The following is a 115,343-nucleotide window of genomic DNA, read 5'->3' as shown; positions in this document are numbered from 1 at the left end:
TGTAACCGCATGTAAGAACGAAAATGATGATGCACTTGAATGGGGTATCCAACGTCGCCGCGTCGTTACTCTGAATGATGGTGAGCCGGGTGAAAGCTCAATTTCAGTGGCATGTATGCATTGTAGTGATGCACCGTGTATGGCGGTTTGTCCTGCGGATTGTTTTGAGCGTACTGAAGATGGCATTGTGTTGCACGATAAAGACTTGTGTATCGGTTGTGGTTATTGCTTGTTTGCCTGCCCATTTGGCGCACCGCAATTTCCAAAACAAGATGCCTTTGCTGAACGTGGCAAGATGGATAAATGTACCTTCTGTGCAGGTGGACCGAATGTAGAAGACGGCTCTGAAGAAGAGAAGAAAAAGTACGGTGCCAACCGTATTGCAGAAGGTAAATTACCTATGTGTGCATCGCTTTGCTCAACTAAAGCCTTGCTTGCTGGTGATGCGGCGAAGATCTCTGATATTTACAGTGAACGTGTTGTTGCACGTGGCGCTAAAAATGCGGGTTGGGCAAGTACTGTCGACCTTGCTTATGATGCGAGTAAACCGCAAGAAAGCTAATGCGGGAAGGCTGGTTAATGTAAGTTAGCCAGCTGTCAGGACTTGGTTACGAACCTACAATGACTATTTTTTAATATAAATATAGGTTAGCTGTAATATAAACATAGACTGTTTGTTTAGTGATAATCAGGCATCTATTTAGCGCTGTGGTTTAAACACAGTGAGGAGATTTAATGACTAAGCGAATTCAACATTGGTTCACTTTGTTAGTGAGTGTATTAATGCTGAGCTTTACCTTGTCGGCATTTGCTAGTGAAACCGCGGATAACAATACAACCAGTGAACGCTTAGGTGAGTCAGCGGTGGAAGGTGAGCTTACCGGTTTTGCTGGCGCTGATTATTGGCGTGCAGTACGAGATGGGCAAGAGGGTTACACTACATCAAAATCAGCAGAGCACGGTATCTTAATTAGTTCATCTGGACAGGCGTGGTCGATTCTTAAAGAAAAGTGGATATCACCATTAGGTGCATTGGCGATATTGGGTTGTATTGGGTTAGTGATATTAGCTTATTTTACCATAGGTCCATTAAGATTAAGTAAGCAGCGAACGGGGCGTAAAATTAAGCGTTGGAGCCTCATAGATCGTACATTGCATTGGAGTATGGCGTTTACCTTCTTAAGTCTTGCGTTGACTGGGTTAACACTGGTATATGGTAAACATTTGATTAAGCCTATTATCCCTCGTGATATTTGGGCGATGATCATTTATGGCGCGAAACAGTACCATAACTATGTTAGTCCATTATTTGCTGTTTTACTGTTCACGGTCATGATCAAATGGTGGCGTAAGAGCTTATTTACCAAAGTGGATATTAATTGGTTTAAGAAAATGGGCGGCATGGCTGGCAAACATAAAGGGTCGCATCCATCAGCTGATTTTTCTAACGGTGGTGAAAAAGCGCTGTTTTGGTTACTGATATTTTGTGGTGTGTTTATTGTTTTTAGTGGCTTTATTCTCGACTTTCCGATCTTCGGACAAACTCGTCTTGATATGAAGTTATCTAACTTAGTTCATGTATTAGCATCACTGATGCTTATTTGTGGCTTTGTATTTCACATTTATGTCGGTCTAGTGGGTATTGAAGCGTCACTAGAAGGTATGGTGACGGGTGAAGTTGATGAAACATGGGCAAAAGAGCACCATGATATTTGGTATGAAAAAGTAAAAAACTTACCAGAGAATCAACCAAAAAGTGAATCATCATCAAAGTCAGATGATAAGTAATAAAAAGTAAGAGTGATCGTAAAATAAGAGTAAACGTGATGGGGGAATAGTGGCGTGATGTGAGCACGCCACTATTTTTTAATCCTATCTCGTTGCTAAAATAGGATTAAATGAGTTACGAGTACTAAACGCGACCTTGTAATGGGATCACGCGAACCGAATCTCCAATTTCTGCATTCGCCTGTTCAGGTAATATTTCAACTAAACAATTAGCTTCACTCATCGAACGCAAGATACCAGAGCCTTGTTGTCCGGTACTTTTCACGGTTAAACGACCATTAGCATCAAAATCAAAAATACCTCGGGTATACTCAGTACGATTAGGACGAGAGCGGAAACGTTCTGTAGCAACTGCATTGAATATTTGTGGCTGCCAACTTTCCATACCCTGTAGTTTACGGATAGCAGGTTCAACAAATTGTAAGAAGACCACCATCACTGCAACTGGATTACCCGGTAAGCCAAAAAACGGCGTGTCGTTAATTTGGCCAAATGCTAAGGGTCTACCTGGGCGCATATTGATACGCCAGAAGTTAATTTGTCCCAGCTTATCTAATACGGTTTTGATGTAATCTGCATCGCCAACAGATACGCCACCTGAGGACAAGATCAAGTCCGCTTGCTTGCTGCCTTGCTGTAAGGTAGCTTCTAATGCAGCTTCGCTGTCTTCAATAATGCCCAAGTCAATCACTTCACAGCCAGCGTGGCTTAACATCGCGTGCAAAGTGTAGCGATTGGAATCGTAAATACAGTTATTCTTTTGTGTCTCACCAGGATGCTGTACTTCATCACCCGTTGAGAAGATGGCGACACGTACAGGTTTTTTAACTGTCACTTGGTTAATGCCGAGTGAGGCTATCATGCCTAACTCTGGCGCGCTGATCTTGCTACCTGCGGCTACGGCTGTTTGGCCTAATGCTAAATCTTCGCCTGCTTGACGTACATTCTGACCAGTGTTAATTGCAGCCATACTCAGATCAAAGCGCACCGTGTTGTCGATTTGCTCAGCTTGTTCGCGCATGACGACTGTATCGGCACACTCTGGAACTGCAGCACCTGTCATGATCCGTACTGCTTGGCCTTTTTCAAGTGGCAAGTCGTAACTGTGTCCTGCCATTACGTGGTCGACAACGTTATAGCATTCACATTCTAAATCATCACCGCGGACTGCATAACCATCCATTGCTGAATTAGTGTGTTGAGGTACATTCACTGGTGAAAGTACGTCATGTGCGACAATTTGACCCAAAGCTGCTTTTAAATCAACAGTCTGTGATTGCTCAAGTGGTACAATATGACTAAGAATACGCTCACGACCTTCTGCGACAGACAGCATACCTTGTGGTGTTAGGTCGCCACACTGTAATCCCTGAGGTTGTTCAGGCTTTACAGCACCCACTTCGCCTTGAATAAAGCTGAGCACAAACTCGGTTATCTGCTCAAGATCGTTAATATTGAGCTCAGGTAATGGCGTTTTTTCTGCTAAAGGTGCTGGCGCAGATACATTCGCTGCGATTGCAATAATGTTATTGTCCGTTGGATGTAACCAAGGTTTACCGACTTCTGTGCGGTGTAATTCAATTTTAGGAAAATTCAGTTGTTTAAAACCTTCCACCAAAATTAGGTCAAGCTGAGTTCGATCTAACTGTGCGATCAAGTGCGGTAGCGTCGCTTCTTCATCCGGCGTTTCAGTCACTAATGCACGGCGACAACGGGATGAAATCAGCATCTGGTTAGCACCCGCTTTACGCAGGCGGTAGCTGTCTTTGCCTGGTTGGTCGATATCAAAATCATGATGCGCATGCTTAATCACGGCAACACGAATACCACGCGCAACTAACTTAGGCAGTATTGCCTCGAGCAGTGTTGTTTTGCCTGTACCGCTGAATGCAGCAAAGCCGAGTAAAGGGAGTGACGCGTGTATTTGATTCATAGATGTAGACTCATTGTTGTTGTTGACTCATTCTGTTTGTCCAAACTGATGTAATTCTGCTGGAGTATTTAAGTTTATAAAAGCGTTGGGCTGATCACTAAAGTCGACCGTGAGCATGTTACATTGACGGTATAATAGAATGATCTTGCGGTCACCGTTCGCTAAAAAGGCTTCTAATTTCGGCAAAATGCGACGGTGTAATAGCGTCACCACTGGCTGAATATGCTCACCATCATGGGCGACCACAATATCAGTGTTGGTTTCACAGGCTGCAGCCATACGGGCGACTAAATCGCTTGGTAGCTGTGGGCAATCACAGGGGACAAAACCAATCCATTCTGCATCGTTTAAATGTAAAATAGCAGCATGCATACCACCTAAAGGGCCCGGATAACCTTGTAGCTGATCGCCAAATACAGAGCCATACTGGCTATAAACGTCTTGATTTCGATTTGCGTTAATGGCGATCTTGCTGGTTTGTGGCGAAAGTGTATCGATGACATGCTCGATCATGGCTTTATCGGCTAATTTAACTAAACCTTTGTCATTACCGCCCATACGGCTGGCCTGTCCGCCCGCTAAAATTACCCAACTTGTTTGTTCCGCCGAAGGCATAAGTATCCTTATCTTTTTTGATGAGCTGTAGATCAGCTCGTTCGATTAGTTTGCTATTGCTAATGCACCATTGACGGCGACAAAGTGCGGTAAGTGCATTTTGCTGGTGGCTGGTGATCACTAAGGTTGAACCGCGATCGAGTAAATCTTTGGCTAGCATCACCTGGCGCTCAATGGATTCTGTATCCATGCTGGCACTGGATTCGTCCATTAATAGCACGCTAGGTTTGAGCACCCAAGCTCTTGCCATTGCTACACGTTGGCGTTCGCCACCCGATAACACCGAAATATGTTCATTAGCTAAAGTCTCTAACCCTATCATACGTAGTGCTGTTATCGCTTCACTTCGTTGTTCTTGGCGGCCTTTTCGGGTAAATTTTAATCCATAGCAAACGTTATCAAGTACGCTACCGTCAAACATGTAGGGTGTTTGGTGCATATAAATAACGCCATTTTTGGCGTTACTTTTAAATAAACGGCGAAACCAAGTATTGCACTGTAAGTTTACTTTACCCGTGGTAGGGCTTTGTAAACCAGATAATACTTTTAATAACGTGGTCTTACCGACGCCATTAGCACCAGTGAGATAAATGGCTTCTTGCGGACCGAACTTAAGATGAGGAATGTGAAATAGCAGACGATCTTTAAATCGAATCGAGATATCTTCTGCTTGAATAGTAATTTGCGACACGATCGATTCCTTAGTCTAATTGGTGCGCAAGTGGGCTTTACCACGAGCGAAGGATAATAAGAAATTAAGTCCTAGCGCAAGGATCAATAAGACCATACCTAGGGCAACACCTTGTGCAAACGCGCCTTTCGAGCTTTCTAATGCGATTGCCGTGGGAATATTTCGTGTTGAATTTAAAATATTACCGCCAACCATCATAGAGCAACCAACTTCAGTAATAATACGACTAAATGCAGCGATAATAGCGGCAAGGAGTGGGAAACGACATTCCCACATCAAACTTAATAATGCGCGGGGTAGACTTGCACCTAAGGTTAATGCCGTTTCCCAAGCACGGCGATCGCTGTTTTGAAACGCGGCGTGCATCATGGATACTAAAATCGGAAAACAAACCATCATTTGCCCCAAGATCATCGCCTTTTGGGTAAATAGCATTTGCCAATTACCGAGCGGACCTGCACGAGATAGCATCATGTAAAGTAATAAGCCAATCACTACCGTAGGGATGGATTGACAGGTATTGAATAATGATAGCAATAGCCAACGCCCTGGGAACTTCCCGTAGGCGAGAGCAAATGCGATCAATAATGCTGGTATTAATACCAATACAATCGCCAGTAAAGACACTGAAAATGACACACCGACAATTCCCCACAGTGCCATATTGCCGCTGAAGAGGAGTTGTACAGCTTGTTGGGTGGTTTGCCAAATATCCATTAAGTCTCTAGGTTTCTAATACGGTTATTAAGACTTGGCATTTGCAACAAATAATTGCTCGCCGCTACGTTTATAACTGTTGATCATGGCTTGTGCTTTTGGATTGACTAACCAATCACTGAATATCTTTGCGCCTCGGTAATTGATACTTGGATAGCGGCTCGGATTGACTAAAATCACTTGGTAAGGATTAAATAAACGCTTATCACCTTGTACAACAATCTTAAGGTCTAGTTTATTTTGGTAAGCTAACCAAGTACCACGGTCTGTTAATGTGTATGCTTGCAGCTCAGATGCCATGTTCAGCGTCGGTCCCATTCCTTGGCCAACTGCTTTATAGCCTCCAAAGTTTGGTTCCATTTTTGTTTGTGCCCACAGACCAAGTTCTTTCTTGTTGGTGCCTGAATCATCACCTCGAGAAATGAACGTTGCGTTGTAAGATGCGATACCAGCTAATGCTTTCACTACATCTTTGCCGGCATTGATTTTTGCTGGGTCAGCTTTTGGGCCAACAAGTACAAAATCGTTATACATAAGTTTACGTGGTAGTACACCGTAACCGGCATCGACAAATTTCGCTTCAGATTTTGCTGCGTGTGTCATGACCAAATCAACATCGCCATTTTGACCCATGCGCAGTGATTTACCCGTACCAGCTGCAAGTACGTCAACCGTATAACCAGTGTCTTTTTTGAATTCAGGTAACAAAAAATCAAGCAGTCCAGAATGATAAGTACTGGTTGTGGTGGCTAAGCGGATCTTCATATCGTCAGCGGCATTGACACCCGCAGCTGTTACAAGTGCGAATAAGGCAAGCGATGTTTGGATAAATTTCATCGGTTTTACAGTCATTAGGTCTTCCTGACGTTAAAGTTATTTATATAAGTTAGTTGAAAAGTCACCGTATTTCTCGTTATGTAGCAAATTAGATGCCAAATTAAAAATAAACCAGATAAAACACTGTAAATCCAAGTAAGCTGTTGATTTAAAAGGGTGGGTGATATTTGAATTCGATTTGGCGTAAATAAAGGCTTGAAACAGCTTTGACTTTGTTAGTCGATATGAGACAAAATGTCGCAACTCAAAAAATTACGGTAGTTATTTATATTTATGTCTGAATTTACTTCTTCTCCCTCTTGGGCTGCGGTCTCTGTACTTGTTGTTGATGATGAACCGGGTATGCGCGCGATCTTAAAGAAAGCGTTAAGCAAAAAATTTGCCCAAGTTGATACTGCTGGTAGCATCGAAGAAGCCGAAGAACTCCGTAAGCGCTGCCATTTCGATTTACTTATTGTTGATATTAATTTACCTGGGCGCTCTGGTATTGAGTGGCACGAAGCATTTGATCCACAAACGCGTCGTAGTGATGTGATCTTTATGACTGGCTATGCCGATTTAGATACTGCGATTAAAGCGTTACGGGCAGGCGCTTCAGACTTTATCTTAAAACCGTTCAACCTCGAACAAATGATGCAATCGGTAAGTCGCTGTATCGAACGTCGTTTAATAGAACGTCAGAACTTTGCGCTGCAACGTGATATAGAACGTACATTTCCTATCGATATTATCGGTGATGCTACTAAAACCTTATCAATGAAAAAGCTGATAACCCAGATTGCCCCATCTATGGCAGCTGTATTAATTGAAGGTGAATCGGGTACCGGTAAAGAATTAGTGGCGCGGGCTTTACATCAACTTAGTCTACGTAATGGTCCTTTTGTACCATTAAACTGTGGCTCGATTGCACCAGACCTATTAGAAAGTGAATTGTTTGGTCATATTCAAGGTGCGTTTACGGGCGCTAAAAAAAGCCGAGAAGGGCTATTTCGCGTTGCCAACGGCGGTACCTTATTCCTCGATGAGATTGGTGAAATGCCACTTGCCATGCAATCGTCGTTATTACGGGTATTAGAGCAAAAAGCGATTAGACCTGTTGGTGGTGAGCGTGAAATTCCCATTGACGTGCGCATTGTCGCAGCAACCAATCGTAATTTAAAAGTGGAAGTCGAAGCGGGGCGTTTTCGTCAGGACCTGTATTACCGTCTAAATGTATTAACGGTTGACTTACCACCCCTGCGTGATCGTGTTGAAGATATTCCTGCATTAGCACACCATTTTACACTAAAACTATCTAATGAATTAGGCATGAAGAGTGTTAGTTGGACACATGAAGATATACTTGCGATGCAAGCATATGATTGGCCCGGTAATATTCGCGAATTACGGAATATGATGGAACGTTGTATTTTGCTCGGCAAGCCGCCTGCGGAATATTGGCGAGAGCTGCAAGGTGATGCTACCCGCCTGCCAAGAGCGGCTATTACGCCATTTGACCAGATACGTATGGATGAAGCGAATCTAGAGAGTCCTTGTCGTTGCTCGTCTGAGGCCATCGGTGATGAAGAGCAATATTGTTATCCAACGACATGGACATTAAAAGAAGTAGAAAAAGCACATATCATGCAGGTAGTTGACTCTCACGAAGGGAATAAGTCAGCGGCTGCACGTAAGCTTGGCGTGGCACGTAAAACGCTAGAGCGTAAATATAAAGAATGGATTGATGAAGCCGCCTTATGAAAATGAAACAATTTATACTGTTATGGATTAAGCGTTTTAGAACCATGGTACGTTATCGTTTGCTGGTGCTTACATCGATGCCGATAGTGATCACGCTGTTTGCTTTATTTGCACTGACTATGTACTGGACAGTGACGTATACATGGCAAAACGCATTAATGAACGTGAAATCGGATCTGGCGGTTGCGCATAACAGTATAGAGTTATTGCAAAAAGAACAACGGATGAACTTGACGTCACTGTCTTCATCTTATGATTTCCAACATTTATTGCGCACAAATGAAAGCAAGTTACCAGAATGGGTTAAACGGCAAGCTGAAAATTACGCATTAGATTTTGTGGTATTACATCCTGTGTCAGCATTAGACTCGTTCCCGTTGGTGAATCAAGAGCTATTACTTACCGGAAAACCACAGACGTTTTTTCAAGTACTTAATCATGATGAATTGTTTGCATTAAATAGTACGTTGCCAGTGTCAGCTCAGATCCCGTTATTACGAGAACATAAATTGGAGTCTCGAGGGCTTATTAGCCGTAATTTGATCCCGATTTTTAATCGTGATAATCAACTCGAGTGGATTATTGATGGTGGTATATTACTGAATAATAGCACCCAACTTGTTGACCGTATTCGAGACCTTGTTTACAGCGATGGGACATTACCGCTAGACAGTATTGGAACGGTGACACTCTTTATGGATGATATCCGGGTAAGCACCAATGTCCCGCTTAATAGTGATCAGCTTAATGGTCGTGCAATTGGCACCCGCGTTTCTCTAGAAGTGCAACAGCAGGTACTTATTGCTGGAGATAACTGGGTTGGTCGGGCATTCGTTTACGATGATTGGTACATCTCCGCTTATGAACCGCTACGAGACTATAATGGTCATGTGATCGGTATGCTCTACACCGGTTATTTAGAGTGGCCATTATTGGAAACGTTTCTAACCAATATCGCTGAATTTAGCGTGGGTATTATCGCGGTATTGTTACTTTCTGGTGGCTTGGTATATCGTGGCGCACGGGACTTATTCAGGCCGATTGAAAAAATCCATAATGTGGTGAGAGTGGTACCGTTAGGGCTAAATCGTCGTATTGGTGATCTGGGGTTATGTAAGGATCATGAATTAGCGATTTTTGGTCAGCAATTTGATTCCATGTTAGATCAATTGCAACAGCGTAATGATTTAATTAAACGCGCTTCGCTGGAGCTTGAGGATAAGGTCCATAGCCGAACGCAGAGCTTACATGATAAAACTCAAGAGTTAGAGCAATACATTAAGTTACTAAATCAAACGCGCAGTAAGTTGGTGATGAGTGAAAAACTGGCAGCCCTTGGTGAGTTAACCGCAGGGATTGCCCACGAAATTAATAACCCTACTGCTGTGATTCTCGGCAATGTGGAACTATTACAACTCGAGCTCGGAGAAGACAGTCAACGAGTCACTGAAGAGCTTGAGGCGATACATGAGCAGATTGATCGTATCCGTAACATAACTCGGAGCTTATTGCAGTATAGCCGTCAAGGTGGGGTGCAAGATGAGATCACTTGGCAGCACTTAAATTTGATTGTAAAAGAGAGTTTAACTTTGGTTGGTTCAGGCACTAAATCTGCTGATGTACAGATTGAATCGCAACTTGATGCTAAATGTTGTGTGGAAGTGAACCGTCATCAACTTTTACAAGTATTAGTTAACCTGCAAATGAATGGTGTACATGCCATGGGTGACAAAGGGTTGTTGAAGATTAAAACTGAGGACTGGCATGATGATAACGGTAATATTATTGGTGCGGCGGTACATATTAGTGATCATGGGTGTGGTATCAGTGAAGACAATTTAGCGCGTATTTTTGACCCGTTTTTTACTACACGTCGTAGTGGTACAGGGTTAGGTTTATCTGTGAGCCAAAGTATTATTAGCGAAGTTGGCGGCAAGATCACGGTAAAATCTGATCTTGGCATCGGATCGACATTCTCTATTTATTTACACGAAAAAGCCGTCATTCATAATGATTTATTACTGCCTGTTGAGGTGTATTAGCACGGTGAGTTTATCTGTAATTGAAGAAGAATATAATTATTTTAGTTGTTTATCATCTTCGATTATAAAAACTGTCATGTTTTTGAAATATAAAATACATAATTGCTTGCTAGTTTATATCGGTCTTAAATAATGATTGAGTAGATAGAAGCATGAGCAAAGATACATTCGACCCGACTAAATATAATAATAGTAATAATGAACCATTTGCAGCGGTAATGGAGAGAGAATTATCTCGCCGCAGTATATTAAGAGCAGGCGTGGGGATGGCTGCTGTTGGTATGTTAAGTGGTATTGGTTTAACAGGTTGTTCAAATACTGGGAATGATAAAAATCTGACGACGACACCGAAAGTAGAATTAGGGTTCGACTCTATTTCGGGGGCTAAGCTAGACGCTGTTGTTGTGCCTAAAGGTTACAGTGCACAAGTACTTGCACCTTGGGGCACGCCGCTTAATGACTTTGCTCAAGAGTGGCAAGCAGATGGTTCAAATACCGCGTTAGATCAAGCTAATTCACTGGGGATGCACCACGACGGTATGCATTACTTTCCACTAAATGGCAGCTCTACTGATGGTTTATTATGTATTAATCACGAGTATATAGATCAAAAGGCATTACACCCTGCTGGACCGACTAAAGATGCGAATAGCTTACGTACAATTCTTGACGAAGTACGTAAAGAAATTAATGCTCACGGTGTTACCGTTGTACGTATTAAGCAAACTAATGGTATTTGGGATGTCGTTAAAAATGATAGCCATAATCGTCGTTTTACAGGTGCTACCATTATGGATATTAGCGGCCCTGCTGCTGATAAGGAATTACTCGTAACGGCTTTCGCTACAGATGGCGATAAAGTACGTGGTACGCTTAATAACTGTGGTAATGGTTATACGCCATGGGGCACCTACCTGACTTGTGAAGAAAATTGGCCGGGTTACTTTGTTAATACTGGTACGCAAACACCTGATCAGAAACGTATCGGCATTGATGATAAGAATACCCGTTATGGTTGGGATGATTTAGCGGGTAATGTTGATGAAGTTGCTGATGAATTTAGTCGTTTTGATATTACGATTAAAGGTACGAGTGCGACTGATGACTACCGTAATGAAGCTAATGGTTATGGTTATATTGTTGAAATCGACCCTTATGATAATCAATCAAAGGCGATCAAACGTACTGCATTAGGGCGTTTCCGCCATGAAGATTGTGTTTATGGAAAAGTGACTGCAGGTAAACCGATAGTATTTTATTCTGGCCATGATTCTCGTTTTGAATATATTTATAAATTTGTTTCTGATGCTTTGTGGGATCCTGCTGACGCCAGTCGCACTGACCGTTTAACTGTGGGTGATAAGTATATGGATCAAGGCACTTTATATGTCGCACGTTTTGACGATAATGGGGTTGGTGTATGGTTACCACTAACCATGACTGCGGTTACGAAAGATAAAGGTGTGTTAGCAGATCACTTCGCTAATCTTGCTGATATTATTTTAAATACAGCTGGGGCTGCGGATCTTGTTGGTGCGACGCCAATGGATCGTCCTGAGTGGGCGGCCGTTGATCCTGTTAATGGTGCGGTATACATGACCTTGACCAATAATACCAAACGTACAGATACAACTAATCCTGCTAACCCAAGATTAAATAATAGCACTGGGCATATTATTCGTTGGCAAGAAGGCGATAATGCTGAGCAATTTAGCTGGGATATCTTTGTATTTGGTGCGGCAGAAGATGCAGCACCAGAAGTTAATATCTCTGGATTAGACGAGCTAAATCAGTTTGCAAGTCCAGATGGTCTTGCATTTGATTCACGCGGTATCATGTGGATCCAGACGGATAATGGCGCGCCGGAACTAACTGAGTACACAAATGATCAAATGTTAGCTGTCGTACCAAGTCAGCTAACCACTGATACTGACGAATTAGAGACAATTAACAGCGAGAATCAAGCCGCACTAAAACGTTTCTTTGTTGGTCCTAATGGTGCTGAAGTTACAGGCTTAGCTTTTAGTCCTGCTCAAACTGACCTGTTTTTGAATATTCAGCACCCTAAAAATTGGCCGTACAGTAACGATGCATCGATGGAAACACCAAGTAACAAAACGGTTCGACCACGTGCCGCAACGGTTATTATTCGTAAACACGACGGTGGTGAAGTTGGTGTTTAGTTAACTCCGATGAATTTTTAGCGATTAATGGCTAATTGCACCTTGTTAAATATTGCCAGCCTTCGGGTTGGCTTTATTGTTTATAGGATATTATTTACGGTAGGATAGCGGTATAAATACTCAGAAAATAACAGCTGGCAGAACATGACTAAAACTGAAAAGAAGATTGATAATACTTTATGCAAAGTGCTTACTTGTGTTTGTGAAGATGCAAAAGACGAAATTCAGGGGTTTCAATGGTTAACACACACCGTTAATTACTCGAATTTTCCTGCATCTTTAAAAATAATCTGTGTGTTTGATAGCAATGCTGATATTGCTCAATTGACGGCATCGCAGCAAGATCAGCGCTTACATGGTTTATTGACTCAAGCACTTAATGCAGTTGATGTGAGACTCAAAAATATCAACAAGCAAGTGAAGTTTGATAGTGAAGAAAATTGTACTCGTGACAATGCGGGTAATTGGGCGAAGCGCTTAGGTTAATGTCCTCTCATTTGATGACAAGGTGCATTCATACGTTAGCGTTAGTTTGTAAAGAGCTAAAATTAGTATATGTTTAACTACTATGATAAAAGTTAGCACTTGTTTCAGTTTAACGTGGGGATATAATTATGATGAAATGCGATCAGTATGACTATATTGAAATAGTGTGTATGCACAAATACCCGGTTAAGTTAACGCTTAAATCGGGTGCTGAAATATACGGTATTGGGCTCGATACGCAACGTAATGAAAATCGAGATGAGTGTATTAAGATGACGGTTGATGATGTTATTCGTTTGATTGTACTCGATACGATCTTAACGCTCGATGTGACAGTCGATAACCCTCATTTTCAGAGTGTGACTTTTGATTATGATTAAAGATAAAAAGCCTTGTCTGCAATAAACAAACAAGGCTGATATTCAGTGAGTGCTGTCGTTATAAATTAAATTTACCAACCACCTCTTTTAATTCAGTATTCATGGTACCGAGTTCTTGAGTTGTCGCTGTCGTATGTTCTGCATTATTTGATAGTTCGTGCACGATAAGTTGTATTTCACTCATATTTCGCGTTACTTCAGTACTTACCGTACTTTGTTCTTCTGCCGCAGACGCTATTTGAATGGTGAGCTCACTGATGGTTGAAATAGCCACTTCCATACTATCTAAATCTTGATTTACTTCTTGGGTATCCGTTGCAGTGGTAATACAGCGCTCTTTGGTTTTATCCATCGCATTGACTACCGCATTTACCCCTGAATTAAGCTTCGTTAACATGGCATTAATTTCAGATGTGCTGTTTTGTGTGCGTGCTGCTAATGCTCTGACTTCATCGGCTACCACGGCAAAACCACGGCCTTGCTCACCCGCTCGGGCTGCTTCAATTGCCGCATTAAGTGCAAGTAAGTTAGTTTGTTCTGCAATGTCGCCGATCACGGTGAGTACAGCACTAATTTGTTGAGTATGCTGTGCCATGCTTTCAATATTGACCACAGTATCTTCAACATCATCCAGTAAGGTTTGTACGTTACTTGATGCGCGAATAACCGTTATTTTTGATTGTGATACTGCATCGTGCATTTGCTGGGTGGCTGCTGCTGCGTCTGCTGCATTGGTCGCTACAATCGTCGCGGTGGTACTCATCTCCTCCATCGCTGTCACTGCTTGCTCTGTTTCTTTTGCGTGACTAATGACGATGTTATTGGTGATTTGAGTTTGTTCTTCAACTTGCGCCAATGATCCCGATATTTTGCCTGAAGAATCATTAACAGATAGCATTAACGTGTGTAAGTAATCAATAAAGTTATTTACTGAATTACCAATATCACCGACTTCATCATTTTCTTTGATTTGCACACGTGTTGTTAGATCTGCATTACCCTGTGAAAGTAAGTCAATGCTCTCACGTAATACAATCAAGCGCTGTGACAGGCGTTTAAAGGTAATATAACAAAAACAAATGATAGCCAGCATTAACGGTAATTGGATTGCCGCAATAATCGATAAAATAACCGATTCATTTTCATGTAAAGATGCTACTGGCACTGCTAACGCAATTGACCATGGTGTGCCTTCTAATGGTTCAAAATACAGCGCGTACTCTTCGCCATTCTCTGCGTCATAACTAATATATTGTTTGTTATTTTGATTGTTTAAGTTGCCATTGACGGCATTAATAAATGCAGAGCGAGATGCCAGAGATGAGGTGGTTTTTAATAATAAATCTCCCGAGGTTGCTGCTGTATTATTCAGGATCTTACCATCTTGTTCGACAACCAGAATGTAGCCTCCGAACTCTTGCTCTAAGTTTTTAGCAAGTTGATTAAAGAAACCGAGTGTTACGTCAATTGTTGCCGCTCCATACAGACGACCGTCTTTATAGATACCCATACTACAGTTGGTACGTGCTTCGGTACTTGCCGAATCTTTATATGCAGGTGCCCAAGCACAGGTGCCTCTTGGAGCATTTTGTCCGGCTCTGTGCCAAGACTGTTCAAAATAATTTGGCGCCGCAGCGGTATTCCAGTAATCATTGCTGATCAATTGGTTGTTACTATCACGATGCACAAAAGAACTGAATTTACGCGTGCCTTCTTCGCGCTGATCAGGTAATGGCCAAATACCACCACCAAATACGTTACTATCACCATATTGATCGACTAATGCTGGTAGTAATTTATCAATTTGTTCACTCGATAACTCAGGGACAACTTGCGTGATATTTTTTTGTTGAGCTTCTACTTTATTGAGTTTACTAAATACATTTTCAGATACTGTTTGTAATGATTTATGAATGATGTCTTCTGAAGATTCAAGTAGCTGTGGTGAGACGAAGGTTTTAATGCCGATCGTTGTTAATACCATGATTGCGAACATAAACGCAATGAAGTAGGAAGAGTAAATATTTTTAATAGAATTCATGATTTAGCTGCCTTGTGATGTCCATAAATTAAAGCTATTTAGGCTATCGGCCGAGTAGCTGATATCACAAGGTCTTTTTTTTGATTATTTTTATTAAACTAAAATTTATTTGTGACTGGGTGTCATTTAAATCAGTTGTTTATCTAAAGTTAATCGATGGTGGAACGTATTTCGCCATCGGTAAAACGGGTGACTAGCTTGTCGCCAGATTTTAGTTTGGCCACAGAGGTGATCACTTGGTGTTTGTCATTCTGCGTAATTGAATAACCACGGGTTAGTGTGGCTAATGGGCTAACAGTCTGGAGTTGTTGTACAAGGTTTTGTAAGTGGTTTTGTTCTTGTTGTAAACGGCGTTGCATTGCACTGTGTAAGCGAGTTTGTAAATTAGCTTGTTGTTGCTGCATCGCGGTTAATTTATGCACTGGAGAATGAGACTGTAAACGACCCGTTAGTTGGGTTAAATGTAAATTTTGCTTACCAATATGGCGATTAACTGCTTGGTTTAAACGTAGACTAAGTTCATCGAGCTTTTGACTTTGCTGCTGTAATTTACGTTGTGGGTGTTGGTTCATCAACGCTTGTTGTAAGTAACGCTGTTGATGTTGCTTTTTTGCTAACTGTGTTTGTATGGCTTTGTTTAAACGTCGGCTCAGGTTACTCACTTGATGTTGGAGGTGCGCTTGATCCTGACTCACAAGTTCGGCTGCGGCAGAAGGGGTTGGTGCGCGCATATCGGCGACGAAATCGGCGATAGTGACGTCGATCTCGTGGCCAACGGCGCTGATAATGGGTAATTGACTGTTAAAAATAGCTTGGGCAACAGAAGCTTCATTGAAGCACCATAAGTCTTCTAATGAACCGCCACCGCGGCCGACAATCAACAAATCAACTTCATTACGCTGATTGGCAATATTAATAGCATTAACAATCGCGGGTGCTGCTTGTGCGCCTTGCACCAGCGTTGGGTAAATAATCACCGGTAAGTTAGGGCTACGACGTTCAAGTACGGTCAGAATATCATGTACCGCAGCACCGGTTGCCGAAGTAACAATGCCAATGCGTTTGGCATGTAGGGGCAGGGCTTTTTTATGTGCTTGGGCAAAATAACCTTGTGCATCTAACGATGCTTTTAACTGCTCATATTGCTGTTGTAATAAACCGTCGCCGGCCGGGCTTAATGATTCAATCACTAATTGATATTCACCCCGCGGCTCGTACATGGTGACGCGTACTTTGGCTAATACTTGCTGGCCGTTGGCTGGACGGAATGTTACTCGACGGTTGTTGCCTTTGAACATTGCACAGCGAACTTGTGATCGGCTATCTTTAAGTGATAAGTACCAATGTCCAGATGCTGGTGCGACAAAGTTGGAGATTTCGCCAGTTAACCACAGCGTCCCCATCTCTGATTCAAGCAATTGCCTAACGCTGGCATTTAAGTGAGTCACTGTATAAATATTGGTATTGTTCAAAATAAGGCTCTCTAAGCGTTAAGCAGTTAAAATTAGGTGTAATTACGTCGGTATATTGTAGCAGATTTACTTTTTAATGGGGATTAAGATCAATGACAACTAAAAAAAGTTGAAATATAGTTTGCTTTTACCCACAAGCATCCATATACTTCGTCCGCAATATTTATACCAATTATGTCGTCCATTTTATACCTTTAACGAGGTGAGATATTGCCCATGCTAAGAATTGCCAAAGAAGCCCTTACCTTTGATGACGTACTACTTGTACCTGCTCATTCAACTGTTTTACCGAACGATGCTGACCTAAAAACTCAACTAACAAAAAACATCCAACTAAATATCCCAATGCTTGCTGCTGCGATGGACACAGTAACTGAAGGTCGTTTAGCGATCGCGTTAGCTGAAGAAGGTGGTATTGGTTTCGTTCACAAAAACATGTCTATTGAACGTCAAGCAGCTGAAGTACGTTTAGTGAAGAAATATGTAAGTGGTATTGTTGCTGAGCCCGTTACTGTAAAACCTGACATGACAATTGCTGATGTAGCTGAACTAGCTAAGCAATACGGTTTTGCTGGCTTTCCTGTAGTAACCGAAGCCAATGACCTAGTGGGTATCATTACTGGTCGTGATGTACGTTTTGTTGATGATTTAACTACCCTAGTTGAATCCGTGATGACACCGAAAGATCGTTTAGTGACTGTTGGAAAGAAAGCTTCTCGTGAAGAAGTGCTTGGCCTAATGCACAAACACCGTATTGAAAAAGTACTTGCAGTAAATACAGACTTTAAACTAACGGGTATGATCACGGTTAAAGATTTTAAACAAGCAGAGAAAAAACCAAATGCATGTAAAGACGAATTAGGTCGTTTACGTGTAGGTGCTGCTGTTGGTGCTGGTGGTTCTACTGCAGAACGTATCGATGCATTAGTAGAAGCCGGTGTGGATGTATTATTAATTGATTCATCTCACGGTCATTCTCAAGGTGTTTTAAACCGCATTAAAGAAACGCGTGCTGCATACCCTGATTTAGAAATCATCGGTGGTAACGTAGCAACTGGTGCAGGTGCTCTAGCACTAGTAGAAGCTGGCGTTAGCTGTGTTAAAGTTGGTATCGGCCCTGGTTCAATCTGTACTACCCGTATCGTTACAGGTGTTGGTGTGCCACAAATCACAGCAATTAACGATGCAGTGACAGCATTAGAAGGTACTGGTGTTCCAGTTATCGCTGATGGTGGTATCCGTTTCTCTGGCGATATCGCGAAAGCACTTGTTGCTGGTGCATCATGTGTAATGGTTGGTTCTATGTTCGCTGGTACTGAAGAAGCACCAGGTGAAGTTGAACTTTACCAAGGCCGTGCATACAAGTCATACCGTGGTATGGGTTCATTAGGCGCTATGTCTAAGGGGTCATCTGACCGTTACTTCCAATCAGAAAACGCTGCTGACAAATTAGTACCAGAAGGTATTGAAGGCCGTGTTCCTTATAAAGGTAAATTGAAAGAAATCATCCATCAACAAATGGGTGGTATTCGTTCTTCAATGGGTCTAACTGGTTGTGCAACGATTCATGACATGAACACGAAAGCTGAATTTGTTCGTATCACTGGTTCTGGTATCACAGAAAGCCATGTTCACGATGTGATTATGACTAAAGAAGCGCCAAACTACCGTTCAAACTAAGCTTAGCTGAACGCATAGTTAGAAACTGATAATGTAAGGGGAGACAAGTGTCTCCTCTTACTATTATTACAAATACTACTACTAAATATATTTACAGGAATATCTTTAATGACCACAAATATTCATGAGCAAAAAATCCTAATTCTGGACTTTGGTTCTCAATATACGCAGTTAATCGCTCGTCGTATCCGTGAAATCGGTGTTTACTGTGAATTATGGACATGGGATGTAGATGAAGCGGCAATCCGTGAATTCAATCCAAACGGTATTATCCTTGCTGGTGGCCCTGAAAGCGTAACAGAAGCGGGTTCACCTCGTGCACCTGAATATGTATTCAACGCAGGCGTACCTGTACTGGGTATCTGTTACGGTATGCAAACAATGTCTGAGCAACTTGGTGGCAAAGTCATTAAAGGTACTGGCGAAGGCGAATTTGGTTATGCACAAATTGAGATGCAATCTCCTTCTGCGCTGTTCAAGTCTATCGAAGATGCAGTATCTGATTCTGGTAAAGCACTATTAGACGTATGGATGAGCCACGGTGATAAAGTTTCTGCTATTCCAGAAGGCTTTGTAACAGTTGCTAACACAGCGACTTGTCAGTTTGCTGCGATGGCAAACGAAGAAAAACGTTTTTACGGCGTTCAATTTCACCCAGAAGTAACACATACTCGTCAAGGTGAGCGTATGCTTTCTCACTTTGCTAAAGATATCTGTGGCTGTGATGGACTTTGGACTTCAAGCTCAATCATCGACGATGCAGTTGCACGTATGAAAGCGCAAATTGGTGATGATGAAGTTATTCTAGGTTTATCTGGTGGTGTTGATTCATCAGTAGTTGCTATGTTATTACAACGTGCAATTGGCGATAAGTTGACTTGTGTATTCGTTGATAACGGTTTGCTTCGTTTAAACGAAGGTCAGCAAGTAATGGATATGTTTGGTGATCATTTCGGTCTAAACATTGTTCATGTTAAAGCTGAAGATCGTTTCCTTGAGCAAATGGCTGGCGAAAATGATCCTGAAACTAAACGTAAAATTATCGGCCGTGTATTTGTTGAAATCTTTGATGAAGAATCGAAAAAATTAAGCAATGCTAAATGGTTAGCACAAGGTACTATCTACCCTGACGTTATCGAGTCTGCTGCGACCAAAAATGGTAAAGCACACGTGATTAAATCACACCATAACGTAGGTGGTTTACCTGACGATATGGCAATGGGTCTGGTTGAGCCATTACGTGAATTATTTAAAGATGAAGTGCGTAAGATTGGTCTTGAATTAGGTCTACCATACGACATGCTTTACCGTCACCCATTCCCTGGACCTGGTCTAGGTGTGCGTGTACTTGGCGAAGTGAAGAAAGAATATTGCGACCTATTACGTCGTGCTGATGCTATCTTCATCGAAGAATTACACAAAGCGGAACTTTACCATAAAGTAAGCCAAGCATTTGTTGTATTCTTACCAGTACGCTCTGTAGGCGTAATGGGCGATTGCCGTAAATATGATTGGGTTGTATCACTGCGTTGTGTAGAAACAATCGACTTTATGACTGCGCGTTGGTCACATCTTCCGTATGATTTAATCGGTCATGTTTCAAACCGTATTATCAATGAAATTGATGGTATTTCTCGTGTGGTTTACGATGTATCTGGTAAGCCACCTGCAACAATTGAGTGGGAATAATCCTCACTTAATTAAGTAGACAATACTGATATGAATATGAAAAGCAGCTCTTGAGCTGCTTTTTTTTGCCTACGGTTTTATATTTTCAAGTCTTTTGTTATTCATTACGGCCTGTTCGAGCACTGATAACAGTCGCTCTTATCTAGGACTGAGGTTATTTAAACCATCATAATTAGAACAAATCTCTTCTTCTCTTGATATTCTTCCTGTTGATAACTAGACTAGCGGACTATTTCAATTGTAAGTTCGATTTTAAGGTACCTTCATGCAGGTTTCAGATTTTAATTTTAGTCTTCCTGACGAGTTAATTGCCCGTTATCCGAAAGCGGATCGCCGTTCAAGCCGTCTACTCCAACTAAATGGTAATAGTGGCGAGCTGGCTGATAAGCAGTTTGCTGACATTCTCGATTTAGTTGAAGCTGGCGATCTGATGGTATTTAATAATACGCGTGTTATTCCTGCGCGTATGTACGGTCAAAAAGCTTCAGGTGGTAAAATTGAAGTGCTTGTTGAACGCGTTATTAGTGACAGCTCTGTACTTGCGCATGTGCGTTCTTCTAAGTCACCTAAAGTAGGTGCTCAACTCATCTTAGAAGGCTCTGTGAATGCCGAGATGGTTGCGCGCCACGATGCGTTATTTGAACTTAAATTTTTAGATGAACGTCATGTATTAGAAATATTGGAAGACATTGGTCATATGCCATTGCCACCTTATATCGATCGTCCTGACGAAGATTCAGATAAAGAACGCTACCAAACGGTCTATAATGAAAAGCCGGGTGCTGTTGCGGCGCCAACAGCGGGCTTACACTTTGATGAACCATTGTTAGCAGAACTTGCTAAGAAAGGTGTAAACACGGCGTTTGTGACGCTGCACGTTGGCGCGGGTACTTTCCAGCCAGTACGTGTGGATAATATCTTAGATCATCATATGCACTCTGAGTATGCCGAAGTTTCTGAAGACGTTGTCGCTAAAATTGCAGAAACAAAAGCGAACGGCGGTCGTGTGATTGCTGTGGGTACAACGTCAGTGCGTTCTTTAGAAAGTGCTGCGCAAGCAACAATGGCAAAAGGCTTACCGCTAGCGCCATTTTTTGATGATACTGAAATCTTTATTTACCCTGGTTACGAGTTCCAACTTGTTGATGCAATGGTCACTAATTTCCACTTACCTGAATCAACGTTGATTATGTTGTTATCTGCATTCGCTGGTTATGACCATGTGATGCCCGCTTATCAACATGCTATTGCTGAAAAATACCGTTTCTTCAGTTATGGCGACGCCATGTTTGTCACTAAACAAACGGCAAAATAAATTCAATTAGCCGTGAGTTGATGTGTATCTATTCACGGCTAGTTTGTTAACGATAAACAATTGCTATTGAAGTACGTTGTTTGAATTTTTGAGAGAAGTAATGTCAGACTGTTTCTCTGACTTGAGGTTTATATGAAGTTAAAGTACGAATTAGATAAAACAACTGGTAACGCACGTCGTGGACGCTTAATCTTTGAACGTGGTGTTGTTGAAACTCCTGCATTCATGCCAGTAGGTACTTACGGTACGGTTAAAGGTATGACACCAGAAGAAGTTGACGCAACCGGCGCTGATATTCTTTTAGGTAATACCTTCCACCTGTGGTTACGTCCTGGTCAGGAAGTAATGAAGCAACACGGTGGTTTACATAACTTCATGAACTGGCAGGGTCCTATCCTGACGGATTCAGGCGGTTTCCAAGTATTCAGCCTAGGTAAAATGCGTAAAATTACTGAAGCGGGTGTGCATTTCCGTCACCCTGTAAATGGTAGCAAGATTTTCTTAGATCCTGAAACTTCAATGGAGATCCAAGATGACCTAGGTTCTGACGTTGTCATGATTTTTGATGAATGTACGCCATACCCAGCGACAGAGTCTGAAGCTGAAAAATCAATGCGCATGTCATTACGTTGGGCACAACGTTCACGTGATCACTTTGATAAACTAGATAACAAAAATAACTTGTTTGGTATTATTCAAGGTGGTGTTTACGAGCACTTACGTGATATTTCTGTAAAAGGGCTATTAGACATTGGTTTTGACGGTTATGCTGTTGGTGGCCTAGCTGTAGGTGAACCAAAAGAAGACATGCACCGTATTCTGGAGCACACTTGCCCACAAATCCCAGAAGATAAACCACGCTACCTAATGGGCGTTGGTAAACCTGAAGATTTGGTTGAAGGTGTTCGTCGCGGTGTGGATATGTTTGACTGTGTAATGCCAACACGTAATGCACGTAATGGTCACTTGTTCACAAGTGAAGGTGTAATCAAGATCCGTAATGCCAAGCATAAAACAGATACCAGTACACTTGATCCTGAATGTGATTGCTACACATGTAAGAATTACTCACGTTCATACCTGAATCATTTAGACAAATGTAACGAAATCTTAGGTGCGCGTTTAAATACAATGCATAACTTGCGTTACTACCAAAACCTGATGCAAGGTATCCGTGACGCGATTGATTCTGATACGTTTGAAGCGTTTGTTACAGATTTCTATACTAAACAAGGCCGTGAAGTGCCACCTTTAGCGAAGTCTGACGCTTAATTATTAAGCAAACACTAATCTGATTGTCGATCAAAGTTTGGTAAACCTTTCTCATTAGTAGTAATGTAATGTGATTGGTTTATCATATCTATGTCTAATATTTATAAAGGAAAATAAAAATGAGTCTTTTCATTGCAAATGCAGTTGCTGCTGAAGGTGTTTCTGCTCCAGCTGGTGGTGGTTACGAAATGTTGATCATGTTAGGTATTTTCGGTGTGATCTTTTACTTCATGATCTACCGCCCACAAGCGAAACGTCAAAAAGAACAGAAGAACCTAATGTCATCATTGTCAAAAGGTGAAGAAGTACTTACTGTTGGTGGCATCGTAGGTAAGATCACAAAAATTTCTGATGGTAATGATTATGTTGTGATCAGTATTGCTGAAGCAACGAACATTACTATTAAGCGTGATTACATTGCCGCTGTATTACCAAAAGGCAGCATGAAGTCGCTTTAATCTTTTCCGTATCCCAGTAAGGTAATATTGTGTTAAACAAATATCCTCTGTGGAAGTATCTAATGGTGATCGCTACGATCGCCATTTGTTTACTCTATGCCACACCGAATCTATACGGGGAAGACCCCGCTGTTCAAGTCTCTGCTGCACGTGGTGCTGTTATTGAAGTATCAACACTCGATAAAGTTAAAGCAGAACTCGATAAACAAGAAATCAGTTATAAAAGTGTTTCATTAGAAAAAAACCAAGTGTTAATTCGTTTAAATGACAGCGAACAACAACTCCTTGCTAGTGAAATCTTAAAAGAACAACTTGGTCAGGCATTCATTGTTGCTTTAAACCTTGCACCTGCTACACCTGAATGGTTACAAGCTGTTGGTGCTGGACCACTAAAACTGGGTCTGGACTTACGCGGCGGTGTTCACTTCTTACTCGAAGTTGATATGCAAGAAGCGTTAGTGAAAGCACAAGATCAAATGTTGCAAGATTTCCGTACCGATTTACGTGAAGAAAAACTGCGTTATACCGCAATACGTAAAAACAGTAACGGTGTTACAGCACGTTTTCGTGATGTTGAAACGCGCGATAAAGCAGAAAAATTCCTTAAGTCTAAATATGCAGACCTACTGTTAAATGACAGTGAAAATAATGGTCAATTTAGTCTAACGGCAAAAATGTCAGAAGCTAAACTTGCCGAAATCAAAGAATATGCCCTTCAACAAAATATTACTATTATCCGTAACCGTGTAAACCAATTAGGTGTTGCTGAACCGCTTGTACAGCGTCAAGGTGCAGACCGCATTGTAGTTGAATTACCGGGTGTTCAGGATACTGCTGGTGCGAAAGAGATTTTAGGCGCAACAGCAACGTTAGAATTCCGTTTAGTTGATAATAAAGCAGACCCTTACAGCAGCCGAGTACCTGCTGGTAGCCAAAAATACACCACGCGTGAAGGCCGTCCTGTTGTGCTGAAGAAACAAGTTATCTTAACTGGTAACCACATCACAGGTGCAACATCGAGCTTAGATGAGTTTAGTCGTTCACAGGTTAATATCGATCTTGATTCGCAAGGTGGCAGTAAAATGTCTCGTGCGACGAAGAAAGCAATCGGTACATCAATGGCAACTGTATTCATTGAATACAAACCAACGGGTGAGAAAACTGCTGATGGCAAATCGAAACTGAAAAAAATTGAAGAAGTCATTAACGTGGCGACAATTCAAGCACAGTTAGGCCGTAGCTTCCGTATTACAGGTTTAGACAGTGCAAGCGAAGCTAAAAATCTGGCGTTATTATTACGTGCAGGTGCGTTAGTTGCGCCAGTTCAAATCGTTGAAGAACGTACCATCGGTCCTAGCTTAGGTAAGCAAAATATTGAAAACGGCTTAGCTGCGATGATTTATGGCATGATTGCAATTGTTATCTTCATGGCTATCTACTACCGTAAATTTGGTATTGTTGCCAATGTCGCATTATCTGCAAACATCATCATGATCATTGGTATTATGTCGATGATTCCTGGCGCGACAATGACGCTACCAGGTATTGCCGGTATCGTATTAACAATCGGTATGGCGGTTGATGCGAACGTGCTGGTATTTGAACGTATTCGTGAAGAGCTGAAAGAAGGCAGAAGCATTCAGCAAGCAATTCATAGTGGTTATGATAATGCGTTATCAACCATTGCCGATGCCAACATTACCACGCTATTAACGGCGATCATTTTGTTTGCGGTTGGTACTGGTGCGATTAAAGGTTTCGCTATTACGTTAGCAATTGGTATTGCTGCTTCTATGTTTACTTCCATCATTGGTACACGTGCGATCGTGAATTTCCTTTGGGGTAATAAAAAAATCGATAAACTTTCAATCTAAGGGGATTAATTATGTTTGAAATTATTAAAACAGAACGCACGATCCACTTTATGAAGATGGCGAAGCCCGCGTTTATTTTATCAGCGCTGTTAGTTATTTTATCGATATCTTCTATTGCGATTAAAGGTATTAATTGGGGTCTTGATTTCACTGGTGGTACCGTGATTGAAGTAGGTTATGATAAACCTGCTGATCTTGAGGTTATCCGTCCGCTGTTATCTGCAGAAGGATTTGATGATGCGGTGATCCAACATTTCGGCTCTAGTCGTGATGTCCTGATCCGTATTGCTCCACGTGAAGATTTGGATAATAAGCATCTTGGTAGTCAAATTATCACTGCGTTACAGGGCTATGATAAGAGCGTAGAAATGCGTCGTATCGAGTTTGTTGGTCCAAACGTTGGTGATGAATTAGCAGAGCAAGGTGGTCTAGCGCTGCTTGCTGCGTTAATTTGTATCTTGCTTTATGTTGGTGTACGTTTTGAATGGCGTTTAGCATCGGGTGCTGTATTGGCCCTTGCGCATGACGTTATTATCACGTTAGGTATCTTCTCGGTATTACAGATTGAATTTGATTTAACTATTTTAGCGGCGCTATTGACCGTTATTGGTTATTCACTGAATGATACTATCGTGGTATTTGACCGTATCCGTGAAAACTTCCGCCGTATGCGCACTGATGATTCTGTGGAAATCATGGACGTATCATTAACGCAGACATTATCACGTACGTTAATCACGTCAGGTACAACATTAATGGTATTAGTATCATTATTCCTGAAAGGTGGCGCACTGATCCACGGTTTTGCACTTGCATTGCTGATTGGTATCGTGGTTGGTACATATTCTTCGATTTACGTAGCAAGTGCATTAGCACTACGCTTAGGCGTAAGCCGCGAAACGATGTTACCACCAGTGGTAGAAAAAGAAGGCGCAGACCAAGACCCAATGATGTAAGCCTTAGGGAAACCTAGTTAACGTATTGGTCTTCGGACTGTCATAAAACCCGCCTCGTGCGGGTTTTTGTTTTTTATTCGTTCAGTAATTTAATTAAAGACATTTGGGCCCCATTCGTTATGGGCCTAAAATTATCTGCAGAATTGTTTCTCTCTCCATTGGCCTATTTTTTCTATCCACACATGAAGGCCAATTACTGTTATCTCCTTACTGTTATCCCTTTACTATTATACATCTGTTTAATCTAGTTGGTTCCACGTTTTATACGATTTACGACCTGTCGGATGGACCACAAGGTTGTACTTTCTTTGGAACATTTGGATTCATTAATATCATGAATAATATTAACCATTTTGGCAGTAATTAAAAATATCAATATCTTACATTCACTTAAACACGCTTATGTAAGCTTAATTGTACGGCGTAAATTAGGTTGATAATATGCGCGAATAATTATCCATAACTAGGTATCTATAATTGGGTGTCTATATATGGGTGGATATATCTATTTATCCTATGGATTTTAATTGACCTAAACGATTAATGGTATTTAACCACTCTTCAGGCCACGTGCTTGCAGTCACTCAGCAGGACGGCAGTAATATAGCGAAATATGAATATAATCCATACGGTGAAGTATTTGGCAGTAACTTTAGTCTGCAACCGTTTGGATACTCAACCAAGTGCAGCGACTTTACCAGTGGTTTAGTTTATTTTGGTTACCGCTTTATATGCCGAATATGGGACGCTGGCTAAACCGCGATCCGTTGCAGGAGCAAGGCGGAATAAACCTTTACGCGTATGTAAATGGCGACCCGATGGGTTATGTGGATCCGGATGGACGGAATCCATTAGTTATTTTGATTGTAATAAACACTGGTATTGGGGCTGTTAATGGGGGGATTGGTGCCGGGGTTCAGGGAGGGAACTTTGACGATATAGTTGATGGGGCAGTTTGGGGTGGATTTGGAGGTCTAGCCAGTTTTCCATTAGGCCCAGCTTTAGGTGCAATGCTTGGTAATGCCATGGGACAAATGGCAACGATGAGTGGAAAGAACAAGGATTATTCATGTTTTAATTATGGATCCATGTTTGGTGCAGGGTTAGGGTCCGGAATCGCCGGCAAATTGACTGGATATTCAGGTGGGGTATTTTTAGGTGCTCAATTAGATTTTGGCCTAGCAACAACAATGAGTATATTAGGTGGGGAGCTTAATAAATGAGAGCTATATATGTATCTAAAGTCAAAAAAAATGAGATTTTCACTGTGATTTCGATTCATTTTTTTGCAATGTTGGGTTATGTTTTTTTTATTATACACACAGGTGGTCTTTTTTTATTTCAATTGTTACCAATTATTATTGCTCTTCCTTTTTTTGTATCATTTTTGATGACGGCATTAAAAATAGTATCAAAAATTTACCTATGTGATGGAAAAATAAAAGTTGAATTCTATTTTAATGAGTCAATTATGGTAGATATTGTTAATTTAGACTTTCGGTTTAAGAAAGTGAATATTATTGAAAGCAGAATTAGTGATCCTTGGCGTATATTTTTCAATATGAACCGACACATTATTATAATTAAATTGAAATCTAAAAAGTATATTGTATCAAATCGAGACGGATGTGCAGATAATTTAATAAATTATCTGCAAGAACAAAAATTAATTTAGACGTAATAGGGTAGTACGTCGGGTTGAACGATGCTCGGCGATATACCGTTTACGGCTGAATATGATGCAGAAAACCGTCTGACTAACATCAGCTTCAGTAATCAAGGCAGGCTTGAAGAGCGTTTCAGCGATGGCTTCGACCATTTTTTAAGGCGCTACGAGCGTTATGTTGACGATGAACAATCGGTTAGCAAACTCTTTGTAAGGCCGGGTCTTTTAGAACGGCAAGAGCGAAATGGACAAGGTGAAGTCACCGCACAAAACGTCTGGCGACCGGATTTAGTCGGCTCGACCCTGCGTTCGCCAAATGGTATCAGCCAAGAATGGCAATTTGATAGTAAAGGTGACATCGCCAGACTTATCATCAAGCAATCGTGTTGCTATTTAATAAACCATTATCTTCCTGCTGGGGGAAGTAACCCACCATGCTAAATAAGGTGGGTATAAATGTGTGTTTTTGAGGTTTTACTTATGTCAATTGATCTTGTTATTGGGGTTGTACTTTTTATTCTCTTTGGTTTGTTTGGTTTATCAATGGTTTTAGGGCCAATTTTAATTAATTTTTATAAAGAAAAAGGAGAGCTCTTTGACGTTAATTTTCTTGTTATTTTTGACGGGAAAATTAAATTAACGGAAAGGGGAAAAAAAATACAAAGGGTAGTTAGATATGTTAGTTTATTTTCATTTTTTTGGTTTGTTGTTATTTTTAGTTATGGATATAACTTTCGCAACTAGGCCGGTTTGTCTTCAATTTTATTCTTGATGTATTTACATGGAAACATGAAATTATGGCAGATCTAATTCAGAAACTATTGAAAATTAGAGAGCACTGTAATCATTTTATTGTTGTGATTGAAAGTATACCTTGGGTACTGCGAATTCTATGTATGGCCTCATTTATTTTGGGGAGTATTGAATTGTTAGCGTTATTTATCCCTTCATTTTCGTCTTATGTTGGAGAGGTGAAAGTTACTTCTTCGATTTCAATGATGGTATTAGGAGTAGTACATGTGTTTATTGCATGGGGCATTTTAAATCGGTGGAAGTTGGCAGGGATAGCTGTACCACTAATACCGCTTTTCCATTATGGAATATTTTATTTTGAATTGAGTTCATCACATGCAATGGAATTGTCTGAAGTGTTAACCAGCTGCTTGATATGGAGGGGGGGATTTCTTGTGTACTACTTTGTTTTTGGTGCGTGGAAATACTTTAGTAATGTTGCCAGTACTTGAATTGGGAAATGGGAGGGGAGATATATGACGTGTACGGTATGTTATGCATTTTATCGACGTAATTAAAATAATGTATGGCATTCATTGGCTAATAACTTTGAGTTAAGCCCTTATTATTTTGATGAGACCGACAATGAATCATACTTTTTGAAGCCTGTTTTATCCCTTGGGATAGATTACAAAAATCGGTTAGCAAACTGTTTGTAAGGCTGGGTCTTTTAGAACTACAAGAGCGAAATGGACAAGGTGAAGTCACCGCACAAAACGTCTGGCGACCGGATTTAGTCGGCTCGACCCTGCGGGTTACTTAACTTCACTGCAAAGTTCAAAAGCTGAAAACTATCAAATAACACCAATGCAAGCCAGCTATAATGCCCTCAACCAAATCGTGAGTTATAACGGTGCGACAGATGCATTTAGGTACGATGCTGACGGTAACCTGATTAAAGGTTTACTGGCTGGTAATATTTCATTTACCGCAATGTATGATGCAGAAAATCGCTTAATACAGTTAGATTTCAGCAAGAATGGTAAAGTGATCCGTGAAGCCTTTGCTTATACCTATGACAGCACGTTGGCGCGTTATCAACGCTATCTTGCTGCAACGAAAGCTTTTGTACGCTTTGGTCTAGTCGAGCTAGAGCAGCGCGATGCTGATAATAGTACCATCGCTGAGTTTGCTTGGAACCTATATCAACCTGGTGGTGTTGGCGGTTTACTTAGCATGAAAACCGCTAATAAGCGTTATTATTATCAAACCAATCATTTAGGTCATGTGCTTGCCGTCACGAAGCAAGATGGCAGTCAAATTGCAGAATATGAATACAACCCTTATGGTGAAGTGTTCGGTAGCGACTTTAGTCAGCAACCGTTTGGATACTCAACCAAGCGCAGCGACTTTACCAGTGGTTTAGTTTATTTTGGTTACCGCTTTTATATGCCGAATATGGGACGCTGGCTAAACCGCGATCCGTTGCAGGAGCAAGGCGGTATAAACCTTTACGCGTATGTAAATGGCGACCCGATGGGGTATGTGGATCCGGATGGACGGAATCCATTAGTATTAGGGGCATTAGTAAATATGGCATATGAAGGTTACAAGCAATATCAATCAGGAAACCTAGACATGAGGCGCCTTGGGGTCGCAGGAGTAACAGGTGCTTTAGGGGGCCTTGGTTCAACTGCTTTTAAAGCTGCAGCTTTCGGAGCGTTAGCTGGAGTTACTAACGCCGGTTATCAAGAGTTTACTGGTAATAGTGGAGGGCATTGTGACGGTTCCAATGAGGTGGAAAGGATGTTTAGAGCTGCTGTATACGGTGCAGGAGGAGCTATCATAGGGGCCGGAATGGGAGCTTTTGGTAAAAACTTTTATAAAGCACCAAACACAAAAGTTTTTAATCCAGCTATCAAAGAGACTGTGAATTATGGTTCACATGGAAGTGCGATAGGTGCTGTTGCTGGAGGTATATATGGAAATCAATGATCCCCTTGACTTAATTATTTATTTATTTTTCACGTTACTAATGTTATTTGCCGGACTACCTATCGGTGTAATCTGGACCATAGGTGGATTTAGATTATTTAGGATGTATGGCTTTAAAGATATACCTGAAAATATTTTTGGGAGAACGATTTCTAAGAAGCCTTTAGGGGTTTTAGTTTTGGGAATTTTCATGCTAATTTCTTCACTTTGGTGCTTGTTCTTCGATAGAGGTGGTAGTCTTTTTAACTTGTGGAACATGTTAACAAAGTTAGTCGGTAGTCATTTCTGACTTGTTGAAGATCATTAAATAGAGCCATTATGGCCTAAATGAACTTAACTTTATGAAGGCATATTTTCCTGCGTAATGGTTTTACGTTCGTTATTATGCAACCACTGCTGGTTGAGCGATGGCGGTGACATTCCGTTTACGGCTGAATATGATGGAAAAATCAATCTGTTTCAGCGATGGTTTCGACCATTTTTTAAGGCGCTACGAGCATTATGTTGACGATGAACAATCGGTTAGCAAACTGTTTGTAAGGCTGGGTCTTTTAGAACTGCAAGAGCGAAATGGACAAGGTGAAGTCACCGCACAAAACGTCTGGCGACCGGATTTAGTCGGCTCGACCCTGCGTTCGCCAAATGGTATCAGCCAAGAATAGCAATTTGATAGTAAAGGTGATATCGCCAGACTTATCTTCAAGCAATCAGAAAAGTTGTTATCCAGTTATGATTATGGTTTTGACATTGCGGGTAACTTAACTTCACTGCAAAGTTCAAAAGCTGAAAACTATCAAATAACACCAATGCAAGCCAGCTATAATGCCCTCAACCAAATCGTGAGTTATAACGGTGCGACAGATGCATTTAGGTACGATGCCTTAGGGGAAACCTAGTTAACGTATTGGTCTTTGGACTGTCATAAAACCCGCCTCGTGCGGGTTTTTGTTTTTTATATTTTAGTTATTGAAATATAGAATACAAAATGAAATAGTAGTTTACTAAACACTTGGTATTTAACTGAAAGGATAACAACATGGCTCATAGTCAACGATTTTTAGATTTATGTAATGAAGCACGTAAAGTAGTCAAAGAATGTAGCTGTGATGACGTGAAGCAGTGGCAAGACGAAGGTAAGCAATTTGTACTCGTTGATGTGCGCGAAGAAAGCGAATGGGCTGCAAGTCGTATTAGCGGCGCTGAATACATGGGGCGTGGCATCATCGAACGTGATTTAGAAGCTAAATATCCAGCACTTGATACCTGTATCGTACTGTACTGCGGTGGCGGTTATCGCTCTGCATTATCAGCTGAGTTCATCCAACGCATGGGTTATACAGACGTAATCTCAATGGATGGCGGCATCCGTGAGTGGAAAATGAAAAACTACCCAATCAGTAAATAGATTATTTTTATTATCGAATGAATGTTGTAATGTGATGTGCAACATTCATTATTGAAGTGAATCCTGTATTTAATTTTAGTCATTCAATTTAAACCAGAGCCTGAACTTGGCATTCCTATTGCGTCAGCCCTTTTTTAGCCACTTTAACCCCGCAGTTTACATCATATTTGTTATTGGTTATCATTCGCATTAACATCATCTCGTTGATATACTATGACTCTTAAAATCGATAACGTTAGCTTTGCTTATCAAGCTGATCGTAAAATATTAGATGCTATTTCTCTGACTTTTGAACCTGGAAACTTTTATGTGATCATCGGTCAAAATGGCTGCGGTAAAAGTACCCTGTTCAATTTGATCATGCGTCATTTACCCTTGTCATCAGGGCAGATCAGCATCAATGGGAAAGACCTGCAGCAGCATTCCTTTAAAGAGCAAGCACAGAGCGTTTCAGTATTATCGCAGTCCATGCCGCTGCCTGAATTTATGACGGTTGCGGATATGGTGATGCAAGGGCGGTTTTGTTATCAAGGTTTCTTTTCTCGGTTTAGTGTCGAAGACCGAGCGATAGCTGATCAAGCGATGCAGAAAATGCAGATCACTGAATTGGCAAGTAAACGTCTATCTGCACTTTCTGGTGGTCAGCAACAACGCGCTAGAATGGCGATGTTACTCACCCAGCAAACGGACATCGTATTGCTGGATGAACCGACTACCCACTTAGATTTAAAACATCAATATATGTTGTTAGACCTAGGCAAAGAGTTGGCTGAGCAAGGTAAAACGGTAGTGGCAATCTTGCATGATATGACCCAAGCGGCGTTATATGCGGATCATGTGATCGTACTTGCCGAGCAAAAAGTATATGCACAAGGTGCGGCACAGCTTGTGATAACAGATACTATGATGCAGCATGTTTTTCATGTAAACACGTCACGTGTTGGTAACGAAAAGGTCGGCATTCATGTTCCAACACATCTCATTGCCTAGTACTTTATCTCGTTCTTTATTGAGAATATTACCTAGTTATCGTTTCCTTGGCGCGATATTATTATTAACGCTGATGCTGTTACTGGTGGCATTAACCCACATAAGTATTGGTGCACGCTCGATAGCTTGGGCAGATATTTTTCAGGCCATTTTCGCTTTTGACAGCCAGCAGTTTGTTCACCACATCGTGATCAAACAAAGACTACCGCGTTTGGTTGTTGCCATGGCCTGTGGCGCAATGCTAGGTCTGGCCGGTTTTAGTGCCCAGAAAATGTTTCAGAATCCGCTGGTATCGTCTTCCACACTCGGGGTCAGTAGTGGCGCGGTGTTCTTTAGTTTGTGTGCCATCTATTTCTTTAATGTATCTGAGAATGATATTTTTATCCCAGCGTTTATCGGTGCCGCGGTTGCTGGGCTATTTACGCTGTCGATGACGGAAATGATGAACCGCTCGAGTATTTCCAAGAACTTACATATTGTGCTGGCGGGCAGTCTGGTTTCTATGTTGTTTTCTTCGCTGAGCAGCTTTTTGATGCAACTCGATCCACTGCGCTTTGCCAATGTCCAAGACTGGTTATTGGGTGATATTAGTCCCGCTGACTTCACCGATTTAAGTCGAATGTATCCTTTGGCATTACTGGCGATTGGGATACTGTTAACCCAAGGACGCTCGTTGGACGTGATGATCATGGGGGAAAAGCAGGCGCGCAGTGCCGGGGTGAATGTCACCCGAACGCGTCACATCACCTTGCTGTGTATTTTTTTACTGGCCTCGTTAGTTGTCTCGATTGTTGGCCCTATCGGTTTTATTGGCTTAGTCGTACCGCATATCAGTAAGCTCTTTGTCAGCGAGGTCGGTAATAAAGGTGCTTGGTTATCTATGCTCATCGGTGGTTTATTATTAAGTCTGTCGGACTTACTCGCCCGTATCGTTATTGCGCCTAAAGTTCTGATTGTCGGAGGTGTTAGTGCATCTATCGGCAGCATCTTTTTTTTATGTCTACTGTATTTTATGGTTCGGGATAAACGCGTAGTATGAATATATTTGACAATCAAAATATGATCATTAGCCCCTCGAAAGGGATCAGCTTACCGCTTTATAAACGCACTTTTTTGGTGCTCTGTGCATTAGTGGTAGTGTTGAGCGTGAGTTTTATCTGCAGTCTTAAATTAGGCTCTGTCAGTGTTTCATGGGCTGATGTGTATGCAGTTATTGGTTTTGATATGGCACTTAATGACGCTACATCAACTATCTATGAACTGCGATTACCGCGTATCATGGGGGCAATTTCTGCGGGCGCACTGATGGCGTTATCGGGTTATTTATTACAAACGGCTGCGCGTAATGCCTTGGCTGATCCGGGCGTATTAGGGCTCTCTGACGGCGCTGCGCTGTCAGTCATTGTGCTGTATGTAGTGTCCTTACAGGTTTCCTTAACGACGAGTATTATCGCCAGTTTCTTTGGGGTGTTCGTTACCGCATTAGTGGTGCTCTGGTTTGTCCATAAAAACCTTAACGGTACATTTATCGTATTAGTCGGTATTGCTGTAGGTGCGGTTTTGTCTGCGTTCAGCGATATGCTCTTGTCGTCGGTAACTATCGAAGATATGGCTTTCCTCATGGCTTTTTTATCCGGCAGTTTTTTATCTCTGGATCTGGCTAGTGCCAGCTTTTTAAGTATCTGGATGGCGTTGATTATATCTGTGTTTTTGTTATTAAGCCGGTACATTAATCCACTTAATTTCGGTTATCAACACGCTATGTCATTAGGTGTTGATGCCAAAAAATATTACATATTTATTATTATATTAGCTGTATTTGCTATGGCACCTGTGATTGCCCTCGTTGGCTCTATCGGTTTTATTGGACTGATCGCTACGTTTTTAGCAAAAAATATTATTGGTTATCGCGGTACTGAATTAGGGATTGTCAGCATGTTATTAGGGGCAATTATGACGCTCTGGGCTGACACTCTTGGACGGACACTCTTTGCACCGATCATGATTAATGCCGGTGTATTTATCGCGTTAATCGGTGCGTTATTTTTTATTATAATGACGCGTTACATTGTTAGGCAGTAGCCTGAACACTATTTAGGATAATGATGAAATTAATAACATTTGTACAGGGCGCGTTGTTGCTGAGCTTATCGCTGCAATCGGTTGCTAGCGAAACCATGATGATTACCGATCATGCGGGTAACAAGGTCGAGATATTAAAACACCCTAAACGCATCGCATCCCTGCATGTGATGTCGGCAACCTCTATTTTGTTAGATGTTGATGCCCCGATAGTCGGAACCTCAACCTATATTAAATTGCCTGAAAATAAGCCTTATATTCGCGGCGGAGAAGAAGTCTTTGGTATCAAATTTGCCGATACGGGTTACTTCAACTACGGTAATAAAGGTAGTGATATTGAACAGATCAAAGCATCGAAGCCGGACCTGATTATCGGTACGGTAAAATATCAGAAAAAAATATTTGATAAACTCTCTAAAATTGCCCCGACGGTATTGATCCAACGTTATACGCCGAACATTTTTGATGCTTACCGCGATGTGGCTACCTGGGTGGGTAAAAAAGATATTTTCGAGCATAATTATGGGCTGTACCAACAAAAAATTGCCCGTTTTAAAGATAAATATGCCGATGAATTACTGGGTAAAACATTTATTTATGCGGTCCCTAGAAAAGGTCAGGCGGAAATTAAAATCCGCCAAAACTCAGGGGTCATTACCCAGGTATTATTTGATTTAGGCTTAACTCGGCCACAATTTTTAAAGGATACTTTTGCACCTGACGATGCGGGTGGTGAAATAAGCTCGGAACTGATTGAATCATTAGATGCAGACTGGTTTTTTAGTACCTACACATCGCAGTTAGGCTTAGGTCCCAAGTCAATCGACGTGGGTTTTGATGATGTTGCACCGGGTTGGCAGTTTGCCTTAACTGCTTATCAACACAATCAGTTTATTCGTTTAAACCGTGAACAAGCGTATTCGCCGACTTTTGTGTCTGCAGATTATGTATTAAATGCATTAGAACAACAGATTTTGAAAAATAGAAAATAGAAAATATAGGGTCGAGATGGCCCTTTATTTTAATGATCGGATTAATTTTATTCACTGCCTTTCCAGTTCCTTCTCTCTCAAAAAGTTCCCCATTAATGGATATTTTACATATTAATTCTATAAACGCTTAAAAAACAAGCGTTTCAAACTTGACACCAGTAAGCCAATCAATAAAATAAAGGCAAATGAGAACGATTCCCATTTCAGTTTGTATTTGAGTAGTTGTACTCCGATACAAAATATTTTAGCGATTAAATATATCCAACGGATTTATTAAGCTACAAAGGTTTTACTTACATGAACACTCAAGTTAAATTTATATCCGCCGTTATTTCGACAATCCTTTATTCACAAGCGAGCCTAGCACAGGCTGTTCCAGCAGACAGTACAGAAACGATGACTGTGGTAGGCTATCAGCAGCACTATAAAATCGACCAGGCACATGCCGCAATGCGTTCGGATGTCTCCTTGTTAGAAACACCACAAATGGTCACTGTGATCCCGAGTGAGGTGCTGGAAGATCAGCTAGCTGTCACTTTGGGCGATGCATTAAGAAATGACGCGAGTGTTTCATTAGGTCGTGTCACATCGGATCGAGAGCGCTTTAGCTTGCGTGGTTTTAGCTTGGAAGAAAATACCAATATTCTGAAAGACGGTCATCAGCATTTTGCTAAATACCGGATGCCGATGGCATTAATCGATAATGTTGAAGTATTAAAAGGGCCATCAAGTTTATTATACGGTCAATCAACCCCTGGTGGTATCGTTAACTTAGTGACTAAGAAACCATCGACTGAAAGTTCGGTTAAGTTTGCAGTGAAAGGGGATGATCATGGTTCATTCCGTAACTCGATGGATGCGACTGGCAGCTTGAATGACAATAAAACCGTTCGTTACCGCGCTATTGTCGAACAGCAGAATAATAACAGCTGGCGTGAATATCAAGACGGTAACAACCTCGAAACTGAGTCTGTGGTTGGCAGCTTAGTGACTGAGTTTGATGTGACTGATGCGCTGACTATTGCCCTGCATTACGATAAATTAGATGATGTTTCTGGTCAGGACAGTGGCGCATTGGTTGATGATAATGGCAATGTGATCGGTGGTGATAACACCATTTGGGATATGCCTTGGACTAAGATCGATGCCCAAAGTGAAAACTATGGTATTGATGTCACTTATCAAGTTAACTCATATTGGCAAGCCGCGACGGGTTATAATAATCAGCATAACGAACGTGAGCGCTGGGAAAGTAAACCGCAAACCAGTGATTATGATACTTCTGGCGATGGCCGTTATAAAAACAAACCTTATAACAAGTTAGAAGACTGGCAACAGCAATCATTCTACTTTGATTTGATGGGGTCAGTGACCACTGGCAGTATTGGTCATGAGCTATTAGTGGGTGGTAACTACCTTGCGCATGAATATACGTCACTAAAAGTGAAAGGTGATAAATTTAAAGGCAATATTAACGATGGCAGCATTATTGAGCAGCCAGTATTAGATTATGCCGATGGTAAATCTGAAAGTGAAGATTATAAGTACTATGGTATTTATGTTCAGGATCTAGTTACTCTAAATGATCAATGGCAGCTACTCGCGGGCGTTCGTTATGATCGTCAGGACAAAACCGATGCGAATAATAATGCGGTCTTACCGAAATTTGGTGTTATTTATCACCCACAAGATAATGCATCTATTTATGCTAACTACAGTGAAAGTTTTGAGCCGCAAGGTCGTGTACTTGATGATGACGATGCAAATAATCATATGGAGTTAGATCCGATCAAGGGTAAAATGTATGAGATGGGCACAAAATGGGAAATATTAGATAAGAAATTAGGTATTAACGCGGCTATCTTTGATATTACTCGCAGTAATATTTTACTTAATGAAGGGTCGAAAGATAATCCAATTACGACTCAGGGTGGTGAACAGCATCATCAGGGTGCAGAGCTGAGTGCAATTGGTAAGGTTAATTCTAATTTGTCTTTGATCACCTCAGTGATGTACCTCGATGCTAAATATGCAGAACATAATGAGTTTGCGGGCAATCGTCCGGAAGATGTACCGGAGTGGACAGCATCAATCTGGAGTAAATATGCATTTACTGAGCAGTTATCTGTTAATTTAGGTGCTTATTATGAAGGTGAACGTTATGGCGATGCTAAGAACGAATTCTTAAAAGACAGTTATGTTCGCATTGATTCAGGGATTAATTACCAGACTTCAGTTGGCGGTAACGAGCTGCAACTTCGTCTTAATATCGATAACCTCTTTGATACCGACTATCTTGCAGGTGGTGAAAATGGTGAGGTGAATGTGGGCGAACCAAGAACCTTTAAATTTGGTGTTAGCTATACACTATAAATATTAATTTGAAGTGGCCAAGTTAAATTGGCCACTATCTTATTCCTTCATTTCGAATTTTACGAACCGCATAATCTTCAGTGGTTAATTTACCTGCAATGCTAGCGTCGTGTTTTCTGCTTAAGTTAGCAAAGTTCCATTTCCCGATATTTAAACGTTTACTACAGTGTTAAGCCGAGCATTTATATTGATTCATGGTTCAGTCAAATTATGGGCTTGTTCTATATTAAGGTAGCTGTCATGATTAAGGTTCATTTCAAACATAAGTAAGGGTTATATTGATGGCAACTTATTCTCGCACTTACTTTGTTGTTCGTTTATGGCTGCTCTGGAAATCAGAGTAGCCGCTAACTAATTTTTGGCGAGGCTACGGAATATGTAGCCTGCTATCTGTTTTACTCTACTTATTCCTAGCCTTCATTTTTTTCTTGGAGGGGTCATGGAACAGACTACTATCAGCAGTAATACCACCAGTACTACCAGCACAAAGCAACGTAATATTCGTTCAGCTTTACGTCATAAGCTATCAGCACATAAAATGGGTTTATTGTGCGCATTTCTTGCTACCTGTTTGTTTTCGACCAAAGGCATTTTCATTAAACTCGCTTATCAATATGGGGTTGATAGCATTACGTTAATGACGTATCGCATGCTATTGTCGCTGCCTTTTTATATCGCCGTATTTGTGTGGATGTTAAGGAAGACGCCTGCGTTATCATTACCGATAAAAGCACAGTTTATGCCAGTGATGGGTATTGGTCTTTTGGGTTATTACTTGTCGAGTTATTTTGATCTTCAAGGGCTTCACTATATTAGCTCACAGCTAGAGCGATTAGTGTTATTTACCTATCCTACGGTTGTCGTTATCCTCAGTTGGTTGGTGTTGGGTAATCGGATTAATCGACAAGTGATAGGTGCGCTTATCTTGGCCTATGCGGGGGTTTTTGTACTGTTTTATCATGACTTGGGTAAGCAGGGTGAGGGAGTGATCATTGGTTCGTTATTGGTGTTAACAGCATGCTTTACGTTTGCTTGTTATTTGCTACTGAGTAAAACCAAAATTCAGCAATTAGGCAGTTTAGTCTTTACGTGTATCGCGATGTTTGGCGCGAGTTTTATGATATTTGTCCATTTTTCGGTTGCGCATGATATTAAAGATCTTAGTATCCCTATGCCGGTATTTTGGATCTCACTGTGGTTAGCGATTGGCTGTACTGTGATCCCTTCGTTTTTGATGAGTGAGGGTATTGCGAGAGTTGGACCTGAACAAGCATCGATTGTTGGTGGCAGTGGCCCCGTGCTAACGGCATTAATGGCAGTGTTTTTGTTAGGGGAAAACTTCACCATTTACCATTTTGTAGGTATGTTAATGGTAATTGTTGCTATTGTCTGGTTAAGTGTTAGAAAATAGCCTCTATCCCAATGTTAGTTGGGTATTTATGTCGTCGTTATCTGCAGAGGGTTGTATGGTTAAGGTTAAAGTTTGGGACGGATTTATTCGTGGCTATCACTGGTTACAAGTGAGTTTGCTATTTGCATTGTGGTACTGTGCTGATAATGGCGAAATGGAATGGCACTTTTTGTTTGGTTATGCACTATTGGGGCTTTGGATAACACGTTTTATTTGGGGTTTTATTGGAAGTGATACTGCCAAGTTTAGTTACTTTATAAAAAGTCCAAAAGCGTTAATCGATTACCTTAGTGATAAAAATAAGTTTGATCGAGTCAAATTTGGTCATAACCCTGCTGGCGCATGTATGGTTATATTGTTTTTAGGTTTAATAATAATCCAGCTATTTACTGGACTTAGTGCCAGCGATGATATTTTGTCAGAAGGCCCATTATCGCAATATTTTACAGCGGATACTGTTAGCTTTATGACATGGCTACACAGCGTGAATTTTGATGTATTACTTTGGGCAATAGGCTTACATGTCGTTGCTATCGTCGCTTATAAACTTAAAAAACAGGCATTAGTGAAAGCGATGATAACAGGCGTAGCAGAGTATAAATTAGTTAACTCGATTGGCCAGCCCAAAATGATGAATGGTCTATTGGCTTGGGTAATCTACGCATGTATTGCTGGTGTCATTTGGTGGCAATGGGGACATGAAAATTTAGGCTATTTACTTTATTGATTGAAAGAAAGAGCGGTTAGGACGCTAATGTGGGTCGTTATATTTGCTAATAAATATAGCAATATTTTAAAAATAAATCATAAAGTGTATTTTTGTAGACATTAAGGCTAAGTTTTTGGTTTTAATGTCTTAATTTTTAAGGTTATAACAGTATTATCCCCTCTCTGCTATGAGTATCCTCTTAATTCTTTATATACATATTTTATGTCTATCATTTGCGAATTTTCACATTTTTTCATCCGTGTTTGTGGTATGTTCATGTTAAATCAGCTTTATTTTCATGGAATAGAAATAAATGATAGATGAAATACAATTTTACGAACCGAATGATGATTTTGGTTTTTTGTCAAATTTTGCGTTAGCCACTATCAAGGTTGATGGGGTTAAATGGCCGAGTAGCGAACATTATTATCAAGCGCAAAAATTCAATGATCTTCAATTACAAGATTTAATTCGTCAAGCACAGACACCTGATGACGCTTTTAGCTTAAGCCGAGAGTATGCGCAATTTGTGAAATCAGATTGGATGGAAGTACGTGACAGTGTCATGCGTGATGTCGTGATGAAAAAATTTAGTCAGAATCCATTTTATGCCTATCAACTTGTGGCAACGGGTGAGCAAGTATTAACAGAGCATTCGCATAAAGACACTTATTGGGGGGACGGTGGAGATGGCAGCGGACGCAATGAACTTGGTCGAATATTAATGGATGTACGTTGTGAGTTAGCTCAGCAAGCACCTTATAATTTGATCACTTATGTTGATAGTGCAAAGTTACCGACTAAATTCGGTACATTTCAAATGAATGGCTTTATTGAAAACGCGACAGGTAAAGAGCACTTAGCTTTAGTTTATGGTGAGCTTGATCCAAGTGAGCCTGTATTAATTCGTTTACATTCGGAATGTTTGACTGGTGATGCCTTATTCAGTGAACGTTGTGATTGTGGCTTTCAGTTAGCAAAAGCCATGCAAAAAATTGTAGCTGAAGGGAGTGGTGTGATCTTGTATTTACGCCAAGAAGGGCGCGGCATCGGTTTGTTAAATAAAATTAGAGCTTATCATCTACAAGATGATGGCGCGGATACAGTTGAAGCAAATGAACGTCTAGGGTTTGCGGCTGATATGCGAGATTATACCTTTTGTCAAGGAATGTTAGGTCACTTGAATATAAATGCAGTTAATTTAATGACCAATAATCCACGTAAGGTAAATGCGTTAATGAAAGCGGGTATCAATATTGCGGAACGCGTGCCGTTACAAGAAGGTCATAATCCACATAATGCTGGTTACCTTAAAACTAAATCTGACAAGCTAGGGCACATGTTTGAGTCTAGTTTTATTGACTAAGTTTGATGCACCTGAATAGACTTCCAAGGGCGTAATATATACACCGATAATAAGTTAGCGACTTATTATCGGTGTAATAATGTTAGATATAGCGATGAATAATTTCTGTTAGTGAACCTGAATCAGACATGTCGGATAATTTCTGGTTAATAAATTTTTGAATGTCTTTATCCATCTTTGGATCGAGCGCCAAGTAAATCGGGTAGCTTGGAATTAATGCTGAAAAGTCTTGTAACCTATATTGTTTTAGATCTCTAGACTGTATTTTTAAGTTGTATTTAATTCGGGAGGTCATTTCAACAAAGGCAGAATCTTGTGGCATTTTGTCTAAAATACGAAAGGCTGCAGCATAATCTTTCACCCTTAGCTCTTTAATTTGGCCACGATCAATTAAAGGTTGTAAGTTTGGGTAATCAAAACCATAGAGTAATACAAGAATTTTGTCGTTTATGTCTTTTAGATCTCGGTAAATAAAGTCAGATTTAGCGCTGGTTAATATACTATGACTAACAGTGTAAATTGGCATATCGGATAAATTTTCTGCTTGTACGCCGCCCCAACCTGGGCTGCCATAAGTTACCCAGTTTTTCTCTCTCCCGGCTTCCAACTCTGAAATCATACGGTTGAATGGATAGGTATGGTAACGAACAGTGTAATTATCCATAAATATACAAGATATGATGTCTGAAACTATGCCTGAATGCTTTTCACTATCCGTTGTTATTTGAAAAGGCATTGCTTGTTTGTCAATGACATAATAATTGATAGATTCTGCATTAGCAGTAAAGCTAGCAATGCAAAGCTGTAGAGTTAACATTATTGAAATAAACAGTTTCATTTTTACTTCCTTATAGTAGTAATTCCATAGTAATGTCTATTATTAGATTAGTCGATTAGTAATTAGGTGTGAGCTTAGGAATGAAGAAAGCGAAGTTGCAAAATAAAAAAGTAGGTATAGCGAGGCAATTACTTGTATCCATAATACTTATTAGTTCTTTTTTTACATTACTGATTACCGGTCTGAATGTCTATCTTGATTATAAAGAAGATATATCAGGTATAGAAACTCAGCTTTATCAAATCAAGCAAAGCAATTTGTCCAGCTTAACAGCTAGTTTATGGGTTGAAGATCGTGACCAATTAACGCTGCAGGCAGAAGGGATAATGAAACTGCCTGGCGTTCATTACCTCGAAATTAAAGATGATAGCGGTACAATCCTTAAACTAGGAAAACCATTATCGGAATATCAATATCAAGTGTCTTGGCCAATGCAGCAAGATTTTGGCAGTAAGACGTTTAATCTCGCCACACTTAAGATTCAGGCCGATCTCTATCCTATCTATAAGGGATTATGGGATAAGTTTATTTTCTTGTTATTGTCTCAGGCGGTAAAAATCTTCATTGTTGCATTATTTATTCTTTTTGTTGTGTATAAAATAGTGGTAAGACCGTTAACTGAAATATCGGACGCCGTGAGTAAGTTTGATAATGATAAGCTGCCACAATCACTTGAATTAATGCCTCGTCCATTTGATGATGAGATCACTAGTTTAACGGCAAGTTATAATGCTTCCATTATACGCATTCGTCATAACTATCGTGAGCTAGAAGTTGCTAAGCTTCAAGCTGAAGATGCTAATTTAAAGAAAAGTGAATTTTTAGCAAATATGAGCCATGAGATCCGTACACCAATGAACGGTGTGATTGGTACAGCATCCTTATTACAAGACATGCCAATGGATAGTGACCAGAAAGAGTTTGTTGATATGCTTTACTCTTCTTCGATTACGCTGCTGGATTTAATTAACGATATTCTTGATTTCTCTAAAATTGAATCTGGGCAACTTGTGTTGGCAAAAAACCCGCTGAATTTATTTGAATTATGTAAGGAAATCGAAGCTAATTTTTCAATTGTAGCGGGACAGAAGCACATTGCTTTAGTGTGTCATATTGATGAACAAGTACCAGATATGGTACTCGGTGATATCACCCAATTACGCCAAGTATTAAATAACCTTTTATCTAATGCGATCAAATTTACCTCTGAAGGCTATGTGCATCTTAATATCAAGCTAATGCGACGTGAAGATAATAGTGCAGGGGTCATGTTCCAAATTATTGATACTGGTATCGGTATTGCCGCTGAAAACCAGCAAAAAATATTTGATAAATTTCAACAAGCTGATGGCAGCACAACACGTAATTATGGTGGTACGGGATTAGGTTTAGCGATCTGCCGTAGTATTGTCCAATTAATGGACAGTGACATTATGGTTTACAGTAAGCCGGGTAAAGGTAGTCGATTTGAATTTACCGCTGAATTTGAATGTATTGATGAGCTTTTACACGGGAAGGATATAGAACAAAGCCTTGCTGGACTGTCAATATTACTTGTCGATGACAGTATGCTAAATATGCGTATTACCTCTGCGCAATTGAAAAATTTTGGCGCGACATCTGTATCTTGCGATGACCCGTGTTTAACCAAACAAATTGTGCTTGATGCCTTAGATAAAGGGAAGCCATTTGATTTGGTTATTATTGATAAAATCATGCCCAATTTGGATGGTTTTACGGTGGCAAAACAATTACAAGATGAATTTGCTGAACTCACACCTCGCTTAATGATGATGTCTGCAGAAGCGCAAATCGGTGATGATGTATTAGCCAAAAAACTTGGTATAAAAGCTTTTTTAAGTCGTCCTTATAAAGCTGACACATTAAAAAATGTGGTCCTTAAAACCATGCTGAATGAGGACGCAGAGCAAACAGAAAAAGTTGTAGATCACAGGGCCGCCAGCGATGTAATGAAAGTGCTCTTGGTTGAAGATACATTTATCAACCAGAAAGTGACTCAGATGATGTTACAAAAGCTCGGTATTGAGGTAACGATTGCCGATAACGGCCAAATTGCGGTAGATTTATGTAAAGAGCAAACATTCAATTTAATATTGATGGATTGCCAGATGCCAGTGCTTGATGGTTTTGAAGCAACAAAGATTATTCGAGAAAGTGAACCTGTTGATCAGCATATTCCGATCGTGGCATTAACCGCCAATGTATTACAAACAGAAAAAGATAAATGTTTTATCGCTGGGATGGATGATTTCATGGCGAAGCCAGTGAGTAAACAAGTATTAACGTTAATGCTACAAAAACATTTGTCGCCTTGGTTAGCTAATGCACCGCAGAGACAAACTGGCACCATCATAGATAGCGTGTAATCATTAATTTTTTGGTGTGAATTAATGCGCTAAAACAAAGAAAGGCGAACAAATACATTTGTTCGCCTTTCTTTATTATATTCGTTATTACTTCAGTTTATAATCGCTATGACAAGACTTACAGTTTTTCGCTGTTTGACCAAATGCCTTTTTGATTTGACCTCGATTACCTTCTTTTGCAACTGTCGCTAAGTGCAGAGCGTCTTTATTAAACTGACTAAATTTAGTGGCAAAACCATCGGCATCTGTCCAGATTGCTGCTTTCGCTTTAGTGTCACCAGTTTGGCTATCGCTTGCACTAAAACCGTGCTGAGCCATCGGAATCAGTTGTGCCAATTGCTCAGAACGAAGCTGGAATGTTTCATCATTCCATTCCTTCTTCCCTTTAACCATATCAGCCATGTCAGAAAAGTTAATTGCGATCATGGTTAATGCGGATTGACGATATTTAATATCTGTTTCAGGTTTATCAAACGTTGCCGCTTGTGCCGTCGTGAACATCATTAGCGATGTAAGTCCGGCTAACTTTAGTGTTTTGCTCCAGAACATATTGCTTCCTTATTTATATTGTTAAGATCATTGCTCAATAATCTATTATTATGTGCTTGATGGTAACTCATTTTTAGGCATGGGAAAATGTGATGCATTACATTATTTATCAAAAGATTATGTGTTAAATTAACTACCTTACCTCGACAGTATTAAATAGCTAAGGAAAGCGTAATGCGAGAAGGTCATATTATGGAACGATCACACCTATCACACCTATCACATCACCATACTGGCATACCATCAGCCGTATTTTTAATGCTTTTACTTTCTTTACTCGCCCTTGAAAGCCAAGCTAGTCAGCTTCGAGTCAGCCTTTCGGCTTTAGATTCTGGCATGGTGGTCGAACACGTTCAATCAGGGTTACAATCGGAGTTAACTCGGCAAGGTTATGTCGTTGGTACGAATCTGACGTGGATGGATGAAAGTCAGGCGCAGCTATCAGATGTTAATATGACTATTTCGATGTCACAACAGAGGCCTTTTATTACCTTGGTTAGCCAGCAAGGTGTATCCACCGATATTTACCTTGATAAGAGCAGTATGGATGAGAATCATCATCACGATGAATTAATAGATCATTATGATGTTAACTTTATTAAAAAATTATTGCCCGGTATTAATACCTTAGGTGTCATTATTGATAATAACTCGACTGATACCTTTAACGTGGAACAAATTTTAGCGCAGCAAAAGCAAAATGGTGTACAGGTTATTTATTATTATATTGATGGTAGTGCCGAACTTAGAGCTTCAGCTCGAGTACTCGCACCACAAGTCGATGCGATATATTTACCCCATCATATTACTGACATGCCTGACCTAAACTACGTTGTAACAGTAGCTGAACGGAATAGCGTTGCATTGATAGGTGAGGACCATAGTAGTATCAACAAAGGTATTTTTGCTGTCTATAACATCGATTATGTGCAAATAGGCAAGGATACCGCTGATTTATTAGTTCGCTTAGCTGAAGGTAAGAAAGACTTACACACCGATAATTATCTTGTTCACCCCGTACTTTCCATTAATTTGGATGCAGCTACCAGAATGGGCATTGAGTTATCAGGTGAAGTCATTGATAAGGCTAAGTATATTATCGAGTAATTGAGGTGTTGGTTGACTTAAATAGCGGTGTTATTAACTTTTTCAAACTATATTTAAGTCTATTTTCGTAATTATATTCATTTTTTTTTTAATTAATTCACGTTTCTGCTTGAAGCCTCTCATTTTGTCCCCATATTTATTTTCAATCGCAGAGATAACCTTGCAAGCCGCGGGTTGTCAGAGATGGAAAAAGTATTTTAATAGACTTGAAATAGCTTTTAACTGTCACCATCTATTCTGTATCAAATTTGTAAATGAAAGTATTTATTGGAGAATTACGATTATGGGTAAAATCATTGGTATCGATTTAGGTACAACTAACTCTTGTGTATCAATCTTAGATGGCGACACTGCTCGCGTAATCGAGAATGCTGAAGGTGATCGTACTACTCCGTCAATCATCGCTTATAGTGCAGATGGTGAAACTTTAGTTGGTCAGCCTGCAAAACGCCAAGCTGTAACGAACCCTGAAAACACGTTGTTTGCAATCAAACGTATGATCGGCCGTCGTTTTGAAGATGAAGAGATTCAACGTGATATCGAAATCATGCCTTTCAACATTGTGAAAGCTGATAATGGTGATGCATGGGTTGAAGCTAAAGGCGAAAAAATGGCTCCGCCACAAGTTTCTGCTGAAGTTTTGAAAAAAATGAAGAAAACGGCTGAAGACTACTTAGGCGAAGCAGTAACAGAAGCAGTAATCACTGTTCCTGCATACTTTAACGATTCACAACGTCAAGCAACGAAAGATGCTGGTCGTATTGCTGGTCTTGATGTTAAACGTATCATCAACGAACCAACTGCTGCTGCATTCGCATATGGCGTAAACACAGCTAAAGGCGACAGCGTTGTTGCTGTATACGACCTTGGTGGTGGTACATTCGATATCTCTATCATCGAAATCGATGAGCTAGATGGCGAAAAAACATTTGAAGTATTAGCGACTAACGGTGATACACACTTAGGTGGTGAAGATTTTGATACACGCCTAATCAACTACCTAGTAGCAGAATTCAAAAAAGAACAAAACTTTGACCTAACAAACGATCCGCTAGCAATGCAACGTCTAAAAGAAGCTGCAGAAAAAGCGAAAATCGAACTCTCTTCAGCATCACAAACTGATGTAAACCTACCTTACATCACTGCTGATGCGTCAGGTCCTAAGCACCTTAACATCAAAGTTACTCGTGCTAAATTAGAGTCACTAGTAGAAGATCTAGTTAAAGCAACAATGGAACCACTACGTATTGCATTACAAGATGCAGACCTAGCTGTTGGCGACATTAACGACATCATCCTAGTTGGTGGTCAAACTCGTATGCCTATGGTACAAGCGGCTGTTACTGAATTCTTCGGTAAAGAAGCGCGTAAAGACGTTAACCCTGATGAAGCTGTAGCTATGGGTGCTGCGATTCAAGGTGCGGTACTTTCTGGTGACAAAACAGACGTACTACTACTAGACGTTACACCTCTATCTCTGGGTATTGAGACTATGGGTGGTGTTATGACTAAGCTTATCGAGAAAAACACAACTATCCCGACTAAAGCGTCACAAACATTCTCAACAGCTGAAGATAACCAAGCTGCTGTAACTGTTCACGCAATCCAAGGTGAGCGTAAACGTGCTGCAGACAACAACTCACTAGGTCAATTCAACCTAGAAGGTATCCGTCCTGCACAACGTGGTATTCCACAAATTGAAGTTACTTTCGATATCGATGCTGATGGTATTTTACACGTATCTGCAACTGATAAAGATACGGGTAAAGAACAAAAAATCACAATTCAAGCGTCTTCAGGTCTTTCTGATGAAGAAGTAGAAGCAATGGTACGTGATGCTGAAGCAAATTCTGCAGAAGATGCTAAATTCGAAGAGCTAGTACAAGCACGTAACCAAGCTGATGCAATGGTTCACGGTACGCGTAAGCAAATCGAAGAAGCTGGCGAAGCACTACCTGCTGATGAAAAAGAAAAAATTGAAGCAGCTATTGTTGAGTTAGAAACAGCAATTAAAGGCGACGACAAAGAAGCGATTGAAGCGAAAACTCAAACGTTAATGGAAGCGGCTCAAAAATTGATGGAAATTGCTCAACAGCAAGCTCAAGCACAACAAGCTGGCGCTGAAGCTGGTGCAGAACAACCACAAGAGAAAGACGTTGCTGGTGATGTTGTTGATGCTGAGTTCGAAGAAGTGAAAAACGACAAAAAATAATAACGCCTAAGTTATTAGTTTTTAAATAGCAAAGGCGTTGGTGCTTCATCAACGCCTTTCGTGTATCTAAATTATTCCAATTTAAGCTGATTATTATGTCAAAACGCGATTATTACGAAGTGCTAGGCGTATCACGCGACGCTAGCGAAAAAGATGTTAAAAAGGCCTATAAACGCCTTGCAATGAAATTTCACCCTGATAGAACGAAGGGTGATAAAGCGATGGAAGAGCAATTTAAAGAAGTTAAAGAAGCTTATGAAGTGCTAAATGATGCACAGAAAAAAGCGGCTTATGACCAATATGGACATGCAGGTGTAAATCAACAAGGCGGACACGGTGGTCAAGGTGACTTCGGTGATATCTTTGGCGATGTATTTGGTGACATCTTTGGCGGTGGCGGTGGCCGAGGTCGTCAACAGCGAGCTGCACGTGGTAGTGATCTGCGTTATAACATGGAACTTACGCTTGAAGAAGCGGTTCGTGGCGTAAGCAAAACGATTCGTATCCCAAGCCAATGTCACTGTGAAGTGTGTAATGGTTCAGGCGCTAAGTCAGGCAGTAAAGCAACAACTTGTAGTACTTGTCATGGCCAAGGTCAAGTTCAAATGCGTCAAGGTTTCTTTGCGGTAAACCAAGCATGCCCAACTTGTCATGGTAAAGGTAAAATCATTAAAGATCCTTGCCGTAAGTGTCATGGTGAAGGCCGTTACGAACGTAGCAAAGATTTAAAAGTAACAATCCCAGCGGGTGTTGATACTGGCGATCGTATTCGTTTAACTGGTGAAGGCGAAGCGGGCGATATGGGTGCCCCATCCGGTGATCTGTATGTGCAAGTTAGTGTGCGTCAACACGCGATCTTTGAGCGTGACGGTAGCAACCTATACTGTGAAGTGCCAATTAGCTTCACACATGCCGGTATCGGTGGCGAAATTGAAGTACCGACTTTAGATGGTCGTGTTAAATTAAAAGTACCTGCTGAAACGCAAACTGGTCGCATGTTCCGTTTACGTGGTAAAGGCGTTAAGTCAGTACGTGGTGGCGCAACAGGTGATTTACTGTGTAAAGTAATACTTGAAACACCAGTTAAGTTAAACGCAGAACAAAAAGACTTACTACAACAGTTTGAAGCATCATTAAATAATGCGTCAGCAAAGAAACATAAGCCTAAATCAGAAGGTTTCTTTGACGGTGTTAAAAGCTTCTTTGATGATTTAACGAAGTAATTAAACTAGGTTATAACGTTTAATCATTCTAAAGCCGCAATTATTATTGCGGCTTTATTTTATCCACTATTATTTTATAGTCTCGACTCAATCGCTCTTGATAGCATAAGCACTGCGTAAAAATGCTTGGGTTAGCTGCTGATATATTGTGTCTATACTTGGGCGCTCTTGAATATGTTCAAACAAACAAGTGTGCGCACTCGCCTTCACTAATGGTGTTTTACCTAGGATGCCATAACAAAGATTGACCGGTTTAATTAATTCATCGAGCAGTACATCAATTAATATAAATGCTTGCGCCAGAACGATCTTACGGCCGCCTTTTTTTAATATGACACGCTGCGCAGTACCAATAATTTTTCGGCCATTAATATTTAAATTGTAATCACCATCGCAATAAGAAAAGGGGGTTGCAGCCGCTCCACTTTCTAATCCATATTGGGACAAAAAGTCATTTAGCACAGAGCACAGGTTTTCATAAGCGGAAACTGTAGAATAAGGTGTTTTTTCTGGCCAAATATAGATGTGGGATAAGTTGATGATGCCGGGGGATTGAGGAACTGGCGCGCCTCCAGTTTGTCTTGATAATAACTGCCAATATTGTTCTGCGAGCGCTTGTTTTAGCGTACTCGATTCAGGCCATTTATTCCCCGCCGGTAATACCAGTGTTGGTGTCTTTGCTTGCCATAACATTAAACATTGCTCTAATTCATCCTGCTTTATTTGAGTAATTAATTGTGCTTCTTTAGCAAAAGCATGATCGATATTGATACTGTTAAAACGGATGAATTTATTTTTAGGCGACGGCATTTTAAAGTCTATAGTTGGGTTGTTATGTTACTTTAAGCTTTATCTTCTGTAACTACAAACCCTTAAGTTGGCGCAATATCGATTAACAGCCCTTGATTTCATTTTGTTATCCAGTGTTTCTGGTTACAGCAGATATAATAAATTGTTGATGTGTGATTGATTATTTAGATATAACGCTGCCTATTCGTATGAAATTGATTACACTTTCATTATTAAATGGAAAATATTATATTATCAGTTATTTAGCTGTTATTTAACGGTTATGGGGGTTAAATGTATTACGGTTTTGACATTGGCGGTACCAAGATAGAATTTTCGGTATATAACACAGCACTTGAATGTGTTTTTAATGAGCGGATCCCCGCACCTACCGAAGATTATGAAGAATTACTAGATGCACTCGATACTTTTATTTTTAAAGCCGATAAGAAGTTCGATTGCAAAGGACTCGTCGGGATTGGTTATCCTGGGGTAATGGATCCTGACACGAATACATTAATTTGTTCTAATTTACCTAGCTTACATGGGCAGGATTTGCAGTCTGATTTGAAGAAACGTATTAGTCGTGATGTAAAAGTGCAAAATGACGCGAATTGTTTCGCGTTATCGGAGTGTTATAAAGGAGCGGCTGAAGACGCAGGTATTGCCATTGCAGTGACTTTAGGTACAGGCTTAGGTGGTGCGATCTGCATTAATAAAACAATCTTGTCAGGGCACAATTTTGGTGCTGGTGAATTTGGTCATATGGCTATCCCGGGTACGATGCTGCAGCGTTATCCTGAACTACCTGTCACCCACTGTGGTTGTGGTGGACATTCTTGTTTGGAAACCTATTGTTCAGGCACTGGCCTTGCTGCGTTATACAAGCATTACAAAATTCATATGAATGGCTCGTGTAATGAAGAGCAAGCATTAAAGGGGCCAGATATTATTGCTGCTTACGAAGCTAATGAAATGGTTGCCGTTAAAACTGTGACTGTGTTTTTAGATATTTTAGCTGCGGCGCTCGGGAGTCTGATTATGGCTCTCGATCCTAATGTTGTGGTATTCGGTGGCGGTTTAGCCCGTTTTGAAGCTTTGTATTCTAAACTACCTGAAAAAATGGCAGCTTATGTATTTAGTAATATGAAGTTACCTGCATTAAAACAAGCTGAATTTGGTGGTGAAGGTGGCGTGCGTGGTGCGGCACTGTTGAACTATAAATAAGCCTTCTAGCGTTTATCACGTGCTAAATATTGTTTAAGGGATAAAATTTTTATTTATTCCCTTGTTTTTAAAAAAATCGCCCATATCTAATTATTTAAGCAACACAGTCACTGTGTTTATCATTAAGAATTATGGAAGTTTAATTATGTCTGAATTTGCAACAAGTGAACAAAAAGGTAGTTACGGTATTGGTCTACAAATGGGCCAACAGCTTGCTGCTAACCCATTCGAAGGTCTAGACATTTCAGCGGTTCAAGTTGGTCTTGCAGATGCGTTCGCTGGTGCAGAAAGCAAAGTTAGTAACGAAGAGCTAAACCAAGCTTTCCAACTAATCCATGAAAAATTAGAAGCTGAAAAAGCTGAAAAATCAAAAATCTTTGCTGCTGAAGGTGAAAAATTCCTAACTGCAAACGCAGAGCGTGAAGAAGTAACTGTAACTGAATCTGGTCTACAGTACGAAGTTATCGCACGTGGCGACATCGAGCAAAAACCAACTGCAGAATCAACTGTACGTGTTCATTACCATGGCATGCTAACTGACGGTACTGTATTTGACAGCTCTGTTGAACGTGGTCAACCTGCTGAATTCCCAGTTGGCGGCGTTATCGCTGGTTGGACTGAAGCACTACAACTAATGAACGTTGGTGATAAATTCAAACTATCTATCCCACACAACCTAGCTTATGGCGAACAGGGCGCAGGCGCTGCAATCGGTCCATTCCAAGCACTAGTATTTGAAGTAGAACTATTAGACATCGTTTAATCAGTCTTATTACAGACTAGCTAAACGCCTTGTTCATAGCGATATGAGTAAGGCGTTTTTTTATGTCTAAAATATGCTTTTAGTTCATTCGTTGGTGTTACATTTTCATGAACTTTGCTATTTATATAGTCTTGAAACCTTAAATTGGCACTACCTATAAGGGGATAAATTGGTGGCGCAATTAATATAGTTGCTGCTGAGTCATTATTATTTAGGTAAGATGTTTTTGATTTAGATCAATTTATGGATGATGAGTAATGGCAACGTATAACGATTTTAACTGGAAATATGCATTAGTATTTTTAATTGTATTTTTAACAATACCGACTATACACCTATGGGCTGGCCTATTTGGTATCTTCGGTTGATTGCTAATATTCAGCATAATAAAACCCGCATTCTAGCAAATAGGATAGCGGGTTTTTTTATGCCTAAAATAAAGGATAGCAATTCCGTAAATAGCCGAATATTTATTTAATGTAATTGGTATAAGTTAGCATTGTTGATGTGTTTCTAGGAGTGCTATCATCAGAGTACTTTAACTATTTGATTAATGATAAACACAGGGAGAAGTCTAGATGGGACAAGCAGTAAGAATCGCGGTGATGGGTTGTAATGGTCGCATGGGCCGCACGATTTTAGAAGCCATTCAAGATAGTGATGGCGCTGCCGTTGTTGGTGCAGCAATCGAACGTCCTGAGTGTAGCTTCTTAGGTGCTGATGTTGGCGAGTTAGCGGGTCTTGGTTCACTGGGTGTTAAAGTCGTTAGTAGCCTTGCTGATGTTGTTAATGACTTTGATGTGATTGTCGATTTTACGACGACCGAAGCGACATTGAATCATCTTAAGTTTGCTGTTGGGAACGACAAGAAAATAGTCATTGGCACAACGGGCTTTAGTGATGAACAAAAACAACAAATCCATGATGCCGGTAATACGACAGGTGTGGTATTTGCACCAAACATGAGTGTTGGTGTTAATGTGATGTTTAAACTGTTAGAAATGGCGGCCAAGGTCATGGGTGACTACACTGACATTGAGATCATTGAAGGTCATCACCGTTATAAAGTGGATGCACCGTCTGGTACTGCATTGGGTATGGGCGAAGTAATTGCTGATACATTAGGTCGTGACTTGAAAAAAGTAGCTGTGTATGGCCGCGAAGGTCATACCGGTGAGCGTGATCGCGAAACTATTGGTTTTTCTACTATTCGTGCGGGTGACTTAGTGGGTGAGCATACTGCTATGTTTGCTGATATCGGCGAACGTATTGAAATTACACATAAAGCATCAAGTCGTATGACCTTTGCAAAAGGTGCTATACGTGCATCAGCGTGGGTATTTTCCCAAGATCAAGGCTTGTATACAATGCAAGATGTGCTTGATCTTAAATCTTAAATTCAAAATCGTAAAATAAAATAGTTGCGTAACATTTATTTTTTCTGTATTATGCGCGGAATTTGCCAAAATTTAGTAATTCAGAGGTTGTTTTTTTAGTCTCGAATTACTATGCTGTGTGACAGCCTGGGGTAAATAGTTGATTTATTTTATTATTTTTCTATCTATTTTTTGGAGGTTGTCTTGAGTAATATCGCCTTGTTGGTGTTGGAAGACGGAACAGTTTTCCGTGGTGTGTCTATCGGTGCAGAAGGTCATTCGGTAGGTGAAGTGGTTTTTAATACTTCAATGACTGGTTATCAAGAAATATTAACCGATCCTTCCTATTCTCGCCAAATCGTTACTCTTACTTACCCACATATCGGAAACACCGGTACAAATGATGAAGATGCAGAGTCTTCAGATGTCCATGCTTGTGGACTAATCATTCGAGATCTTCCGCTAATCACTTCTAACTTCCGTAATCAACAATCACTCACTGACTATTTAAAAGAACGTAATGTTGTTGGTATCGCTGATATTGATACACGTAAACTTACACGTATCTTACGTGAAAAAGGTGCGCAAGCGGGTTGTATCATCGCAGGTGAAAACTTAGATGAAACACACGCATTGGAACTTGCTAAAGCTTTCCCTGGCTTAAAAGGCATGGATTTAGCGAAAGAAGTGACCGTTAAAGAATCATACGAATGGAACCAGGGTAGCTGGACATTAATGGGTGGTTTACCTGCTGATGCTACAGACTCTCGCTTCCACGTAGTTGCTTATGATTATGGTGTTAAGCGCAATATCTTACGTATGTTAGTTGATCGCGGCTGCCGTCTAACGGTTGTACCTGCACAAACGCCTGCGAAAGACGTACTCGCGTTAAATCCGGATGGTGTGTTCTTATCAAACGGCCCTGGTGATCCAGAACCGTGTGATTATGCAATCACAGCAATTAAAGAAATTTTGACTACAGATATTCCTGTATTTGGTATTTGTTTAGGCCACCAATTACTTGCATTAGCAAGTGGTGCTAAAACATTAAAAATGAAGTTCGGTCATCACGGTGCTAACCACCCTGTAAAAGACATGGAACGTGACGTAGTAATGATTACGGCGCAAAACCATGGTTTCGCGGTAGATCAAACAACGTTACCGGAAAATCTAGTAATGACGCACAAGTCATTATTTGATGACTCTTTACAAGGTATTCATCGTACTGATAAAGCCGCATTTAGCTTCCAGGGTCACCCTGAAGCAAGTCCTGGTCCACACGATGCAGCTCCTCTTTTCGATCACTTCATCGAATTGATGGAAAAAAGCAAAGCCTAAGCCTAAGTCTGATACCTAGTAGAGAATTGAACTATGCCAAAACGTAATGATATAAAAAGTATTCTAATCTTGGGCGCTGGTCCTATCGTAATCGGTCAAGCGTGTGAGTTTGACTATTCCGGTGCTCAAGCTTGTAAAGCGCTTCGTGAAGAAGGCTACCGAGTTATTCTAGTTAACTCAAATCCAGCTACAATTATGACTGACCCAGAAATGGCGGATGCGACTTACATCGAGCCGATCCATTGGGAAGTTGTACGTAACATCATCGAAAAAGAACGTCCAGATGCGGTATTACCGACTATGGGTGGTCAGACGGCATTAAACTGTGCGCTTGAATTAGAAAGCAACGGTGTTTTAGCTGAATTTGGTGTTGAGCTAATCGGTGCAACAGCAGATGCAATCGATAAAGCGGAAGACCGTAGCCGTTTTGATAAAGCAATGAAAGCAATTGGTCTTGAAACTCCTCGTGCTGGTATTGCTCACACAATCGAAGAAGCAAAAGGTGTACTGGCTGAAGTTGGTTTCCCATGTATTATTCGTCCATCATTCACTATGGGTGGTACGGGTGGCGGTATCGCTTATAACATGGAAGAGTTCATCGACATTTGTACGTTAGGTTTAGACCTTTCTCCAACAACAGAATTACTGATCGATGAATCATTAATCGGTTGGAAAGAATACGAAACTGAAGTTGTACGTGATAAAAATGACAACTGCATCATCGTATGTACAATTGAAAACTTTGACCCAATGGGCATCCACACAGGTGACTCAATCACGGTTGCACCAGCACAAACATTAACGGATAAAGAATACCAAATCATGCGTAATGCATCGATGGCTGTTCTACGTGAAATTGGTGTTGAAACTGGTGGTTCAAACGTACAATTTGGTATCAACCCTGTTGATGGCCGTATGGTTATCATCGAGATGAATCCTCGTGTATCTCGTTCATCAGCACTTGCATCAAAAGCAACGGGCTTCCCAATTGCTAAAATTGCTGCAAAACTAGCTGTAGGTTACACACTAGACGAATTATCGAATGACATTACTGGTGGTGCTACGCCTGCATCATTCGAACCAACACTTGATTACGTAGTTACTAAGCTTCCACGTTTTAACTTCGAAAAATTTGCAGGTTCAAATGACCGTCTAACGACGCAGATGAAGTCTGTGGGTGAAGTAATGGCGATTGGTCGTAACTTCCAAGAATCATTGCAAAAAGCATTACGTGGTTTAGAGATCGGCAAGAACGGTTTTGACCCAGAAGTAAACCTAAACGATGATACTGCAGCAGCTAAAATTCGTCAGGAATTAACCGAAGCGGGCGCAGAGCGTATTTTCTATATTGCTGATGCATTCCGTAGTGGCATGTCTCGTGATGACATCTATGATATTACACGTGTTGACCATTGGTTCCTCGTGCAAATTGAAGACATCATTAACGCTGAAGCAAACGTAAGTAAACTGGGTCTGTCTGGTTTAGACGAAACACTATTACGTCAACTTAAACGTAAAGGTTTCTCTGATTTACGTCTGTCTAAACTTGCTGGTGTAAGTGAAAATGAAGTACGCAAATTACGTCACCGTTTAGAAATCTTACCGGTTTACAAGCGTGTTGATACTTGTGCAGCTGAATTCTCAAGCGACACTGCTTACATGTACTCTTCATATGATGAAGAGTGTGAAGCAGCACCAACAGACAACGATAAGATCATGATCATCGGTGGCGGTCCTAACCGTATTGGTCAAGGTATCGAATTTGATTACTGCTGTGTACACGCTGCATTAGCAATGCGTGAAGATGGCTACGAAACTATCATGGTTAACTGTAACCCTGAAACGGTTTCAACAGATTATGACACATCAGACCGTCTATACTTCGAGCCTATTACATTAGAAGATGTATTAGAAATCGTTCGTGTTGAAAAACCTAAAGGCGTTATTGTTCAGTATGGTGGTCAAACGCCACTTAAACTGGCGCGTGATTTAGAAGCGGCTGGCGTGCCAATCATTGGTACATCACCGGATGCAATTGACCGTTCAGAAGATCGTGAGCGTTTCCAACAAGCTGTTGACCGTCTAGGTTTATTACAGCCTGAAAATGATACTGTAACAACGACTGAACAAGCAGTTATCTCTGCTGAAGCAATCGGTTACCCACTCGTAGTACGTCCTTCGTATGTACTAGGTGGTCGTGCAATGGAAATCGTATATGACGAAATCGATTTACGTCGTTACTTCAAAGAAGCGGTGAGTGTTTCTAACGAATCACCAGTATTACTAGACCGTTTCCTAGATAACGCAATCGAGCTTGACGTAGATGCAATCTGTGATGGTAAAGATGTAGTTATCGGCGGCATCATGGAGCATATCGAACAAGCAGGTGTTCACTCAGGTGACTCAGGTTGTTCATTACCTCCTTATTCATTAAGTCCTGAAATTCTTGATGTTATGCGTGGTCAAGTACGTGCATTAGCATTAGAGCTAGGCGTTATCGGTCTGATGAATACGCAGTTCGCTGTTAAAGATAATGAAGTTTACCTTATCGAAGTTAACCCGCGTGCTGCTCGTACTGTTCCTTTTGTTTCAAAAGCAACAGGTGTACAACTTGCAAAAGTTGCTGCTCGAGTAATGGCTGGCCAAACTTTAGTTGAACTGGGTTTCACTGAAGAAGTTATCCCACCATACTACTCTGTTAAAGAAGTAGTACTACCATTTGCTAAGTTCCCAGGTTCAGACCCGTTATTAGGCCCTGAAATGCGTTCTACTGGTGAAGTTATGGGTGTGGGTGATACATTCGCTGAAGCTTATGCTAAAGCACAGCTTGGTGCTTCTGCAGAAGTTGCTAAGACTGGTCGTGCGCTTATCTCTGTTCGTAACGGTGATAAAGCCCGCGCAGCTGACCTAGCGAAGCAATTAATTGCACTTGGTTTTGAAATCGATGCGACTCACGGTACTGCTGTTGCACTAGGTGAAGAAGGTATTAATCTTCGTCTAGTTAACAAGGTACATGAAGGTCGTCCTCATATTCTTGACCGTATCAAAAATGGCGAATACAGCTACATCATTAATACGACTGAAGGTCGTGTTGCGATTGAAGATTCTCGTCAATTACGTGCAGCGGCTTTACGTTATAAAGTTAACTACACAACAACAATGAATGCTGCATTTGCAACGTGCCAAGCGCACTCTGCGGATGACCGTGGTACAGTTCGCTCAGTACAAGAGCTACATAAGCGTATCAAATAAGTAAGTATTTATAGTTAATAAAAAACCTCGCAACTTCAGTTATAACGAAGTGCGAGTTTTTTTTATATCTGCAATTTTATATTCAAAAACAGCTAACGATTAATAACCGTTATTACAGTTCAAATTCCAACTCAATGAATGTGCAGCCCTTCGCACAACTTACCCCTGTTTTAGAGTCATCATTTTTGTTCTTTGGAGGTAATAACTTTAACGCTTGCTGACAAACTGGGCATAAAACAGTTTTTCCAAGACATACTTTTTTGATGGTATTACGCTGTTCATGGAACGATTTTGAACTGCTTTTGTTGATCGCTGAAAAATCTATTTTTAACATAATAACTCTTTAATTGTACGTGCTTTTTATTTATTGTGACTGGTAGAATTACACCTGTTGTTTACTTGTTTATGGCTCTGAGTTTAATCAAAGGGAACAAGTAATCAGTGTGGGCATACTCAATAATTACTGAACATTTTACCTGTTTATTGGAAAAAAAGTATCAGTGATTGCATTTTATTATAAGGTTAGTGTCATCATACTATGAGGTAAATAAAGCGAACGATGACGAAACAATGTAAATGTAAGTTACAAGGACTGACCTTAATCGAGTTACTTGTAGCGCTGGCAATACTGATTATATTGATGGCGAGTAGTGCGCCTTCATATCGTGCATTGGTGAATAAAAATAAAATATGTCATCTCACAAGACAATTAGTTGAAGCCTTAAATGTCACTCGACAATTATCAATAGTGCGGGAGTTACCACATTATTTTACCGTACAGGTAAACAACTCACTTATTACTGCCGTTGAACTATGCTGGATCATCAGTCAATTAGAAAACTGTGATTGCTTTACATCGAGCGCGTTATGTCAGTCTCAATATGGCCAAGTTAGCGCCGTAAAAAGTGGTATTGAGATCGTAACTAATCGACCTAATTTATCTTTTTCACCATTATTTGGTATGACTAATGGTGCCAGCTATCAACTTTCATTAGGTCGTTTTTCTACTAAGGTAATTGTGAGTACTCAGGGACGTATTCGAGTTTGCATGGATCGTGGAGAGAGTGCTATTTATGCACCTTGTTAAATCATTATTACCTTACCGCGTTCATCACGCTGGATTTGTGCTCATCGAAACAATGATTTCGATTGTATTAGTCGGCGTTATATCGATTGGATTTTATAGTTTATTCACTACACATGAAGTGCAAAAGAATCGGGCTGAACAATATTATCTTGTGCAGCAGGAAGCTAAAAATGTATTGCTTATTATGCAGCGAGAGCTAAGCCGAGCGGGTTATAATCTCAATAGCGAAGCGGCGAACTCTTTTATTTACAGTAATGATCAAGTATATAATTTGAACGCTAGAAAAGATTGCATTTTGTACCGTTATGATCGCAATGAAGATGGTGTTTTTAGTGGTGAAAACTTTGGGTTTAGGCTACACAATGGTGGGATACAGTTACGTAAAGGCAGTGAGGTTAGCTGTGAGGGTGGCTTAGGTTGGGAGATGATTTCTGACACTGCTAGTATCGATGTGACCTTATTACAATTTACAATTGCTCAGCAATATACGTTACCGCAAAGAGTGGAAAGCTATGTCACGATTGCGTTAAATATACGCCATCGTCATTTAGTGGATATTGAGCTTAATTTTTTTCGAAATAGCAGTGCGAGGGCTTTGCTATAGTGCGCGATAAACAATCTTCATGTTTCGCTGTTCATGGTTTCGCTTTACTATCGATGACGCTCATTATCGTCTTTATTATGATCAGTGGTAGTTTATCGTTTGCCCATCTTCAGCAACAGCGGATTCAACGGAACCAACTCCACCTTAATTATTTAAAAGCGAGAATCACAGCAGTAAATAAGTTAGATTTATTTTATATCGTTCTCTACGAGTCTCCTGAATTACTTGCTTTGGTAGCCCCCTGTACTAACTTAGCATTAGAGAGTCGTCAGGCCGTTATACCTAATGACATGATGCGTGAATTTATGCTATCAGAGCGGTTTTATTTATGCGCTGAACAGGAAGGTATTTTCAATGTGTTACTCGAAATACCATTCAATAGTACTGAGCGGCTGATGGTGCAGCGCAAACTCATTACGACATCAACACCTTGGGTTTGGCTACCCAATTCTTTATTCGGATTTTAAATGCGGCTTAAACGATATTTGGCACAGCAAGGAGGAAGCTTACTTGAAGTGATGATTAGCTTATTTATTCTATCACTGCCTGTATTTGGCATGACTGCGCTAAAGTTAACTCAGGCCCAAATTATATTGAAGCAATCACAATATACAACTGCATGGGCATTAATGGAGTTCAAGTTGAATGAACTCCATTATTTAGCTGGTTCGATTGCTGAATTTAATACGTTGAGTTCTAATATCGGAGGTAATTTAGCTGCGGGGAACATTCACTATGATCAACATAAATTTAATTTAACGTGGCAAGTAAGCGTTATAACAACTAAAACTACATTAAGCCTACTGAAAGAGGTTGTCGTTAAAGTTAATTGGATTGATAAAGCGAATACGCCCTATACCATTAGTAGTATGACGATACTGAATCAGGGCCTGATAGTGAGATAAAACATAGCAGCACAAGTGTTGTGAACTATAATTTACGTTAAACTCAATATTTATTGTTATTTTGTGATGAATTACCAATGTTTTATATTATCTTTTCCATTTAATTTGATATTATCCTGCCTTTATTGGTGTTTATGGATATTTAGGACGTGATATGGGTAGTAAAGTAGCAGGGCTTCTTCAACTGAGTTTGGTTAAGCAGATCATAATTAGTATTATTGCAGGTATCGCGTTAGCGTATGCAGCTCCTGAGATTGCTATAGAAGCAAGTTTATTTGGCGGATTGTTTGTTAGTGCGCTAAAAGCGATCGCACCTTTATTAGTATTTGTATTAGTTATCTCCGCGATAGCCAATCAAGAAGCGAATACCAATGCTAATATGCGCCCTGTTGTTATCTTGTATCTACTTGGCACCTTTGCTGCTGCGCTTGTCGCAGTTAGTTTAAGTTTCTTATTCCCTGTTCAGTTAGCCTTAATGACTGAAGGTGCAACGAATGCGGCACCAAGTAATATCACCGAAGTATTACGCAACCTGATTTATAAAGTGGTTGATAATCCAATTAATGCAATTGTTACCAGTAACTTTATTGGTGTATTAACTTGGGGTATTGGTTTTGGTGTTGCCTTGAAGCATGCATCATCGACGACCAAACAAGTGATCGGTGATATTGCTGGCGGTGTGTCTAAGATCGTGCATGTGGTGATCCGATTTGCACCGCTAGGTATTTTTGGTTTAGTGGCATCAACATTTGCGACCGTTGGTTTTTCTGCAATGGCAAGTTATACTCACTTGCTAGCGGTATTACTGGGTTCAATGGCTATTGTTGCATTAGTGATTAATCCGGCTATTTTATTTTTCATGTCACGTCAAAATCCGTACCCGCTTATTTTTCAGTGTTTACGTGAAAGTGGTATTACGGCGTTCTTCACGCGTTCATCTGCAGCCAATATTCCGGTAAATATGGAGTTGTGTAAAAAATTAAACTTACATAAAGATACTTACTCTGTTGCTATCCCGCTTGGTGCAACGATTAACATGGGCGGTGCGGCTATCACTATCACAGTACTGACTTTAGCGGCAGTTAATACCTTAGGTATTGCGGTTGATTTACCAACTGCCTTACTCTTAAGTATCATTGCGGCTATTTCTGCATGTGGCGCTTCTGGTGTTGCAGGTGGTTCATTATTGCTGATCCCATTAGCTTGTAGCTTATTTGGTATCGAGAACGATATTGCTATGCAAGTGGTTGCAACGGGCTTCATTATCGGTGTATTGCAAGACTCGGCAGAAACCGCGTTGAACAGCTCAACGGATGTGGTATTTACTGCTGCAGTAAGCCACGCTCATGCAAGAAAAACAGACGTATAAAATAGGTTACTAATCTGATTCACTTTGTGAGAACAGTATATCTATAATAAAGCAGCCAGTTAATGATAACTGGCTGCTTTTTTTTGATTAAATTTAACCTGACTCTTGTTATGCGGGTGTTATACTCATTTAAAATTCTAAGAACCGAAGTAGCAATAGATTAAAACATTAATCATCGGTTTAATGTGTAAATGTAGATTTTTGTATAGATATCGGCGAAAAGGAATAGACAAATGTTTGACTTTAGAAGTGATACAGTCACTCAGCCAACGGCAGAAATGCGCAGAGCCATGGCTACCGCCGTTGTCGGTGATGATGTTTATGGCGATGATCCAACGGTAAACAAGCTGGAAGAAATGGCTGCAGATCGTTATGGATTTGATGCTGCAATCTTTTGTTCGTCAGGCACGCAAGCGAACTTATTAGCTATCATGGCGCATTGTCAGCGTGGTGATGAATATATTTGTGGCCAAAATGCCCATAATTATCGTTGGGAAGGTGGCGGTGCGGCTGTGTTAGCTAGTGTACAACCACAACCTATTGCCAACGAGGCCGATGGCACGATCAGTCTACAAGCGATCCGTGACAATATTAAACCAGATGATAATCACCATGCTAAAACCAAATTATTATCATTAGAAAATACTATTGGTGGTAAAGTTTTACCCCTTGAGTATTTAGCCCAAGCACAAGCGTTAGCATTTGATCATGGATTACGCATTCACCTTGATGGTGCGCGTGTTTTTAATGCTGCGGTTAAACTGAATGTCGATGCAAGTGAGATCACCCAATATTTTGATTCTGCATCTATCTGTTTATCGAAAGGACTTGCTGCACCGGTTGGTTCATTATTACTTGGTTCTGAATCATTAATTCGCAGTGCAAGACGCTGGCGGAAGATGTTGGGTGGCGGTATGCGTCAAGCGGGTATTCTTGCCGCTGCAGGTATTTTAGCCTTAGATGAGCAAATTGATAAGTTAGCGATTGATCATGAAAACACACAATATTTAGCGGAACAATTATTGACACTGCCTGAGTTCACTTTTGATTTAGACAGTGTGCAAACCAACATGATATTTACTCAGTATTCCGGTAAAGATGGCAAAGCATTATCGGCATACTTACGCACTAAAGGCATCATTATTAGTGCGGGTTCAGCGATTCGTTTTGCTGTACACCAAGATATTACAGTCGACGCAATCGACTTATTAATTGCAGAGATCAAGCATTTTAATGCAATGTAAACCTAAGTCTTATTTCACATAAATAAGGCAGATATATACCCAAGCATCTTGAAGTAGTTTGGGTATAACTATAATTATTATAATAAAGGTAGTGTCGGAGTTATCATGTCAGATAAAACAACAGCAGTAGCAAAGAAGCAAAAATTGAAATTAGATAAATCGAGAATACCGACAGGTAGTTTGGTTTTACGTACTTTGGCAATGCCTGCTGATACCAATGCAAATGGTGATATTTTTGGTGGCTGGATCATGTCTCAAATGGATATTGCTGGCGGTATTTTAGCGAAGGAAATTGCACAGGGCAGGGTGGCCACTATTTCTGTCGATGGGATGACATTTCATCAACCGGTCGCGGTTGGTGATGTGGTTTGTTGTTATGGTACATGTTCTCGTATTGGTAATTCATCGATGACAATAAAGTTAGAAATTTGGGTTAAACCTGTGATTAATGCGCCGAAATTTAACTATCGTTATATTGTTACCGAAGCTACATTTACCTATGTTGCGATTGATGACAATGGTAAGTCTCGCCGTATCGAGCGTACTTGTGCTGTCGAATAATTGATATCAAGAATAATACTTGATATATAAGCGGAATATTTTTTTGATAAATATTCTGCTACTTCCTGCATTCTACTTCCTACCTTAATTGCTAAATAAAATGCGTTAGACTCTATTTGATATCGACGATTAATTCATCGAGTAAGCTAGCTACTAAACATTGAGTTTTCAGCATAAAAACAATTGAAGTAAACTTATTAACAATAGAGTCTGATAATTATTATCTGGTCTGACCTTGTTTGGTTTTATCGTATTTTATTACTATTCTAGGAATGTCACTGTTTTTTTTAATAATTGCCTTTCAAAAGTGGAATTCCAGACTAACCTTATTTCTACTGAATTATTTTGTAATAACAATTTGTTTCTAGTTAGTTCTATAGTTGTTGCTAGGTATGTTTAATTTGTAAGCGTGGTTTCATGTGGAGAGACTCGCTTGGGGAGATAGAAAAATGGAATTATCTAACGAGTCGAATGCACTAGACGTATACATGTATCAAGTAAACCGAAGCAGTAAATTATTAACTAAAGAAGAAGAATATGAAACGGCGGTTGCTTCTCATGAAGGTGATGTAAAAGCCAGACAACGTATGATCCAATCGAATTTACGCCTAGTGATTAATATTGCCAAACGTTACCAGCATACTTCATTACCGTTAGTTGATATTATCCAAGAAGGGAATACTGGACTGATCCACGCGGTCGAAAAATTCGATGCAACTAAAGGTTTTCGTTTTTCCACTTATGCCGTTTGGTGGATCAAGAATAATATTGAACGCTTTATTATGAACCAGTCACGGACTATCCGTGTACCAATTCATATTGGGAAAGTATATAAACGCATTTTAAAAACCGCACGTGAACAAGAATTAGACTTGCAATGTAACCATGATGTGATGGCATTGGCAGAAATACTGGAAATGCAACACACACAAGTTACTGAAGTGTTATCCTATTATTTCAATGAAGCAAGTTTAGATAAAACGATCGTCACTGATCGTGATTCAAGTACCGCTTTGGTTGATATGCTAGAAGATTATTCTATTTGCAAACCGAACGATGAACTCGAAGATGCTGACACTTTATGTTATTTGGATGAAGTGCTAGGCCATTTATCTGAGCGTGATAGAAAAATCATTGAATTGAGATTCGGATTAGGTGAAGAAGATCCACTGACTCTACATGTTATCGGCGAACGTCTATCCATGTCGAGAGAACGAATTCGCCAAATTATTAATTTTAGTTTACAGAAAATTCAGCCTGAGTTACTGCAAAATACAGTACAAAAACAAGATTATCTTAATTAAATAATCACCTTGCTGCTCACTAATTTTCTGTGTATATAAAAAGGAATATATTTTCAGCTATTATCGTTATCTTTAGTTTTTTTCTTTAGATTATGATAGCTTAGCCGAGTATATTCCTTCGTCATTTTAGCCCGTCCAGTTGTTACGACAGGTAGCATACTGCACTCTTTCATACATATGAGATATCAATGAGCACAACAAACCGTCCTCTGTATTTACCCTACGCTGGCTCTGCACTATTAGAAACCCCTTTATTAAATAAAGGTAGTGGTTTTAGTGCAATTGAGCGCCTAAGTTTCAACCTTACGGGCTTAATTCCCCCGATGGTTGAGTCTATTCAAGAACAATCTGAACGTGCTTATAAGCAGTTTTCAGGTTTTGAGAGTGCGATGGATAAACACGTTTATTTACGTAATATCCAAGATACCAATGAAACACTATTTTACCGTTTAGTTGATAATCATCTTGAAGAGATGATGCCAATTATTTATACGCCAACCGTTGGTGCCGCGTGTCAGCAGTTCTCAGATATTTACCGCCGTGCTCGTGGTTTATTTATCTCTTACCCTGAACGTGAAAACATCGATGATATTTTACATAATGTGAATAAACAGAATGTAAAAGTTATCGTAGTAACGGATGGTGAGCGTATTCTTGGTTTAGGTGACCAAGGTATCGGTGGAATGGGGATCCCCATTGGTAAGTTATCGCTATATACTTCATGTGGTGGTATTAGCCCCGCTAACTGTTTACCAATTGTGCTTGATGTTGGTACTAACAATGAAAATCGTTTACAAGATCCAATGTACATGGGCTGGCGCAAGCCGCGTATCGATCAAGACAAATATAATGAGTTCTTAGACTTATTTATTGATGCAGTCAAACGCCGCTGGCCAAATGTGTTATTGCAGTTTGAAGATTTTGCACAACAAAATGCAATGCCATTATTACAACGTTATAAAGATGAAATTTGTTGTTTCAATGATGATATCCAAGGCACTGCTGCCGTTACATTAGGTAGCTTAATGGCTGCTTGTCGCGCTGCGAAAACCAAACTAAGTGAACAGAAAGTTACCTTCTTAGGTGCGGGTTCTGCAGGTTGTGGCATTGCCGAACAAATCGTTGCCCAAATGAAGTCTGAAGGTCTTTCTGATGGTCAAGCGCGTGCACGTGTATTCATGGTTGACCGTTTTGGTGTACTCACAGACAAAATGCCAAATCTACTCGATTTCCAGCAGAAACTTGTACAGCATCAAGGTTTACGTGACGAGTGGGAAATTGACAGTGATGTGATCTCACTACTCGACGTGATGACACATGCTAAACCATCTATTCTAATTGGTGTATCTGGGCAGCCGGGCCTGTTTACTGAGCAAGTCATTAAAACCATGGCTGCAAATACTGAGCGTCCGATTATATTCCCGTTAAGTAACCCGACATCACGAGTTGAAGCTACGCCACAAGATCTTATCCGCTGGACAGAAGGTCGAGCATTAGTAGCAACTGGTAGCCCGTTCCCAGCGGTAAGTTATGGTGATGAATTGATCACTATTGCACAGTGTAACAATAGCTACATTTTTCCAGGTATAGGTTTAGGTGTGCTGGCTGCAAAAGCGACGCGTGTAACAAATGCAATGTTAATGGCGGCAAGTCGTGCATTAGCAGATTGTTCACCGTTAGGTCGTGATGGTGAAGGTCCATTATTACCGCCACTAACGGACATTCATTCGGTAAGTAAAGAGATTGCTTTCTGGGTAGCTAAAACAGCACAACTGCAAGGTGTAGCTCTGCAGACTTCTGATGAAGCGATCCGTAACAAGATTGAAAAGAACTTCTGGTTACCAGAGTATCGTGAATATAAGCGTGTTGCTAACTAGTTAATACCCCTGAATATGCAATGCATATAGGTATTCTATACTGATGTTAAAAAAAACCAGCTACTTTAGCTGGTTTTTTTTATCAGGTTTATTGGTTATATGTTGCAATAAGTCGTGCTGCGTAACAATTTTGCAAAAAATACTTGTGTATTTGCCATATACTTCTGGCTTGATCAGCTATGTTTAGTAGAATGCGTGGCGTTTCTCTATCAAATTGACATTAACCTTAGGAGTTGGCCAGATGACCACATCATTTTATTCGCAAATTCAATCTCAGCTAGAGCAAACTAAAGCTGATGGCCTTTATAAAAACGAGCGAGTGATAACTTCAGCCCAAAATGCCAACATTCAAGTGGCAGGTAATGAAGTTGTTAACTTCTGTGCGAATAACTATTTAGGTTTGGCTAACCATGCAGACTTAATTGCGGCTGCACAATCAGGTTTAGATAGCCACGGTTTTGGTATGGCGTCAGTACGCTTTATCTGTGGTACACAAGACAAACATAAAGAATTAGAAAGCAAGATCAGTACTTTCCTTGGTATGGAAGACACTATCTTATATACGTCTTGTTTTGATGCAAATACGGGTTTATTCGAGACGTTATTAAGTGCAGAAGATGCCATTATCTCTGACGAACTAAACCACGCCTCAATCATTGATGGTGTACGTCTATGTAAAGCAAAACGCTTCCGTTACAAAAATAACAACATGGCATCACTAGAAGAGCAACTTATTGCTGCTGATGCTGCAGGTGTGCGTCACAAGCTGATCGCAACTGATGGTGTATTCTCAATGGATGGCGTGATCGCTAATCTACAAGGTGTTTGTGACCTTGCAGATAAGTACAACGCATTAGTGATGGTTGACGATTCACACGCTGTTGGTTTTGTTGGTGAAGGCGGCCGTGGTACTCCTGAACATTGTGGCGTAATGGATCGTGTTGACATCATCACGGGTACATTAGGCAAAGCATTAGGTGGCGCGTCAGGCGGTTACACATCAGCTAAAAAAGAAGTTGTTGACTGGTTACGTCAGCGTTCACGTCCATACTTATTCTCAAACTCGGTTGCTCCTGCGATTGTTGCTGCATCAATTCGTGTTATCGATATGATGGAAGAAGGTCATGATTTACGTGCAAAAGTTAAATCAAATGCAGAACATTTCCGCCGTGAAATGGGCGCAGCTGGATTTACACTTGCAGGTGCTGACCACGCAATTGTACCGGTAATGATTGGCGATGCTGCATTGGCTGCTGAAATGTCAGAGCGTTTATTAGCAGAAGGCATTTATGTAATTGGCTTCTCTTTCCCAGTGGTTCCACATGGTAAAGCACGTATCCGTACACAAATGTCAGCAGCGCACAGCATAGAACAAATTGATATTGCAATTGCTGAATTTACCCGTATTGGTAAAGATCTTGGCATCATCTAAATAAGTGGATTAAAGAAAATGAAAGCACTAGCAAAATTAAAACCTGAACAAGGTATTTGGATGACAGATGTGGAAAAGCCAACGCTTGGCCACAATGATTTGTTAATCAAGATCCGAAAAACCGCTATTTGTGGTACAGATATCCATATTTATAACTGGGATGAATGGTCACAAAAAACGATCCCAGTACCTATGGTTGTAGGTCACGAGTATGTAGGTGAAGTTGTTGGCATTGGCCAAGAAGTTCGTGGTTTCACATTAGGTGATCGTGTTTCTGGTGAAGGTCACATTACGTGTGGTCACTGTCGTAACTGTCGTGCAGGTCGCACACATTTATGCCGAAATACAACAGGTGTTGGTGTTAACCGTGAAGGCGCATTTGCTGAATATTTAGTAATTCCTGCATTTAACGCATTCAAACTACCAGATGATATTTCTGATGACATGGCTGCAATCTTTGACCCATTTGGTAACGCTGTACACACTGCCTTATCATTTGATGTGGTTGGTGAAGATGTATTAATTACTGGTGCTGGCCCAATTGGTATCATGGCTGCAGCAGTATGTAAGCACGTTGGTGCACGTAATGTTGTGATCACGGATGTGAATGAATTCCGTTTAGACCTCGCTCGTAAAATGGGTGTTACACGTGCGGTTAACGTAATCACAGAGTCACTTAAAGATGTGATGGATGAACTGAAAATGACAGAAGGCTTCGATGTTGGCCTTGAAATGTCAGGTGTGCCATCTGCATTTAGCGATATGCTAGACAAGATGAATCATGGCGGTAAAGTTGCTATGTTGGGAATTCCACCTAATGACATGAGCATCGAATGGGGGAATGTTATCTTTAAAGGTCTAGTCATTAAAGGTATCTATGGTCGTGAAATGTTTGAAACTTGGTACAAAATGGCTGCATTAATCCAGTCAGGTTTAGACCTAACGCCAATTATCACGCATAACTTCCCAATTGATCAATTCCAAGAAGGTTTTGATATTATGCGTTCTGGTATGTCAGGTAAAGTTATCCTAGATTGGGATTAAGCTAATATCTTTATGACATAATACTGTTGAAAGGGTAAGTCTGATTATGTCTGGCTTGCCTTTTTTTATGCGCGGTATTTTTATTTTATCTTATCTTTATACAAGTATTATAGTTATATCATAAAAATGTTATAGTATAACAAGTTGTTTCTTTTATAGTGAATAGTAATTACAAATGACGATCCCTTCCTCTTCATTCGAACCTTCTTTTTTCCAGTCCTATTTGCGCTACATCTTAGCGTATCTAATGGTCGTTGGTTCATTTATTGCGTTTTGGTATTATGATTCATCGCCGTGGACCTCGGCAGAGTATTACTATATAGAGCAGTTTACTACATGTGTTTTCAGTGACCCATCAACTGAAATCGAAACCACATTTAAGGATGTCACTATTTATCATGCGAATAGTCTTTCGTTATTGATTAACACTGCCGAGATTACTATTAGTTATCATGACTCAGAGGTAGACTGCACATAAATTAGCGTCTCAATCTTTATACCATATGTATATTGTGACGAGTATTGGAAATATTATACGATTGATGGTGGCTTTTGTTATGGTATTATCTTTATAAATTACACGTATTGTAGATATTCATGACTGAAGACATCACTGAAAACAGTAGCCCTTTAAGCAATTTAGATATTAATTTAGCCCTTACTCCAGAACAGATTCAAGCTGATGAGCGCTGGATGCAACACGCTATTATGTTAGCAGGGAAGGCCGAAGCTATTGATGAAGTTCCCGTGGGAGCTGTCATTGTACTCGATGATAAAATCATCGGGGAAGGTTGGAATCAATCGATTCATTTACATGATGCGACGGCCCATGCCGAAATCATGGCATTACGTGAAGCGGGTAAAAAAGTCGAGAACTACCGACTCATTGATGCCACCTTGTATGTCACGTTAGAACCATGCTCTATGTGTGCAGGTGCGATGGTACACAGTCGAGTGAAACGTTTGGTGTATGGTGCGGTAGATTTGAAAACGGGTGCGGCGGGGTCAGTATTTAATTTGGTCGATCATCCAAAATTGAATCATCAAATTGAAGTGCATTCAGGGGTTTTTGCTAGTGAGACCGGCGCATTATTGAGTCAATTCTTTAGACGTCGCCGGAAAGAAAAAAAAGCCCTGAAGCTTTTACAAAAAGGTTAAGCTCGTACAGCGGGCTAGCCGTCAAAGTTGGCCTCTTGTTCATTTTGTAAAAAGAATGAACGTTGGCGATTAAGTAGTGAACGGTTTATTCTTGAACGTGATATTTGGCGTCTTGGTGTTTTAATTTTTAATCTTGCTCTGTTCTTCAGCATCTTGTTTTCCTTTGATTTCGCTGCCTAGTCCTAGGCGTTCTTTTGTCTTTATGTTCATTAACATACAGTAATATAAATAATATGCACATGAAACTTTTATGTCAGTTTTATGCGTATAGTGTGACAACAGACGGGTGTTATTCTATATCTGTTATCATCAGTGTTAGCCCTGTTTCAGTTGAAAGTTCAAAACCGACATCACGGGCGACTTGCTCGGTCATATTAATCTGTTCATCAAACCAACGTAAGCTATCGTAATATTTACGAATATTACTCACGTACTTGACGGCCTCATTACCTCGAGCATAGCCAAAGCGCGTATATTTATACCATTTAGGTTGTTGTAATAGTGGGATGATCGCTTTGACTTCCGCCCAGCTGTTCTCATTTCCACCCAATTTTTCAGTGATCTTTCTTGCATCTATTAGATGGCTATAACCTATATTATAGGCGGCTAATGCAAACCAGGGTTTTTCATGCTCAGAAATAGTATCGGGTAAACGCTTGATCAGTTTTGCTAAGTAGGCTGAACCAGCTCGCACACTTTGTTCTGCATCAATACGTGAGGTGACACCAAATTCTCTCGCGGTTGGCCAAGTAAGCATCATCATGCCGCGTACACCCGTTGGTGAGCGTGCTTTGGGGTTCCAATGGGATTCTTGGTAGCTGACCGCTGCGAGTAAGCGCCAATCGAGCTCTCCAGCATATTGACGGAACAGTCCTTCGTATTTAGGTAATTGTGAATTTACGCGACGTAAGAAAGTACGCGTGTCGACAAAATCAAAGGTATCAATATGACCAAAGTACTTCTCTTGTAGTTGCTCCATTGCGCCGCTGACTTGCTGCAAGGTAAAAAAGGCAAGCACGGCATTGGCTAAGCTATCATCGTTATTTTTTTCCATCAACCAAACAATATCGAGATCGTCTTCTAGTACGAAGGCTTTATTCAGGTGTGGGTAATAGTACTGATGTTGAGATAAGGAGGTATCATCTGCAATCGCCAATTTGATAGTACCTTCTTCTAAATTACTGAATAAAATATCTTCGTCGGGGAAGGTTTTATAAGTCAGGTTTAGTTCGGGATAATCATGCTGTAGTTGCTGTAAATATTCTTCATGGCTTGAACTTTTTACCACATAAATAGGATCGTTTATCTGTTGTAAGTTACGTGGTCTAAGACTGCCTTTACGATAGATGAGAAGTTGTTTTACTTGATAGTAACTTGGTCCCATTCGATATTCTTTTAGGCGTTTTTCGGTACGTGTTAAACCACCCGCAGATAAAGCGATGGGTTTAACTTTCGTATTTTTACTTTCCAGCATACTTTTCAGTGAATGGTGCGGATGAATCACTAATTTAACACCGAGATAATCACTAAATTGTTTCAATAACTCATATTCAAGACCCGCTGGCTTGTTACCTTCTAGGTAGTAGTTGGCAGGGCCATAAATGGTATTGATATGTAATTCTCCCGCATCTTGGATCTTTTCTAACTGAGTACGCTCATCCTTTTCTTGAATGCAGCCGGAAACAACCAGGCTCAAAATAATGATTAAGCTGGGTTTTAAAAAGAGTTGTAAGCGAGTGAAAAATACCTGCAAGTAAGCACCTTTTTGTATGAAAATATAAATATACATATTGGATCTATCTTTATAGCGTTTTCATTGCCATTACACAACCGTTAATCACAATGAGCTGTATAAAAAAACAGTGTTAGTATTTATGCGTGAAATGACAATGTTATCAATACTGTTAACGATGTTATCGACTAAGGATTGAAAAAAAAGATTAGTAAATTAACTTGTTGGTCATGTAACGCTATCGTTATTGTAATTATTTGCATATAATGACCGGGATTTTTCCCCAGTAACCCTTTTAGTGAGAAAAAGTTAATGCATATAATGCGAGGAGCGCCAGCGCTTTCTGAGTTTCGTACTAATAAATTAGTCGAACGTTGTAATGATGTAGGATTATCGGATATAACAATTTACGCGGAGTACATTCATTTTGCTGATGTAACAGCCCCGCTCAGTGACAATGAACGGAGTGTCCTGGAAAAGTTGTTGACCTACGGGCCAAGAATTGCAGAGCACGCTCCCGAAGGAACTCTCCTTCTCGTCACTCCTCGTCCCGGCACTATCTCTCCTTGGTCTTCTAAATCTACCGACATCGCAATCAACTGCGGCCTTTCTAAAATAAAACGTCTTGAACGTGGCATCGCTTACTACATATCTTCATCTACACCACTTACACCAACCCAACTACAAACTGCAGCAAGTCTTGTGCACGACCGTATGATGGAAGTTGTATTTGATTGTTTAGATGCAGCTGAACAATTATTTGTTCAAGCACAAGCGCGTCCGTTAAAGTCGGTTGATATCTTAGAGGGTGGCCGTGAGGCACTTGTTGATGCGAATGTTAAATTAGGTTTAGCACTGGCTGAAGATGAAATCGATTATTTGATTGCGAGCTTTACTCAATTAAAGCGTAATCCAAATGACATCGAATTAATGATGTTTGCTCAAGCAAACTCAGAGCATTGTCGTCATAAGATTTTTAATGCTGATTGGACTATTGATGGCCAAGAGCAAGAAAAATCATTATTCAAGATGATCAAGAACACCTTCGAACAAACAGGTGATCATGTTTTATCTGCATATAAAGATAATGCTTCTGTGATGGAAGGTTCAAAAGCCGGCCGTTTCTTCCCTGATCCACAAACTCACCAGTATGAATATCACCAAGAAGATATCCAAATTCTGATGAAAGTTGAGACGCACAATCACCCAACTGCAATTTCGCCTTGGCCAGGTGCCGCGACGGGTTCAGGTGGTGAAATCCGTGATGAAGGCGCAACGGGTCGTGGTTCGAAACCAAAAGCAGGTTTAGTTGGCTTTACGGTATCTAACTTACGTATTCCAGAATTTGAACAGCCATGGGAAACCGACTTTGGTAAGCCAGGTCGTATTGTTAGTGCATTAGACATTATGCTAGAAGGTCCTTTGGGTGGCGCAGCATTTAATAACGAATTTGGTCGTCCTAACCTATTAGGTTATTTCCGTACTTATGAAGCTGAAGTTAACAGCCATAATGGTGTGGAAGTACGTGGTTACCACAAGCCGATTATGCTGGCTGGTGGTTTGGGTAATATCCGTGACCAACACATTAAAAAGGGTGATATTCCAGTAGGCGCGAAACTTATCGCACTGGGTGGTCCTGCAATGAACATTGGTTTAGGTGGCAGTGCTGCTTCATCGATGGATTCAGGTCAATCACACGAAGATTTAGATTTTGCTTCTGTACAGCGTGAAAACCCAGAAATGGAACGTCGTTGTCAAGAAGTTATCGACCGCTGCTGGCAGCTTGGTGAAGACAATCCAATTGCCTTCATTCACGATGTGGGCGCGGGTGGTTTATCAAACGCATTCCCTGAACTTGTGCATGACGGTGGCCGTGGTGCTCAGTTTGAATTGCGTGATATCAACAATGATGAACCTGGCATGTCACCGCTTGAAATTTGGTGTAATGAATCTCAAGAACGCTACGTAATGGCTGTTGCACCTGAAAACCTAGCAACATTCGAAGCTATTTGTAAGCGTGAACGTGCGCCATTCTCAGTGGTTGGTGTAGCGACTGAAGAGTTGCATTTGTCTGTAACGGATTCGTTATTAGACGAACAGCCAATTGATATGCCAATGGAAGTATTATTAGGTAAAGCACCTAAGATGCACCGTGAAGCAACAACGCTAGTGACTGAAGGTGATGCATTAGACTTTACTGGTGTCACAGTTAAAGATGCAGCTGAACGTTTATTACGTTTACCTGCGATTGCAGAAAAGACGTTCTTAATCACGATTGGTGACCGCTCGGTAACGGGTCTGGTTGCACGTGATCAAATGGTTGGTCCTTGGCAGGTTCCTGTTGCCGATTGTGCTGTAACTGCGGCAAGTTTTGATACTTACGCTGGTGAAGCAATGGCTATTGGTGAACGTACGCCACTCGCACTGTTAAACTTCCCTGCATCTAGCCGTATGGCGGTTGCTGAAGCATTAACAAATATCGCAGCAACAGAAATTGGTGATTTAACACGTATTAACCTTTCTGCTAACTGGATGTCTGCAGCGGGTCACCCTGGTGAAGATGCTGGTTTATATGCAGCGGTTAAAGCGGTAGGTGAAGAACTTTGTCCTGAATTGAACCTTACTATTCCAGTAGGTAAAGATTCAATGTCGATGAAGACACGCTGGGAAGATGAAGGTGAAAACAAAGAAGTTACATCACCATTATCACTGATTATAACTGCGTTCGGTCGTGTGACTGACGTACGTAAAACAGTAACACCACAGCTACGCACTGACAAAGGCGCGACAGACCTTATCCTAATAGACTTAGGTAATGGTCAAAATCGCCTAGGTGCATCTTCATTAGCACAAGTATACAAGCAACTGGGTCAACAGACGCCAGATGTGGATAGCGCAGAACAGTTGAAAGGCTTCTTCGATGCGATGCAAGTGTTGGTGAAAGAGCAATCTTTACTGGCTTATCATGACCGCAGTGACGGTGGTTTATTCTCAACAGTAACAGAGATGGCATTTGCTGGTCACTGTGGTGTTGACGTTGAACTTGATATGCTAGGTACAGATGATCTTGCTGCACTTTACTCTGAAGAGTTAGGCGCGGTGATCCAAGTATCTTCAGCAATGAAAGAGCAAGTACTAACAACATTAGCAGGCCACGGTCTAGCTGCATGTTGTCATGTGATTGGTTCTACAAATGAAGATGACATGGTTCGCTTTACACGTAATGGTGAAAATGTATTAGCGGAAACGCGTACACATTACCGTGCAGTGTGGGCTGAAACAACGCTGAAAATGCAAGCGCTGCGTGATAACCCAAGTTGTGCTCAAGAAGAATTCGACCTTAAACTTGATGTGAAAGACCCTGGTTTAAACGTTAACTTAAGCTTTGATGTTAAAGAAGATATTGCAGCACCTTATATAGCTACTGGTGTACAACCAAAAATGGCGATACTTCGTGAGCAGGGTGTAAACTCACAAACGGAAATGGCTGCTGCATTTGATCGTGCTGGCTTCGCTGCTCAAGATATTCACATGAGTGATATTCTTGCTGGTCGCGTTAATCTAGAAGACTTCGCTGGCTTAGTTGCTTGTGGTGGTTTCTCTTATGGTGACGTACTGGGTGCGGGTGAAGGTTGGGCTAAGTCAATCTTATTTAACCCACAAGCTCGTGACCAGTTTGCTGCTTTCTTCGAGCGTGAAGACAGCTTCTCACTGGGTGTATGTAATGGTTGTCAGATGTTATCTAACTTGGGTGAACTTATCCCAGGCTCTGAATTATGGCCACGTTTCGTTACTAACCAATCAGAACGTTTTGAAGCACGTTTCAGCTTGGTTGAAGTACCGAAGAATCCGTCAATATTCTTAGGTGACATGGCGGGTTCAAGAATGCCAATCGCTGTATCTCACGGTGAAGGTCGTATTGAATTACGTGATGATGCACATCTGCAAGCACTACAGAGCAGTGGTACAGTTGCGCTTAACTTCGTTGATAACTACGGTCAACCTACGACGCAATACCCATCTAATCCAAATGGTTCGCCATTAGGTATTACGGGTCTAACGACGACCGATGGTCGCGTAACTATCATGATGCCACATCCGGAACGTGTATTCCGTACGGTAAGCAACTCATGGCATCCAGAAGAATGGGGTGAAGACAGCCCTTGGATGCGTATGTTCCGTAATGCGCGAGTGAACTTAGGTTAATCGCACTTAGATTAATTTTAGGTCACCCGTCACTCGGTTGATATGTTAATGAATGAAAGGTCGCAATTATTGCGGCCTTTTTTTGCTTTTACTCGTGCTATATTGATTATATAAAACAATATAAATGCTTAATTATGCTATAGTCTTAGGCGTTTAGTGAATGTATTAATTAATCATTAGGAAGGGTAATGAGTCAGTCACAAGGTTTATTATTATTTAAGTTGAATCTCCAGCAAAAATTTGCAATTGGCACGTTGAAAGTGCAAGAAATTGTCCCCTCCACACGTTTGTATTCTTTACCCGGTTCCCACCCCATGGTGATGGGCGCAGCGACACTACGTGGTCGGACAATTCCTATTATCGATATGGCGAGTGCTGTTGGCTATCGGCCAGTCAGTAAAGAAGAATATGACTCGTGTAATATTATCATTACGGATTGTAGCCGTCAGGTCGTTGGTTTTCTGGTGCGTCATATTGATAAGATTATGGATTGTAGTTGGAAAGATATCTCGGCTCCAGATTCATCTCTTGGCTGTAATATATATACCACAGGGGTGATGCACCTTGATGACCAATTGGTGCAGCTCATGGATGTTGAACGCTTGTTAGCTGACATTTATCCTGATGAAGACGTTGAGTTGCCCCAGTTTACGGAACTTGAGCTTGAGGAGCTTCGTACCAAAGAAATTTTGGTTGTGGATGATTCAATGGTTGCGCGTAATCAACTTGGTAGCGCGTTAGACGCTGCAGGTATCCATTATCAGGTGTCTAAAAATGGCCAAGATGCATTAGCTATGATGCAGTCAGCTGTCGAAGCTGGTAACCCTATTGATGTGTTGGTTAGTGATATTGAAATGCCGGGATTAGATGGCTATGAAGTTGCGTTTGAAGTGCGTAGTACGCCCAACGTATCTGCGACTTATATTATTCTTCATACTTCGTTATCAAGTGCGATTAGCACTGAACGTGCGCAGCAAATTGGTGCTGATGAAGCGCTGACTAAATTTGATGCAAGCGAGTTATTACAAGCGATTTTACGTGGAGTAAAAGGGCGAGATAAGATTACTCTGATTTAACACGCACGAATGCTAGGCACAAAAAAAAGCGCTATTTAGCGCTTTTTTATTATTTATAGTACCTTCACGGTATCGCTAGCAGTGTATGCTTAGCTTAATTCACCACAAAAACGGTAACCTTCACCGTGGATTGTTGCGATGATTTCTGGTGTATCTGCAATGCTTTCGAAATGTTTACGGATACGACGAATAGTTACATCAACAGTACGATCGTGTGGTTTTAGTTCACGGCCTGTCATCTTTTTCAATAACATTGCACGTGTTTGAATTTTACCTGGATTCTCTACAAAGTGTAGCATTGCACGGAATTCACTACGGGGTAGTTTGAATGAATCATCCAGTGGACTAATCAAAGAACGGCTGTTGATATTTAAACGCCAGCCATTAAATTCATATTCTTCTACGATCGCTTTTTCTTCGTCTGCTACTGGGGCTTTAGTAAAAGTACGGCCGAGTAGGTTACGTGCTCGAATCGTTAATTCACGTGGATTGAATGGTTTAGTAATGTAGTCATCAGCACCAATTTCTAGACCTAAAATCTTGTCAACTTCATTGTCGCGACCAGTTAAAAACATGAGAGCTAAATTATGTTTGTCACGTAGTTCACGTGCTAACAGTAAGCCATTTTTACCTGGAAGATTAATATCCATGATTACCAAGCTTATAGGGTTATTGGTAATGATCTCATACATTTCATCGCCGTTACTTGCTTCATGTACTGAATAGCCTTCAGCTTCGAAGATGCTTTTTAGGGTGTTACGTGTAACGAGTTCATCTTCTACGATAAGAATGTTTGGGGTTTGCATAAACGTACCTAGTTTCGCTTTGGATCAAATAGTGCCCAGATTATTGATATCAATTAATCGGGGAGTAAGAGTAATACATCCATGAAATATAAGACTATTTATCTAAAACAGCTGACTGTGGCAGGATATCTAGTTTTATGGCGTCCTTAACTATAGGATTATATGTTATTAACAGCAGTATAACAACCTAATGTAATTATGTTACGTAATAACTAAACGTGATTTGATATTTATCAAATAACCCCCATTGGTTATATTTTAGTTGAAATGAATGTTTTCCATATTTAAGTAAATAAAGAATAGTGATACAAGGATAAATTATATATTCATTTAAGTCATATAAATCAAATTGTTATAATTTTGTTCTATATGTTTAATATTGTTTAATGATTGAGTTACTTAGACTTGACTCAGCTCACATTGTTCGAATTAACCTGTGTATATATAAGATTAAAGGTAAAAATTATTTTGATTAATATTTTTTGTTCGTTAATTTTAGTACTAAATAAACAGATCCGTTATGGTTTATCGCGTTTCTATTTTATGTTGATGCGGTGTTTTAGTTTGAATTTATCTATATGTCAGTTGTTTAGATGAGTGACTTTAGTTTATTAAAATGTTCTCTTATTGAACAGGTTTTTTGTCAGTAAAATGTAATCAAATTACAAACTGGTAAGTTTTATCTATAATTAATGATTAATGTATTTACTTTGTTAATTAATTATAGATTGAAATAATTGATTTGCGCTAATGTGTTAGCAGTTGTAGTAAGTATCGTTTCACGTAACATAGTTACTGGAATATGAGATATATACAATAACGACTCTAAGGATGGACTATGTTAGACCTGTTACCTGATCTGTGTGATCAGCATTTTAATCAATTGTCTGTAATGGACCCTATTTTTCAAAGTTATGGTAAAGCGATTATTTTTAGTGGCCAAGCGGTAACGGTTAAATGTTTTGAAGATAACTCGCTTGTTAAAGAACTTGCTGGTACGCCAGGAGAAGGACGTATTTTAGTGGTTGATGGCGGAGGCTCAACACGACGTGCGTTACTCGGTGATATGATTGCCGAAAATGCAGTGAAAAATGGCTGGGCTGGTTTCGTTATTTATGGTGCAATTCGTGATGTTGCGACTATTAATACGCTTGAATTAGGGGTTAAAGCGATAACGGCTTGCCCTGTTAAAACAGAAAAACGTGGCTTAGGTGATGCGGGTATCGATTTGCACTTTGCTGGTGTGAGCATTGCCGAAGGTGATTATATCTATGCCGACTTAAATGGTGTAGTGGTGGCTAAAGAACCACTTCTTTAGGTGTCTGTATTCGCGGTGAAGATAGGGGGGAGGTTAATCGATTATTAACCTCATCCCTTTTTATTTACCCATCTATCTACATTACTTATTCATCTCGGTTAAAACGTCGTGCTCGGCGATAAGGGAATACATCGCTGTATTTACCACGATTAATATTGTTTTGCAGTCCCTTCCAATAATCGGCGTCAAGCAGATCAGAATGGTATTTTTTAAAGAGCTTGTTAATTTCTGGTCGAGATAATAAGAAGGTCTCAAACTCCTCAGGGAATACATCGTTGGGAGCGACGGCAAACCAAGGTTCAGCCAGCATCATGTCTTCTGGATAGCGTGGTGGCGGAATGTAGCGGAAGTTAACTTCATGCATATATGAGATCTCATCATAATCGTAAAAGATCACGCGATTATGTCGGGTCACACCAAAATTTTTAAACAGCATATCACCGGGGAAAATATCTGCTGCCGCAAGTTGTTTGATAGCATTGCCGTATTCATCGATAGCATTATCAAGCTCTTCTTCATTTGCTTGTTCGAGATACATATTGAGCGGGATCATCTTACGCTCAATATAAAGATGTTTGATCACCACTTTACTGTTGGTTAATTTTATAATTGAAGGGGCGACAGCTAACAATTCGTCGAGCAGTTCTTGACTGAAGCGATCCTTGGGAAAAGCAAAATTTTTAAATTGTTGAGTATCTGCCATTCGACCAACACGATCATGGGATTTTACGATCTGATACTTTTCTTTTACGGTCGCATGATCGATTTGTTTGGGTGGTGCAAACTCATCTTTAATGAGCTTAAATACCACATCATAAGAGGGTAGAGTGAATACGCTCATCACCATACCTTTAATACCTGGGGCAATAATGAACTTATCATCAGAGTTATCTAAGTGCTTTATATAGTGGCGGAATAGCTCTGTTTTTGCATGTTTTTGGCAACCAATGGCAGAGTAGATCTCAAAGTTAGTTTTATGCGGGATCATCGGTTTTAAAAATTGTACAATGGCGCCAGGTTCTGGTGCATAAACAAAGAAATAAGCACGGGCAAAGCCAAATAGAATACTGGTTTCTTCTTTTTCAAAAATGACCGTATCTAAATAAATCTCATTTTCTTCGTTATTTAAAATCGGAAATACCAACGGGTACATGTGTCCATCAGCAAAGATCTTACCCATAAGGTAAGCGCCTTTATTACGATAAAATACTTCGTTAAGCATGTGCACTTCGATGTGTTCGGCTTCGGTGAGTTGTTTTGGCGCATGTTGGTTAAGGTAATCCACGACATTAGCAAGGTCCCTGTCCAAGTTCTCCCATCGAGCCGTAAACGTATAACCACCAATGATCTTACGTAAGATCACCGAAAAGTTTCCGCCTCGGGTATAGCTGCGATAAAAATTATTCGGATACCCTGGATCTCTAACGCGATTAGCATTAGTAATAAATAGCTGTTCTTTATATATATTGGTATGTTTAAAGACACGGCGATAAACAGAGTTAAAGAAGCTTTCGGCAATTTCAAAATTTGGGTAATGCTGTAATAGCGCTTCGTACTCTCGCTTAATCCCTTGCAGGAATATTTTATTCGCTTCCGTTTCTGCCGCAAGATCTTGCATTTTTTGAGCTGTCTTACCGACGTGGTAATCATAAAGGCTAATACGTTTTTTCGCTGCGATTTGCACACCATGCCAATCCGCGTTTTCAAAACGTAATTTTGCACCACGCGTGACTTCTAAAAAGCGGCTATAAAAAGCATCAAACGATTCTAATAACGACCCCGCTATTTGCGCTTCTAAAACTTTTTCCATACAACAAATCCTTGGACTTAAGATAAGCCTAAATATCGCAATCTTTTTACATTATTTCAACATGTTTAAATCCTTTTATCTATGTATAGTGAAACAACTAAATATATTTTAAACTTGATTTGGCTCTCATTTTTTGATATTGCTATAGGTATTGAAATTATTAACAGATTTATTAAATATTATTATGACTTATTGCTTAGCGTTCATTACCACCACGATTATTAACACTGTTATTACAACGGTGGGATGACACGTAGGGCTAAGACAGAAATGATAAAAGAGCCCGTTACCATTTGGAACGGGCTTTTTTGTATCTACAAGGAGCAAAGGATGCGAGTTTTAAAATTTGGTGGAACATCGTTGGCAAACGCTGAACGATTTGCCTGTGCAGCAGATATATCTGTGAGTAAGATTGAGCAATCACAGGTAGCATTGGTGTTGTCTGCACCAGCAAAAGTGACCAATAATTTGGTTGCCGCTGTGCAACAAACGGTTCGTGGCCTTGATGCGGAGTCATCACTGGAAGAAATCGAAGGGATATTTAAGGCGCTCGTTGCAGGCCTAAAAGTTCAATACCCTAATTTTAATGATGTGGTTGCATTAACGCAGGTAACAACATCATTAGCGACATTAAGAGAATACTTATATGGCGTAAAGCTGTTATCGCAGTGCCCTGAAAATATTGAAGCAAAGATTTTATGTACCGGTGAAAAGCTGAGTATTGTTTGTATGGAGCAACTGTTATTAGCCCGCGGCTTTAAAGTTGAAGTGATTGTTCCGCAAGACAAGCTAGTAGGAAAGGGCAGTGTACTAGAAGCCACTGTGGATATTGACGCTTCTCGTACTCGTTTTGAACAAGATCCAATTAAGACTGACTATATTTATTTAATGCCAGGCTTCACTGCGGGTGATGAACAGGGCAATACAGTTGTACTTGGCCGTAATGGTTCTGATTATTCTGCTGCGGTATTAGCGGCGTGTCTGTATGCTGACTGCTGTGAAATATGGACTGACGTAGACGGTGTTTACGCTTGTGACCCACGCTTAGTAAAAGATGCCAAATTACTTAAAACATTAAGCTATCCAGAAGCAATGGAATTGTCTTATTTTGGCGCGAAAGTATTGCATCCAAAAACGATAGCACCGATTGCTCAGCACCACATTCCTTGTTTGATTAAGAATACTAAAAATCCAGAAGGTGAAGGCACTCTAATCGGCGGGTTAATGTCAAAAACCCAAGCCGAAGTTAAATCATTATCAGAGCTTAGTGGCATGACCATGATTAACGTATCCGGTCCGGGTATGAAAGGTATGGTTGGCATGGCGGGTCGTATTTTTGAAACCGTATCACGCGCTGGTGTATCCATTGCCCTTATCACGCAATCATCATCAGAATACAGCGTTAGCTTCTGTATCCACAGTTATGATGCAGGTAAAGCTAAACTGGCACTGAATAACGAATTTACGTTAGAGATCAGTAATCAGTTACTTGAACCTATCGAAATGCGTGATGGTTTAGCTATTGTATCGCTGGTTGGTGATGGCATGCGTAAAGCCAACGGTATTGCTGCGCGTTTCTTTATGGCATTAGCACAAGCATCAGTGAATCTTGTTGCCATTGCGCAAGGTTCATCAGAACGTTCTATTTCTGCGGTTATTGATGAAAGCAAAGCCAATGAAGCGATTAAAGCATCACACAATATTTTCTTTGGTAAACAACAATACATTGACCTGTTCTTATTAGGGTGTGGTGGTGTAGGTGCGGCATTAGTCGAACAAATCAAACGTCAAAAAGAATTTTTAGCAGAACGTCATATTGAGATCCGTGTCTGCGGTATCGCTAACAGTCGCCAAATGTTACTCGACTCAGAAGGGTTATCATTAACACATTGGGCTGATGATCTTGCTGCCAGTAATTCTGAGTTCTCACTCGCAGCACTGGAAGATTTGGTTAAAAATAGCCACATCATTAACCCAGTGATTGTTGATTGTACCAGTAATGATAATCTTGCTAGTCAATATGTTGATTTCTTGGGGAGTGGTTTCCACGTTGTTGCGGCGAACAAAAAAGCCAATACCATGAGCATGGATTATTACCACGAGCTGCGTTTAACGGCATTAAAAACCCGCCGTCGTTTCTTATACGATACTAACGTAGGTGCAGGTCTACCTGTGATTGAAAATCTGCAGAATCTATTGAGTGCGGGTGATGAACTAGTACGCTTCAACGGTATTTTGTCAGGTTCTATGTCATACATCTTTGGTAAATTAGACGAAGGCATGAGCTTCTCGCAAGCCACGGCACAAGCGCGTAATAATGGCTTTACAGAACCAGATCCACGCGAAGATTTAAGCGGCATGGATATCGCGCGTAAATTATTGATTATTGCACGTGAAGCGGGCATGGATTTAACCTTAGACCAAGTTGAAGTCGAAGAAGCAATACCCGCTGGCTTTGATGCAACTGGTACTAATGAAGAGTTTATGGCTAACCTACCAAAAGCAGATGCGTACTTTGCTGATTTGCAAGCGTCCGCTGCAGAGGAGGGTAAAGTATTACGCTATATTGGCCAGATTGAAGATGGTAAATGTAAAGTATCAATTACCGCGGTACCAGAATCTGATCCGTTGAATAAAGTAAAAGATGGTGAGAATGCATTGGCATTTTACAGCCGTTATTATCAGCCAATCCCAATGGTATTACGTGGTTATGGTGCAGGTTCTGAAGTGACTGCAGCGGGCGTATTTGCCGATGTATTACGTACTCTTAATTGGAAGCAGGAGGTTTAAGGATGAGTCTTGTTGCATATGCACCGGCATCTATCGGTAACGTTAACGTTGGTTTTGATGTCCTAGGTGCTGCATTAGCACCTATTGATGGCACCTTGGTTGGCGATCGTGTTTATATCGCTGCAACGGATGGTGAGTTTACATTAGCGTCTAGTGGTCGCTTTGCCCATAAACTGCCGGATGATTTCCGTGAAAATATTGTTTATGACTGCTATTTAGGTTACGGCAAAGCGTTAGAGAAACGTGGTTTAAAAATCAAATCTCTGGTCATGGAATTAGAAAAGAACCTACCGATTGGTAGTGGCCTGGGTTCAAGTGCTGCATCGATTGTGGCAGGCTTAGAAGCGTTAAATGCATTTCATGACAATGAACTTAATGACAACGAAATGGTGTTGTTAATGGGGGAATTAGAAGGCCAGATTAGTGGCAGTGTGCATTATGATAATGTGGCGCCGTGTGCGTTAGGTGGTTTGCAATTAATGCTCGAAGCAAACGGTGTTATTAGTCAGTCAGTGCCTTGTTTCGATGAATGGTATTGGGTTGTTGCTTATCCGGGTATCAGCATCTCGACGGCTGCTGCGCGTGAAATCTTACCAACTGAATACAGCCGTGCCGATTGTTTAGCTTATGGCCGTAATTTGGCTGGGTTCATCCACGCTTGTTATAGTAAACAACAAGATCTTGCAGCAGCCATGCTAAAAGATGTGATTGCAGAACCGTACCGTGCTCAGCTTATTCCAAAATTTGATGAGGTACGTGACTATGCAAAAGAGCTAGGTGCATTGGCAACCGGTATTTCAGGCTCTGGCCCGACGGTATTTAACGTGATGACTGACTTAGCACAAGCTGAAAAGTTAAAAGCTTGGTTAGATGCTAATTTTATCCAAAACGGTGATGGCTTCAGCCATATCTGCAAGCTGGATAAACAGGGCGCACGTATCGTCGCTACAGAATTGTAATAAACAGCTGTCATTATAGAAATAGAAAAATACTGCGTGGTGATTGTTAAATCCTAGTCTCTAGGGTTATATGCGCTTATTATGTTAAGGTCATAGTTATCACGCAGGTTGCACAAATAATGTTTTAGGGAATGAACAACAATGAAATTATACAGCATTAAAGATCACGCAGAGACAGTTAGCTTTGCACAAGCAGTAAAACAAGGCATGGGTAAAAACCAAGGTTTGTTCTTTCCGAGCGAAATTAATCCGATAGACGATATTGATGCTTTACTAGAGATGAACTTAGTCGACCGTAGTCGCGTTATTTTACAATCACTGATCGGTGATGAATTTAGCGAACAAGAATTACATGACATTGTTGCAAGTGCGTTTAACTTCCCTGCGCCAGTAACGAAAGTGAACGACAAGATCAGTGCATTAGAATTATTCCACGGTCCAACATTGGCGTTTAAAGACTTCGGTGGTCGTTTCATGGCACAGTGCCTGTCACGCTTAAGTGCTAATAAAGGGTCGACTGGTGAAAAGATCACGATTTTAACCGCGACATCAGGCGATACGGGTGCTGCTGTAGCACATGCCTTCTATGGTATGGATAATATCGAAGTAGTGGTGATGTATCCAAAAGGTAAGATCAGCTTCTTGCAAGAGCAGATGTTCTGCACGCTTGGTGGTAATATTCGCACTATCGCGATTGATGGTGACTTTGATGCCTGCCAGGCATTAATGAAGCGATCATTTGATGATGCAGAGCTGCGTCAGGCAATTGGTCTTAACTCGGCTAACTCAATCAATATTAGTCGTCTAATGGCACAAATCTGTTATTACTTCGAAGCATTCGCACAACTGCCAAAAGCACAGCGCGCACAAACAGTAGTATCAGTGCCAAGCGGTAACTTTGGTAACCTGACTGCAGGTCTATTAGCAAAAACATTAGGCTTACCAGTTAAACGCTTTATTGCCGCGACGAATATCAATGATACTGTGCCGCGTTATTTAGAAAGCGGTGAGTGGGATCCAAAAGCAACGCAAGCAACCTTATCCAATGCGATGGACGTAAGCGTACCAAGCAACTGGCCACGTATCGAAGAACTAGCACGTGTTAAAGGGTGGGACTTGTCTGAACTCGCATCTGACTTCCTATCTGATGAAGATACTAAACAAGCTGTTGTCGCGTTAGATGAACAAGGTTACTTATGCGAACCGCATGGTGCAATTGCCTATGACCGTTTAAGTGCACAGCTGAGCGAAGATGAATTCGGTTTATTCCTATGTACTGCGCACCCTGCGAAGTTCAAAGAATCAGTTGAAGAGATTCTAGGTCGTGATATTGGTTTGCCACAAGAACTTGCTGATTGTGCCGATAAGCCAAATCTATCTGTTGATATGGCAGATGACTTTGAGGCATTACGTGCATTTTTAATGGTGTAGTCTAGCGCTAAAGCGATTAATTATTCACATTTTATTATTAAGGTCTTAATCGGTATTTCTGGTTAAGACCTTTTTTTCAAATTGAAAATAGCAATAAGGCTTATAATGCAGGCCCCAAAACCATGTGTAATTGATAATCATTTGCATTGTGGTATTCAAGTGGTTATTCTAGTTTTTATTTACAGCTAATTGATATTGTGTATTAATTCTTATGCAAAATAGTGAATATTTTGAAGTACTCTTTCAGTCATCTAAGCAAGTGACACCTTACTTATCTGGGCAGTTAGCAGCAGATAACGGAGAAGGTATCCACATTTCACGTCAGAACAGTGACGTTATCCAACAGCTTTATTGGCAATTGTCCGAATCCTCAAAAGAAGCCGGAAGCGCTTATTGGTTAACGCGAACCTGGGATCTTCTCTGCTGGCAACCCATCTATATTGCTTTTATTTCTGTTTATAAATTAAAAGCGATTCCTGATATTAAAAATGTGAGTCAATCTATTCAATCGGGATTTATTTCTGGATTTACATTCCATACATCAGATCTTATCTTTGGTTCTAACGAAGAGTTGATCTCATCGATTGGATTGCAATTAAGCGCACTATTTGAGTCATATCGTGAAGAGCTATCCCAATGGACTCGTATTCGCCCCGGATTCACCAAACACTTAATTGCCGATGGTTTACTCAATTGCATCATAAAACTGCAAGCACAGGCCCCTGCATTATCTAATGCGTATTTTCTGACGCAAGCTAAATTGTGGTTAGCTGCTTTTGAGTTACCAGATAAGCATTTATCCGGCTTGCAAGTTGACCTTACCACCAATAAGCTAAAATTGATCCGTACCAGCTGCTGCTTAGTTTATAAATGCGAAGGTCGCAATCTATGTGCAGATTGCCCGCGTCACCCCAGTAATAAGCGTTAATTTACGCATTCTTTACCACCTAGTATTTTCTTGGAAATTGGCATAAATGTAATCGCTATAATGCTACTCGACAATATAATACAAATATAAATAGGGGGTAGGTTGAAAGAATCGGTATATCCTACTAACTACCAATGGTAATGAAAACAATTATCATTACCGGGTATTTATGTTAGAGTTCAGTTAATCACTTATTAATAAATAGCTTACTTCATTTTATGTATCAACTTATCGATGCGTCGTTTGAAATTGGCGGGAAACCGATCCTGCATTCAACGAACCTAGTCTTTACTAAAGGTAAAGTCACGACCTTACTTGGTCATAACGGCTGTGGTAAATCGACGCTCATTAAATTACTCAGTCGTCAGAATTCCCCGACTCAAGGCCGTGTACTGTTTGATGATCAAGCCGTTCATCATTTGTCTCATCAAGACTTTGCGCTTAATGTTGCTTATTTACCGCAACACCCACCAATCACGGATGGCGTAACTGTTCGAGAATTAGTGTGCTTTGGTCGATATCCCTGGAAAGGGGCATTTGGCCGATATAGCAAAAAAGATCACCAGCTGGTGGATGATGCGATAGAGAAAGTAGGGCTAAGTGCGTTTAGCGAGCGTTTTGTTGCTACCTTGTCTGGTGGCGAACGTCAAAGAGCATGGGTGGCGATGTTATTGGCTCAACAAAGTCAGTGTATTTTGCTCGATGAGCCTACGTCTGCTCTGGATGTTGCACACCAATATGAATTATTAGCCCTGATCCGAAATTTGAATGAAACCTTAGGATTAACCGTCATTATGGTGCTTCATGACATTAATATGGCGGCAAAATTTAGCGACCAACTCATTGCTTTACATTCAGGAAAAGTGATTGCACAAGGTACGCCTAGTGAGTTAATGACTCCCGCGATATTACAAAAAATATATGGGATGGAATTGGCTTTGTTTGCGCATCCGCAAACGGGTCAGCAGATAAGTTATATTCCTTAATCTCATGTCTTTAACCCTCATGCTTTATAGAGCATAAACATGGACGAACAGCTAGGAAGACTCCCTTGAATAAAATTATTGGTTTCATTATTACCTTATGTATTTTTTCGGTTCAGGCTGTAGAAATTAAACATGAACTTGGTATTACTCACCTTGAACAAACGCCAAAAAAAGTAGTGGCGTTAGATTGGGCGCTTGCCGAAACGGTATTAAGTCTCGATGTGATGCCACTGGGTGTCGCGGATGTTAAAGGCTACCAGACTTGGGTGACGGAGCCTGAGCTCAGTGATTCAGTGATCGATGTGGGCTCACGAAGAGAGCCTAACTTAGAGTTACTGACAGAATTACAACCTGATGTGATACTGATTAGTCAGCACATGGTTGCAGCCTATAAACAACTCAGTGAGATAGCCCCGACCTTAGTGTATAGCGTCTACAACAATGACAAAACACCGCTTATTTCAGCAACACAAATCACGACACAACTCGGCCTATTACTGGATAAAGAAAAACAAGCCAAACAAGTCATTACAGAAACACAGCAACGATTAAAGGCGAATGGCGATAAAATTAGGCGTATGGAAGCTAACAAGAACCCGTTGATGTTTATTCGGTTTATTAATGACAAAACGGTTCGGATTCACGGTGCTGGCTCCTTAGCGCAGGCAACTATTGAAGACATGGGACTTGTTAACGCTTGGCATGAGCAAAGCAATTTGTGGGGGTTTACGACTGCAGGCATCGAAAAACTAGCAGAGCACCAGCAAGCAAACGTGTTGATTTTTGGCCCATTAAAAGTGGCAGAAAGAAAGCAGTTAACTCAATCTGCATTATGGCAAGCGATGGCATTTACCCGCACAGATTCAGTGTTTGAGCTTCCTGCTATTTGGACGTTTGGTGGACTTGTTTCTGCGCAACGATTTAGCGACCATATTACTCAGCAACTAATTAAGTAATCGATGAATACATTTCCTCTATTTAGCACTTTAAAATTTAATGCCTCAAAACAGCAAGGCATGTGGTGGCGTTTTTTTCTTTGCTCACTCATTGCTGCGATATTGCTGAGTTTACTGCAATGGACCGCGCCTTATTCGCAAGGGTTGAGTTTATTGTGGCAAACGGTGTTTCATTATGACGCGAGCAATTATCAGCATCTTATTACCCACCTTACTTATCTACCCCGTTTAGCGATAGCGATATTATGCGGTTTTGCATTAGCGGTCGCAGGCTGTGTGATGCAGTTTGTACTACGTAATCCAATCGCTTCTCCGACGACCCTAGGTGTTGCTGCTGGTGCCGAATTAGGGTTAGTGCTAGGCATCTTATTTTTGCCCGTTAATAGTAGTATTAATGGTTTTATTCCGGCTTTCTTAGGCGGGGGGCTAGCAACGTTATTGGTATTTTTATTATCGGCCAAGCGTGGGTTTTCTCCTGTGCATATGGTTTTGGCTGGTATGGTGATCAGTTTATTTTTTGGTTCACTCAACACCATGTTATTGCTATTGAATGAACAAAAATTAGCAGGTGTATTTGTGTGGGGGGCGGGGACATTAAACCAAAATGATTGGTCGAGTGTTATGACGGTATTACAGCTTATTACGCTACCCATTATTGCTTTATTGTTACTTTCTAGGCCCTTGTCAGTATTACAATTAGGAGACACTGTTGCTTCTTCTATTGGTATTAACATTAAGCAAATTAAAGTAATTTCATTGACGCTAGCGATATTTATTACTGCGGCAGTGGTCAGTGAAGTTGGTTTAATTGGCTTTATTGGCATTGTCGCCCCGGCCGTAGCACGACTGTGCGGGGCGAGAAAACTCACCGCTCAGATCCTTGTTAGCGGTGTGACTGGCAGTTTGATGCTGTTACTGGCAGACCTGATTGTACAGCCATTCTCTGGTGCTGGAGGGGCGTTACTGCCGACCGGTGCAATGACGGCATTATTGGGCGCCCCTTTTTTACTTTGGTTATTAAATCGAAAGTTATTGCAATCGGATCTTAAGTCGAGAGAGACGAGTCAAATAACATATCAGCACAGGAATATCCAAAAGATATTATTTCCGCTTGGTATCCTCGTGATTGTCTGCTTTGTGGTGGCTTTAGTTGTCGGTAAAAACCAAACGGGCTGGATGATGTCATTTAACACTTCAGTCATGGAACTTCGATTGCCAAGAGTACTTGTTTCTCTTTTCGCGGGCATTGGTTTGGCTATTGCGGGAACAGTCATTCAACGGGTCTCGACGAATCCAATGGCAAGCCCTGAAATATTAGGGATTAGCTCTGGCGCGGCGTTAGCGTTAGTGCTTGGCGCATTGTTTGGTGTGACGGTTGAAAGGTATGAGCAAATGTTACTTGGCACCTTCGGGGCGTTTACTGTCACTGGGGTTATTTGGTTGATGGGGCGAAAACATAATTTTGCGCCAGCGCAAATGTTATTAACGGGGATCGCGCTGAGCGCAGGACTCGATGCTTTCTTACGCATTGCAATGTCATCAGGGCAAGATAACGTGACAGCATTGTTAACTTGGCTGTCAGGCTCGACGTATTTGGTCAGCATGAGTGATGTGTATCTATTAGGTGCGGGTGTGGCCTTGTTTTCCGGCATTGCTTTTTTGAATCATCGGCGCTTAGACCTGGTTGGTCTTGGGGAAATTACCGCGACCAGTATTGGATTGGATTGCCGCAAAGTGCGTTTGCTCTTATTGCTTCTGGTGGCCGCGTTGACAACCTTGTGCACCATTATTATTGGGCCTCTGAGTTTTATTGGCTTGTTAGCCCCACACATGGCGCGATCGCTTCATCAGTATCGGGCATCTCATCAATTGTTAACGGCCAGTCTATTAGGCGGATGCTTGATGATCCTCGCTGATTGGGTTGGACGAACCTTCTGGTTCCCGTGGCAATTCCCGGCAGGATTATTGGCTTCGTTGATTGGTGGTGCGTACTTTTTGTATCTGATGAGGAAATAGTGATTGGTTGGATTTCTGAGTCTTAAGTCGGCGAATTAGTCGCAGCGAAATGAATTTTTAAGTAGTAAATATTAAGTAATAAATCGTTATTTAATATCAAGGTGTGAATACGAATCATTTGTCTTAGTTTTCGTTATTCGGTTAAGTGTAAACATAAAAAAGAGAACATAAATGAAAGTTAAAAAAGGGAATTATCCACTAACATTAGTTGCTGCCGCCGTCGCCTCTGCGATCTCGTTTGTATCGGTCACTGCCCAAGCTGAAGGGATCACACCAGAGGAAGAAACCACTGTAGTGGTCGCGAGTCGAACAGAAAAAGCGATAAGTGAAATTCCAGGCACGGTTTGGTTTGTTGATTCAGAACAAATTGAGCAAGAATATCGAGGTGGTAAAACGCTGGGTGAAATCTTGGCTGCAACGGTCCCATCTTTGGATGTGAGTAGTGGTGGAAGAACTAACTATGGGCAAAATTTACGTGGTCGGGCCATGCTCGTGATGATTGATGGTGTGTCATTACAATCTTCACGCCCTATTAGCCGTCAGCTAGACGCGATAGACCCGTTTAATATTGAACGAATAGAGGTACTTTCTGGTTCTACTTCGATTTATGGTGCTGGCGCAACCGGTGGTGTAATTAATATTATTACCAAGAAATCTGAAGGGGGAGCGCTTCAATTTGAAAGCTACGTGAGTAGTTCATCAGGATTTAATAAGGGTGATGATCTCGATTATAAAGTGGCGCAATCTGTTTCTGGTGGTAATGATACGGTATCTGCTCGTGTTGCGGCTGTTTATACAGAAACACAAGGGTTTTATGGCTCGGACGGTAAGATGATTACCCCCGATATTTCACAGGGGTCATTGCAATATAATAAAACAATCGACTTGCAGACAACGGTAAATGTAGCGGTATCTGATTCGAAAAACCTAAAATTATTAGCGCAATATTATGATAGTCAGCAAGATTCGCCATACGGTTTGTATATTGTTGGGCGTGATTTTGTTGATGTTAGAAAAGGATTCGAATCAGACCGCCAGCACGGTACAGAGCGTATCATGTTAAGTTCGGCATACAGTGATTCTGAATTTTTTGGTCATCAACTTATGGTGGAAGGGTCTTACCGTAAAGAAGATCAAACGTATACGCCGTATTACCAAGGTGCATCACAGCAAACAACAGATGTATTCTCGTTAAAAACAGCGTTGGCCAAGTCTTTCGGCAAGGTGGATTTAGTTTACGGTGTAGACGCTTATTTAGATCAATTTGATAGTAATCAAGCGTTATTCGATCCAAAGGTTGCGAATGCTTCTGGTAATTTAATTAATGAAACCTATGCTGAAATAGGCCGTTATCCTGGGGTTACAGTCGGCTCTACAGCTGCTTTCATTCAGGCAAATGTCAATATTACCGATGATTGGTCAATTGAAGGTGGTTATCGTTATCAATATATGAGCAATAAAATCGATGATTTTGTTGATTACAAGATTCAAAAGAAAATTGCGCAAGGAAAGGGGTCATCAGCAGATGCGGTTCCTGGTGGGAAGACAAATTATTCAATCGGGTTATTTAATTTAGGATCTGTTTACAAATTAACATCAGACTCACAAATATGGGTTAACTTCTCTCAAGGTTTTGATCTTGCGGACCCTGCAAAATATTATGGTAAAGGTAGCTATAGTGCCGCAGATGCGAATGGCCACTATGGACTTAAAAACAGTATTAATGTTGCAAACTCTAAAATGTCAGGCATTAAAACCAATAGTTATGAACTTGGCTATAGAATACAAAAAGACGCATTAAGCTTCCAAACCGCTGCTTATTTATCGCAATCGAATAAGTCAGTTGAATACAATAAAAAGACGTTGTTAATTGACAGTGTAAGCGATAAAAAACGAGTCTATGGTGCAGAGGCGTTAGTTTCTTATTGGGTTATGGATAATGTACAAGTGGGTGCATCTGGCCACTATGTGGTTTCAGAAGTTAAGTCTGCTGATAAGTGGGATGACTTTAGCGCTGGGCAGGCAAGTACGTCAAAAGCCAGTTCATGGGTTGGCTGGTATGATTCAGCACTTTCGTTAAAAGTCCAAAGCCAAACAATGTTTGACTATAAAGATGCGGAAGAAAACGAATTAGTTGGTTATACTGTGCTTGATTTGGTTGGTCGTTATGAATTGCCTGTCGGTAGCCTTGGTTTTGGTATCCAAAACTTGCTAAACAAAGATTATACAACGGCGTGGGGACAACGAGCGCAGATATTATATGCTAAACACTATGATGCCGCAGCCTATGATTATAAAGGAAGAGGCCGTACTTATACGCTTAATTATCAAGTTAAATATTAATCTTTCACTTTTTTGAGTGGGGTTATGTAATAAGACACTTAATCGAGAATGACTTTGTGGTATTAGGTGCATTTTTGATGGTGTAGTCTAATCTTAAATCACGCATTCTCACATTTGTGAGCATACCTTGTTTGATGTCGTGTTAATGGCATCGGAACAAGGTATTTTTTTGTCCCGATTTTAGGGTTGAGCGAGGTATTAAGTTTAAGGTGTGAGGTCAGAGTGGTTAGGCTGAAGTTCTGACTTAATCATAAAGTATGTAACCCTCGTCCTACAATTACTGTAATTAGCGCTTGAATATCTTACATAACAGCGGTAGCTTTGCTCTTTTGTATTAAAATAATAATCTGAATTTTTAAAAGGTATTTATGGGTAAGGTATTAAAAGATCTGCTTGGACAGTTAACGTTAGAAACCATCGAGGAAGGGATTTACCGTGGTCAAAGCCAAGATTTAGGATTTGGTGCAGTATTTGGTGGTCAGGTAATGGGACAAGCATTATCGGCAGCGAAAGAAACTGTACCTGCAGATCGTAAGGTGCATTCTTTCCATTCGTATTTTTTACGTGCAGGTAAAGTTACAAAACCGATTGTTTATGAAGTTGAGAATATTCGTGATGGCGGTTCAATTACCACGCGTCGAGTACGTGCAATTCAAAATGGGCACGCTATTTTTTATATGACGGCATCATTTCAGACTGAAGTTGAAGGTTACGATCATCAAGATGAAATGCCGGATGTACCGCCCCCAGAAGAACTTGTTTCAGAGCAGGACCATGTACTATCACTGCGTGATGAATTACCAGATGATATTTGTGCCAAATTTGTCTGTGAAAGACCGATAGAAATGCGCCCTGTGCATTATATTGACCCATTAAGCGAAGAAAAATCTGCACCACTGCGTTATGTTTGGTTTAAAGCCAATGGGCAAATGCCAGACGATGCGCGTATTCATAAATACCTGCTCGCTTATGCATCCGATTTTTGTTTATTACCGACGGCATTACAGCCACATGGTAAGGGTTTTATGAGTCCCAATATGCAAGTGGTGACCATAGATCATTCAATGTGGTTCCACCGTGATTTCCGCCTAGATGACTGGCTATTGTATGTAATAGATAGTTCAAGTGCGTCTGGTTCTCGCGGATTGGTTCGTGGGCGTTTCTTTACCCGAGATGGAAAAATGGTCGCAACCACAATGCAAGAAGGGTTAATTCGTAACCGAGAGATCGCTTAATTACGAAATAGTACAACATTTCGGATGAAAACGCCGAAATGTTGTTTTATTACGAAAATTTGTGGCCGGGATCATGCTTTTCTGAAATTTATAAACATTTCCTACTCCTGCATATTCGCTTCTGTCTCATTTTAATCTACAATGAAGATCGTTTTTTGTTACTAGGTATTCCCCCCTATTATGTCTGTTAGAGTTGCCATTAATGGTTATGGTCGAATTGGACGTAGTGTTGTCCGAGCGTTGTATGAAAGTAACCGTCAGGACGAAATTAAGATCGTTGTGATTAACGAACTAGCGGCTCCTGAAGCGATAGTACATTTAACTCAATATGACTCAACGCATGGCCGTTTTCCATTCTCAGTACAACTGGGCGATAACCTATTACAAATTGAAAATGATTGTATTCATTTAGTGCGTCACCAAGAACTGGTTGACTTACCTTGGCAGGAACATGACATTGATATCGTACTTGATTGTACGGGTATATATGGCACTAAAGCGGATGCCGAAGCACATATTGCTGCGGGCGCTAAAAAAGTTATTTTTTCCCATCCTGCGAGTTCGGATGTTGATGCCACGGTTGTGTTTGGCGTTAACCATGAACAGCTAACGGGTGATGAGACATTTATTTCTGGTGCGTCTTGTACCACCAACTGTATGGTGCCAGTGATCAATGCACTTGATAGTGCATTTGATATTAAATGCGGCACGATCACCACTATTCACTCAGCAATGAATGATCAACCTGTAATCGATTCTTATCATACGGATTTGCGCCGCACCCGTGCTGCAAGTCATTCTATTATTCCGGTTGATACAAAATTAGCAGCAGGGATTGAACGTATCTTACCTAAGTTCGCGAATAAATTTGAAGCTATTGCCGTTCGGGTTCCTACCTTAAACGTAACTGCAATGGACTTAAGTATTACAGTGAGCAAAGAAGTCACAATTGAAGATATTAACAATTGCTTACACGCTGCCGCAGAAACTGAACTAAAAGGGATCTTGGGTTATACCGAGGCTCCGCTGGTATCGATAGACTTTAACCATGACCCACGTTCTAGCATTATTGATGGCACCCAAACACGGGTCAGCGATGGACATTTGGTGAAATTATTAGCTTGGTGTGATAACGAATGGGGCTTTGCTAACCGTCTACTTGATACGACTCATTACATCGCTACATTAGCGAAAATGACGTGAAATAAATCGAATTGAAATAAATTTTATAAAATTGATAGCTTTAAGGATTGAACGATGAATATTATTAAAATGACAGATCTTGATCTTGAAGGTCAACGTGTATTAATTCGTGCAGATTTAAACGTACCAGTTAAAAATGGCAAAGTAACATCTGACGCGCGTATCCGTGCATCACTACCAACAATCAAACTCGCACTAGCAGCAGGCGCAAAAGTGATGGTTACATCACACCTTGGTCGTCCAACGGAAGGTGAATTCTCTCAAGAGTTCTCATTAGAGCCTGTTGTAAACTACCTTAAAGAAGCATTAGAAAATAACGTTGTACTAGCACGTGATTACCTAGACGGTTTAGAACTAAACGCAGGTGAATTAGTTGTATTAGAAAACGTTCGCTTTAACAAAGGTGAAAAGAAAAACGAAGACGCATTATCAAAAGCATACGCAAATCTATGTGACGTATTCGTAATGGACGCATTTGGTACTGCTCACCGTGCACAAGCTTCAACACACGGTGTTGGCATGTTTGCACCAATCGCTTGTTCTGGTCCGCTACTTTCTGCAGAACTTGAAGCACTCGGTAAAGCAATGGACAAGCCAGCACGTCCATTCCTCGCTATTGTTGGTGGTTCTAAAGTATCAACTAAATTAACTGTACTTGATTCACTATCAACAATTGCTGATCAGCTTGTTGTTGGTGGCGGTATTGCGAATACATTCATCGCAGCGCAAGGTCACAACGTAGGTAAATCACTGTGTGAGCATGACCTAATTGATACAGCAAAATCATTAATGGCGAAATGTGAGATTCCAGTAGCAACTGACGTATTAGTTGCTAGCGAGTTCTCTGAAACGGCTGAAGCAACATTGAAACAAGCATCAGAAGTCGGTGATGACGATATGATCTTCGATCTAGGACCTGATTCTGCAAATCAACTTGCTGAGATGATCAAATCGGCGAAAACAATTATCTGGAATGGCCCAGTTGGCGTATTTGAATTTGCTAACTTCGCAAAAGGTACTGAAATTATCGGTCGTGCGATTGCAGAAAGCAACGCATTCTCTATCGCTGGTGGCGGTGACACACTGGCAGCTATCGATCAATTCGACCTAGCTGATGGTATCTCTTATATCTCTACTGGTGGCGGCGCGTTCCTTGAGTTTGTCGAAGGTAAAGTACTACCAGCAGTGGCTATGTTAGAAGAACGTGCGAAAAACGCGTAATTAGCTGTTAATCGCTAATAACGAATCGTTGTTTGCTGCTTCGGCTATTACTATAGATTAACTGTAGCGGCAAAAATATTTTTAAATTTGTGCTGAATAATTCAGTACTTAAATATGTAAACAATAAGGCTAATATTATGTCTAAGATCTTTGATGTTGTAAAACCAGGTGTTGTAACAGGCGATGACGTGCAAAAAATCTTTGCGATTGCTAAAGAAAACAACTTCGCGCTACCTGCTGTAAACATGGTAAACACTGATTCAATCAACGGTACATTAGAAGCTGCTGCAAAATCTAAATCTCCTGTGATCATCCAGTTCTCACACGGTGGCGCTGCATTCTTCGCTGGTAAAGGTATTGGTCTTGAAGGTCACGGCGCATCTATCATGGGCGCAATCGCCGGTGCTAAATACGTACACGTAATGGCTGAATCTTATGGTGTTCCAGTTATTATCCATACCGATCACGCAGCGAAAAAATTATTACCTTGGATCGACGGACTATTAGACGCGGGTGAAGAGTTCTTCGCACAAACTGGTAAGCCACTATTTAGCTCGCACATGCTAGATCTTTCTGAAGAATCACTAGAAGAAAACATCGCTACATGTGGTGAATACCTAGCACGTATGTCTAAAATGGACATGACTATCGAAATCGAACTAGGTTGTACTGGTGGTGAAGAAGATGGCGTAGATAATTCTGATATGGACGCTTCTGAGCTTTATACTTCACCTGAAGACGTTGCATACGCTTATGAAAAACTAACGGCAATCAGCCCTCGTTTCACTATTGCTGCATCTTTCGGTAACGTACACGGTGTATACAAGCCAGGTAACGTTGTACTTACGCCAACTATCCTACGTGATTCACAAGCATACTGTTCAGAGAAATTCGGCCTTCCAGCTAATTCTCTAAACTTCGTATTCCACGGTGGTTCTGGTTCAAGTGAATCTGAAATCCAAGAGTCAATCGGTTACGGTGTTATCAAAATGAACATCGATACTGATACACAGTGGGCAACTTGGGACGGTATCAAGAACTACTACGAAGGCAAAAAAGAATTCCTTCAAGGTCAAATTGGTAACCCAACTGGCACAGATGCTCCAAACAAGAAACATTATGACCCACGTGTATGGTTACGCGCTGGTCAAACAAGTCTAGTTGCTCGTCTAGAACAAGCACATAAAGATCTAAACAGCGTAGACGTACTATAATTACTCGTTAATATACGAATAATCTAGTCGGCTAAATAAAATGCCGCAGACTTTAGGTCTGCGGCATTTTTTTTAATTATAGAAAGTTGATGCTAGAATGTTGTAAGTAAAATCAATACATTAATATGACAGGTTAAAAGAAAACTAAATGTATATCTTCAAATCTAGATTATTGAGATGGTTAATTGTTTTTTGTGCTTTTAGCCTAGGAAGTGCAGTCGCAGAACCTCGCTCTAAAGTAGCGTTAGGACGTTACTTATTTAATGATGTCCGGTTATCAAAATTGGGAAATCGAAGTTGTGCACTCTGTCATTCTCCTTACCATGGTTGGAGCAATACTTTTAGTAAGACGCCTGATATTTATGGAAAGTTAGCGACATTAAACACGCCTTCTTTACTTAATGTTGCTGATTATTCTACTTATATGCAAGGCACTACTAAGTTAACCAGTTTAGTTGAAACGATTAAGCGTCCTTTGCTTTCTAAGCATCCAGAAGAGATGGGTATGGAGCCAGCGCTATTAATCACACGGTTAAAGTCAGCCTCTGACACATACTCGATATTATTTGAGAATGCTTTTGGCAGTACTGAAGTAACCCTTGATAAAGTGTTATTTGCTTTGGCTGAATATGTAAAAACGATCCGCTCTACAGACACCCCTTATCACCAATATCTTCAGACTGGTAACACTAAGTTATTAACGGTTGCACAGCAGAAAGGGTTAACACTTTTTAATAGCGAAAGGCTAAATTGTCGTGCTTGTCATGGCGGTCAGCTATTGAATAATAGGACTGCTGTTAATCAGAGTAATTTTGCTAATACAGGGCTTTATGGTATCCAGTCTGGCGATAAATATTATTATCCTGCTGAAGCGCAAGGATTAGAAAATGAGACTGGCAGTCATCACGATAATGGTAAATTTAGAATACCATCACTGGTTAATGTAACAAAGACAGGTCCCTGGGGTCACGATGGCAGCTTTGCCACATTAACTGCAGTCATTGAGAGTTATGCACGCGGTGGGCGATTGACTGTATCAGGGCCGAATAAAGGTGACGGGCGCCACAATGCACAAAAAGACCCTTTGATTAAAGGGTTTAGTTTAACCAACGCTGAAAAATCACAGCTATTGAGCTTTTTAAATGCTTTAACAGTACCCGCCCAAAATGAGTTAAGTGAACATGCATCACCGTTTTGCGCATTAGTGACGTTAAAGGGTAGGGAAGATATAGCTAATTGCATACCGCCCTTTGTCTATCGCGATTAAGGTATTAAAAGTACACACTCAAACATATTATTGAGCAATGTAAAAATAATTAAACAATGTAAAAATTATTAAGGGTTATTAGATTATGAAATCAAATCACGTTGTATTGGCTTCCATTTTATTATTATTGAATGCGTCTGCTTTTGCCGCCACAGATAGTGATAGTCAAGAGTCTGTGAATAAACGCAGGAATGCTAACTTTAAGTTAGATTATACAAAGGCGTGTGGGCAAGCATTACAGCAAGCGTTGTTGTTACCTGCAACCAAAGAGCTAGCGGCACAGCATGAAATCAATGTTAATATTGATAGCGGTTATAGATTCAAAATGAATGAGAATGGGGTTGGATATTTACAGCTAGCAATTACTGAATGGAATGAAAAACTGGTTTTATTTTATAGTGAAAATATGACGGTTGAAATAAAAGGTGCCGATATGACGGACTTGTATTTATCAAACCTAGCTTGTTCGGAACAAAAAAAGCAAATTAGTCATGTTAATACACACGAATGGGGAAGCTATGTGATGGAGCTGAATGCTGAACCAAATAGTTGGGTCGAGCTAACGATAGTGAAAGAAACGACTAAAGATTAATGAATAAAAAAACCTGCTGATTTAGCAGGTTTTTTTAGGTGTGATTAAGCTGAATATTCACTGTAATCCGCGTAACCCACTTCTGTCCCCCCGTACATCGTTGTCGGATCCACGTCATTGAATGTCCAATCATGCTTAATGCGAGCAGGCAAATCTGGATTGGCAATAAATGGACGGCCAAAACCAAAGATATCACCGTAACCAAGATTAAGAATATGCTTTGCTTTTTCGACCGAGTATTTACCCGCATACATGATAGTGCCTGAGAAGGTATCACGTACGTCTTTATAGAAAGCGTCAGGTAAATCAGGTGCATTATCCCAATCGGCTTCTGCTAATGACAGGTAACCAATACCGATATTTTCGATTGTTTTAACTGCTTCGATATAAGTCTCATGTGGATTTTCTTCAACTAACCCCAGATAAACGCGTACATCGTCAGTGGTTGCAAACAGTGGTGCGAATCGAACACCGACATTTTCTTTCCCAACTTCATCGGCTACTGCCTGAGTGATTTCTTTTAAGAAGCGTAAACGGTTTTCTAAACTCCCCCCGTACTCGTCGGACCGTTTATTACTGTGTTCAGAGATAAATTGATTCACTAAATACCCGTTAGCACAATGTAATTCAACCCCATCAAAGCCCGCTTTCATGGCATTGTTCGCAGCTTGCGCATACAGGGTGACAAGTTCTTTTACTTCTGCGGTTGATAGCTCACGTGGCATACTTGGGTCTGCCAATGCACCTTCACCTGGCGCCGTCTCAATAAACACTTTCACGGTATCCGCTAGAATGGCTGATGGTGCGATGGGTGCTGCGCCACCAGGTTGTAAACTGGTATGTGAAACACGGCCGACGTGCCACAGCTGAGCAAAAATAATACCGCCTGCATCATGCACTGATTTGGTTACTTTTTTCCAACCTTCAATTTGTGCATCAGAGTAGATACCCGGTGTCCATGCGTAGCCCTGACCACGAGGTTCAATCTGAGTGCCTTCGGTTACCATAAATCCAGCGGAAGCGCGCTGAGTGTAGTACTTAGCCATTAATTCATTCGGGATATTGTCCGGCTGTGTACTGCGCGAACGTGTTAATGGTGGCATTACAATACGGTTTTTTAAAACGTGTGAGCCTAATTTGGTCGGCGTGAATAATACGTCATTTTTCATCATGTTCCTTATCTCGTGAGTGGCTGATGAGTTGAACTATATCGCTGCTTAGGTACAATGAAAATCAAGTGAAGTGTGTATGAGAAACAAATATGGCTGATATCAGTAAGCTGGAAATAAAACAATTACGGGTGCTTGCTGCATTATTACAGTTACATAGCTTAACGAAAGCTGCCGCTAAGCTTGGCATTACTCAGCAAGCGGTCAGTGAGCAACTGAAAAAACTGCGTGATATATTCCAAGATCGACTCTTTATTCGTGGTAGTCATGGCGTGGTACCAACCCCAAAAGCACAAGAGTTAGCCCCCAAAATTCAACAAATATTAATGGCCATTGGGGAGTTAACTGAATTAGCTGAGTTCGACCCACAACGATTAAATGGGGTATATAAAATCAGTGCCTCAGATTATGCAATGCGCGTTATTTTACCTTCTTTATTAGTGCAAATTAGACAGCATGCCCCGCATTTAAAAATAATTATTCGCCGCTTTGAATCGGATAATTTAACGCAGTTAATGGCCAATGGCGAGATTGATTTAGCGTTAACATTTCCAGCGTTTATTCCGATCACTTGTCCTTCGATGCTACTGTATGAAGAGCGTCATGTTTGTGTTGCCGCTAAGGCTGTGGCGAGTGAATATCAGGGACTGAGTTTAAAAGAGATTGCAGCAGCGCCACAATTGGTTATTTCACCTTCACGGGCAAGTTTAAAGGGATCTGCAGACGAATGGTTCGCGGCAAAGGGTTTTCAGCGTAATATTATTATGTCACTACCCAGTTTTTCGGCAGCCCCTGATTGTATTGAGGCGATGGGGGTGTTGGCATTTTTACCTTCACGTATGTTACCCAATGACAAATTAGTTGAGATTGCATTACCCGAGCCATTACCAAGTTTCGAGGTGGTGGCTGCATGGCATCAACGTTCAAGCCAAACTCAGACTCATCAATGGATCACTGGCTTACTGGGTGAGTTATATTCACAAAAACATTCCCAAAAATAACCCCAAAAAAAGCCTGTCAGCGTAAACTGACAGGCTTTTTTAATCCCATCCCTTTTATAAGGGGAGGGTTAAGCGGGGTCTATCTAGCGTAATAAACGCGAACGGATAGTACCGCTAATTGATTTAAGTTTTGTTAAACCACGTTCAGCATGTTCACTTTCAACATCAATAACCACATAACCAATATCGCCTGCAGTTTGTAGGTATTGACCAGAAATATTCACACCTTCTTCAGCAAACGCTTGAGTGATCTGGTTTAAGATACCCGGTTGGTTATGGTGAATGTGCATCAAACGGCTTGAACCACTATGTGTCGGCAATGATACTTCAGGGAAGTTAACAGCAGACAGTGTTGAACCATTATCCGAATATTTAGTCAGTTTACCAGCCACTTCATAACCGATATTTTCTTGTGCTTCCTGCGTACTACCGCCCACGTGTGGTGTTAGGATCACATTATCAAATTCACGTAACGGTGAGATAAATTCATCGTTATTTGATGCTGGTTCGGTAGGGAATACATCGATCGCTGCGCCAGCAATTTTCTTGCTTGCTAATGCTGATGCAAGCGCATCAATATCAACCACAGTACCGCGTGAAGCATTAATGAAGATTGCACCATCTTTCATTTGTGCAAATTCAGCTTCGCCCATCATCAATTTCGTTTGTGGTGTTTCTGGTACGTGTAACGAGATAATGTCAGACGTCGCTAATAAGTCTTCCATGCTCATTATCTGCTCGGCATTACCCAGCGAAAGCTTGGTTTCTACGTCATAATACTTCACACGTAGACCTAAGTTTTCGGCCAAAATACTTAATTGAATACCAATATGGCCATAACCAATAATACCCAATTGCTTGCCACGTGCTTCGTAAGAGCCCGATGCTGATTTCTGCCATTCGCCACGGTGTGCTTTGGCATTCTTCTCTGGGATACCGCGTAATAATAACAGGATCTCGCCAAGGACTAATTCTGCCACACTACGGGTGTTCGAGAATGGGGCGTTAAAAACAGGGATCGCCGATTTTTGAGCCGCAGCAAGATCAACCTGATTTGTGCCAATACAAAAACAACCAATACCAACTAACTTTTCTGCAGCAGCAATGACGTTTTCATTTAAGTGTGTACGGGAGCGAATACCAACAAAATGGACATCTTTAATTTTTTCACACAGTTCTTCTTCACTTAATGCTGTCTTAATCGATTCGATATTCGTGTAACCAGCATTGGTGAACGTATCGACTGCACTTTGATGTAGTCCTTCAAGAAGCAATATCTTGATCTTATCTTTCTGAAGAGAGAGGTTGGTCATGTAAATTCCTTTATCACATATTTCGCAAATCGCACTAATTTTGTTTTGTAAATCGAACTAATTGTTAAAGTAACAGGTTTTATTTCATTAGTGAATGTTTGTGACGAAAATCAAAGAAAATAGTTAATTTATGATTTATGGCTGTTTGATTTGCTTAGGAAATTACTTTTGGGACTATGAAAATATTTATTTTTAAAATAAAGTTTAATATAACCAATTGTTATACTTAATATAATATGAGTTGTTGTGTGCAAGGGGTGGGATAAACTGGTGTTGTTCGATAACACCAGTTTCATATTATTATTTAGTTACTTTAACGCCATCTTGCGTGCCAATTAGCACAACATCTGCGCCGCGAGCCGCGAATAGACCATTTGTTACTACGCCCACTAAACCATTGATCGCCAGTTCTAGTGCTTTTGGATCCGTGATCTGCATGTTATACACATCCAGAATAATATTGCCGTTATCAGTCACAACACCTTCACGGTAAACGGGATCACCGCCAAGTTTCACTAATTCACGTCCCACGTAAGAGCGTGCCATTGGGATCACCTCAACAGGGAGGGGGAAATCGCCGAGCACATCGACATTTTTGGTATCATCAATAATGCACACGAATTTTTTTGCTACTGCAGCCACGATCTTTTCACGTGTTAGCGCTGCGCCACCGCCTTTGATCATGTTGTTGTTGCCATCAATTTCGTCGGCCCCATCAACATAAATATCAAGTAGCGCTACAGAGTTTAAATCGAATACTTCAATACCCAGAGCTTCTAAGCGCTTAGTTGATGCAATAGAGCTTGAAACGGCACCTCTAATGTCTTCGCGAATCGTACCTAGTGCATCAATAAAATGATTAACGGTTGAACCGGTACCTACACCAATGATGCTATCCTTTTCAACATATTCTAATGCTGCCCAGCCTGCTGCTTTCTTTAATTCATCTTGAGTCATGTTATATCCATTATTATTGAGTGGCTTGATACTGTGTTCGGCTTGTATTACGGCTCTGATTATATACTTAAATTCCTCTAATATGCCAATGACGTATGGTTAAGAAAATGCCAATGTTCTTGATGGTGTAATGATTTCTTTAATTGGCATATCCCAAGGGGCAATAGGTAAGTTGTCGTGTTGTTGGCAATCGTGTGCTAAACCCAATACGTAGGGAGGTTGCTGGCCTTGACGTACAAACTGATGTTGGGAAAAAGTGCGATCGTAATAACCCCCGCCCATACCCAAACGGTTACCAGCGAGATCAAAAGCCACTAACGGACTGCACACCAGATCTAAATCGAGATAAGGGATCACTTGGCTAACATCCAGCTGGGGTTCGTGAATGCCGTATTTATTTTTGATTAATTGGGTATTAGCCGTTAGCCGAGTAAACAGTAATTGTTTGTGGCTAAATGGATGTAAAATCGGGATGTATACTTGTTTGCCTTGTTGCCAACACCAGTTAATCACGGCCTGGGTATCGAGTTCACCATCGTTGTGTAAATAGATGGCAATATGCTGAGCGTGTTGAATATGTGGGTGCTGACGAAATTGGCTGAGTAGATCAATACCAGCTTGTTGCTGTTGCTGCGTTGAAAGCTGCTGACGGCGCTGGCGTATTTGTTGTCTTATTTCAGTTCGGGTAGTGGCAATCGGTGACGTTAAATCAGACATAAACAAGATTCCATACTGGTTAAAATCGGTAATGGATACTTTCGGTAATAGATTGCTGTTAACACAAGAAGAGGGCCCCAGGGTGCGGCTACAAGGTTTAGTCCTGAACCAGAAGGTTCAGGTTGGCTATTCAAGCTGCTACGTCAGGCTTCTCAGTACGAGCTGAGCTTGCACAATGGCAACAGGAATGAAAGCCTGTAAAGTGTGATTATCGGCTCAGGGACATAACCCGCATACCAATCACCCCAGGGTTATTTGGTTATACTGCAGATGGTGTTTCGTCAATTTTATTATTGACTTTATTATCAACTAAAGCGCGTTCAATGGTTTCTTGTAACAGTTGAATGCGATCATCTACGGTATTTGTATATTCTTTTGTTTTTTGACGTTCTTGGCGAAGTTCATGACAAAAATTTAATGCCGCCATTACAGCTAAATGCTCTAAATTTTTGATATTCGTCTTCGCTTGTATTTCATCTAACTTAGTATTCAGTATTGCCGCTGTTTTATGAAGTTCATCAACTTCTTCACTCGGACTACCGACTTTAAAATGGCGACCCAATATTGAAATGTCAACCGCAGTTGTGCTCATGGCAATACTCTAAGTTATCTGGCTACAAGGTCTATATCAAGCGCCTTGGCTGATACGTCTGAACTGACTATATCTCGCAATAGTAAGCATTGCAAGAGGTTATGGGATTGAAATTTTAAGTTCCGGATCGAGATTAATCAAGTTGCCCATAAATCCAACAGCTTAGTCTTGGTTTTATGTATTGGTTTGGATTAATCGCTATAAAATACGGGGATTTACAGGTCAAAAGTAGATAAAAAAATTAACTATTTTACTCTAATTTACGCGGTAATTTGACCGCTATCACAGCATTGTGTAGCGGTCGTAAATAACACCTAAGTATAGTGGTCGATCTGTTACGCGCCAGTTGTATTTGTCGCTAAAATCGGTTTAGGCAATGGGGTGTTTAATTCTTGTTCAGCTTTTCCTTGCGCAGCTAAACGTTTATTTTTCGCTTCGACTTTTGCTAGCCACAATAAAGGCAGAATAATAAAGGCGGTACCAATCACCATACCGATATCTGGAATTTCATCGAACCAGATAAGACCCACTACTACGGCTCCGATTAAACCACTGTATTCGGCACTGGCAATTTTGCTGGCGTCACCAGAACGATAGGCCACCACACAAAATCCCGCATAGATAAGGATAAACGAGGTAGAACCTGCCGCTGTTAATAATGGGGCGAAATCCCACGGTTGGCCTTCCCATACTGCCAAGCCTAATGATGCAGGCATACCGACTAAATTGGTTAATAGTAGCGTTTGGAACACAGTTTGGTGTTTTGGTAATTTTCGGATCAATAAATTATTCGCAGCGAGGGTAAATGCCACCACGATTGCCGCTGTTGCAGCCCAATCAATTTCGGTTGGGCGGATCACAATTAATACCCCAATAAAGCCTAATATAGCCGCTGTAATAGAATGCATGGTCAGTTTTTCTTGAAACCATAACATCGCCATTGGCAACATGATGAGTGGCGCGGCATAAAAGATCGCATTTGCGGTGGCCAATGGCATGGCACTGATGGCATAAACCATGAATATTGCGCCAAGCAACCAAATATGACCACGTACCGCATGCCATTTTAGTCCATCAATCAAACTCTCTCTGCTGCTTTTTAAACAAAATGGGATAAGCAGCAGCACGGCTGTCAGTTGTCGGAAAAACACAAATTGATACACGGCCGTATCGTCCGATAATGTCTTAATTAAGGCATCAGAAAAAACGGCAACAATGTTACCAATAATGAGCAAGATCATTGCTAAACCGACAGACATTTTAGGCATGGTGAATTCCAACTATAAAAATATAAAAAGCATAAGTAGCAACATAAACAGCAAACAAGGCTGGTTAGTTGAAAGATAAAAATGTGATGTGGCTAGCATATTCCAAAAGCTGTGATGAAGTATAATGATAAATATATTTTTAGTATGAGCTGAGCTAATAATGAAACTTCCCCCGTTACGTGCGTTGCAATGTTTTGAAGCGGTTGCTCGTTTTAACAGTTTTTCCAAAGCGGCCGAACAGCTTAATATTACTCAAAGTGCGGTCAGTCATCAGGTACGTCAGTTAGAAGAATATCTGGGGGAATCGATGTTTAATCGTAAAGGACGAACCTTGTCACTGACTGATATGGGCGAGCGCTATTACGAAGAAATTAGTCAATCATTAGCGAATATCTCTACTGCCAGTCAACAGCTCCGAGAAGGTAAATCGGGCAAGATCCGGTTAGCCTTATACAGCTCGTTAGCGGTAAAGTGGTTGATCCCACGGTTAGATAACTTACGTCAGCAATATCCCGAGATTGAACTGTCATTAAACATGGTGGCAGATGAACCTGATTGCAGCGATCAAGTGGCGGATTGTTTTATTACCGTGAACCCACCGAAGCGTAATTTTGTCAGTCAGTTTTTATATGCAGAGCGTTTATATCCGGTGTGCGGAAAAAAACTTTGGCAACAGATCCAAGATCAACCTTTACCTGATGCCTTGTGGCAACATCCCTTGTTGTCGGTGCAATCGGTATATCCCGATGATGAACTGGGTGAAGACTGGCAGCGTTGGTGTGAGTTAGGTGGTTTTACGCTGCCGGCAGAGGCGAAAATGAACTATTTTAGTCATATGTTAATGGCGGCTGAAGCGGCACGTTATGATCAAGGGATTACCTTACTTAATCATTACTTAATGAATGATCAAGACCGGCAGCATAATCTTGTGCGGCTCCCCATGCACGAGATCTTAACCGGGGATAATTTCTATTTTGTGTATAAAAAATCGCGCGCCAAGCAAACTGATATTTTGAAACTAGGCCGCTGGCTCGAACTGCAATGCTATGATCAAGAACAGTAGAACGACGCTAACGCAGTGACAGTCGCTTAAAAGTGGTTAAGGACTGGGCAATGCGAGAGAGGCATTCGTTTGGCTATGGTCTTGATCTGGGTTAATATAGCCCTCATTATTCTAAATACATTAATCTATTGGTAAGGTCCTCGCATGGATAAAGTTAAACTTCCTCTTTTTGCTGACGTAAACGCGCAGCTACAACAAAGTGATTTATTAGTGAACCCTGCCGATGTGCACGGTGTGATCTGTGGTTTGTTATGTGGTGGCATCAAGCTAGACAACAAAGCCTGGTTAGCACCGTTTGATGAGTTAATTAACGAAGGCCTTGGTATCCCTGATTCAGTGGAGTCAGTATTAACTGAGGTTTATAAGGCTAGCGCAGCAGCATTAGAAGACATGACGTTAGGTTTTGAATTGTTGATCCCAGATATGGATCAACCATTAGAAACACGCATGGAAGCATTAGCTGAATGGCTGCAAGGTTTCCTTGGTGGTTTTGGCATGGTGCATTCAGCATCAACGAAAGCCAGCGATGAAGTGAAAGAATTGATTACTGACTTTGCGAGTATTGCGCAACTGGACGTAGATGGCGGAGATGATAGCAACGAAGCAGAAGAAGCATTTTACGAGATCGTAGAATACGTGCGTATGGGCGCAACTTATTGCTTTAACGAATTAAGTGACGGCGATACTAACGCAGCACCTGTGCTACATTAATATTGCTATACGTGAACAGATAACGGTATGAATTATCCCGTTATCTGTTCAAAAGATGATTTATCGCAAGCGTATCTAAAAGGATACTTGTTATAACAAAGATTATGGCGAGGTTAGGTACTGTTTGTCATTGTAGCTAGATAGATAGGACAAGGAATGTTTTATGTCTTTAATAAACAAATTAACAGCCAAGTTAGGCAGTAAGCCGAGTGCCGCTGTAACACCTATAGTGTTGCCTGAAGCAGCGTTTACCCGCGAACAGCATGTGCAACGTAATACCCAGTTCAGTCAAACTTACCATGCCTATACGGACCCACAACAAGCGTTTGAATTTTGTCGTGCACAAGCCGATGAAGGTGTGGTGATGGCCTTGTATTTATTAGCATTACAGTATGAGCAAGGTGATGGTCAGCAAACTTATTTGCGCCAAGCGATAAGCTGTTATCAACGTGCTGCCGATTGTCAGCACCCAGAGTCGTTGTTTAATTTAGCATTGCTGCAATTACAAGGACAGCTGGGTAAGCCGAATGCCGTGCTGGCGTTCAGTTATTTTGAGCAAGCAGCAAAACTAGGCTTGGTACAGGCGCAGTATAATTTGGCCAGTATGCTGGATCAGGGCTCGGGTTGTTTTAAAGATCATATCGCTGCATTTGATTGGTACAACAAAGCAGCTGAACAAGGTTATACCCAAGCATGGCAGAACATTGCGGTCATGTATTATCGCGGTGAAGGTGTTGAACCCGATAAATTAAAGGCGTATGCGTGGACATTATTAGCGGCTAAAGCCGGTGTTGAAGAAGCGATCGCCGCAGAACCTGAGATGACACAAGCGTTAAACTCAACCGAAATACTGGTGGGTAAAGCGTTGTTTGATCACTTACAACAAGGCTTTTTAGCTTATTTACCAATCGAAACCAGATTCGAAGGATAGCTGCTAATGCTGTCATAAAGCGTTAAGTCTTATCATTCGAATTGTTTGTGCTGTTGGCTTTTGTATAGTGTCATCGTTTTTTAATTTCAATAACTTGTTAGGATCAAAATGTCAGTGGTTGAATATGATATTGCAATTGTTGGTGCCGGTATGGTCGGTGCGACACTTGCACACGCTGTAAGCCAAATAAAACGCGAAGATGGCCGTCAATTATCGATAGCCTTAATTGATGCTAATCCACCAACTACCAGCAATCATCCTGGTTTTGATGCGCGTGTGATTGCATTATCTTACGGTTCACAAAAGATCTTAACCCAATTCAACTTGTGGAATAAGATAGCACCGACCGCAACGGCCATTAAGCATATTCATGTGTCTGATCGTGGCCACTGGGGGATCACCCGTCTCGATCACAGTGAATACAATTTGCCTGCATTAGGGCAAGTGATCGAACTGCAAACCGCAGGGCATATATTCCAACAAGATCTTGCCGAGATTAAGAACATCAATTGGTACTGCCCCAATCAGTTAGTCAGCCTGGATCGTCAAGTGAGTCATACTGATCTTATTCTCGATGACGGCCAGAAAATACGCTGTAAACTATTGGTCGGTGCCGATGGTAACAATTCAATGGTACGCCAGTTAACCAATGTACCCATCGAAGTGACCGACTTTGAACAAACCGCGATCATTGCCAATGTGAGTTTGAGCCAACCCCATGAAGGTAAAGCTTTCGAGCGTTTTACTGACACGGGACCGTTGGCACTGCTACCGATGACAGAGCAACGCAGTTCGTTAGTCTGGTCAGTGCGCAGTGATGAAGTAGATGCGATCATGGCCTTGAGTGATGATGCATTCTTATCTCGTTTACAGCAGCGTTTTGGCTATCGTTTAGGGAAGCTCACCAAAGTCGGCCAACGTTTTTCATACCCGTTGTTATTAACAGAAGCACTAGAGCCAACCCAACATCGTAGTGTTGTGATTGGTAACGCTGCGCATGCATTACACCCCATTGCGGGTCAAGGTTATAACCTTGGACTACGTGATGTTGCAGTATTGCATCACCAAATTGAACAAGCATTTGCAAGCGACCAAGACATCGGTGCTCAAGCAGTGACGAAAGGTTACTGGCACAAGCGTCAAGGCGATCATCAAACCACTATTTGGATGACAACCTCATTAGCGACGCTCTTTGCTAACAATTATGCACCGCTGGTGGCAGGGCGTAATTTAGCGCTACATACCATGGGTTACAAACCTGAATATAAACGCGCATTAGCACGTCAAGCACTTGGCGCATTCAAGTTATTTTAAAAGATTCGGATTAGGAAGTTATATGCAATCTTATGATATTGCGGTTGTTGGCGGTGGCATGGTTGGTCTTGCTTTTGCTGCTGCATTGAAGGAAACCACGCTTAAGATCGTGGTTATCGAAGGTAATGAACTTGATCGCGAATTAGGTGAATCACCTGAATTACGTGTGAGTGCGCTAAGCCGCGCAAGCCAAAACATATTACAAAATTTAGATGCATGGGCGGGTATCGAAAGTCGCCGCCATCAAGCGTATAACGCCATGCAAGTTTGGGATCGTAACGGTTTTGGCCAGATCAACTTTGACGGCGATGCACTAATGACAGACACATTAGGTCATTTAGTTGAAAACAAAGTGATCCAATTAGCACTGCTAGAGCAAATTGAAAAAGCCAGCAACATTACCTTATTAACGGGTACTCGTATTCGTAAACTTAGTCGTGCTAACGATGCAGCTTGGTTAACCTTAGAAGATCAAGATCCTGTGTATGCGAAGCTGATTGTGGGGGCTGATGGCGCCAACTCATGGACGCGTGCACAAGTGAATATTCCGCTGACGGCATGGGATTATAACCACCATGCTATTGTCGCTAATATTCGCACTGTTGAACCGCATCAATCCTGCGCCCGTCAGATCTTCAATCCAGAAGGGCCGTTAGCGTTTTTACCGTTATGGCAACCGGATCTGTGTTCGATCGTCTGGTCACTACCGCCAGAGCGCGCCACTGAATTGTTGGCAATGGACGAAACCGAATTCAACAAACAACTGACCGTGGCGTTTGATGGCCGTTTAGGGCTGTGCAAAGTTGAAGGACAACGTCAGGCATTCCCACTTAAAATGCGTTATGCTCGTAGTTTTGCAGCCGAGCGAGTCGCATTAATTGGTGACGCTGCGCATACTATTCATCCATTAGCAGGGCAGGGTGTTAACCTTGGTTTGTTAGACGCGGCAAGTTTGGCGCAATGTGTATTAGAAAATCATCGCGCGAACAAAGATATTGGCACCCATGCCCATTTGCGTAAATTTGAACGCTGGCGTAAAGCCGAAGCGGCAGTGATGATCTCGAGCATGGAAGGGTTAAAGCGTTTGTTTAGTGGTGGTCATCCGGCGAAACGTATTTTCCGTGATATTGGTCTAACCTTATCTAATACATTACCTGGGCTAAAGCAAAGCTTCATTAAACGTGCCATGGGGTTAGATGGTGAGCTACCTGATTTAGCTAAATTAGACCGCAATGGCTAAGGCAAACACACATAATCGTTAAATAGTGCAATTAATCAACCTTGCACCATAATGTTAACGATGAGCATAACTAATGTAAACACCCTATTTACATTAGTTATTGTAATGCTAAGGCCATTCCTATCCGAGTTCTTCACAGTTTAATCATTGCCAATATAGCTCGAAGTTAGCAAAGTAAGCTGCTCTTATTGGTTTTTTTGTGATCTATGACGTCATTATTCCCCGCGAATAACTTTTTCCTCTATTAAAGTGTTAGCCTTATGCGCATTATCATTTGATTAACCATTAGATTTTCTATTCCTTAAATAATTTTAACGAATGCTTTCTAAGGGTATAATTGAATTATTATCATGTAATAGGTTTTACATGACGCTTTAATATAAAAGCAAGAAAGCAATTTTACTTGATCCCAAAGTCTTGATTAATAACTGTCAATTAAAGGAATTATAGAATGGCTCAACAAACAGTACTGTTCCCGAAGCACGTAGAAGCAGGGGCAAAAATGGTGGACTTTCATGGTTGGGATATGCCAATCAATTACGGTTCCCAGATTGCTGAACATAATGCTGTACGCGAAGATGCGGGTATGTTCGATGTGTCACACATGACCATCGTTGATATCAAAGGCGCTGACGCTAAGTCGTTCTTACGTTATTTACTTGCCAATGACGTGGCAAAATTAACTGTTTCTGGTAAAGCCCTCTATACCGGAATGTTACAACAAGATGGTGGGGTTATTGATGACCTTATCGTTTACTTCTTCAATGATGAATACTACCGTTTAGTGGTGAATTCAGCGACTCGTGTTAAAGATTTAGCATGGATCAACAAACAAGCTGCAGAGTTTTCTGTAGCTGTTACTGAATTACCTGAACTGTCTATGATTGCAGTACAGGGCCCGAAAGCCAAAGAAAAAGCCGCTACTGTATTTACTGCTGAGCAAAACGCCGCAGTTGAAGGCATGAAGCCATTCTTTGGTGTACAAGCGGGTAGTTTGTTTATTGCTACAACGGGTTATACCGGTGAAGCAGGTTATGAGATTGTCGTACCACAAGACGAAGCTTGCGATTTATGGCAGAAACTTGTGGACGCAGGGGTTCAACCAGCTGGTCTAGGCGCACGTGACACACTACGTTTAGAAGCTGGTATGAACCTTTATGGTTTAGATATGGATGAAACTGTATCACCGCTAGCCGCTAACATGGGCTGGACGATTGCTTGGGAACCACAAGAACGTGACTTTATCGGTCGCGCAGCGCTAACTGCTCAAAAAGCAGAAGGCACTGACAAACTTGTTGGTTTAGTACTTGAAGCGAAAGGTGTATTACGTACTGGTCAAAAAGTCGTATTCACTAACGCTGCAGGCGAAGCATGTGAAGGCGTTATCACCAGTGGTAGCTTCTCACCAACACTTGGTTTTAGTATTGCATTTGCACGTGTTC

98 protein-coding genes, 1 other RNA gene and 1 pseudogene (2 of these 100 cut by a window edge) are annotated in these 115,343 nt (G+C 40.8%); 78 read left to right on the top strand and 22 right to left on the bottom strand.

Features of this window, described 5'->3' with window-relative positions:
* Together fdh3B and HWV02_RS18840 are read left to right on the top strand one after the other, a co-directional pair.
* Positions 1-562: the 3' portion of a formate dehydrogenase FDH3 subunit beta gene (gene fdh3B / locus HWV02_RS18845; RefSeq protein ID WP_211689164.1), read on the top strand. The gene continues 56 nt to the left of window position 1, outside the view; the window shows 562 of its 618 coding nt (coding positions 57-618); its start codon lies off the left edge, out of view; the stop codon is at positions 560-562.
* Between the two features lie 173 nt (positions 563-735).
* A complete protein-coding gene (locus HWV02_RS18840; protein WP_211689163.1) occupies positions 736-1,788 on the top strand; it encodes a formate dehydrogenase subunit gamma in 1,053 nt (350 codons plus the stop codon).
* Between the two features lie 124 nt (positions 1,789-1,912).
* On the opposite strand, the gene HWV02_RS18835 is transcribed toward HWV02_RS18840, so the two are convergent.
* The 5 genes from HWV02_RS18835 to HWV02_RS18815 are packed head-to-tail and all read right to left on the bottom strand — an operon-like array spanning position 1,913 to position 6,596.
* Complete coding sequence (locus tag HWV02_RS18835; RefSeq protein WP_211689162.1) at positions 1,913-3,721, bottom strand: bifunctional molybdopterin-guanine dinucleotide biosynthesis adaptor protein MobB/molybdopterin molybdotransferase MoeA; 1,809 nt, start codon at positions 3,719-3,721, stop codon at positions 1,913-1,915.
* Between the two features lie 27 nt (positions 3,722-3,748).
* Positions 3,749-4,336, bottom strand: a complete 588-nt coding sequence (mobA, locus tag HWV02_RS18830) for a molybdenum cofactor guanylyltransferase MobA (RefSeq protein ID WP_211672916.1) — start codon at positions 4,334-4,336, stop codon at positions 3,749-3,751.
* Entirely contained in the window at positions 4,269-5,027 is a 759-nt protein-coding gene (locus tag HWV02_RS18825) for an ATP-binding cassette domain-containing protein (protein ID WP_211689161.1), read from the bottom strand. Before HWV02_RS18825 ends, mobA begins: the two co-directional genes overlap by 68 nt.
* Positions 5,028-5,042: 15 nt before the next feature.
* Entirely contained in the window at positions 5,043-5,744 is a 702-nt protein-coding gene (locus HWV02_RS18820; RefSeq protein WP_211677247.1) for an ABC transporter permease, read from the bottom strand.
* Positions 5,745-5,771: 27 nt separating this feature from the next.
* Positions 5,772-6,596: a substrate-binding domain-containing protein gene (locus HWV02_RS18815; RefSeq protein WP_211689160.1), complete on the bottom strand. Its 825-nt coding sequence runs from the start codon at positions 6,594-6,596 to the stop codon at positions 5,772-5,774.
* A gap of 258 nt (positions 6,597-6,854) precedes the next feature.
* Here HWV02_RS18815 and HWV02_RS18810 point away from each other — a divergent pair, with 258 nt between their 5' ends.
* From HWV02_RS18810 to HWV02_RS18790, 5 genes are all read left to right on the top strand, one after another.
* Positions 6,855-8,321 (top strand): sigma-54 dependent transcriptional regulator, encoded by a 1,467-nt coding sequence (locus HWV02_RS18810; RefSeq protein WP_211677243.1) that lies wholly within the window; start codon positions 6,855-6,857, stop codon positions 8,319-8,321.
* The gene (locus tag HWV02_RS18805) at positions 8,318-10,363 is read left to right on the top strand and encodes a HAMP domain-containing sensor histidine kinase (protein WP_211689159.1); all 2,046 of its coding nucleotides are present in this window, start codon (positions 8,318-8,320) and stop codon (positions 10,361-10,363) included. The genes HWV02_RS18810 and HWV02_RS18805 overlap by 4 nt, the downstream gene beginning before the upstream one ends.
* Before the next feature lie 152 nt (positions 10,364-10,515).
* The gene (locus tag HWV02_RS18800) at positions 10,516-12,546 is read left to right on the top strand and encodes a PhoX family phosphatase (RefSeq protein WP_211689158.1); all 2,031 of its coding nucleotides are present in this window, start codon (positions 10,516-10,518) and stop codon (positions 12,544-12,546) included.
* A gap of 144 nt (positions 12,547-12,690) precedes the next feature.
* Positions 12,691-13,032 carry a Fis family transcriptional regulator gene (locus HWV02_RS18795; protein WP_211672909.1) on the top strand — a complete coding sequence of 114 codons (342 nt, stop codon included), beginning with the start codon at positions 12,691-12,693 and terminating at the stop codon, positions 13,030-13,032.
* A gap of 128 nt (positions 13,033-13,160) precedes the next feature.
* Positions 13,161-13,412 carry a Rho-binding antiterminator gene (locus HWV02_RS18790; protein ID WP_067046502.1) on the top strand — a complete coding sequence of 84 codons (252 nt, stop codon included), beginning with the start codon at positions 13,161-13,163 and terminating at the stop codon, positions 13,410-13,412.
* 58 nt (positions 13,413-13,470) lie between these two features.
* Here the strand turns inward: HWV02_RS18790 and HWV02_RS18785 are convergent, their stop codons facing one another.
* Both HWV02_RS18785 and xseA read right to left on the bottom strand, forming a co-directional pair.
* The gene (locus tag HWV02_RS18785) at positions 13,471-15,453 is read right to left on the bottom strand and encodes a methyl-accepting chemotaxis protein (RefSeq protein WP_211689157.1); all 1,983 of its coding nucleotides are present in this window, start codon (positions 15,451-15,453) and stop codon (positions 13,471-13,473) included.
* Positions 15,454-15,602: 149 nt separating this feature from the next.
* Positions 15,603-16,856, bottom strand: a complete 1,254-nt coding sequence (gene xseA / locus HWV02_RS18780) for an exodeoxyribonuclease VII large subunit (protein ID WP_249185561.1) — start codon at positions 16,854-16,856, stop codon at positions 15,603-15,605.
* A 285-nt stretch (positions 16,857-17,141) separates the two neighbouring features.
* On the opposite strand from xseA, the gene guaB reads away from it, so the two are divergent.
* The 26 genes and pseudogenes from guaB (at position 17,142) to ribA (ending at position 41,890) form a co-directional block, all read left to right on the top strand.
* Positions 17,142-18,605, top strand: coding sequence for an IMP dehydrogenase (gene guaB / locus HWV02_RS18775; RefSeq protein ID WP_211677236.1), 1,464 nt, complete (start codon positions 17,142-17,144; stop codon positions 18,603-18,605).
* A 108-nt stretch (positions 18,606-18,713) separates the two neighbouring features.
* Complete coding sequence (guaA, locus tag HWV02_RS18770) at positions 18,714-20,294, top strand: glutamine-hydrolyzing GMP synthase (protein ID WP_211689156.1); 1,581 nt, start codon at positions 18,714-18,716, stop codon at positions 20,292-20,294.
* 265 nt (positions 20,295-20,559) lie between these two features.
* Positions 20,560-21,609 carry a tRNA preQ1(34) S-adenosylmethionine ribosyltransferase-isomerase QueA gene (gene queA, locus HWV02_RS18765; RefSeq protein ID WP_211677234.1) on the top strand — a complete coding sequence of 350 codons (1,050 nt, stop codon included), beginning with the start codon at positions 20,560-20,562 and terminating at the stop codon, positions 21,607-21,609.
* Between the two features lie 132 nt (positions 21,610-21,741).
* The gene (gene tgt, locus HWV02_RS18760) at positions 21,742-22,881 is read left to right on the top strand and encodes a tRNA guanosine(34) transglycosylase Tgt (RefSeq protein ID WP_211677233.1); all 1,140 of its coding nucleotides are present in this window, start codon (positions 21,742-21,744) and stop codon (positions 22,879-22,881) included.
* A gap of 119 nt (positions 22,882-23,000) precedes the next feature.
* Positions 23,001-23,339 (top strand): preprotein translocase subunit YajC, encoded by a 339-nt coding sequence (gene yajC, locus HWV02_RS18755; protein ID WP_211677232.1) that lies wholly within the window; start codon positions 23,001-23,003, stop codon positions 23,337-23,339.
* Positions 23,340-23,368: 29 nt separating this feature from the next.
* Positions 23,369-25,213 (top strand): protein translocase subunit SecD, encoded by a 1,845-nt coding sequence (secD, locus tag HWV02_RS18750; RefSeq protein ID WP_211689155.1) that lies wholly within the window; start codon positions 23,369-23,371, stop codon positions 25,211-25,213.
* A gap of 11 nt (positions 25,214-25,224) precedes the next feature.
* The gene (gene secF / locus HWV02_RS18745; RefSeq protein ID WP_211677229.1) at positions 25,225-26,169 is read left to right on the top strand and encodes a protein translocase subunit SecF; all 945 of its coding nucleotides are present in this window, start codon (positions 25,225-25,227) and stop codon (positions 26,167-26,169) included.
* 731 nt (positions 26,170-26,900) lie between these two features.
* On the top strand, positions 26,901-27,392 hold the full coding sequence (locus tag HWV02_RS18740; protein WP_211689154.1) for an RHS repeat-associated core domain-containing protein: 492 nt from the start codon (positions 26,901-26,903) through the stop codon (positions 27,390-27,392).
* Positions 27,389-27,844 (top strand): hypothetical protein, encoded by a 456-nt coding sequence (locus HWV02_RS18735; protein ID WP_211689153.1) that lies wholly within the window; start codon positions 27,389-27,391, stop codon positions 27,842-27,844. Before HWV02_RS18740 ends, HWV02_RS18735 begins: the two co-directional genes overlap by 4 nt.
* Before the next feature lie 30 nt (positions 27,845-27,874).
* The gene (locus tag HWV02_RS18730) at positions 27,875-28,276 is read left to right on the top strand and encodes a hypothetical protein (RefSeq protein WP_211689152.1); all 402 of its coding nucleotides are present in this window, start codon (positions 27,875-27,877) and stop codon (positions 28,274-28,276) included.
* 39 nt (positions 28,277-28,315) lie between these two features.
* Complete coding sequence (locus HWV02_RS18725; protein ID WP_211689151.1) at positions 28,316-28,579, top strand: hypothetical protein; 264 nt, start codon at positions 28,316-28,318, stop codon at positions 28,577-28,579.
* A 53-nt stretch (positions 28,580-28,632) separates the two neighbouring features.
* Positions 28,633-29,079, top strand: coding sequence for a hypothetical protein (locus HWV02_RS18720; protein WP_211689150.1), 447 nt, complete (start codon positions 28,633-28,635; stop codon positions 29,077-29,079).
* A gap of 355 nt (positions 29,080-29,434) precedes the next feature.
* Entirely contained in the window at positions 29,435-30,562 is a 1,128-nt protein-coding gene (locus HWV02_RS18715) for an RHS repeat-associated core domain-containing protein (RefSeq protein WP_211689149.1), read from the top strand.
* Positions 30,549-30,851 (top strand): hypothetical protein, encoded by a 303-nt coding sequence (locus HWV02_RS18710; protein WP_211689148.1) that lies wholly within the window; start codon positions 30,549-30,551, stop codon positions 30,849-30,851. The genes HWV02_RS18715 and HWV02_RS18710 overlap by 14 nt, the downstream gene beginning before the upstream one ends.
* A gap of 148 nt (positions 30,852-30,999) precedes the next feature.
* Positions 31,000-31,224, top strand: a complete 225-nt coding sequence (locus tag HWV02_RS18705; protein ID WP_211689147.1) for a hypothetical protein — start codon at positions 31,000-31,002, stop codon at positions 31,222-31,224.
* Positions 31,225-31,278: 54 nt separating this feature from the next.
* Positions 31,279-31,458: a hypothetical protein gene (locus HWV02_RS18700; protein WP_211689146.1), complete on the top strand. Its 180-nt coding sequence runs from the start codon at positions 31,279-31,281 to the stop codon at positions 31,456-31,458.
* 140 nt (positions 31,459-31,598) lie between these two features.
* Positions 31,599-31,967 (top strand): rhodanese-like domain-containing protein, encoded by a 369-nt coding sequence (locus HWV02_RS18695; RefSeq protein ID WP_067046471.1) that lies wholly within the window; start codon positions 31,599-31,601, stop codon positions 31,965-31,967.
* Between the two features lie 213 nt (positions 31,968-32,180).
* Positions 32,181-32,957, top strand: coding sequence for an ABC transporter ATP-binding protein (locus HWV02_RS18690; RefSeq protein ID WP_211677227.1), 777 nt, complete (start codon positions 32,181-32,183; stop codon positions 32,955-32,957).
* Positions 32,932-33,996 carry an iron ABC transporter permease gene (locus tag HWV02_RS18685; RefSeq protein ID WP_211689145.1) on the top strand — a complete coding sequence of 355 codons (1,065 nt, stop codon included), beginning with the start codon at positions 32,932-32,934 and terminating at the stop codon, positions 33,994-33,996. Before HWV02_RS18690 ends, HWV02_RS18685 begins: the two co-directional genes overlap by 26 nt.
* Positions 33,993-35,039, top strand: a complete 1,047-nt coding sequence (locus HWV02_RS18680) for an iron ABC transporter permease (protein WP_211689144.1) — start codon at positions 33,993-33,995, stop codon at positions 35,037-35,039. The genes HWV02_RS18685 and HWV02_RS18680 overlap by 4 nt, the downstream gene beginning before the upstream one ends.
* A 20-nt stretch (positions 35,040-35,059) precedes the next feature.
* Positions 35,060-36,031 (top strand): ABC transporter substrate-binding protein, encoded by a 972-nt coding sequence (locus tag HWV02_RS18675; RefSeq protein ID WP_211689143.1) that lies wholly within the window; start codon positions 35,060-35,062, stop codon positions 36,029-36,031.
* A 297-nt stretch (positions 36,032-36,328) separates the two neighbouring features.
* The gene (locus tag HWV02_RS18670; RefSeq protein WP_211677221.1) at positions 36,329-38,404 is read left to right on the top strand and encodes a TonB-dependent siderophore receptor; all 2,076 of its coding nucleotides are present in this window, start codon (positions 36,329-36,331) and stop codon (positions 38,402-38,404) included.
* Positions 38,405-38,843: 439 nt separating this feature from the next.
* Positions 38,844-39,815 carry a DMT family transporter gene (locus HWV02_RS18665; RefSeq protein ID WP_211689142.1) on the top strand — a complete coding sequence of 324 codons (972 nt, stop codon included), beginning with the start codon at positions 38,844-38,846 and terminating at the stop codon, positions 39,813-39,815.
* Between the two features lie 28 nt (positions 39,816-39,843).
* Complete coding sequence (locus tag HWV02_RS18660; RefSeq protein ID WP_255550543.1) at positions 39,844-40,542, top strand: cytochrome b/b6 domain-containing protein; 699 nt, start codon at positions 39,844-39,846, stop codon at positions 40,540-40,542.
* Between the two features lie 295 nt (positions 40,543-40,837).
* A pseudogene (locus tag HWV02_RS22935) lies at positions 40,838-41,209 on the top strand (NADAR family protein); the annotation flags it as partial.
* A gap of 39 nt (positions 41,210-41,248) precedes the next feature.
* Positions 41,249-41,890, top strand: a complete 642-nt coding sequence (gene ribA, locus HWV02_RS22930) for a GTP cyclohydrolase II (RefSeq protein WP_255550684.1) — start codon at positions 41,249-41,251, stop codon at positions 41,888-41,890.
* A gap of 82 nt (positions 41,891-41,972) precedes the next feature.
* Here ribA and HWV02_RS18650 read toward each other — a convergent pair whose 3' ends face one another.
* Positions 41,973-42,728 (bottom strand): amino acid ABC transporter, encoded by a 756-nt coding sequence (locus tag HWV02_RS18650; RefSeq protein ID WP_211677216.1) that lies wholly within the window; start codon positions 42,726-42,728, stop codon positions 41,973-41,975.
* Positions 42,729-42,808: 80 nt separating this feature from the next.
* Between HWV02_RS18650 and HWV02_RS18645 the strand changes: the two genes are divergently transcribed.
* Entirely contained in the window at positions 42,809-45,115 is a 2,307-nt protein-coding gene (locus HWV02_RS18645) for a response regulator (RefSeq protein ID WP_211677215.1), read from the top strand.
* Positions 45,116-45,202: 87 nt separating this feature from the next.
* On the opposite strand, the gene HWV02_RS18640 is transcribed toward HWV02_RS18645, so the two are convergent.
* Positions 45,203-45,664, bottom strand: coding sequence for a cytochrome c (locus tag HWV02_RS18640; RefSeq protein ID WP_211677214.1), 462 nt, complete (start codon positions 45,662-45,664; stop codon positions 45,203-45,205).
* Positions 45,665-45,856: 192 nt separating this feature from the next.
* On the opposite strand from HWV02_RS18640, the gene HWV02_RS18635 reads away from it, so the two are divergent.
* The 3 genes from HWV02_RS18635 (at position 45,857) to dnaJ (ending at position 50,206) form a co-directional block, all read left to right on the top strand.
* Positions 45,857-46,771, top strand: a complete 915-nt coding sequence (locus tag HWV02_RS18635) for an ABC transporter substrate-binding protein (protein WP_255550542.1) — start codon at positions 45,857-45,859, stop codon at positions 46,769-46,771.
* 283 nt (positions 46,772-47,054) lie between these two features.
* Positions 47,055-48,983 carry a molecular chaperone DnaK gene (dnaK, locus tag HWV02_RS18630; RefSeq protein WP_211689139.1) on the top strand — a complete coding sequence of 643 codons (1,929 nt, stop codon included), beginning with the start codon at positions 47,055-47,057 and terminating at the stop codon, positions 48,981-48,983.
* Positions 48,984-49,078: 95 nt separating this feature from the next.
* On the top strand, positions 49,079-50,206 hold the full coding sequence (gene dnaJ / locus HWV02_RS18625) for a molecular chaperone DnaJ (RefSeq protein ID WP_211677211.1): 1,128 nt from the start codon (positions 49,079-49,081) through the stop codon (positions 50,204-50,206).
* 87 nt (positions 50,207-50,293) lie between these two features.
* On the opposite strand, the gene HWV02_RS18620 is transcribed toward dnaJ, so the two are convergent.
* Positions 50,294-51,016, bottom strand: a complete 723-nt coding sequence (locus HWV02_RS18620; protein ID WP_211689138.1) for a lipoate--protein ligase — start codon at positions 51,014-51,016, stop codon at positions 50,294-50,296.
* Positions 51,017-51,289: 273 nt separating this feature from the next.
* Here HWV02_RS18620 and HWV02_RS18615 point away from each other — a divergent pair, with 273 nt between their 5' ends.
* The 5 genes from HWV02_RS18615 (at position 51,290) to carB (ending at position 58,951) form a co-directional block, all read left to right on the top strand.
* The gene (locus tag HWV02_RS18615; RefSeq protein ID WP_211689137.1) at positions 51,290-52,222 is read left to right on the top strand and encodes an ROK family protein; all 933 of its coding nucleotides are present in this window, start codon (positions 51,290-51,292) and stop codon (positions 52,220-52,222) included.
* A gap of 145 nt (positions 52,223-52,367) precedes the next feature.
* On the top strand, positions 52,368-52,985 hold the full coding sequence (locus tag HWV02_RS18610; RefSeq protein ID WP_211689136.1) for an FKBP-type peptidyl-prolyl cis-trans isomerase: 618 nt from the start codon (positions 52,368-52,370) through the stop codon (positions 52,983-52,985).
* Positions 52,986-53,563: 578 nt separating this feature from the next.
* Positions 53,564-54,382: a 4-hydroxy-tetrahydrodipicolinate reductase gene (gene dapB / locus HWV02_RS18605; protein WP_211689135.1), complete on the top strand. Its 819-nt coding sequence runs from the start codon at positions 53,564-53,566 to the stop codon at positions 54,380-54,382.
* A gap of 171 nt (positions 54,383-54,553) precedes the next feature.
* Complete coding sequence (gene carA, locus HWV02_RS18600) at positions 54,554-55,699, top strand: glutamine-hydrolyzing carbamoyl-phosphate synthase small subunit (protein ID WP_211677204.1); 1,146 nt, start codon at positions 54,554-54,556, stop codon at positions 55,697-55,699.
* A 33-nt stretch (positions 55,700-55,732) separates the two neighbouring features.
* Positions 55,733-58,951, top strand: a complete 3,219-nt coding sequence (gene carB / locus HWV02_RS18595; protein WP_211677202.1) for a carbamoyl-phosphate synthase large subunit — start codon at positions 55,733-55,735, stop codon at positions 58,949-58,951.
* A 112-nt stretch (positions 58,952-59,063) separates the two neighbouring features.
* Here the strand turns inward: carB and HWV02_RS18590 are convergent, their stop codons facing one another.
* Positions 59,064-59,285: a hypothetical protein gene (locus tag HWV02_RS18590; protein ID WP_211672886.1), complete on the bottom strand. Its 222-nt coding sequence runs from the start codon at positions 59,283-59,285 to the stop codon at positions 59,064-59,066.
* 225 nt (positions 59,286-59,510) lie between these two features.
* On the opposite strand from HWV02_RS18590, the gene HWV02_RS18585 reads away from it, so the two are divergent.
* From HWV02_RS18585 to tadA, 12 genes are all read left to right on the top strand, one after another.
* Positions 59,511-60,038: a Tfp pilus assembly protein FimT/FimU gene (locus tag HWV02_RS18585; protein WP_211677195.1), complete on the top strand. Its 528-nt coding sequence runs from the start codon at positions 59,511-59,513 to the stop codon at positions 60,036-60,038.
* Positions 60,025-60,642: a prepilin-type N-terminal cleavage/methylation domain-containing protein gene (locus HWV02_RS18580; protein WP_255546914.1), complete on the top strand. Its 618-nt coding sequence runs from the start codon at positions 60,025-60,027 to the stop codon at positions 60,640-60,642. The genes HWV02_RS18585 and HWV02_RS18580 overlap by 14 nt, the downstream gene beginning before the upstream one ends.
* The gene (locus HWV02_RS18575; RefSeq protein ID WP_255546913.1) at positions 60,642-61,109 is read left to right on the top strand and encodes a hypothetical protein; all 468 of its coding nucleotides are present in this window, start codon (positions 60,642-60,644) and stop codon (positions 61,107-61,109) included. Before HWV02_RS18580 ends, HWV02_RS18575 begins: the two co-directional genes overlap by 1 nt.
* Complete coding sequence (locus HWV02_RS18570) at positions 61,110-61,547, top strand: hypothetical protein (RefSeq protein WP_211677194.1); 438 nt, start codon at positions 61,110-61,112, stop codon at positions 61,545-61,547.
* A gap of 154 nt (positions 61,548-61,701) precedes the next feature.
* The gene (gene sstT, locus HWV02_RS18565; protein WP_211677193.1) at positions 61,702-62,916 is read left to right on the top strand and encodes a serine/threonine transporter SstT; all 1,215 of its coding nucleotides are present in this window, start codon (positions 61,702-61,704) and stop codon (positions 62,914-62,916) included.
* 233 nt (positions 62,917-63,149) lie between these two features.
* Entirely contained in the window at positions 63,150-64,160 is a 1,011-nt protein-coding gene (gene ltaE / locus HWV02_RS18560; protein WP_211689134.1) for a low-specificity L-threonine aldolase, read from the top strand.
* Positions 64,161-64,265: 105 nt separating this feature from the next.
* On the top strand, positions 64,266-64,721 hold the full coding sequence (gene yciA / locus HWV02_RS18555) for an acyl-CoA thioester hydrolase YciA (RefSeq protein ID WP_211677189.1): 456 nt from the start codon (positions 64,266-64,268) through the stop codon (positions 64,719-64,721).
* Between the two features lie 449 nt (positions 64,722-65,170).
* Positions 65,171-66,025, top strand: a complete 855-nt coding sequence (locus HWV02_RS18550; protein ID WP_067046371.1) for an RNA polymerase sigma factor RpoD/SigA — start codon at positions 65,171-65,173, stop codon at positions 66,023-66,025.
* A gap of 188 nt (positions 66,026-66,213) precedes the next feature.
* The gene (locus HWV02_RS18545; protein WP_211689133.1) at positions 66,214-67,902 is read left to right on the top strand and encodes an NAD-dependent malic enzyme; all 1,689 of its coding nucleotides are present in this window, start codon (positions 66,214-66,216) and stop codon (positions 67,900-67,902) included.
* A 241-nt stretch (positions 67,903-68,143) separates the two neighbouring features.
* Positions 68,144-69,334, top strand: a complete 1,191-nt coding sequence (locus HWV02_RS18540; RefSeq protein ID WP_211672879.1) for a glycine C-acetyltransferase — start codon at positions 68,144-68,146, stop codon at positions 69,332-69,334.
* An 18-nt stretch (positions 69,335-69,352) separates the two neighbouring features.
* Positions 69,353-70,378 (top strand): L-threonine 3-dehydrogenase, encoded by a 1,026-nt coding sequence (gene tdh / locus HWV02_RS18535; RefSeq protein ID WP_211677183.1) that lies wholly within the window; start codon positions 69,353-69,355, stop codon positions 70,376-70,378.
* Between the two features lie 597 nt (positions 70,379-70,975).
* Positions 70,976-71,536 carry a tRNA adenosine(34) deaminase TadA gene (tadA, locus tag HWV02_RS18530; RefSeq protein ID WP_211689132.1) on the top strand — a complete coding sequence of 187 codons (561 nt, stop codon included), beginning with the start codon at positions 70,976-70,978 and terminating at the stop codon, positions 71,534-71,536.
* A 14-nt stretch (positions 71,537-71,550) separates the two neighbouring features.
* Here the strand turns inward: tadA and HWV02_RS18525 are convergent, their stop codons facing one another.
* Positions 71,551-71,688: a hypothetical protein gene (locus HWV02_RS18525; RefSeq protein ID WP_211677179.1), complete on the bottom strand. Its 138-nt coding sequence runs from the start codon at positions 71,686-71,688 to the stop codon at positions 71,551-71,553.
* A gap of 137 nt (positions 71,689-71,825) precedes the next feature.
* Positions 71,826-73,325 (bottom strand): membrane-bound lytic murein transglycosylase MltF, encoded by a 1,500-nt coding sequence (mltF, locus tag HWV02_RS18520; protein WP_255546912.1) that lies wholly within the window; start codon positions 73,323-73,325, stop codon positions 71,826-71,828.
* Between the two features lie 255 nt (positions 73,326-73,580).
* Here mltF and purL point away from each other — a divergent pair, with 255 nt between their 5' ends.
* Both purL and HWV02_RS18510 read left to right on the top strand, forming a co-directional pair.
* The gene (gene purL, locus HWV02_RS18515) at positions 73,581-77,474 is read left to right on the top strand and encodes a phosphoribosylformylglycinamidine synthase (RefSeq protein WP_211689131.1); all 3,894 of its coding nucleotides are present in this window, start codon (positions 73,581-73,583) and stop codon (positions 77,472-77,474) included.
* A gap of 188 nt (positions 77,475-77,662) precedes the next feature.
* Positions 77,663-78,550 (top strand): chemotaxis protein, encoded by an 888-nt coding sequence (locus HWV02_RS18510; RefSeq protein WP_211689130.1) that lies wholly within the window; start codon positions 77,663-77,665, stop codon positions 78,548-78,550.
* An 89-nt stretch (positions 78,551-78,639) separates the two neighbouring features.
* Here the strand turns inward: HWV02_RS18510 and arcA are convergent, their stop codons facing one another.
* Positions 78,640-79,356, bottom strand: coding sequence for a two-component system response regulator ArcA (gene arcA / locus HWV02_RS18505; protein ID WP_211672872.1), 717 nt, complete (start codon positions 79,354-79,356; stop codon positions 78,640-78,642).
* A gap of 838 nt (positions 79,357-80,194) precedes the next feature.
* Between arcA and HWV02_RS18500 the strand changes: the two genes are divergently transcribed.
* Positions 80,195-80,674 (top strand): putative 4-hydroxy-4-methyl-2-oxoglutarate aldolase, encoded by a 480-nt coding sequence (locus HWV02_RS18500; RefSeq protein WP_211672871.1) that lies wholly within the window; start codon positions 80,195-80,197, stop codon positions 80,672-80,674.
* Positions 80,675-80,759: 85 nt separating this feature from the next.
* Here HWV02_RS18500 and aceK read toward each other — a convergent pair whose 3' ends face one another.
* Positions 80,760-82,484: a bifunctional isocitrate dehydrogenase kinase/phosphatase gene (aceK, locus tag HWV02_RS18495; RefSeq protein ID WP_211677166.1), complete on the bottom strand. Its 1,725-nt coding sequence runs from the start codon at positions 82,482-82,484 to the stop codon at positions 80,760-80,762.
* Positions 82,485-82,814: 330 nt separating this feature from the next.
* Between aceK and thrA the strand changes: the two genes are divergently transcribed.
* From thrA to HWV02_RS18425, 14 genes are all read left to right on the top strand, one after another.
* Entirely contained in the window at positions 82,815-85,274 is a 2,460-nt protein-coding gene (thrA, locus tag HWV02_RS18490; protein WP_211689129.1) for a bifunctional aspartate kinase/homoserine dehydrogenase I, read from the top strand.
* Between the two features lie 2 nt (positions 85,275-85,276).
* The gene (gene thrB, locus HWV02_RS18485; protein WP_211672868.1) at positions 85,277-86,233 is read left to right on the top strand and encodes a homoserine kinase; all 957 of its coding nucleotides are present in this window, start codon (positions 85,277-85,279) and stop codon (positions 86,231-86,233) included.
* A gap of 141 nt (positions 86,234-86,374) precedes the next feature.
* Positions 86,375-87,664 (top strand): threonine synthase, encoded by a 1,290-nt coding sequence (gene thrC, locus HWV02_RS18480; protein WP_211689128.1) that lies wholly within the window; start codon positions 86,375-86,377, stop codon positions 87,662-87,664.
* A gap of 211 nt (positions 87,665-87,875) precedes the next feature.
* On the top strand, positions 87,876-88,592 hold the full coding sequence (locus HWV02_RS18475; protein WP_211689127.1) for a siderophore ferric iron reductase: 717 nt from the start codon (positions 87,876-87,878) through the stop codon (positions 88,590-88,592).
* A 218-nt stretch (positions 88,593-88,810) separates the two neighbouring features.
* Complete coding sequence (locus HWV02_RS18470) at positions 88,811-89,578, top strand: ABC transporter ATP-binding protein (protein WP_211689126.1); 768 nt, start codon at positions 88,811-88,813, stop codon at positions 89,576-89,578.
* 65 nt (positions 89,579-89,643) lie between these two features.
* Positions 89,644-90,534, top strand: a complete 891-nt coding sequence (locus HWV02_RS18465; protein ID WP_211689125.1) for an iron-siderophore ABC transporter substrate-binding protein — start codon at positions 89,644-89,646, stop codon at positions 90,532-90,534.
* Between the two features lie 3 nt (positions 90,535-90,537).
* Positions 90,538-92,550, top strand: a complete 2,013-nt coding sequence (gene fhuB / locus HWV02_RS18460; protein ID WP_211689124.1) for a Fe(3+)-hydroxamate ABC transporter permease FhuB — start codon at positions 90,538-90,540, stop codon at positions 92,548-92,550.
* 171 nt (positions 92,551-92,721) lie between these two features.
* A complete protein-coding gene (locus HWV02_RS18455; protein WP_211689123.1) occupies positions 92,722-94,893 on the top strand; it encodes a TonB-dependent receptor in 2,172 nt (723 codons plus the stop codon).
* A 368-nt stretch (positions 94,894-95,261) separates the two neighbouring features.
* A complete protein-coding gene (tesB, locus tag HWV02_RS18450; protein ID WP_211677150.1) occupies positions 95,262-96,128 on the top strand; it encodes an acyl-CoA thioesterase II in 867 nt (288 codons plus the stop codon).
* A 180-nt stretch (positions 96,129-96,308) separates the two neighbouring features.
* Complete coding sequence (epd, locus tag HWV02_RS18445; protein ID WP_211677148.1) at positions 96,309-97,331, top strand: erythrose-4-phosphate dehydrogenase; 1,023 nt, start codon at positions 96,309-96,311, stop codon at positions 97,329-97,331.
* A gap of 54 nt (positions 97,332-97,385) precedes the next feature.
* Complete coding sequence (locus tag HWV02_RS18440; RefSeq protein WP_211677146.1) at positions 97,386-98,552, top strand: phosphoglycerate kinase; 1,167 nt, start codon at positions 97,386-97,388, stop codon at positions 98,550-98,552.
* A 137-nt stretch (positions 98,553-98,689) separates the two neighbouring features.
* Complete coding sequence (gene fbaA, locus HWV02_RS18435) at positions 98,690-99,766, top strand: class II fructose-bisphosphate aldolase (RefSeq protein WP_211677145.1); 1,077 nt, start codon at positions 98,690-98,692, stop codon at positions 99,764-99,766.
* 148 nt (positions 99,767-99,914) lie between these two features.
* Positions 99,915-101,033, top strand: a complete 1,119-nt coding sequence (locus HWV02_RS18430; RefSeq protein WP_211689122.1) for a cytochrome-c peroxidase — start codon at positions 99,915-99,917, stop codon at positions 101,031-101,033.
* 85 nt (positions 101,034-101,118) lie between these two features.
* Positions 101,119-101,625 carry a hypothetical protein gene (locus HWV02_RS18425; protein ID WP_255550541.1) on the top strand — a complete coding sequence of 169 codons (507 nt, stop codon included), beginning with the start codon at positions 101,119-101,121 and terminating at the stop codon, positions 101,623-101,625.
* 44 nt (positions 101,626-101,669) lie between these two features.
* Here HWV02_RS18425 and HWV02_RS18420 read toward each other — a convergent pair whose 3' ends face one another.
* On the bottom strand, positions 101,670-102,797 hold the full coding sequence (locus HWV02_RS18420; RefSeq protein WP_370629414.1) for an alkene reductase: 1,128 nt from the start codon (positions 102,795-102,797) through the stop codon (positions 101,670-101,672).
* Between the two features lie 89 nt (positions 102,798-102,886).
* On the opposite strand from HWV02_RS18420, the gene HWV02_RS18415 reads away from it, so the two are divergent.
* Positions 102,887-103,795 carry a LysR family transcriptional regulator gene (locus HWV02_RS18415; RefSeq protein ID WP_211689121.1) on the top strand — a complete coding sequence of 303 codons (909 nt, stop codon included), beginning with the start codon at positions 102,887-102,889 and terminating at the stop codon, positions 103,793-103,795.
* An 83-nt stretch (positions 103,796-103,878) separates the two neighbouring features.
* On the opposite strand, the gene serA is transcribed toward HWV02_RS18415, so the two are convergent.
* The 6 genes from serA to HWV02_RS18385 all read right to left on the bottom strand — a co-directional run bounded on the left by serA (position 103,879) and on the right by HWV02_RS18385 (position 108,642).
* Positions 103,879-105,108 (bottom strand): phosphoglycerate dehydrogenase, encoded by a 1,230-nt coding sequence (gene serA / locus HWV02_RS18410; RefSeq protein ID WP_211689120.1) that lies wholly within the window; start codon positions 105,106-105,108, stop codon positions 103,879-103,881.
* Positions 105,109-105,408: 300 nt separating this feature from the next.
* Entirely contained in the window at positions 105,409-106,065 is a 657-nt protein-coding gene (gene rpiA, locus HWV02_RS18405) for a ribose-5-phosphate isomerase RpiA (protein ID WP_211677137.1), read from the bottom strand.
* Positions 106,066-106,164: 99 nt separating this feature from the next.
* Entirely contained in the window at positions 106,165-106,782 is a 618-nt protein-coding gene (locus HWV02_RS18400) for a 5-formyltetrahydrofolate cyclo-ligase (RefSeq protein ID WP_211677135.1), read from the bottom strand.
* Positions 106,783-106,852: 70 nt separating this feature from the next.
* A non-coding RNA gene (gene ssrS, locus HWV02_RS18395) (6S RNA) lies at positions 106,853-107,037 on the bottom strand.
* A 4-nt stretch (positions 107,038-107,041) separates the two neighbouring features.
* Positions 107,042-107,374 (bottom strand): cell division protein ZapA, encoded by a 333-nt coding sequence (zapA, locus tag HWV02_RS18390; RefSeq protein WP_211677134.1) that lies wholly within the window; start codon positions 107,372-107,374, stop codon positions 107,042-107,044.
* Between the two features lie 335 nt (positions 107,375-107,709).
* Positions 107,710-108,642, bottom strand: a complete 933-nt coding sequence (locus tag HWV02_RS18385) for a DMT family transporter (protein ID WP_211689119.1) — start codon at positions 108,640-108,642, stop codon at positions 107,710-107,712.
* A 160-nt stretch (positions 108,643-108,802) separates the two neighbouring features.
* Between HWV02_RS18385 and HWV02_RS18380 the strand changes: the two genes are divergently transcribed.
* The 6 genes from HWV02_RS18380 to gcvT all read left to right on the top strand — a co-directional run.
* Complete coding sequence (locus HWV02_RS18380) at positions 108,803-109,705, top strand: LysR family transcriptional regulator (RefSeq protein ID WP_211672849.1); 903 nt, start codon at positions 108,803-108,805, stop codon at positions 109,703-109,705.
* Between the two features lie 144 nt (positions 109,706-109,849).
* Positions 109,850-110,416, top strand: a complete 567-nt coding sequence (locus HWV02_RS18375; RefSeq protein ID WP_211677129.1) for a UPF0149 family protein — start codon at positions 109,850-109,852, stop codon at positions 110,414-110,416.
* Positions 110,417-110,579: 163 nt separating this feature from the next.
* Positions 110,580-111,347, top strand: coding sequence for a tetratricopeptide repeat protein (locus HWV02_RS18370; RefSeq protein WP_211677128.1), 768 nt, complete (start codon positions 110,580-110,582; stop codon positions 111,345-111,347).
* Between the two features lie 108 nt (positions 111,348-111,455).
* Positions 111,456-112,661 carry a 2-octaprenyl-6-methoxyphenyl hydroxylase gene (gene ubiH / locus HWV02_RS18365; protein WP_211689118.1) on the top strand — a complete coding sequence of 402 codons (1,206 nt, stop codon included), beginning with the start codon at positions 111,456-111,458 and terminating at the stop codon, positions 112,659-112,661.
* A gap of 22 nt (positions 112,662-112,683) precedes the next feature.
* Entirely contained in the window at positions 112,684-113,901 is a 1,218-nt protein-coding gene (locus tag HWV02_RS18360) for an FAD-dependent 2-octaprenylphenol hydroxylase (protein WP_211677126.1), read from the top strand.
* 451 nt (positions 113,902-114,352) lie between these two features.
* Positions 114,353-115,343, top strand: partial view of a glycine cleavage system aminomethyltransferase GcvT gene (gene gcvT, locus HWV02_RS18355; RefSeq protein WP_211689117.1) — the 5' portion only. 104 nt of this gene lie beyond the right edge of the window; only the first 991 of its 1,095 coding nucleotides appear in the window; the start codon lies at positions 114,353-114,355; its stop codon lies beyond the right edge, outside the window.

Source organism: Moritella sp. 28 (assembly GCF_018219435.1).
GTDB lineage: Bacteria > Pseudomonadota > Gammaproteobacteria > Enterobacterales > Moritellaceae > Moritella.
The sequence above is the reverse complement of the archived record's forward strand: the minus strand, read 5'-3'. Positions and strand labels throughout refer to the sequence as shown.

What these genes read in the sequence shown, in the direction of transcription:
- HWV02_RS18840 (WP_211689163.1), top strand. Translation starts at nt 736, where the DNA reads ATGACTAAGCGAATTCAACATTGGTTCACTTTGTTAGTGAGTGTATTA.
- HWV02_RS18835 (WP_211689162.1), bottom strand. Translation starts at nt 3,721, where the DNA reads ATGAATCAAATACACGCGTCACTCCCTTTACTCGGCTTTGCTGCATTC.
- mobA (WP_211672916.1), bottom strand. Translation starts at nt 4,336, where the DNA reads ATGCCTTCGGCGGAACAAACAAGTTGGGTAATTTTAGCGGGCGGACAG.
- HWV02_RS18820 (WP_211677247.1), bottom strand. Translation starts at nt 5,744, where the DNA reads ATGGATATTTGGCAAACCACCCAACAAGCTGTACAACTCCTCTTCAGC.
- HWV02_RS18815 (WP_211689160.1), bottom strand. Translation starts at nt 6,596, where the DNA reads ATGACTGTAAAACCGATGAAATTTATCCAAACATCGCTTGCCTTATTC.
- HWV02_RS18810 (WP_211677243.1), top strand. Translation starts at nt 6,855, where the DNA reads ATGTCTGAATTTACTTCTTCTCCCTCTTGGGCTGCGGTCTCTGTACTT.
- HWV02_RS18805 (WP_211689159.1), top strand. Translation starts at nt 8,318, where the DNA reads ATGAAAATGAAACAATTTATACTGTTATGGATTAAGCGTTTTAGAACC.
- HWV02_RS18800 (WP_211689158.1), top strand. Translation starts at nt 10,516, where the DNA reads ATGAGCAAAGATACATTCGACCCGACTAAATATAATAATAGTAATAAT.
- HWV02_RS18795 (WP_211672909.1), top strand. Translation starts at nt 12,691, where the DNA reads ATGACTAAAACTGAAAAGAAGATTGATAATACTTTATGCAAAGTGCTT.
- HWV02_RS18790 (WP_067046502.1), top strand. Translation starts at nt 13,161, where the DNA reads ATGATGAAATGCGATCAGTATGACTATATTGAAATAGTGTGTATGCAC.
- HWV02_RS18785 (WP_211689157.1), bottom strand. Translation starts at nt 15,453, where the DNA reads ATGAATTCTATTAAAAATATTTACTCTTCCTACTTCATTGCGTTTATG.
- xseA (WP_249185561.1), bottom strand. Translation starts at nt 16,856, where the DNA reads ATGGGGACGCTGTGGTTAACTGGCGAAATCTCCAACTTTGTCGCACCA.
- guaB (WP_211677236.1), top strand. Translation starts at nt 17,142, where the DNA reads ATGCTAAGAATTGCCAAAGAAGCCCTTACCTTTGATGACGTACTACTT.
- guaA (WP_211689156.1), top strand. Translation starts at nt 18,714, where the DNA reads ATGACCACAAATATTCATGAGCAAAAAATCCTAATTCTGGACTTTGGT.
- queA (WP_211677234.1), top strand. Translation starts at nt 20,560, where the DNA reads ATGCAGGTTTCAGATTTTAATTTTAGTCTTCCTGACGAGTTAATTGCC.
- tgt (WP_211677233.1), top strand. Translation starts at nt 21,742, where the DNA reads ATGAAGTTAAAGTACGAATTAGATAAAACAACTGGTAACGCACGTCGT.
- yajC (WP_211677232.1), top strand. Translation starts at nt 23,001, where the DNA reads ATGAGTCTTTTCATTGCAAATGCAGTTGCTGCTGAAGGTGTTTCTGCT.
- secF (WP_211677229.1), top strand. Translation starts at nt 25,225, where the DNA reads ATGTTTGAAATTATTAAAACAGAACGCACGATCCACTTTATGAAGATG.
- HWV02_RS18740 (WP_211689154.1), top strand. Translation starts at nt 26,901, where the DNA reads ATGCCGAATATGGGACGCTGGCTAAACCGCGATCCGTTGCAGGAGCAA.
- HWV02_RS18735 (WP_211689153.1), top strand. Translation starts at nt 27,389, where the DNA reads ATGAGAGCTATATATGTATCTAAAGTCAAAAAAAATGAGATTTTCACT.
- HWV02_RS18730 (WP_211689152.1), top strand. Translation starts at nt 27,875, where the DNA reads ATGCTCGGCGATATACCGTTTACGGCTGAATATGATGCAGAAAACCGT.
- HWV02_RS18725 (WP_211689151.1), top strand. Translation starts at nt 28,316, where the DNA reads ATGTCAATTGATCTTGTTATTGGGGTTGTACTTTTTATTCTCTTTGGT.
- HWV02_RS18720 (WP_211689150.1), top strand. Translation starts at nt 28,633, where the DNA reads ATGGCAGATCTAATTCAGAAACTATTGAAAATTAGAGAGCACTGTAAT.
- HWV02_RS18715 (WP_211689149.1), top strand. Translation starts at nt 29,435, where the DNA reads ATGCAAGCCAGCTATAATGCCCTCAACCAAATCGTGAGTTATAACGGT.
- HWV02_RS18710 (WP_211689148.1), top strand. Translation starts at nt 30,549, where the DNA reads ATGGAAATCAATGATCCCCTTGACTTAATTATTTATTTATTTTTCACG.
- HWV02_RS18705 (WP_211689147.1), top strand. Translation starts at nt 31,000, where the DNA reads ATGATGGAAAAATCAATCTGTTTCAGCGATGGTTTCGACCATTTTTTA.
- HWV02_RS18695 (WP_067046471.1), top strand. Translation starts at nt 31,599, where the DNA reads ATGGCTCATAGTCAACGATTTTTAGATTTATGTAATGAAGCACGTAAA.
- HWV02_RS18690 (WP_211677227.1), top strand. Translation starts at nt 32,181, where the DNA reads ATGACTCTTAAAATCGATAACGTTAGCTTTGCTTATCAAGCTGATCGT.
- HWV02_RS18685 (WP_211689145.1), top strand. Translation starts at nt 32,932, where the DNA reads ATGTTCCAACACATCTCATTGCCTAGTACTTTATCTCGTTCTTTATTG.
- HWV02_RS18680 (WP_211689144.1), top strand. Translation starts at nt 33,993, where the DNA reads ATGAATATATTTGACAATCAAAATATGATCATTAGCCCCTCGAAAGGG.
- HWV02_RS18675 (WP_211689143.1), top strand. Translation starts at nt 35,060, where the DNA reads ATGATGAAATTAATAACATTTGTACAGGGCGCGTTGTTGCTGAGCTTA.
- HWV02_RS18670 (WP_211677221.1), top strand. Translation starts at nt 36,329, where the DNA reads ATGAACACTCAAGTTAAATTTATATCCGCCGTTATTTCGACAATCCTT.
- HWV02_RS18665 (WP_211689142.1), top strand. Translation starts at nt 38,844, where the DNA reads ATGGAACAGACTACTATCAGCAGTAATACCACCAGTACTACCAGCACA.
- HWV02_RS18660 (WP_255550543.1), top strand. Translation starts at nt 39,844, where the DNA reads ATGTCGTCGTTATCTGCAGAGGGTTGTATGGTTAAGGTTAAAGTTTGG.
- ribA (WP_255550684.1), top strand. Translation starts at nt 41,249, where the DNA reads ATGGATGTACGTTGTGAGTTAGCTCAGCAAGCACCTTATAATTTGATC.
- HWV02_RS18650 (WP_211677216.1), bottom strand. Translation starts at nt 42,728, where the DNA reads ATGAAACTGTTTATTTCAATAATGTTAACTCTACAGCTTTGCATTGCT.
- HWV02_RS18645 (WP_211677215.1), top strand. Translation starts at nt 42,809, where the DNA reads ATGAAGAAAGCGAAGTTGCAAAATAAAAAAGTAGGTATAGCGAGGCAA.
- HWV02_RS18640 (WP_211677214.1), bottom strand. Translation starts at nt 45,664, where the DNA reads ATGTTCTGGAGCAAAACACTAAAGTTAGCCGGACTTACATCGCTAATG.
- HWV02_RS18635 (WP_255550542.1), top strand. Translation starts at nt 45,857, where the DNA reads ATGGAACGATCACACCTATCACACCTATCACATCACCATACTGGCATA.
- dnaK (WP_211689139.1), top strand. Translation starts at nt 47,055, where the DNA reads ATGGGTAAAATCATTGGTATCGATTTAGGTACAACTAACTCTTGTGTA.
- dnaJ (WP_211677211.1), top strand. Translation starts at nt 49,079, where the DNA reads ATGTCAAAACGCGATTATTACGAAGTGCTAGGCGTATCACGCGACGCT.
- HWV02_RS18620 (WP_211689138.1), bottom strand. Translation starts at nt 51,016, where the DNA reads ATGCCGTCGCCTAAAAATAAATTCATCCGTTTTAACAGTATCAATATC.
- HWV02_RS18615 (WP_211689137.1), top strand. Translation starts at nt 51,290, where the DNA reads ATGTATTACGGTTTTGACATTGGCGGTACCAAGATAGAATTTTCGGTA.
- HWV02_RS18610 (WP_211689136.1), top strand. Translation starts at nt 52,368, where the DNA reads ATGTCTGAATTTGCAACAAGTGAACAAAAAGGTAGTTACGGTATTGGT.
- dapB (WP_211689135.1), top strand. Translation starts at nt 53,564, where the DNA reads ATGGGACAAGCAGTAAGAATCGCGGTGATGGGTTGTAATGGTCGCATG.
- carB (WP_211677202.1), top strand. Translation starts at nt 55,733, where the DNA reads ATGCCAAAACGTAATGATATAAAAAGTATTCTAATCTTGGGCGCTGGT.
- HWV02_RS18590 (WP_211672886.1), bottom strand. Translation starts at nt 59,285, where the DNA reads ATGTTAAAAATAGATTTTTCAGCGATCAACAAAAGCAGTTCAAAATCG.
- HWV02_RS18585 (WP_211677195.1), top strand. Translation starts at nt 59,511, where the DNA reads ATGACGAAACAATGTAAATGTAAGTTACAAGGACTGACCTTAATCGAG.
- HWV02_RS18580 (WP_255546914.1), top strand. Translation starts at nt 60,025, where the DNA reads ATGCACCTTGTTAAATCATTATTACCTTACCGCGTTCATCACGCTGGA.
- HWV02_RS18570 (WP_211677194.1), top strand. Translation starts at nt 61,110, where the DNA reads ATGCGGCTTAAACGATATTTGGCACAGCAAGGAGGAAGCTTACTTGAA.
- sstT (WP_211677193.1), top strand. Translation starts at nt 61,702, where the DNA reads ATGGGTAGTAAAGTAGCAGGGCTTCTTCAACTGAGTTTGGTTAAGCAG.
- ltaE (WP_211689134.1), top strand. Translation starts at nt 63,150, where the DNA reads ATGTTTGACTTTAGAAGTGATACAGTCACTCAGCCAACGGCAGAAATG.
- yciA (WP_211677189.1), top strand. Translation starts at nt 64,266, where the DNA reads ATGTCAGATAAAACAACAGCAGTAGCAAAGAAGCAAAAATTGAAATTA.
- HWV02_RS18550 (WP_067046371.1), top strand. Translation starts at nt 65,171, where the DNA reads ATGGAATTATCTAACGAGTCGAATGCACTAGACGTATACATGTATCAA.
- HWV02_RS18545 (WP_211689133.1), top strand. Translation starts at nt 66,214, where the DNA reads ATGAGCACAACAAACCGTCCTCTGTATTTACCCTACGCTGGCTCTGCA.
- HWV02_RS18540 (WP_211672879.1), top strand. Translation starts at nt 68,144, where the DNA reads ATGACCACATCATTTTATTCGCAAATTCAATCTCAGCTAGAGCAAACT.
- tdh (WP_211677183.1), top strand. Translation starts at nt 69,353, where the DNA reads ATGAAAGCACTAGCAAAATTAAAACCTGAACAAGGTATTTGGATGACA.
- tadA (WP_211689132.1), top strand. Translation starts at nt 70,976, where the DNA reads ATGACTGAAGACATCACTGAAAACAGTAGCCCTTTAAGCAATTTAGAT.
- HWV02_RS18525 (WP_211677179.1), bottom strand. Translation starts at nt 71,688, where the DNA reads ATGCTGAAGAACAGAGCAAGATTAAAAATTAAAACACCAAGACGCCAA.
- mltF (WP_255546912.1), bottom strand. Translation starts at nt 73,325, where the DNA reads ATGTATATTTATATTTTCATACAAAAAGGTGCTTACTTGCAGGTATTT.
- purL (WP_211689131.1), top strand. Translation starts at nt 73,581, where the DNA reads ATGCATATAATGCGAGGAGCGCCAGCGCTTTCTGAGTTTCGTACTAAT.
- HWV02_RS18510 (WP_211689130.1), top strand. Translation starts at nt 77,663, where the DNA reads ATGAGTCAGTCACAAGGTTTATTATTATTTAAGTTGAATCTCCAGCAA.
- arcA (WP_211672872.1), bottom strand. Translation starts at nt 79,356, where the DNA reads ATGCAAACCCCAAACATTCTTATCGTAGAAGATGAACTCGTTACACGT.
- HWV02_RS18500 (WP_211672871.1), top strand. Translation starts at nt 80,195, where the DNA reads ATGTTAGACCTGTTACCTGATCTGTGTGATCAGCATTTTAATCAATTG.
- aceK (WP_211677166.1), bottom strand. Translation starts at nt 82,484, where the DNA reads ATGGAAAAAGTTTTAGAAGCGCAAATAGCGGGGTCGTTATTAGAATCG.
- thrA (WP_211689129.1), top strand. Translation starts at nt 82,815, where the DNA reads ATGCGAGTTTTAAAATTTGGTGGAACATCGTTGGCAAACGCTGAACGA.
- thrB (WP_211672868.1), top strand. Translation starts at nt 85,277, where the DNA reads ATGAGTCTTGTTGCATATGCACCGGCATCTATCGGTAACGTTAACGTT.
- thrC (WP_211689128.1), top strand. Translation starts at nt 86,375, where the DNA reads ATGAAATTATACAGCATTAAAGATCACGCAGAGACAGTTAGCTTTGCA.
- HWV02_RS18475 (WP_211689127.1), top strand. Translation starts at nt 87,876, where the DNA reads ATGCAAAATAGTGAATATTTTGAAGTACTCTTTCAGTCATCTAAGCAA.
- HWV02_RS18470 (WP_211689126.1), top strand. Translation starts at nt 88,811, where the DNA reads ATGTATCAACTTATCGATGCGTCGTTTGAAATTGGCGGGAAACCGATC.
- fhuB (WP_211689124.1), top strand. Translation starts at nt 90,538, where the DNA reads ATGAATACATTTCCTCTATTTAGCACTTTAAAATTTAATGCCTCAAAA.
- HWV02_RS18455 (WP_211689123.1), top strand. Translation starts at nt 92,722, where the DNA reads ATGAAAGTTAAAAAAGGGAATTATCCACTAACATTAGTTGCTGCCGCC.
- tesB (WP_211677150.1), top strand. Translation starts at nt 95,262, where the DNA reads ATGGGTAAGGTATTAAAAGATCTGCTTGGACAGTTAACGTTAGAAACC.
- epd (WP_211677148.1), top strand. Translation starts at nt 96,309, where the DNA reads ATGTCTGTTAGAGTTGCCATTAATGGTTATGGTCGAATTGGACGTAGT.
- HWV02_RS18440 (WP_211677146.1), top strand. Translation starts at nt 97,386, where the DNA reads ATGAATATTATTAAAATGACAGATCTTGATCTTGAAGGTCAACGTGTA.
- fbaA (WP_211677145.1), top strand. Translation starts at nt 98,690, where the DNA reads ATGTCTAAGATCTTTGATGTTGTAAAACCAGGTGTTGTAACAGGCGAT.
- HWV02_RS18430 (WP_211689122.1), top strand. Translation starts at nt 99,915, where the DNA reads ATGTATATCTTCAAATCTAGATTATTGAGATGGTTAATTGTTTTTTGT.
- HWV02_RS18425 (WP_255550541.1), top strand. Translation starts at nt 101,119, where the DNA reads ATGAAATCAAATCACGTTGTATTGGCTTCCATTTTATTATTATTGAAT.
- HWV02_RS18420 (WP_370629414.1), bottom strand. Translation starts at nt 102,797, where the DNA reads ATGATGAAAAATGACGTATTATTCACGCCGACCAAATTAGGCTCACAC.
- HWV02_RS18415 (WP_211689121.1), top strand. Translation starts at nt 102,887, where the DNA reads ATGGCTGATATCAGTAAGCTGGAAATAAAACAATTACGGGTGCTTGCT.
- serA (WP_211689120.1), bottom strand. Translation starts at nt 105,108, where the DNA reads ATGACCAACCTCTCTCTTCAGAAAGATAAGATCAAGATATTGCTTCTT.
- rpiA (WP_211677137.1), bottom strand. Translation starts at nt 106,065, where the DNA reads ATGACTCAAGATGAATTAAAGAAAGCAGCAGGCTGGGCAGCATTAGAA.
- HWV02_RS18400 (WP_211677135.1), bottom strand. Translation starts at nt 106,782, where the DNA reads ATGTCTGATTTAACGTCACCGATTGCCACTACCCGAACTGAAATAAGA.
- zapA (WP_211677134.1), bottom strand. Translation starts at nt 107,374, where the DNA reads ATGAGCACAACTGCGGTTGACATTTCAATATTGGGTCGCCATTTTAAA.
- HWV02_RS18385 (WP_211689119.1), bottom strand. Translation starts at nt 108,642, where the DNA reads ATGCCTAAAATGTCTGTCGGTTTAGCAATGATCTTGCTCATTATTGGT.
- HWV02_RS18380 (WP_211672849.1), top strand. Translation starts at nt 108,803, where the DNA reads ATGAAACTTCCCCCGTTACGTGCGTTGCAATGTTTTGAAGCGGTTGCT.
- HWV02_RS18375 (WP_211677129.1), top strand. Translation starts at nt 109,850, where the DNA reads ATGGATAAAGTTAAACTTCCTCTTTTTGCTGACGTAAACGCGCAGCTA.
- HWV02_RS18370 (WP_211677128.1), top strand. Translation starts at nt 110,580, where the DNA reads ATGTCTTTAATAAACAAATTAACAGCCAAGTTAGGCAGTAAGCCGAGT.
- ubiH (WP_211689118.1), top strand. Translation starts at nt 111,456, where the DNA reads ATGTCAGTGGTTGAATATGATATTGCAATTGTTGGTGCCGGTATGGTC.
- HWV02_RS18360 (WP_211677126.1), top strand. Translation starts at nt 112,684, where the DNA reads ATGCAATCTTATGATATTGCGGTTGTTGGCGGTGGCATGGTTGGTCTT.